Origin of the sequence: Streptomyces tirandamycinicus (assembly GCF_003097515.1) — a bacterium.
Classification (GTDB): Bacteria; Actinomycetota; Actinomycetes; order Streptomycetales; family Streptomycetaceae; genus Streptomyces; species Streptomyces tirandamycinicus.
Genome location: NZ_CP029188.1, coordinates 4,253,330 through 4,368,122, shown reverse-complemented (window position 1 = coordinate 4,368,122; position 114,793 = coordinate 4,253,330). Strand labels below are relative to the sequence as shown.

Sequence of the window (114,793 nt, the reverse complement as noted above, 5' to 3'; positions counted from 1 at the left end):
GCACAACCTCGCCGTGCTGGAGACCTACGCCGAACGCCACGGCCTGGCATTCGCCCCGCACGGCAAGACCTCCATGTCGCCGCAGCTGTTCGCCCGGCAGTTGGAGCGCGGGGCCTGGGGCATCACCGCCGCCGTCCCGCACCAGCTCCGTGTCTACCGCGCCCACGGGATCCGGCGCGTCTTCCTCGCCAACGAGCTCGTCGACCCGGTGGCGCTGCGCTGGCTCGCCGCCGAGCTGGAACGGGACCCGGACTTCCGGTTCGTCTGCTACGTCGACTCCGTGCGCGGCGTGGAGCTGATGGACGAGGCGCTGCGCGGTACCGCCCGGCCCGTGGACGTCGTGGTCGAACTCGGCGCAGGCGAGGACGCGCGCACCGGCGCCCGCAGCGAGGCCGACTGCACCGCCGTCGCCGAAGCCGTCGCCGCGACGACGACCCTGCGGCTGGTCGGTGTCGCGGGTTACGAGGGCGAGTTGCCGGACGCGACCCCGGAGCGGGTACGCGACTGGCTGCACCGGCTCGTCTCGCTCGCCGTCTCCTTCGACAAGGACGGCCGCTTCGCGGACACGGACGAGATCGTCGTGAGCGCCGGCGGCAGCGCGTGGTTCGACACCGCCGCCGAGGTGTTCGCGGAGCTTCCCGCGCTGTCCCGCCCGGTGCTGAAGCTGCTGCGCTCCGGCGCGTACGTCTCCCACGACGACGGCCAGTACCGGCGTCTGACGCCGTTCAACCGGGTGCCCGAGGAGGGCGCGCTGGAGCCGGCGTTCCGGCTCTGGGCCCAGGTCGTGTCCCGGCCGACCGGGCACCAGGCGTTCGTCAACGCGGGCAAGCGCGACGCGGCGCACGACCTCCACCTCCCCGAGGCCCAGGTCGTCCGGGACGCCCGCGACGGCTCGGTGCGCCCCGCCGCCGGCATCACCGTCAACCGGCTGTCGGACCAGCACGCCTGGCTGACCACGGACACGGACGCGGACCTGGAGGTCGGGGACTGGGTCGGCATGGGCCTGTCCCATCCGTGCACGTCGTTCGACAAGTGGCAGCTGATCCCGGTGGTGGAGCCCGACGGCACGGTCACGGACTACATCCGCACCTTCTTCTGACCGCCCCATCGGGCCACCTCACCGGGCCACCCGGCCGCCCCACCCCACCGCCTCACCGCCTCACCGCCTCACCGACCTGCGTGCCGTGCGCCCCGATCGACGGCACATAGCCATCGACGGCGCGTCCGACATCGAGCACGGGAAGCGCGCGGACGCCGCTGGGCAGGCGCCCGCCCGCACAGGTGAGGCTGGGTCTCCGTCGGCGGAGCCGTATGTGGCCGGAACGCTCCCGTTCGGGTGAATGCCGGGCGGATCCGAGAGCCGCCCCCCTCTCATGGAGTTTAGCCTTCGCTAAACTCCATGAGAGGGGGTATGTGGCTGGTGGACCGGATCAAGGGGTCCGTACGGCACAACCTCAAGGAGCTGCGCCCCGGGTCGGCCGGTCGCAGCGAGGTCCGCATCCTTTTCGTGTTCGATCCCTGGCGCTCGTCGGTTCTTCTGGTGGCCGGGGACGAGGCCGGTGACTGGAATGCCTGGTACGCCAGGGCGATCCCCTTGGCGGAACGCCTGTACGCGGAGTACGTGACCGCCCGCACGGAGGAGCTGGGACGATGACCGGACGGATCAAGTGGACGGCGAGTGGGCACCGCGAGCGTGCCGAACAGCTCGCGGGCGGGCCCGAGGCCTTCCTGCACGGGGCCGAGCAACTGCTGGCGGAAGCCCGCGCGTGGCGGCTCACCGAGATGCGGGAGGAGCGCGGCTACACCCAGGCTCAGGTGGCCGAGCGCATGGGTGTGAGCAAGGGGCGCGTGTCGCAGATCGAGAGCGGACAGGTCTCCGGCACCGACGTCATGGCCCGCTACATCCAGGCGCTCGGAGGAAGCCTGATGCTCGTGGCGGTCTTCGGCGACGGCGACCTGCGCAAGGTCGGCTGAGGACGCCTCTGCTCACCGCGCTGAGGCGCCGGGTACGGCAGCCTGACCGACCACCTCCCGATCGAGGGCACGCCCCGGCCGAGGGCACGTCCACGTCGCAGACAGCGACGGCGACGGCGACGGCAAGAGCGACAGCCCCGCATCGTCCGGGCCCTGCCCGGAGCCCGAGGCGCCCGCCGCACCGTGCAGTGAGAGACTCGTCGACTGCGGCCCGACAGGAGGGTGGACGTGGAGGAAGAAACCGCACGGCGGCACGCCGTCACTCGCTTCTTGCTGAGGGTCGACAGGCCGCTCCATTCACACCGGGGGACCATGGCGATGATCGTCCTGGTTTTCGGCGTGACACTCGCCCACCCTCCCCTCAGCCTCATCGGGTCCGCCGGCCTGTTGGCCGCGTGGGGAGCCGCCGGGTATGTCGGCAGGAAGCACCAGCAGAGCGGCAACGCCGGCTGACCCGGGAACCGGCTGCTGCCCGCGGCCCGTTCGTCAGCGGGGACGGGCCGCGCGCGGACGTCCCCCGGACCGGCTCCCCCCACGCCCTGATCGGCGGCGCCTTCCGGCGACCTGCAAGGAGCCCTCGACCGCGCCGGATCCACCCGCGCAGGGCACCGGTGCCCTCGCCGACGCGTCGCATGAGCGGGCACGCGTCGCACGAGCGGCACGCGAGGCACGCAAGGCACGCGAGGGCGGTCGCCGCCCCGGCCCGGTGGGCGCGGTGCCGGGGCGGCCGTGCCGGTTTCGGCTACTTGAGGTAGACGAGCCCGTCGGTGGTGATGGTGGGGCGGCCGCTGGTGCCGACGACGACGATCTTGACGGTGTGCTTGGCGCTGGCGCTCCAGGTCTTGGTCCAGATCGCGTCGCGGTACTTGGCGGTGGACGACTTCAGGTCGACCGTGGCGGCCTTGACGCCGTCGACATAGACGTACGCCTGTCCTGAGCCGGTGGCCCGGGAGACCACCCAGGCCGCGGACCTGCCGGTGAAGGTCCAGGTCAGGCTCGCGTTCTTGGCGGAGCTGGAGTAGGACTTGCCGCCCAGATAGCTGCTGGACGACTTGGTGGTCCACGTGCCCGTCCTCGTGGCCGAGGTCTCCTGGAGGATCACCGGGGTGCCGGTGGCCGTGGCGGCGGCGGTGTTCCCGGCCTGGTCGTAGGCGGTCATGGACCAGGTGGTCGCCGCACCGGACTTCGCCGTGTGGGCGGCGCTGTAGGTGGTGGGGCCGTACGTCTTGGCCACCGGCGCGGTCAGGCGTACCTCCTTCAGCGCGGCGCTGTCGGTCGCCTTCCAGCTGAGGGTGAGGGGGACGGCGGTGGTGTTGACAGTGCCGGTGCGCAGGGCGAGGGAGGGCTTGGTGGTGAAGGTGGGCGCCGTGGTCTCCGCGATGACGGTCGCCGCGGCGGAGGTGGCGGTCTTGCCGGACTGGTGGACCGCCCGGACGCTGACCTTGCGGGTGCCGACGGCGAGGGTCGCCTTGGCGGAGGTCGCGGTGCCCGCTGTGGTCGCGGCGACCTTGCCGTCCACCAACAGCTCGTACTTCGAGACCAGCGAGGACGGGGTGGTGGCCGACCAGTTCACGGTGACGGACGCCTTGGTGTAGTACGTCGTCCCCGAGACCCCGGCTCCGGTGATCGATGTGATCGCCAGACCGCTGACGGGGCCTCCGGCCCAGGAGCGGAGCCTGCCGAGCTCGCCGTAGAAGGCGTCGCCGGGGCACTGGGTGTTGTAGCCGTCGCGGTGGCCGTGGATGACCGGGAAGGACAGCTGCGCGCCGCCGGCCCAGGTCTTGCCGGTGTAGTTGCGGCCGCCCGCGCCCGCGGTGAGCGTGGTGGTGCCGGCGGGGTCCACGCCGTACTGGCCGAGCTTCCACGCGGCGATCCGCGCGACGGAGACCATCGCGGCCTGCGAGGGTGCGGTGTCGGTGTAGGTGCCCAGGACGGAGATGCCGGTAGTCTCGGAGTTGAAGCCGTAGGCGTGCGCGCCCATCACGGGCCGGTCGACGCCGCCCTTGCGGCCCTCGTAGACGGTGCCGCACTTGTCGACGAGGAAGTTGTAGCCGAGGTCTTTCCAGCCGAGCTGCTGGACGTGGTAGGCGTAGATGCCGCGCACGACCGCCGGGGCCTGCTCGCAGGTGTAGGAGTTCGACTCGGCGGTGTGGTGCACCACCACCGCCTTGATCTTCTCGCCGGGCAGATAGCCGGGCTCCTCGGGGCTGATCGACTCGTCCGCGCCCCAGCTGGCACGGGAGGTGATCGGTGGCTGCGGCGCCGTCGACGGAGGCGCCGGCGGCACGCTCACCGTGGGGGTGGGGCTCGGCGTCCCGGACGCCGACTCGGACGGCGGCGGGGAGCTGGTCGGCGTCTCGGACGGGACCGGCGGCTCACTCACGGGGGGCTCGCTCGCGGGAGGAGTGGTCGGCGGCTCGTCGCTGGGAGAGCCCTCCGGCGCGGGCGTCTGCGAGGTCTCGGCCCCGTCCGACGGCGGGTCCGTGGGCGTGGGCTGCTCGGTCTCCTCGACGGAGAACGCCGCGGGCTCCATCGCGGTGACCTTGCCGCTGCCGGGGTCGATCATGTCCAGCCGCAGACCGGCAGGTAGCCCGGCGGACGTCGCCGCACCTGACCGTGCGCGGACCTCCACACCATCGGATGCGCCGGCCCATGCAGGCTCGGTGCCACCGCGTACGGCACCGCGCTCGCCCTGCCCACTGTCACCGTCGAGGCGGAGCCAGCGTGACCACTGGCCGGACTCCACCGACCGGGTCCGGACCTCGACCGTGCCGGAGAAGCGGGTCGCGGGATCGGTCCATGTCACACCCAGCATGCTGAACCGCTCGGTGTCCCGCTGCGCCAGAGCCGCGGAGCGGCCGTCGTCGCTCGCCGTCAGCCGCTCCGTCCGGGACTGGGCCTTGACGGGACCGGGTCTGCCGTCCGGAAGGGCCTCGCTTCCCGAACCGCCGGTCACCTGCTGGAAGATCAGCACTCCGGTCAGCCCCACGACGGCCGTGGCCGCCGTGCCCCATAGCCGACGCCGCTCCATTCAGCCCACCCCTCATCCACAAACGCCCGGTAAGGGGCGATATGGGTGCGACCCCGGTCGCACTCCCTCCCCTGCAGATCGAGAACGTACACCGTCGTGCCCCTGCACCGTCATCCGGATGGCGCCGCAGGGGCATCACCGACGCAAATCCGGGCAGGAGTCCCCGGATCCCTGTCACAAGTCGATGTCGATCTTGTAGTCCTGACACCCAAAACTGCCTGCGTGGTGCCCAGTTGAGGGGATTCATCCCTCTTTTTGATCTCGGTACGGTCATCCGTGCACTGCACAGGCAGTGCACATATGTGATGAAGAGACCGAGGAATCATGACGATTCACCAACCCGCTCCGAAGGAGCGAGGGCGGCTGTGGTCCGGGGGGAGCCTGCGCTACATAGCGGGCAGCCTCACCCTGGCCCTGACCGTCACTCTGCTCGACGGCGCGAGTGCCGCCGCCGCGCCGCGACCGCAGGCACCGGCCGCATCGAGCAAGCCGGCCACCACCCAGGCGGCGGACATCCCGTCGGCCCGTGTCGCCGCCCGCCTGTCGGGCAAGCGGGTCGAGGCGCTCTCGGAGCGTACGGAGACATCCACGACCTGGGCGAACAAGGACGGTTCGCTGACGACCGAGCTGACCGCCGGCCCTGTCCGGTTCCAGGACGACACGGCGGCCGGGGGCTGGCGTGATGTGGACCTGGACCTGGTCAGCCACACCGACGGCGTGGAGCCCAAGGCCCACCCCCGTGGGCTGAAGCTGGCAGGCAGGACGGGCGCCCCGGCCGCCTCCCTGAAGGCGGCCCAGGCGTCCAAGGGCGTCGATCTGGTGACCCTCGGCGAGGGCGACGAGCAGATCACGCTGCAGTGGAAGGGCGGGCTGCCCGCGCCGAAGCTGGACGGCACACGCGCCGAGTATGTGAACGCCGTGCCCGGCGCCGACGTCGTCGTCGAGGCGACGCGCACCGGTTTCGAGCAGTTCGTCGAGATCAAGCAGAAGCCCGTCTCCGAGGGCTACACCTACACCCTGCCGCTGAAGGCCAAGGGTCTGAAGGTCGAGCAGCAGGCCGACGGCAGCGTGCTCTTCACGGACAGGAAGTCCAAGAAGCAGGCCGTGATGCCGGCGCCGGTGATGTGGGACGCCACCGTCGACAAGGTCTCCGGTGAGCACACCCACCGGGCCAGGGTCGCCATGAAGGTCGTCAAGACCAAGGGCGGCGTGGACCTGGTCATCACCCCGGACGCGACGTTCCTCGCCGACCCGGCCACGAAGTACCCGGTGACGGTGGACCCCTCGACCTCGTCGCTGGGCAACGTCTTCGACACCTACGTCCAGCAGGGCGAGACCGTCGACTGGTCCACCGACACCGAGCTGGACCTCGGCAACCCCGGCACCGTGAACGGCAACGGCACCCCGCGCACCGCGCGGTCCTTCATCACCTGGAACACCGAGCCGATCCGGGACGCGCTGGTCACGGACGCCAAGCTGTCCCTGTGGAACTTCCACTCGGGCAACACCGACTGCCAGGCGTACCCGTGGGAGGTCTGGTCCACCGGGGCGGCCTCCACGTCCTCGAGGTGGACCGCCCAGCCCGCGTGGACGGCGAAGAAGGCCACCTCCACCGAGACCAGGGGCAACCCCGCCTGCACCTCGGCGCCGGACGGCTGGATCAACGCCGACGTGACCGCGCTGACCCAGGAATGGGCCTCCGCGAAGGCCACCCGCGGTCACATGGGTCTGCGCGCCTCCAGCGAGACCGTGACCGCCCAGTGGAAGCGGGTCAACTCCGCCAACGCCGCATCCAACCCGCCCAAGCTGGTCGTCACCTACAACTACCGGCCGCGCACCGGCACCAAGCAGGAGGCCGGCCCGCCGTACTTCTCCTACGGCGGCGAATACGTGGTCAACACCCTGACGCCGACGCTGCGCGACACCTTCGTCGACGCCGACGGTGACAAGGTCAACGGCACCTTCCAGATCTACGACAGCGCGACCGACACCCAGGTCGGCAACGTCATCGTCTCCCCGTACGTCCCCTCCGGCCAGGTCGCCTCGGTGACCGTACCCGCCGGGGTGCTGACCAACGGCAAGACCTACAAGTTCCGCACCTCTCCGTATGACGGTGCGCACTACAACCTCGGCTGGTCGGCGTGGAAGACCTTCACCGTCGATACCACCAAGCCCACGGCGCCCGCAAAGGTCACCTCGGCGGACTACCCGACGGGCACGTGGGCCAAGGGCGCCGGCCAGGCAGGCACCTTCACCGTCACCCCGCCCGCCTCGGACCACAACTGGCTGGAGTGGTCGCTGGACGGCGTCACCTGGACCAAGGTCGCCACCGGCGGCGCCACCGGTGACAAGGGCATCTCGGTCACACCGTCCGACAACGGATCTCAGTCCCTGCTGGTCCGCGCAGTCGACAAGGCCGACAACCGGTCCACGGTCGTCGAGTACACGTTCAACGTGGGCCCGGGCGGCTTCCTGCGTCCCGCCGCCAACGAGCGGACCGCCCGCCGGCTGACTCTCGAAGCCGAGAGCGACGCAGCGAAGTACGACGCGGTGTCCTTCTCATGGCGCCGGTCAGCCGCAGACAACTGGGTGACCATCCCCGTCGGGGACGTCACCGAGGGCGGCTCGCCCCTCTCCGCCTGGCCGGTCGCGATGACGAGCGGCAAGAGCGCGGCGCTGGTCTGGAACGCCTCCGGCACCGTGACCCCTGACGGATCCGTCGAGATCAAGGCCGACTTCACCGGCCCGGGCGGGGCGGTCGGCAGCACGGACCCCTTGACCGTCGTGGTGGACCGCAACGCGGACGACGCGGCGAGCGAGGAGGTGGGCCCCGGTTCGGTCAACCTCCTCACCGGTGATTACACCATCGACCAGGAGGACGCATCCTTCTTCGGTCTCTCCGTGGCCCGCACCGCCTCCTCCCGCAGCCCCGACGCCGGGGCGCAGCAGGAGGACCAGGCCCCCATCTATGGGCCGCAGTGGGTGTCTGGCTTCGCCGCCGAAATCAGCGAGTCCGATTACACGCATTTGGAGAAGATCTCCGACACCGCTGTCAGCGTCGTGCTGGCGGACGACAGTCCGATCCATTTCACGGCCAACGCGGCCAAGACCGGCTGGGTGCCCGAGCCCGGGGCTGAGGAGATGACCCTCAAGGGCAGCGTGAGCGGCACCTTCACCCTCTCGGACAGCGAAGGTACGGTCACCGAGTTCACCCGGGCGTCCCCGACGTCCTCCGCGTGGCAGGTCAGCAGCACTCTAGTGAACGGACTGGCCAACTCGGCCACCGCGGTCGTGTCGGAGAACGTTACCGTCGACGGCAAGTTGCTGGCACGGCCGAAGCGGGTCATCGCCCCGACGTCCGCTGCCACCGCCGCGGCGTGCGAGGCCGATCCGGCGACAAAGGGCTGCCGCCTGCTGGAGTACGTCTACGCCTCCACCACGACAGCGACCGCGTCGGCCTTCGGCGACTTCAGCGGCCAGGTGAAGGAGATCCGGCTGTGGGCCACCGCCCCCGGCGCGACCTCGGCTACGTCGAAGTCGGTCCAGATGTACCAGTACGACAACTCGGGCCGACTGCGCCGCGCCTGGAATCCGCAGATCTCCCCCTCGCTGATCACGGACTACGCCTATGACAGCGCCGGACGGGTCACCGGGCTCACCACGCCCGGCGAACTTCCGTGGGCCTTCACCTACGGCAAGGCCGGCAACGACCCGGCCGCGGGTGACGGCATGCTGCTGAAGGCCGGGCGCCCCGGGCTGAAGCAGGGGTCGGCCGATGTGACTGAAGGGGTGGCCAACACCAGCGTCGTCTACGACGTCCCGCTCGCCGGGGCGTCCGCCCCGTACGCGATGGGCGTGTCCGATGTGGGGGCCTGGGGACAACTGGACGCCCCGGCCGACGCGGCCGCGCTCTTCCCTGCCGACACCGCGCCGACGTCCCACTCCGGCGGGGATCTCGCACCGGCCGACTACAAGCGGGCCACGATCCACTACCTCAACACTTCGGGGCAGCGGACCAATACCGCGGCGCCGGGTGGGCGGATCGACAGCACCGACTACGACCGGTTCAGCAACGTCGTGCGGTCGCTCTCGGCCGGGAACCGGGAAACCGCCCTCGGTACGAGCGCGGCGGACCGGGCGGCCCTGGCGGAACTGGGCATATCGGATCTGCCGAGCGCCGAGCGCGCGGAGCTGCTGTCCACCCGGTCCGTATATAACGACACCGGGACCCGGGAGCTGGAGCAGTTCGGCCCGCTCGGGCGGATCGACCTCGCCAGGGACCTGAAGTCCGGCACCACCACCCTGGTGGCCGCCGGTTCGCCGGTGATCGCCCGCAGCTGGACGATCAAGGCGTACGACGAGGGGCGCCCCAGCGGTGACACCGCTGCGGCGAGCGACCAGGTCACCAGCACGACCGAAGGCGCCCAGGTCCGTGAGCATCCGGGTGTCATGGGTGACGCGCAGGTGATCAAGGTCGAGTACGACTGGGCCAAGGGCCTGGCCACCAAGGTCGTGCAGGACCCGGCGGGGCTGGCCATCACCACGACCACGGAGTACGACTCCCAGGGCAGGGTGGTCAAGCAGGGCGCCCCCGGAACGTCCGGCACCGACGCCGGAACGCAGACAGCCACCTACTGGTCCGCCACCGGCACCGGAGCCTGCGCGGGCCGACCGGAGTGGGCCGACCTGCTGTGCAGCACCGGGCCGGCAGGAGACATCACCGGAGGCGGCAGTAACCCGGCCCAGCTGCCGACCATGACCGTCGAATACGACCGGTGGGGCAACACGGCCAAGACCAGCGAGACGGTCGGCGGAACCACCCGTACCATCACGCGCAGTTATGACGCGGCGGGCCGCGCGACCACCGTGCAGATCACCGGCGGACTCGGACAAACCGTCCCCACCGCCACCACCGAATACGATCCGGTCTCGGGTCAACAGACCAAGACCACCTCGCCGACCGGCGGAACGATCACCCGGGCCTACGACAAGCTGGGACGGGAGATCTCGTACACCGACGCCGATGGCGGAGTCACCACCACCGAGTACGATCTCCTCGACCGCCCGGTCAGAACCAGCAACAACATCCCGAGCAGCACCACCTACACCTACGACGCCTCGATCGAGGCCCGCGGCCTACCCACGAAGGTCACCGACTCGGTGGCCGGGGAGTTCTCCACCACCTACGACCCGGACGGCACCATCGCCACGGAGAAACTGCCCGGCGGCTACACCCTGAAGCAGACCAAGGACTCCACCGGCGCGGTCGTCGAACGCGTCTACACGAGGAACAGCGACGAGACCATCGTCTACTCCGACACGGTCACCCAGACCATCCACGGCCAGGACGCCTCCCACTCCGGCTGGTCGGACCAGAAGTACGGCTATGACAACGCCGGACGGCTGACCCGGGTCGAGGACACAGTGGACACCGTCTGCACCCTGCGCGGCTACACCGTGGACAAACGGTCCAACCGGACCGCGGTGAGCACGGCGTCGGCCGCACCGGGACTGGCCTGCCCCACCGCTGAGGGCACCGCCACCACGAGGGCGTACGACACCGCGGACCGGATCGTGGGCGGAGGCTACTCGTACGACGGCTTCGGCCGTACGACCGCTCTCCCCGGATCCACCGTCTCCTACTACGCCAACGACCTCGCCCACCAGCAGACCGCCGGTACCAAGCGCCAGACCTGGCAGCTCGACGCCGGGCTACGCTTCCGCTCCTGGACCATCGAGACCAGCAGCTCCGGCACCTGGAGCCAGACGGAGGCCAAAACCAACCACTACAGCGGCGACTCCGACAACCCGAGCTGGATCGTCGAGAACGCGGCCGGCAGCACGCTAACCCGCAACGTCACCACCGCGACCGGCGCGCTGACCGCCACGACAGGCAAGACGAGCGGCACCGTCCTGCAGCTCACCAACATCCACGGGGACGTCGCACTGCAACTGCCCCTCGACACGGCCGTGGCGCCGACGGCACTGGACACCGACGAGAACGGCGCCACGCGCGCCGGCCAGGCCGCCCAACGCTACGGCTGGCTCGGCGGCAAGCAGCGGTCGAGTGAGACCCTCACCGGCCTCACCCTCATGGGGGTGCGCCTCTACGATCCGAACACCGCTCGGTTCCTGCAGACCGACCCGGTCTTCGGCGGCAACTGCAACGCATACGACTACGTCTGCGCGGATCCGGTCAACGGCACCGACCTCGACGGCCGCTGCGGCGCCTGGGGCAACCCCTTCAAGAAGTGCGACAAGTGGCGCATCCTCATGTGGTCGCGCGGGATGAACTCGTATTGGAGGACCATCCGAGAGGGCAGCACGTCCAACGTCAGGGAAAACGGCGTGAAGTACGGCAAGTTCGGCCTCGCGCACATCAAATCCAAGCACGTCGGCTACGGCAAGAAGTCCAACTGGTTGACCAGTTCCGGAATGATCAGTGACCTGAAGAAGGCGCTGCTCTACGGCAAGTGGAAAGTAGACTGGGAGCACGGGTGGAACAACACGGCCTGGAAGATCACATACTCGTACAAGACGGGTTGTGGCTGCCGGAAGAAAAAGAAGTGGACGGTCACGGCGTTCTACCGGAACATCCCGGCACCTGATGGAAAGCCGCTGGGCGTAACCACGGCATACAAGAACAGGACCGGCTGACACACCGTCCGGTGCCGGACCCGCGTCACGCGGCTGGCACCGGACACTCATTTCACATGGCATTGAGGAGTCTGGCGGCACATGAACAGTTCCGCGGAAGACATCATCCGCGCGGTGGTCGACGCTCTGAAGCGACGAGCCTCGACTCGGGGGGAAACCGTGCCGGCCCTCGATTCGGTCCGTGACCTCGTCGCGAACGACGAGGCGGAGATCGCGATCGACTACCTCATCAACACGGTCAACTCGTTCCGACTTACGTTGCGGAAGGACGAGTACGACCGGCTCATGTCGGCAGCCACCCGGCTGGACTACGCGGACAGCGTGACCGACATTGATCCCCGGTTGCTCGTCCCCACCTCGGACGACGTCTGACGGCCTGGCCCCGGTACCGCCGGGGCCAGGCCCTCGTCATCGGGTGCGCAGGCCACGAACGCTCTCTGCCACTGCCGGAACGGTGAGGGCGGTAACCCGCTGGGCGCCAGCCCAGACCCTCGTTCCACCGTGTGGTGATCGGCCTGTGGACGAAGGAATGGGAAGCGGTGCCCGCTGACCTGCGATGATGGGAGTTCCTACACTTCCAGCACGCACGATCGGCAAGGCACCTCTGAAGTGAAAGTCTTCCACAGCCCGGCGGCCCTGTTCGCCGCGTTCGACGACCCCAGCCTGATCGCGCATGCCGGGCTGGTCCCGACGATCCGGCTGGCCGAGCGGTGCGGGCTGGCCACTCTGGTGGCCGAGAAGGTGAAGCTGACCGGCGCGAGGAGCGGCACCGGAACGGCCGCCGAGGCGAAGACTATGAGCATCGTGGGCGGCATGGTCGCCGGGGCGGGCAAAGGGCATCACCGCGCAGATCATCGTCCTCGCCGACTCCGCGTATTCTCCCACAAGGTCGTCGACGTCTGCCGCGAGGCCGGCGCACGGTTCTCCCTCGCGGTCGCGGTCAGGAAGAAGATCCGCGAGGCCATCGCCACCATCGACGAGGGCGCCTGGACGCCGATCAAGTACGCCGCCGCCGTCTGGGACGCCGAGGAGGAACGCTGGATCTCCGACGCCGAGATCGCCGAGGTCCCCTTCACCGCGTTCACCAGCGAGAAGAAGGTGTTCCACGCCACCGCCCGGCTGATCGTGCGCAGGGTGAAGCGCCTGAACCCGAAGTACGACCTCGACGGCCGGTGGTGCCTGCTTGGCAAGCGCAAGGGCGGCGGCTGTCCAGCGATGGAATCCTGCACGCTCGCCGCGGTGACGAACACGGCGAGGAGGAGTCCGAGCGTGTCGGTGACGATGCTCCGCTTGCGTCCGACGATCCTCTTCCCGGCCTCGACGCCCACGCAGGCCGACGGCTCGGCATTCCGACCCTCCCTATCCCGTAAGAGCCGCCTGAGCAGGCCGTTAAGCTGGGTGAATACGCCCTCGTCCGCCCATTTGGCGAAGTAGCCGTAGCCGGTGTTCCAGTGCGGGAAGTCGCGCGGTAGATAGCGCCACTGGACCCCGGTGTGAGGGCGGCGTGACGGCAGGAAGCACCGGCAGAGCGGCGACGCCTCCTGACCCGAGAGCCGGAGGCTGGCTGCGCGGGGCAGGTCCGTCAGTGAGAAGGAGAAGCGCGCGGACGGCCCGGGGCGGGCGGGGCCGCCGGCGTCGGTGAGGCGGGCCCTCCGTCGGCGCGGCCACCCGGCTCGGGGCCGCCTCCTCCCTCCGGTCCGTCGGGCCCATCGGGGCCACCCGGCCCGTCGGCTCCGGCGCGTCCGTCTGGTCCGGTGCGGGCTTGCCCCCCGAAACCACGCCGCGACGCGGCCACCGCCACCGCGCAGGCGAGCGCCCCCAGCACGAAGCCGTACGGCGGGGTGTGTCCCGAGGGGGCCGTCTCGTACACCAGGCCCACGGAGAGGACCGTCAGCACCCGCACCACCCGGTCGTCCTCCCCTGCGGGCGCGGCGGGCGCGGCCGCGGCGACGGCTGCCGTCCCCCACAGCAGGTACCAGGGCTGCACCATCGGCGACAGCGCTACCAGCGCGAGGAGCGCCAGCCCCAGGCCGTACACGGGATCGAGAGCCCGGCGACCGCGCCACGGGAGCAGCGTCCGGAAGGCGAGGAAGGCGATCACCGCGAGCGCGGCGGCGAGGCCGAGGGTCTGCACCGCGCCCTTCACGGCGGTGAGTTCGGCACCGGTGAGGGCACGGGCGGCGAGGCCCGCGGCCTGGCCGAGGTCGCTGGTGAGCGACAGGGGCGTGTGTATGGTCCCGGCGACGCCCTGCGTCCGCAGCCAGCCGAAGCCGGTGCCGCCGAGCAGCGACGCCGCGGAAACGACCGCGGCTGCCACCAGCGCGGGTCCGGTCAGGCCCTTCACCAGGCGCCGTGCCAGGGGCCCTTCGCTCCGGCGTACCGCGATCAGCCCGATGAAGAGCAGGGCGAGCACCGCCGGGGACTTGACCATCACGGCGAGGGCGACGACCGCGCTGCCCGTCAGCGGCCGTCCGCGCAGCGCCAGCAGCACCCCGGTCAGCATGAGACCGATCATCAGGCCGTCGTTGTGCATGCCGCCGACGACGTGCAGCAGCAGAAGCGGGTTGAGCACGGCCAGCCACAGCGCCCGGGACTGCTGCGCCCCGCACTCGGCGGCGAGCCCCCGTACCGCCCAGGCGACGAGGACGAGCGCGGCGACGGCGAGCAGCCGCATCCCGAGCACGGCGGGCACGAGGGTGCCGCCCGTACCCGCCACCACGGCCTTCGCCAGCAGCAGGAACACCGGTCCGTACGGCGCCGGGGTGTCCGTCCAGTGCCCGCCCACGCTCGCCGCCGCGTCGGCGCCGGACGAGTCCGGGCCGAGCACCGACGGCCCGTGCGCGTACACGTCGTGGCCTTCGAGGACCATAGCGCCCTGGGCGATGTAGCTGTAGACGTCGGCACTGTGCAGCGGTGGTGCGAGGACGAGCGGCGCGGCCCACCAGCCGAGGGTGCCGAGGGTGTACCGGACGCCCGGGCCCCGGCCACCGGCGAGCAGCCTGCCGTACGTCCACCAGGCGAGCACCAGCAGCGTCAGCCCGGTGTACGCGAGGACGGCGCCCGCCGTGGTCGCCGCGGGTCCGTAGGTGGCCCAGAGCCCCCAGGGCTCGCGCAACGGCAGCGCCCCGGCGACGGTGCCCCCGGCCGCGACGGCCAGCGCCCCGGCCGTCCCCAGCCGGCGCGCGCCGGTCGCTCTCCGCATCCACATGAGCAGCAGTTCCGTCCCCACCAGGCCGGCCGGCCGGCGCCGGATCGCAGCCGGGGCACGCAGCCGGGTCACAAGGACTGCCGAGCCTACAGCGCCCTCCCGGCGCGCCCGGCGCACCGCTCGCAGGACCGCACACGAGCCATACGGCCGGGGCCGATCCCGGGGCCGGGTCCGGGTGCGGGTCCGGGTCCGGGTCGGCTCAGCGGGCGTGGAGCATGTACGTGTTCTCCAGCTCGTCCTGTACGACGGTCGCCTTGTTGTCCGCCGTCCTGACGTGCAGGTCCTCGTCCGGGGTGTGCGTGCGGAACCGCCAGCCCTCCGGCAGCCGCAGCCGGTCGCCGAGGGAGGCCAGCGAGTCCGACGTCAGGCCGGGGTCCACGGTGTGGGAGTACGCCTGGAGCACGAACGTCCGGCCATCGGGGTCCTCCAGGGTGTACACCGGCCTGCCGGCCTTCAGCACGTACTCGGTGTCCCGGTCCACGGTGGTGGGCACATAGTGCTTCCCGCCGGCCCCGGCGGAGAAGTCGACGTCCGGCGGGATGCGGACATCGGCGGCCCAGCGGGCCTCCAGGCCGTCGAACTGCTCGACGCCGCCCCAGTTGTACGTGGTGACCTCGTCGATCGTCCAGAACCGGGGCCCGTTGAGGAAGACGACGGGGACGCCGAACCGCGCCGCCAGGGCGCCCGCGTCCAGTGCGTTCCACTTGTCGGGCGGGCAGTCGTTGAGGCCGTAGGTGGTGTAGACGGCTCCCTTGAGGCCGCCGTTCCCGTCCGGTGAGATCAGCACGACCTCGCCGTACCGCTCGTCTCGCATACCGCTCAGATGCCGGGACGGCTTCGCCGGGTCGGACATGGCTCCTCCTTGTCACGGCCCGCCCTCCACGGTCGCGGGAACCGTGGCGGCGGGCCGGGGCCCGCCTTCCGGCGGGCCCGGGTCGTGACGCGCGTCGTCCGCTCCCTCCAGATCAGCACACCCGGGACGGCCCCGCACGCCGTCGCCGATCTCGAACCACACCGTCTTCCCGACGCCGCACTCCCGCGGGTGCGCGCCCCATGCGTCCGCGAGCGCCGCGACCAGCGCGAGTCCGCGTCCCGCCTCGTCGCCGGGTCCGGCGGTACGCGGGCACGGCAGCACCTCGCTCGCGTCCGACACCTCGACCCTCAGCACACCGTCGCTCCCCAGCACGCACCGCGCCCGCACCTGGCGGCCGGGCGGGACGCGGGCGTGCCGGCAGGCGTTCGTCACCAGCTCACTGAGCAGCAGCACGGCCGTCTCCGCCACCTCGTCGGGGAGCTTCCACTCCCGCGACTGCTCGGCCAGGAACGCGCGGGCCCGGCCCGCGCTGCGCGGGCTGCGGGGCAGCCGCCACTCGATGTGCTGATTCATGGCTCATACGCTGCTGGTGCCGCCCCGGCCTGATGAAGTAACGACATGAGTACGCACGGTGGTTGTACCCGACGCGTACACCTGGGACGGGGAGGGCGAACAACCATGACGGAGACCTGGCGGTACTGCGGCAACCAGATCAAACTGTGGCGCACGGAGGCGGGCGTCAGCCGCGAGGAGCTCGGCAAGGAGGCCAACTACGAGTACGAGACGGTGAAGTCGATGGAGCAGGGGCGCCGCAAGCCGAGCGCCAGGCTGCTCCAGGTGGCGGACCAGATGTGCGGGGCGCAGGGGAAGCTGCTGGCGGCGCTGGAGTTCCTGAAGCCGGAGCCGTTTCCGGCGCGCTCGCAGGAGTACATGGCGATCGAGGCCGAAGCGATCGCACTCCACTGGTACGAGCCCCTGCTGATCCCCGGGCTGCTTCAGACCGAGGAGTACGCCCGGGCGCTGATCAGCGAGAGCTGCCCGCCGCTGGACGACGAGACGGTCGAAGAGCGGGTGGGGGCCAGGCTGCGGCGGCAGGAGGCACTGTCGCGCAGGTCGAGCACCATGTTCAGCTTTGTGCTGCACGAGGCGGCGTTGCGCAGCATGGTGGGCGGCGGCGAGTCGATGAAGCGACAGCTCCTACGAGTGCTCGAAGCAGCCGAATTGCGGAACGTCTCCGTCCAGGCGCTGCCCATGGGCCGATGCAGCGGCCTGGCACTGGCGGGCCCGTTGGTCCTGCTGGAGACCCCCGACCATGAGCACTACGCCTTCGCGGAAGGACAGACGACCAGCGCGCTCTACGCCGAACACGCCAAGATCAGTGAGCTGACCCAGCGTCATGACATGATCCGCAGGCACGCCCTCTGCATTGAGGACTCAGCCGAGTTCATCAGAAAGGTGGCCGACGAGCTATGAGCGACATACTCACGTGGTTCAAGTCCAGCTACAGCGACGACCAGGGAAGCGCCTGCGTCGAAGTCGCCCTCGAATGGCGCAAGTCCAGCTACAGCGATGACCAGGGCGGCGCCTGTGTCGAGATGGCCGCCTGCCCCCACACCGTCCACATCCGCGACTCCAAGCTCGGCGAGGACGGCCCGCGCTTCGCCGTCGCCGGTGCCGCGTGGACGCGGTTCCTCGGCGGTGTCGGGGCATGACGACGAGCACGCGCGTACCCGGTCCGGCCGGTCTGCCCCTGCTGGGGTCGATGTTCGACCTGAAGCGGGACTCCCTCGGCACCTATCTCGCCGCCCGCCGGGCGCACGGCGACGTCGTCCGCTTCACCGCCGGTCCTCCCGGGCTGCGGATGGAGCTGTACGCGGTGTTCTCCGCGGAGGGCGCCCAGCAGATCCTGGCGACCGACTCGGCCAACTTCCGCAAGGACAACGCCTTCTACCAGGAGATCCGGGAGTCCTTCGGCAACGGGCTGCTCACCAGCCAGGACGAGGACTACCTCCGGCAACGGCGGCTGATGCAGCCGCTGTTCACCCGCAAGCGGGTGGACGGCTACGCCGCCGCCGTCACCGACGAGACCGCCGGGCTCCTGGACCGGTGGTCGACCGCCCCCGACGGCACGGTGGACGTCGTCGACGAGATGACCCGGCTGGCGCTGCGGGCGGTGGCGCGCATCCTGTTCGGCACGGACGTCGAGGCGGCCGTGCCCGTCGTCGAGCGCTGCTTCCCGGTCATCGGCGAGTACACGCTGCGGCGCGGGTACTCCCCCGTCAACCCGCCCCGCGACTGGCCCACTCCCGGCAACCGGCGGGCCGCAGCCGCGATGGAGGAGCTGTACGGGGTCTGCGACCGGATCATCGAGGAGCGGCGCGCGGAGGGGGACGCGGCCAAGGGCGACGACCTCCTGACCCTGCTCGCCCGGGCGGAGAGATCCGCGGAGAGGTCCGAGGAGAACTCCGCGGAGGGGGCCCTGGACGCGTCCGAGATCCGTGACCAGGTGCTGATCTTCCTGCTCGCGGGGCACGAGACGACGGCCACCTCGCTGGCGTTCGCGCTCCATCTGCTCGCCCGGCACCCCGAGCAGCAGTCCCGGGCGCGCGCGGAGGCCGTGCGCATCCTGGGGGGCCGCACGCCCGAGGCGTACGACCTCGACGCGCTGCCGTACCTCACCCAGGTGCTGAAGGAGGCGATGCGGCTCTATCCGGCCGCGCCGGTCATCGGCCGCCGCGCGGTCGCGGACGCGGTCGTGGACGGGCACACCATCCCGGCCGGGGCGGACGTGGTCGTGGCGCCGTGGGTGACGCAGCGGCACCCCCGCTACTGGGAGGACCCGGACCGCTTCGACCCGGAGCGTTTCGCCCCCGGTGCGGAGAAGGACCGCCCGCGCTACGCCTGGTTCCCCTTCGGCGGCGGGCCGCGCGCCTGCATCGGCCAGCACTTCTCGATGCTGGAGTCGGTACTCGCGCTCGCCATGGTCCTGAGCGCGTACGAACTGGAGGCGGTGGACCATCGGGTCCCGGTCGACGCGGGCATCACCCTGCGCCCGAAGGGACCGGCGCGCTGCCGGCTGCGCCCCGCCGCACGGGACTGAGCACCGCGACGGCCGGCTTCCGTCTCGCCGGGCCCCCCGGTCCCGGCGGGGCGGGGCCCGGCGTCCGTTCCCGCCGCGGGAGAGCACCGTGGGCCGTTCGGCGCACGATGGCGCCCGGCCGGGTGACGGCCCGGCGCGGCACACGGGGGCCCTCGGGCCCACGTGGATAGTTCGAGTGCGGGAAGGTCCGTCAGCAGTGATGAGAGGAAAGGCGTGACACCGGACTCGGCACGCCGTCCACGGGCGCATGGGAAGGCTCCGCACGCGGCACGCAGCTGCGGGGGTGACCGGGCTCCCCACCCTCCGGACATTCGACGGACCTCGCACTCGTCGAAAGGGAACGCAAGCATGAAGAAGCTCGCTTGGGCCACCAAGGGCCTTGCGGCAGTCACGGGGGCCGTGCTGGCCGGCGCGGTCATGGCCCCGTCCGCGGCGGCCGCGGACGTCACGCCCGACGCCATGACCATCGCCCAGGAGGTGACCGGTCTCGCGTTCGGGGACGGCAACGGCAAGCGGTGCCGGATCGCGGAGCGCGACATCAGCACGGCCATCGTGGACGATCCGGCAGCCGGTACGCCGGAGACGGTGGTGCGGGTCACGACCGACCGCAAGGGCAACGCCTACCTCTACGACAGCCGCAACCCCGGCGTCTGGACCCCCCTCGCGCTCGTGCCGGGAACCCCGGACTGCACCGAGGACCTCGACATCGTCGCCGACGACGGTGACGGCACCGCGGCCACGGACGAGGTCCTCATCACGCTGCTGGCCGGCAGCGGGAAGATCTACGAGGTCCGCTGCGACATCACGCCGGGAGTGCCGCTCACCGGGTCGAACATCGGAACCCAGTGCGCGCCCGGGTTCACTCAGCTCCCGGGTACCCCCGTCTGAGACTGACCTGATCCCGGTTCCGGCGCGGGCCGCACACCGGGAGGTACGGCAGGGGCCGGTCGCTCGCATCGAGCGACCGGCCCCTGGTGCTTCGCGTAGCGGACCGGGCCGGCGAGCTGCGGGGCCCGCCGCCGGGACGGTCCCCCGGCACGTCGCGCGCCCTGCCGGGCCCCTCAGTTCACCCCGCGCGGCCGGAACTGGACGCTGACCCTGGCCCCCACGGCCCGGCTGGTCTTGGGGACGGCGTGCTCCCAGGTCCGCTGGCAGGAGCCGCCCATGACGACGAGGTCGCCGTGGCCGAGGGCTCTGCGGACCGCCGCGCCGTGGCCGTTCCTGGGCCGGAGCGCGAGGTCGCGCGGGGTGCCGACGGAGAGGATGGCGACCATCGTGTCCTCCCGGGAGCCCCGGCCGGTGCGGTCGCCGTGCCAGGCGACGCTGTCGTGGCCGTCGCGGTAGTAGCAGAGCCCGGCCGTCACGAACGGCTCGCCGAGTTCGGCGGCGTAGTGCGCGGTGAGCGCGTCGCGGGCCTCGGCCAGGACCGGGTGGGGCAGTGGCTCTCCCTCGCGGTAGTGGGCGAGCAGCCGGGGCACGTCGACCTCGCGCTCGTACATCCGGCGCCGCTCGGCCCGCCAGGGGACGCCTTCCGCCAGCTCCCGGAAGAGCGCGTCGGCGCCGCTGAGCCAGCCCGGCAGCACGTCGAGCCAGGCGCCCTGCCCCAGCACCGTGCGGCGGACGCCGGTCAGCGGGCCGAGCCGTATCTCGTCGGTCTGGTCGAAGAGCGATCCCTGGAGATGGACTGGGGGCATGCCCCCAGAGTACCCGGGAAACCGAACACATGAGCTATTCGACCTATTCGACGGCACGGCCCCGCCGGACCGCCCCTCGCCGCCACCCTCACCGCCGCCGGGCCCGACTCCGGCCCCGGCCCCGGCCCTCACCCCGGCCCCGGGGTGGCCCAAAACACGGAGCGCGTCCCGCCGCGGGCCCGTAAGCTCACGCCATGCAGGTGATCCAGTCGACCAAGCTCGCCAACGTCTGTTACGAGATCCGGGGTCCGGTGCTCGAGGAGGCGATGCGGCTGGAGGCGGCCGGTCACCGCATCCTCAAGCTGAACACCGGGAACCCGGCCGCCTTCGGCTTCGAGTGCCCCCCGGCGATCCTCGAGGACGTGCTGCGGAACGTGGGGGACGCCCACGGCTACGGCGACGCGAAGGGCCTGCTGAGCGCCCGCCGGGCGATCATGAGCCACTACGAGACCAAGGGCATCGCGCTCTCCATCGACGACGTCTACCTCGGCAACGGGGTCTCCGAGCTGATCCAGATGTCCATGCAGGCGCTGCTCGACGACGGCGACGAGGTGCTGGTGCCCGCGCCGGACTACCCGCTCTGGACGGCCGCGGTGTCGCTCTCCGGCGGGACGGCCGTGCACTACCGGTGCGACGAGGGGTCCGACTGGATGCCGGACGTCGCGGACATCGAGCGGAAGATCACCGATCGCACCAAGGCGATCGTGATCATCAACCCGAACAACCCCACCGGCGCGGTCTACGACGACGAGATGCTGCGGCAGCTCACGGACGTCGCCCGCCGGCACCGGCTGGTGGTGTGCTCGGACGAGATCTACGACAAGATCCTCTACGACGGGGCCACCCACACCCCGACCGCCGCGATCGCGCCGGACCTGCTGGTCCTCACCTTCAACGGCATGTCGAAGAACTACCGGGTCGCGGGCTACCGCAGCGGCTGGCTCGCGGTCTGCGGGCCCAAGGCGCACGCGACCTCGTACATCGAGGGTCTGACGATCCTGGCGAACATGCGGCTGTGCGCCAACATGCCGGCGCAGCACGCGGTGGCCGCCGCCCTGCAGGGGCGGCAGTCGATCGAGGACCTGGTCCTGCCGGGCGGACGGCTGCTGGAGCAGCGCGACGCGGCGTACGACCTGCTGACGCAGATCCCGGGCGTGACGTGCGTGAAGCCCAAGGGGGCGCTCTACCTGTTCCCGCGGCTCGACCCGCAGGTCCACAAGATCAAGGACGACCGGCAGATGGTGCTGGACCTGCTGCGCACCGAGAAGATCATGGTCGTCCACGGAACGGGCTTCAACTGGCACGAGCCCGACCACTTCCGGATCGTCACCCTGCCGAACGTGACGGATCTGTCGGACGCGGTCACCCGGATCGGCACCTTTCTGGACGGCTACAGCCAGCCCTGACGCCACGGGGGTCCGGAGCGCACGCGGACCGGCCCACCTTCTTCCGGACAGGCCTCAACTTTAGACGCAATCTAAGCTAGGATGGCTCCAGAGCTACTGCAGGAGGCCGTCCCATGTACGAACCGATCCGCTCCAAGTCGGTGCACTCGATGGCCGGCGAGCGCGACTTCCCCCACCGCAGCCGCGAGGAGGAGCTGGACATCCAGCTCGCCGGGCATCTCGCCGCGCTCCTCGCCGTCACCGACGAGCTCGGACTCGCCGCCGACGCGGAGGGCATCGCCGAGCAGGTCGCGAGGCTGCGCGGCGCCCCGCCCGCCCGCCACGCCGGACTCAGCGGCGCCGACCCGGCCGCCCTCCACCACCGCGCCCTGGCACTCGCCGGGCGCGCCCTGGTGGTGGCCGCCTCGCGCGCCGACACCGCCGTCGCGATCCTCGCCGCCGGGCGGATGGACGCGCACACCGCCGCCCTGCGTGACGCGCGGCTGGTCGGCGCCCCCTGACGGCCCCGGTCCGCGTGCCGCGTGACGCGCGGGCCGGGCGCCACTCACCCGCCCCCGGGGGGTTCGGACCCTGCCGGAGTCCGGGGCCGCGCGACGCGGCCGGAGTGCCGCCGGAAGGCCGCAAAGGGCCGGGGCCCGCTCCGTACGCCGTTGTACGGTGCGGGCCCCGGCCTCGGCTCCGAGTGGGGGTTCAGCCCAGTCGGGCGACCAGTGCGCGGTACTCGTCCCACAGCTCCTTCGGGGTGTGGTCACCGAAGGTGTTGAGGTGCTCGGGGACCAGCGCGGCCTCCTCGCGCCAGACGTCCGCGTCGACCTTCAGCAGGAAGTCCAGGTCCTCGTCGGCCAGCTCCAGGCCGTCGGTGTCCAGGGACTTCCGGGTGGGGAGGATGCCGATGGCGGTCTCGACGCCCTCGGCCCTGCCCTCCAGGCGCTCCACGATCCACTTCAGCACCCGGCTGTTCTCGCCGAAGCCCGGCCACACGAACTCGCCGGCGTCGTTCTTGCGGAACCAGTTCACGTAGTAGATCTTCGGGAGCTTGGACGGGTCGGCCTCCTTGCCGACCTTGATCCAGTGGGCCATGTAGTCGCCCATGTTGTAGCCGCAGAAGGGCAGCATCGCGAACGGGTCGCGGCGCAGCTCGCCGACCCTGCCCTCGGCGGCGGCGGTCTTCTCGGAGGCGACGTTCGCGCCCAGGAAGACGCCGTGCTGCCAGTCGAAGGACTCGGTCACCAGCGGGACGGCGGAGGCACGGCGGCCGCCGAAGAGGATCGCCGAGATCGGCACTCCCTTCGGGTCCTCCCACTCCGGCGCGATGATCGGGCACTGCGCGGCGGGGACGGTGAAGCGGGCGTTCGGGTGGGCGGCCGGGGTGCCGGACTCCGGCGTCCAGTCGTTGCCCTTCCAGTCGGTCAGGTGCGCCGGAGTGTCCTCCGTCATGCCCTCCCACCAGATGTCGTTGTCGTCGGTGAGGGCGACGTTGGTGAAGACCGCGTTGCCCCACAGGGTCTTCATGGCGTTGGCGTTGGTGTGCTCGCCGGTGCCGGGCGCGACGCCGAAGAAGCCGGCCTCGGGGTTGATCGCGTAGAGCCGGCCGTCCTCGCCGAACCGCATCCAGGCGATGTCGTCGCCGATGGTCTCCACCGTCCAGCCGGAGATCGTGGGCTCCAGCATGGCCAGGTTGGTCTTGCCGCAGGCCGACGGGAAGGCGGCGGCCACGTACTTCGACTCGCCCTGCGGCGGGGTCAGCTTGAGGATGAGCATGTGCTCGGCGAGCCAGCCCTCGTCGCGGGCCATGACGGACGCGATGCGCAGGGCGTAGCACTTCTTGCCGAGGAGGGCGTTGCCGCCGTAGCCGGAGCCGTAGGACCAGATCTCACGGGACTCGGGGAAGTGCGAGATGTACTTCGTGGAGTTGCACGGCCACGGAACGTCCTCCTGGCCCGGCTCCAGCGGTGCGCCCAGGGTGTGCACGGCCTTCACGAAGAAGCCGTCGGAGCCGAGCTCGTCCAGCACGGCCTGGCCCATCCGGGTCATCGTGCGCATGGCCACGGCCACATAGGCGGAGTCGGTGATCTCGACGCCCAGCGCGGAGAGCGGCGAGCCGAGGGGGCCCATGCAGAAGGGGACGACGTACATCGTCCGGCCCTTCATCGAACCGCGGAAGACTCCCTTCTCGCCGGAGAAGACCTCCCGCATCTCCGCGGGGGCCTTCCAGTGGTTCGTCGGGCCGGCGTCCTCCTCCTTCTCGGAGCAGATGAAGGTGCGGTCCTCGACGCGCGCCACGTCCGTGGGGTCGGAGGCCGCGTAGTAGGAGTTCGGGCGCTTGATCGGGTCCAGCTTGCGGAACGTGCCCTTGGCGACCAGCTCCTCGGCCAGGCGGTCGTACTCGGCCTCGGAACCGTCGCACCAGACCACCCGGTCCGGCTGCGTCATTTCCGCGATCTCGTCGACCCAGGCGATCAGTTCCTGGTGGTTGGTGGGGGCATTGCCGGGAGCCGCGATGTCGCGCGCCACGATTGCTCCTAAATGAGGGGTTTGAGGTTGTCGCCCCGTGGGGGCTGCGACCCGGATGCTTCGTAGCCGCTCATCCGGTGCCGACCGCACTCATCTGATCATCCGTGCCCGGTGCCCATCTGTCCAGAGGACCCCTCACGTGAGCATTGCCACTCGGGGGGCGGTCGCCTACGGCCCCGTAGGTAGCATGCCGCCATGACTGCAGCGCCGCCCGATGTGACCGAGATCGATCCACCGCCGGTGAAGCCGCGGTTGCGGGGCTGGCTGCACGCGGGGATGTTCCCCGCCGTACTGATCGCGGGGATCGTGCTGACCGCCCTGGCGGACTCGACCCGCGGCAGGATCGCCTGCGGCATCTACGTGCTCACCGCCTGCCTGCTCTTCGGTGTGAGCGCGCTCTACCACCGGGGCACCTGGGGACCCCGTGCGACGGCGGTCCTCCGGCGGCTGGACCACGCCAACATCTTCCTGATCATCGCCGGTACGTATACCCCGCTGACCCTGCTGCTCCTGCCGGACTCCACCGGGCGGGTGCTGCTGTGGGCGGTCTGGGCGGCAGCGGTTGCCGGAATCGCCTTCCGGGTGTTCTGGGTGGGCGCGCCCCGGTGGCTCTACACGCCCTGCTACATCGCGATGGGCTGGGCCGCGGTCTTCTTCCTGCCCGACTTCATGCGCACGGGCGGCATCGCCGTCCTGGTGCTGGTGATCGTCGGCGGGCTGCTGTACAGCGCCGGGGGCGTGATCTACGGGATGAAGCGGCCGAACCCCTCACCCCGCTGGTTCGGCTTCCACGAGGTCTTCCACTCCTTCACCCTGGCCGCCTTCGTCGTGCACTACGTGGGGATCTCGCTGGTCGCCTACCAGCACGCCTGAGGGGGCCGGGCCGGGGGCCACTCCGGCCGCCCGGAACGGCCTCGACGGACCGGACGGACCGGACGGACCGGACGGACCGGGTGGACCGGACGGACCGGGCGGACCGGGTGGACCGGGCCGTCCGGGTGGACCGGGTGGCACCGCGGCGCGGCCGCCGGTGGAGGTCCGGCCCCGCATGGCGGGACCGGACCTCCGGACACGGCGGGCCGGCTACCTCCTCAGGTCCCCCTTCCCGCAGGTGCGGCCGTCCCGGTCCCGGTCGAGCCGGAGCGGGTCGCGCTTGCCGTTGACCTTCAGCCGGCCGTATCCGTGCGCGGCGAGCCAGTCGCAGCGGGACTTGGTGGTGGCCTTCACCGGGGCCGGGAAGGCGAGCGGCACGCAGACGCCGGCCGTGCCGTAGTTCCGGTCGCAGCCCGCGATCTTCGGGCTGACCGGGGCGGAGTCCCGCTTCCTGCCGTTCTTCTTCGGGGGCGTGCCGAGGTCCCCGGCGAAGTCGTGGACGTGCGCCGACGGGGCGTGCTGCGCTGCCCGCGCCGCGGCGGACGGGGCCCCCAGGTGCACCCACTCGGCCACCGACGGGATCCCGGCCGCGTCCACGCCGAAGAGCATGTACCAGCCGGGCGGGGCGAGGTTGGGGTTGCTGGTGACGTTGAGGTCGATCGTCGTGTCGTCCACCACGCTCATCGGAAGGTCCACGAACCGCTGGTTCGGGTCCGAGGAGTGGGTGACCGCGGCCGGCCGGATCAGTTCCGCCCTGGCGATCGGCCGGTCCACCGTGATCCGCTGGGTGTCGCCGTACTGCCACTCGCCGTCGGCCACCGAGGTGATCCGCGGGCGGGGGCCCTTGAGCAGGTACGGCGGGGTGTAGATGGACACGTTGTGGTTGTAGGTGCCGTTGCCGGGGTTGTCGCCCACGGCCATGACCCGGCCGTCGGGCAGCAGGAACGCCGACGAGTGGTACGTGCGCGGGATCGGGTCGGCCGCGAGGCCCGGCTCGTAGGTGTCGGTCACCGGGTCGAAGAAGGACGCCTCGTACACCGGATCGGCCCGGTCGTGCAGCCCGCCGCCGGTCTCCAGGACCTTGCCGTCGGGCAGCAGCACCGCCGAGACGTACATCTTGCCCTCGTCACCGGTCTGCGGGCGCTTGCCCTGGCCCTGGTCGACGAGGCCCTGCGGCAGCGGCGGACCCGCCGTGTACCGCGGATCGGGCTGCTTGAGGTCGATGATGTCGGTGGTCCGGTTGGCCGCCGGGTTGGTCTCGTTGTTGCCGCCGCCGATGGTGAGGACCCGCTGGTCCTGCGCCGGGGGCAGCAGCACGCTGGCGCTCTCGTCGCGCTGGTCCTTGTTCCGCAGGCCCGGCACGTCGGTGATGGTGTTGGCGTCGTAGTCGTAGATGGAGGCGCCGGTACCGGGGGTGCCGTTGCCGAAGACATGGCTGCCCGAGTAGAAGAGGCGGCCGTCCTGCATCAGGATCATCGACGGGTACAGGCCCCAGAACGACCAGGTCTGGTTGACCTGGTGGAGCGGCAGCCACCGGTTCTCGGTGGCCGAGAACTTCTCCGCGGTCACATTGCCCGTGGAGTCCTCCTTCAGCCCGCCGAAGGAGATGACGTCACCGTTGCCGAGGATCGTCGCCGACGGGTACCAGTGGCCCCCGTTCATGTCGTTGGTCCGGGTGTAGGTCTCGGTCTCCGGGTCGAAGACGTACGAGTCCTTCAGGCCCTGGTAGCCGATCGAGCCGTCGGCCGAGGGATAGCCCTTGTTGCCGCTCATCACCAGCACCCGGCCGTCGGACAGCTGGACGTGGCCGGCGCAGAACATGTCCGCGGGTGTCGGGATGTCCTGGTACGTCCCGGCCACCGGGTCGTACACGGCGGTGGTGAACGTCCCCGCCTGGAACATCGCCGGGTCGTTCCCGGAACCGGCGATCAGCAGCACCTTGCCGTTGTGCAGCACCACCGAGTGCACCGAGCGCACCGGGTTCCTGGTGGGCAGCACCTCCCAGCGGCCCTTGGCGCACTCCTCCGCGGTGGCGGTGCACACCGGGTCCGGCGGCGGCGGGGCGACCTCCTCCATCGCGTAGTCGTCGGTGGTGACGCTGCCGGTGCCGAAGACGGAGACACCCCAGGTGATCTGGTCCGTGTCGGGCGGGATGGCCGGGGTGCGGACCTCGCTGCGGGTCCAGTCCTCCTCCATGGGGAGGGTGCGCAGGTCGGTCCAGTACTGCCAGCCCGCCGTGGTGTCGCGGCGGAAGAGGGTGAGGGCCGTGTTCGGGGTCGTCGACTTGTACCAGAAGGACAGGTCGTACTGGCGCTCCGGGACGACGTGCGGGGCGCAGGCGGTGGACTCCGTGATGAGCGCCTTGCGGTCGCCGTCCACCCGGCGGGTGAGCTCCACCCTCATCGCGGCGGAGCCGGTGTGCGCGTCCGTGGTGGTGGTGAAGGTGAAGTCGTTGTCGCCCCAGCCCGACTTCGCCCAGCAGAACGGCATGTCGCCGCTGCCGGGGGTCTCGAAGCCGGGGTTCTTGACGAGGTTGGGGCCGGCCGCGGCCGGCTGCTGCGCGGCGAGCAGCAGGCCCGCGGTCATGGCGGCGACGGCGAGCAGCGCGGTCGTCCTCCGGGCCTGCCGGGCGGGTCGGGTGCGTCGGACGGGTCCGACGGGTCCGACGGGTCGGACCGGGCGGACCGGGCGAACCGGGCGGACGGGCCGGCCAGGTCTGAAGAGTCGGGTGAGCCGGGTGAGCGGGGCGAGTCGGGCGAGTCGGGTGAGTCGGGTGAGTTGATCGGGTCTGCGGGTGCGTCCGGGTGGTGTCGGTGGTGTCAACTGGTGCTCCTTGCTGTACCTGTACGGCTCCTTGCGGTACGGCTCCTTGCGGTACGGCCCTTTGCGGTACGGCCTCTGCGCGGCAGGTAGACGAGCGCCTCGGTACCGGCGAAACGCAGCACGAACGTCGTCAGCAGCGCGAGCGCCGTGGCGGGCAGCACGGCCAGCTGGAACTGCCCGACGAGCAGGGCGATCAGCGGAATCCGCAAGACCAGGTCCGCGTTGGCGAGCAGCGCGAACCGGCCCACCCGGTCCGCCCAGTGGCGGTGGTGGCGCCGGTCGCGGAACAGCAGCAGCTCGATGAGGGCGAAGTTCCACAGCACGCCGAACTGGTTGGCGAGGATCTCGGCGGGCAGGTAGTGCAGCCCGGCGGTCACCAGCGCGTGCAGCGCCAGCAGGTTGGGGACGAAACCGGTGAGCCCGATGAGCCCGAAGGCGGCCATCCGCGCGAACGGGGACGCGGTCCGCAGCCCGACCAGGTGCCGCAGGAAGCGCAACCCCTCCCTGGCCGTCGACTTGGACTCGCCGGCGAACCGGTCCTGGAAGACGAACGGCACCTCCGCGGCCTCACCCGGGCGGCAGCGTACGGCCAGCTCCAGCAGGATCTTGTAGCCGAGCGGCTTCAGCGCCTCCGCGGTCACCGCCGACCTGCGGATGGCGAAGAAGCCGCTCATGGGGTCGCTGATGCCGCGCAGGGCGCGCGGGAAGAGCCCCTTGGCGAGCCAGGTCGCCCCGCGGGAGACGGCCACCCGGTAGCCGCCCGCGAGACCCGCGCGGCTTCCGCCGGGCAGATAGCGGCTGGCGACGACGAGATCGGCGGACTCCTTCTCGCCGGTGGCGACCAGTTCGGGGATCAGGGACGGCGGATGCTGGAGATCGGCGTCCATGACCACGATCCAGCCGGACCCGGCGGCCTTCATGCCCTCCACCACCGCGCCGCCGAGTCCGCCGTCGGGTGCGTCCCGGTGGATGACGGTGACGGGGAAGGGGCAGTCCTGCGCGGCCTCGGCGATCACGGCCGGGGTGTCGTCGGAGGAGTCGTCGACGAACACCACCTCGCAGGGGAGGCGCGCCGGCACCGAGTCGGTGAGCCGGTGCAGCAGTTCGCGGATGTTCGCGGACTCGTTGAAGGTCGGGATCACGACGGTGACGGCCGCCGGTTCGGCGACGCCCGCGGTCTCGCCGAGCGTGCCCTCCAGCGCTCCGGGGCTGAATCCCAGCCCGTCCGCCGAAGGCCTGTGATGGCTCGTCACGTGTGGTCAGCTCCCCCGATTTCACGGATCTCGATGCGGTCCTCGCCCTCGCCGAACACGGCGACCGGCGCGGAGTTCTCCAGCGCGGCCCGTACGGTGGGCAGGTCGCGGGCGTCACGGCGGACCGTCGGCGAGGCGACCACGTAGTCCAGGTCGCGCCAGCCGCGCGGCATGGTCTTCGCCACCGCCGGGTCGAGGTCGGCCTTGTAGAACCAGATGACCCCGAGCCCCGGCCGGTACCCGGCGTGCACCAGGTCGAGCCAGAGGGCGTCGTCGACGAGCACCCGGGTGCGGGCAGGTTCGGGCACCTCGGTGCTCAGCCACACCGCGGCCGCCCGGTACGGGGCGTTGGCGTCGGCCGTCATCGCGGTGCGGTCCCCGTCGTACCAGCGCGGCACGACGTACCCCGCCGCGGCCAGCGCGAGCACCACGGCCGCGGACCGACGGGCGAGGACGAGCGGGCGTGCCTCACCGGGGCGCCGCCGCCGGCTCAGCACCGCGTGCCCGACGCTCGCCGCCCCGCCGGCCAGCACCAGCGCCAGGAACGGCAGTGCCTGGATGACGTACATCGCCGGCAGATAGCCCGACGGGCGCAGGGCGACGACCGCCAGCACGGCCACGGCGAGCGCGGGCCCGGCGAGCGCCCGCGCGGTCACCGACCAGCGCAGTGTCAGCAGCAGCAGCGCGGCGCCGGCGAGCCCGCCGACCGGCAGTACCCGGTCGTAGTAGAGCCAGGACCGCAGCACACCGTTCGAGCCGGTCCCCTCGTCGAGGATGAACCCGGAGCCGGGCCGGCTCATCTGGTACGTGATGCCCTCCCACAGCGACACATGCCCCTCGCCCGGCAGCAGTTCGCCCTTGAGCAGCGCGAACAGCGGGTAGGAGAAGCCGATCAGGGCGCAGGCGGTGACGGCGCCGGTGACCGCGAACTTGCGGGTGTCCCGGTGGCTGAAGCGCCACATCGTCACCAGCAGCGCGGGCAGGACGACCAGCATGGTCTCCTTGGTCAGCACCGCGGTGGCGGCGGCGAGCCCGGCTCCGAAGTGGTGCCACAGATGGCGGCTGGGCGACGCCGCGAGGCAGAAGGCCAGCAGCATCCACATCACGGCGAGGTTGTCGAGGAAGATCTCCCGCTGCAGCACCACGGACAGCGGCGACAGACCGAAGAGGGCCATGGCGAGCCCGGCGGCCCAGCGCGGCAGCCACAGCCTGCGCGCCAGGACGTACAGGAGCACCGCGCTCGCCGCGCTGACCAGCAGCATCGCCCCGCGCATCGTGGCCACCGTCATCGCGTCGGGCGCGATCAGCGACGGGATCCAGGTCAGGCCGGCGAGCTGGATCCAGCCGAGCGGGGGGTGGTCGTACCAGTACGTGTAGTGGGCCAGGCCCTCACCCTGCTGGACGGCCCAGGCCTGGGCGAGATAGGTGCCCTCGTCGTCGCTGAGGGTCGGGAACTGCCCGATGTTCCAGCCCTGCACCAGCAGGATCACGGACAGCAGCACGCCGCACAGCAGCAGATCGGGCCGCGAGGACCGGAAGCGGACGACGGGCCGGGCGGCCGGCCCGGTCGCGGGATCGGCGGGGCGGGCGGCCGCCACCGGTGGCGCCGCCGTGAGGGTGGAGGTCACGCGGGGACGTCCTCTCGGGAGAGATGCGCGCCGACATGGCTGGTGAGCTCCCACTCGTTGCGGCCGCGCTGCTCACGCCACACGGCCCGGACGGCCGCGCCCGCGAGGAGCACCTGGTAGAAGGGGCCGCCGGCGATGAGCTTGAGGTAGTGCGGGAAGCGGACCCGCAGCCCGTACTGGGTCCCGAAGTCGTGCAGACCGACGATCTCGAAGACGAAGGTCACCAGGGCCGTGATCAGCGGCAGGAAGGTGAGGAAGGCGACCCCGACCGGTACGTCGAGCAGCAGCGCGGCGGCGGCGTTGACGGGGATGACCACGCCGGTGAACGCCTGCATGAACGGGGTCATCAGCGTGTAGCGGGCGAGCATCCGCTGCCCGAACGTGGGCAGCTGCCGCCAGTCCCGCTTCCGGTACACCTGCAGGAAGCCCTGGTTCCAGCGGGTGCGCTGCTTCAGCAGCGACATCAGCGTGCCGGGGGTCTCCTCGCGGGTGACCATGTCGGCGTCGTAGGCGACGACGACCTTCCGGCCGCGGCTCGACAGGCGCACCCCGAGATCGCAGTCCTCGGCCAGGCAGTCCTGGTCCCAGCCGCCGGCCTCGCGCAGCACGTCGGTGCGGACGAAGACGGTGTTGCCGCCGAGCGGGATGAAGCCCTTGGCGGCGTGCAGGTGGAGACGCGAGCGGAACCAGAAGAAGTACTCCAGGCAGTTGCGCAGCGCGTACCAGGAGGAGTGGAAGTTGATCAGCTGGACGCCGCCCTGGACGACGTCGGCGCCGGTGGCGGTGAAGGCGTGGTCGACATGGGCCAGGAGCTCCGGGTGCACCTGGTCCTCGGCGTCGAAGACCCCGACGACGTCCCCGCGGCAGTGCGGGAGGGCCGTGTTGAGCGCCTTCGGCTTGTTCTTGGTCTCATGGGTGTCGACGACGACCCGCACCCGGCCGGGGTCGCGGGCCGCGGCCCGGGCGGCGACCTCCGCGGTCTCCGGGTCGTCGTGCCCGACGATGACGATGATCTCGAAGTCCCGGTGATCGGACTCCAGCAGCCTGCCGATCGTGTGCTCCAGCACCAGCTGTTCGTGCCGGGCGGGCAGCAGCAGGGAGAACGACAGCCTCTCCCCGCCCGCCGGACTCTCGAAGCGTGTCGACGCGAGCGTCTCCGGCGTGCGCCACGCGTGCATCTGCCACCAGAGCGTGAACGCCGCCATCCAGAAGAGCGCCAACGAGATGGCGCCGATGAGCAAGGACGTGAGCAATTGGCCCCCCAACGACAGGGGTGACCGCCACGGCAGGCCCCCTCGCCCACCGCGCTGTTCCCCCTGGAACCCCCCTGCGCGGGCGGGCGGAACCGCAGCACGGACCCGCCGCACGCGCAGCTGCCGTGTCGGCGATGAAGAGAATAGGGGGATTATGTGACCGACGTACGCCTGTTTCGATGAATGGCGCGTTTCGGGCAGGCCACCGAAATCATCCTCCGACGGTCATCCACGGGGCGCCAACTCCTCGCGCAGGGCGTCCACTTCGGTGACCGGCGCGGCGCAGACGAAGTGCCGGCAGACATAGGCCGCCGGCCTCCCGCCGACCAGCGGGCGATCCGCGAGCAGCGGGAACTCGTCACTGTCCGGGCCCCCCGCCGCGACCACCGCGCCCGGCGCGGTCCCCAGCAGCGCGGCCCGGTGCAGCTTCCGCATCCCGGCGTCCCCGGGCGTCCCGACGACCGCCACCTCCCGCGGGCCGTCGAGCAGCGCCTCCGCGACGGCGAGCCCCCAGCCCATGAACCGGGGGGCCCGCGGACCCAGCGCCTTCACCACGCCCAGCGCCCGCTCCGCCTCGGCGCGGTGCGCCTGGGAGCCGGTGTGCGCGGCGTAGGACAGCAGCGCCCCGGCGGCGGCCGTCCAGCCGGCGGGGGCGGCGTTGTCCGTGGGGTCCTGCGGCCGCCGGATCAGGCGCTCGGCGTCGTGGGCCGTGTCGTACAACTGCCCCTCGGAGCCGGTGAACCGGTCCAGGACGATGTCCAGCAGGAAACCGGCGAATTCCAGCCACGCGCCCTCGCCGCTGACGGAGGCGAGGGCGAGGAAGCCCTCGGCGACGTCGGCGTAGTCCTCCAGCACCCCGGCGTTGGCACCGGCGTGGCCGTCCTTCGACGTACGGGTCAGCCGCGCGCCGTCGTCCATGTGGAGCCGGACGAGCAGGTCGGCGGCCTCGGTGGCGCGCTCGACGAGGTCCGGCCGGTCGAAGTACCCGCCCACCTCGGCCAGGGCGGCGATCGCGAGACCGTTCCAGGCGGCGACGATCTTGTCGTCGCGGCCCGGGCGCGGGCGCTCCTCGCGCGCGGCCAGCAGGCGCCCGCGCACGGACGCGACCCTCCCGGCGTCCGCGACGCCCGCGTCCTGCGGCAGTTGGAGCACGGAGGAGCCGTGCTCGAACGTGCCCTCCTCGGTCACGCCGAAGTACCGCATGGCGAACTCGGCGTCGTCCTCGCCCAGTACCTCCCGCAGGCCGCCGGGCGTCCACACGTAGTACGCGCCCTCGGCATGCCTGCCGGAACCGTCGGGCAGGGCGCTGTCGGCGTCGAGGGCGGAGGCGAAGCCGCCCTCCGGGGTCCTCAGCTCCCGCACCATGAAGTCGGCGGTCTCCAGGGCGACCCGGCGGGCCAGATCGCTGCCGGTGACCCGCCACAGATGGGCGTACACCCGGCAGAGCAGGGCGTTGTCGTAGAGCATCTTCTCGAAGTGCGGGATCACCCACTCTCGGTCCACCGAGTACCGCGCGAAGCCGCCGCCGAGCTGGTCGTAGATCCCGCCGCGGGCCATCGCCTCGCAGGTGTCGGCGGCCATCTGCAGCGCGCCCTCGGCACCGGTGCGCGCGTAGTGCCGCAGCAGGAACTCGAGGACCATCGACGGGGGGAACTTCGGTGCCCCGCCGAAGCCGCCGTGCGCCGGGTCGTACTCCCGGGTGAGGGCGAGCAGCGCCTGGGCGAGCTCCGCCTCCCCCGGGACGCCCTGCCCGCCGTGGGCCAGGGTACGGCCCGCCAGATCGCGGACGATCTTCCCGGCCACCTCGTCGACCTCGCCGCGCCGGTCCGTCCAGGCGTGGTGAACGCCTTCGAGGACCTGGCGGAAGGACGGCATGCCGTGCCGCGGATCGGGTGGGAAGTAGGTGCCGAAGTAGAAGGGCTCGGCTCCGGGCGTCAGGAACACGGTCATCGGCCAGCCGCCCTGCCCGGTGGCGGCCTGCACGGCCTCCATGTAGACCGCGTCCACGTCGGGCCGCTCCTCGCGGTCCACCTTCACGGACACGAAGTGCTCGTTCAGGTACGCGGCGGTGCCGTCGTCCTCGAAGGACTCGTGCGCCATGACGTGGCACCAGTGGCACGCGGAGTATCCGACCGACAACAGAATCGGTACATTGCGGCGACGCGCCTCCTCGAAGGCCGCCGGCTCCCAGGGCCACCAGTCGACCGGATTCTCGGCGTGCTGGAGCAGATAAGGCGAGGTCGCGCCACCCAACCGGTTCATACGAGCCAGCCTCTCATGCCGACACGGGGCCCTGCCGGTTCGGCCCGCAAGCCCCCGCCCTACTTGGCCGACTTGCACTAACGCGCTCTCACGTGGTGAAGGCGGATCGCCCCTTTTGCACCCAGGTCGCCCTGCGGACGCTGGAAGTTCTGCCCTGACCCAAAGCCGGTGCCCGACCGGAAGCGGGCAGTACGCTGAGTCGAGCAGCACCGCATCCTCGAAGGAGGTACTCCATGACCGCCGAGATGGTGGCGCCCGCGTGGATGCACTCGCAGATCAGCGCGGAGCAGTACGACTCCTGGTCCGAGGAGCAGTGCGCCGGCATCGAGATCGTGGACGGGATGGTCGTCGTGAGCCCGAGCGCCTCGAAGCGGCACAACAGGCTGGCCCGGATCCTGGCCAATGCCCTGGACGCCGCCGCTGGCCCGGACTGGAACGCGGACACGGACTTCGACGTACGCCTGCAGGACGTTCCGCTCACCAACCGCCGTCCGGACGTCATCGTCTACCGGGCGGAGACCATCGACCTCACACCCACCCGCCCCGAGCACGTACTCCTGGTCGTCGAGGTCGTCTCGCCCGGTTCGGAGACCACCGACCGGATCGTGAAGGTGGACCAGTACGCCAAGGCCGGCATCCCCTTCTACTGGCGGGTCGAGCAGGCCGCCAACGGTGTCCCGATCGTCTACACCTACGTCCTCGATCCCGCCAATAGGGCCTACCGGGACGGCGAGATGTTCACCAGCACGGTGAAGGCCACCGCACCTTTCTCCCTCACGGTCGATCTCGGGGACCTGTAGGGACGTTGCGGGCATCCGTGGCTTCGGGCGTGGAAGGTGGCCGGACACGTCGCCGTCGATCGAATCCGCATGGCAGGCCTTCCCGGCCCGGCACGCGCCGTGAAGACACACGCTTCGTCCCGCCGGTCATCTGCGGTCGGCGCCGCAACCCCCTGCCGCACCGGACAGGAAGCACCAAGGGGTGCCCGGCCCAGCCATACGCCATGGCTCAGGCGCGGGTCGTGGTGTGCGCCTGCTCGGCTGGGACGCTCTGCCGGGCCGTGCGCGATCGCCCGGCGCCCGCGCTGGACGGGGCAAGGAAGCCGACGAGGAGCGCGGCGACGCCGAAGCCCACCGCGACGCACAGCGCGACGCCCACGAACCGGCCGAAGAGCTGGGGCACCTGGGCACCGAGCCCGGCGCCGAGGTTGAGCAGGAAGCCGTAGACGGCCAGCACGGTAGCCCGGGAGGCACCTGCCGCCGTCCCCACCGCCTGAATCAGGGCGGGCCCCGCGGTGGTGGCCGCGAGCATGGTCACGAACAGCGCCGCGCCCAGTCCGATGACGCTGTCGTGCGCGAGACCTGCGGCGGCCATCCCGAGGGCGGCCAGCGCCAGCGCGCCCGCAGCACGCCGGCCCGCGCCGATGCGGGACAGGGCGGGGGCGAGCAGAACAGAGGCGATCAGCGCGGGCAGCGCGCTGGCCCGCAGGGCGAGGATGGCGTTGGCATCGCCGACCAACTGCTCGGGCCCGTACAACTGGACCGCGGTGTACGCGGCAGTAATCCCCCCGAGCACCACCAGCGCGCTGAGGAACAGCGGCAGCAGCCGACCCAGATGCGGGGCGGCGGCAGTGGACTGGCCTGTCCCGTGCGATGCGGGGGGCAGCGCGTCCGGCAGCATCACCTTGTAGATCAGCACCGCGGCCACCGCGAGCAGCGGCGCGGAGATCCAGAACACCGAGTCCCAACCAGCCGCCGCGGCCAGCAGCTGACCCGCCATCTGCCCGATGACGAGGCAACCGCTCAGACAGCTCGAGAAGATCGTGATGCCGACGGCGAGGCGCTCACCCGGAAGCCGCTCACCGAAGTACACGTACACCACAGGCGGGACGACTCCAGCCGCCAGGCCCTGAAGGGCACGCACCACAGACCCGCTCAGCAGATCACCGGTCAGCGGCATGATCGCGGTGAAGGCCGCGAGTACAGCAAAAGACCAAGCGACCGTGGCGCGCCGCCCGAGCCACTTGGTCAGCGGCGCAGCGAGCAGCGAACCGCAGGCGAAGGCAATGGCGAAGGCGGAGGTGGCCCAGGCTGACGCCTCCTGCGTCACATGCCACGCGTCGGCCAGGTAGGGCATGAGCGGGATCGACAGATATGCCTGGCAGGCCAGGATGACGGCGGCCGGGGCCAGCGTCCACAGGGTTCTGGCGAACGGCGCCGTCGGGGCACTCGCCTTGTCGGAATGATCCATGGGTGGGGCCTTTCGATGGAAGGGCAGGGAAAGGCCCAGACTCAGACCATTCGCCAGCAGGCCGCGTCCGCGACGAAGTTGGCGGCGCGACGGACAGAGCCTGGATGTCCAAGAGCATCGATGACTCCGGTTCATCCGGTCTGGCAATCCCCCGAACGCGACGAAAGTTAGTTCCATGGCGAATATTACGCCATCAAATTATCTCCCGGCGAACGGGATCACATAGGGTGGGAGCGTGACCAAGGAGACGCAGCAGGCCGACGCGGTGGACGAGATCCTCGCCCAGTGGCACAGGGAACGCCCCGACCTGGATCTGGCGGCCATAGGCATCTTCGGCAGGCTGGGGCGACTCTCCCTCCTACTCGGGCCGGCCCTCGAAGAGGTGGCTGCCCGGCGCGGCCTGCGACCCGGCGAGTTCGACGTACTGGCCACCCTGCGCCGCTCCGGGTCCCCGTACACGCTCACCCCATCGGTACTCGCCCAGACGTTGATGCTCTCCCGCGCCGGGATGACCAACCGTCTGGACCGCCTGGAGGCCGCCGGTCTGGTGGAACGCACCCTCGACCCCGCCGACCGCCGCAGCTTCCGGATCTCCCTCACCGACCGTGGCCATGAACTCGTCGACGCCGCAGTCACCGACCACGTCGCGAACGAGACTCGACTCCTTTCCGCCCTCACTCCCGAGGAGCGCGCGGCGCTCGATCGGGCCCTGCGTGGCCTCCTGCGCGCCATCGGGTAACAGCCGCATCACACCGCAGGTCACGGGCGGGTACATGTCAGAGGAGTGCCCTCGTGCCCGATGTGCACCCCAGCCACAGCGGCATGCCATCGCTGGACGAAGCCGGTCAGCGGCCGCCGCGACTGATGGACGATGTCGGCCATCGGACCTGGCCGCGCAATCGCGGCGGGGCCCAACGTGGCACATCCGGACGATCCGACACCTGGTGAGACACGGTTCCGTGATCGCCGTCTGCACGCGAAACGACGCACGCGCCGACGAGGGGCTGGATTCCGATCGCCGCCGCGTTGCGGACAGCCCCCTGCCAACCCACCACAGACCACGACTGACATCCTGGCGCGCGGCATCACCCATGAGCGGGGACCGGCGGCTGGAACACAGCGCCACGCGCCCGCCTCCTGAGGCAGAGCAGCGCCTTCAAGGAGCCACCTGATGCTGATGCACCGTTCGGACGCCCAACCCACGGAAGCCCTCAGTTGATCTCGGACCCGGGCGTCTGACCTGCGAGTCGAATCCTCACCTTACGCGTCCATGCGGGCGCTTCCTGAAAACATCCGAGGTCAGAACCACCTGGTTGTCTTCAGTCACTGGCACCAGTGGCACGCGGAGTATCCGACCGACAGCAGAACGGGCACATCGCGCCGACGAGCCTCCTCGAACGCCTCGGGTCCCACGGCCACCAGCCGACCGGATTGTCCGCGCGCTGAAGCAGATAAGGGGAGGTCGTACCAGCCCCATATACCATGCAGGCGCGCGCTTATCACCCCTCGCACAGCCGTTCGCGTTCGGGCCCGTATGCTCACGTGGACCAGCCGGGCCTCCGGACCGTGCTGGCAAGCACACGAGGTGGGTACACAGTGAGTGAAGGCGGTCAGCGGGCCACAGGCCCGCTCGGCACGGTGTTGGTGATCATTCCGACCTACAACGAGGCCGAGAACATCGCATCGATTACGTCTCGGGTCCGTAGTTCCGTCCCCAATGCGCACGTTCTCGTAGTCGACGACAACAGTCCGGACGGCACCGGCAAGATCGCGGACGAGCTCGCAGCCGAGGACAGCCATATTCACGTTCTCCACCGGAAGGGCAAAGAAGGCCTCGGCGCGGCGTATCTGGCTGGGTTCGCCTGGGGCATCGAGAACAATTACGGCGTCCTGGTCGAGATGGATGCCGATGGCTCTCACCGTCCCGAGGAACTGCCCCGCCTGCTTACGGCGCTGCCCGGTGCGGATCTGGTGCTCGGGTCCCGTTGGGTTCCCGGCGGGAGCGTAGTGAACTGGCCCAAGTCCCGGGTGTTCCTGTCGCGAGGCGGCAGCCTCTACTCCCGCCTGATGCTGGGAGTACCCATCCGCGATGTGACCGGCGGCTTCCGAGCGTTCCGCAAGGAGACCCTGGAAGGACTGGGTATCACCGAGGTCGCCTCCCAGGGGTACTGCTTCCAGGTTGATCTGGCCTGGCGGACCGTGAAGTCCGGTTTCCGTGTCGTCGAGGTGCCGATCACCTTCGTCGAGCGGGAGCGGGGCGACAGCAAGATGAGCCGCGCGATCGTGGCTGAGGCGCTGTGGCGGGTGACTGCCTGGGGCCTTGGCCACAGGGCCAAGGCGCTGCTGCGACGCGGCTGAACTGAGGTCCGTCTTGCGGGGCCCGCAGGACGGACCTCAATTCAGCGAGCGCTCCGGGCCATGGGCCGGCTGTCGGCTGCGGTGCTGTCAACAGGAAGCTGCGGAACCCTCTCACGGTCCACACGCCCCTGGATGAGCTGGTGGAGCAGGAGCGGCAGACCGAGGACGGCGATAACCCACACGTTGAGCATGAGCCGGTCGCCCTGGCTGTCGACGGGGTGCGCGATCTCGGTCGCGATTCCAGTCAGTCCGACGGCCAGAACGATCCAGCCGAGCGCGCGGCTGTGTCGGAACAGGCCCCATGCGCCGAGGCCGACAGCGGCGATAAGCCAGGGGCTGCGGACCTGCTCCTGAATCCAGTGGGTCCAGTAAGTGCCGTTCAGCTCGACCAGCATGGGCCAGGGCTCGGCGACATCGGGCTGGGCAAAGTGATCAGTGAAAGTGTCCTGCAATGTCTCGGTACTGCCTGGCAGGTTGTAGTGGATGCTGAGCGCACCGATCCCAAGGACCACGGCCGTATTCAGGGCAGCCATGAGATACGTGCCCCTATGCCTAGTACCAGCCACTAGTACCAGGCACACCATCGCAGCAGCTGCCAATGCCCCCGCAATGAGCAGGAAGGTCGAGTACTTGACAGCTGTGCCCACCACCATGGACCCGGCGAGCAAAAGCGTTCCTGCGGTAAGGCGACGATGAAACAGCCACCACGCACCCAACAAGGCACTCATGATCAGAGCCAGGACGGGGCCCTCTGTGAGGGGGTATCCACCCCACCAGCCGATCGGACAGGCGTAGAAGAAGGCCTGTCCGAGTAGGGCGATCCTTGCAGGTGCCCCTACGGCGCGCAGCAGCAGGTAGGCGACGAGGCCGCCGACAACGGTGAACAGGACCGACGTGACGAGCAGTCCCGATCCCGCGCCGAACACGGCGACAAACGGCGCGGCCAGCACCGGGAACCCCGGCCGGACCTCGAATATGCGCTCATATCGAGGGCTGACCGGTTTCAACCCGTCAGCCGACTCTGCCATGCAGGCGGAGAACCCTTTTCCCGGCGTGGGGTACGGAGCAGCGTCATCGCGCAAATTCTCCGGCTTCAGCCCGTGGGAGCGGGACTCCCGTCGCACCTTGTCGTGGCAGTACGCCTTCAATGCGGTCCGGTGCGCCTGCTCCGGAGAGTCACCGAGGAGTTGCAACGCAGCCTGGTTGTAACGGTAGGCGTCATTGGCCGGCGCCAGGGTGGGCTTGCCGATGATCTGGAGAACGATGTACGCGATGGCGATCAGAGCGGGGAGCATCCACCGGCGCGACCGACCTGTGCTCTTTGTCCGGCGGGTCTCGGACGACCCCACATCGCCTGCTCGAAACCGAGAAACAGCAGTGAGGTCATTGGGGCTCATCACGGGCGGACACATTACCCTACTAGTGTCCTCCGCTCGCGGCCCACCTCTGCAGCGGGCGCAGAGTCGAGGCCCACCGTTGCACGACTTCCGCCTCCGCCAAGAAGACGGACGTACTGCTCTGATCGGATAGGTGCACCGGCTTCCGTGCTGCCCTGCGATCATGTGCGCATGGATACGGGGGGATCTGCTCATGGCCGCCGCTCGGCGGTGGTCTCTCGGCTGCGTCGGGTCAGTTCCGCTCTTCCTGCGGTGGCGGCGGTGCTGGCGGTGCTCGCCGCGCTGGCCGTAGTGGTAGTGGTGCTCCCGGGGCTGGTGGTCGAGCGCGATCTCGGCGGGGCCAGCATCTCGGCCGCTGAACGGCTCGGAGCTGTGAACAACGTACGCACAACGCTCGTGCAGGCGGTCGGTGGCGCTGTCGTCCTCTTCGGTGCGTACGCAACCTGGCGGCAGTTGAGGGTCAACCAGGAGGGTCTGAACGCTACCCGGGAGGGACACATCACCGACCGCTTCAGCCGGGCGGTCGACCAGCTCGGCGGCGAGAAGACGGACGTGCGGATCGGCGGCCTCTACGCACTGTGGCGGATCGCGGACCATTCGGCTCACGACCGGGAGGCGGTCATCTCGATCAAGGCCGCGTTCCTCCGGACTCACCTGCCATGGCCTCCGCAGGGACAGGACTCCCCGGCGGCGGAAGCCTCCATCAACTCCGTGCCTCCGCTGGAAACCCGTGCCCCGGATGCCCAGGTGGCGCTCACCGGCCTCGGAGTCCTGTGCCAGGAACGCCGGCCCGACTGGCTCAATGTCAGCTACACCGACCTGCGTCGGGCCGACTGCGACGGACTGTGGCTGCACCACATCAACTTCGACGGCGCCTGCCTGGAAGCGGCGAGTATCTACCAGGTCAACCTGACCAAGGCATCGCTGATCGCGGCCAACATGCGGCACGTGGAGCTCGGGACGTCGATTCTCCACCAGAGCCGCTGCATCGAAGCTGACATGCGCGGCGCTCGCATGGTCAGGGCCGACCTCAGCGACGCTGACTTCTCCGGAGCCGACCTGCGGGAGGCGAATCTGCGCAAGGCGCGGGGTCATGGCACCAAGTTCACCGGCGCGGATCTGAGACTGGCTGACCTCCGAGGAACCGACCTCACCGGTGCCGACCTGACACGAGCGAAGCTGGAGGGCGCACTGGCGAGCGACGTCACCATCTGGCCGACGGACTTCGACATTCAGGCGGCTGGCGTCGTCATGGTCGAGGATCCCGGCGCCGAGCCGAGCATTCTTCTGCATGCCGCCGCGCTCGCGAGGAACGTCCCGCCACTGCGTTCGGCTTAACGCTCCAACCGAGGGGGCCCGTCAGGCGGCTGTACTGAGGGGTCGTCCGCCCCGGCGGATGCCCTTCCCGCTGCGGATGCGGGCGCGTTCCTTGTGCTGTGCGGTGAGCACGTCGGGGTGGCGGGCATCATCGCGCGCCGGTATCGCACTGAACTGGTACTGCCCCGGCGCACGATCTTCTGCAGCCGCTGCCCCTCCTGGTCGGTCAATCCGCGCACACGGACATGCTCAGCCACCGCACCTCCACGGTCGGAACGAACGTCACAGCACATCCAACCGCCCCAACCGCCAACCCGGCGAACCTATGCGGTCACGGCACTACATGCATCTGGTGCCTGATGTGATGCGCTCCATCACGTTTCGCTGGTCCAGCCCTTCGCGATGCGGCCAGGGGCGTCGGCGGGCCAATGGAGCGGCCCGCCGACGCAGCTCAGTCCGGGGTATGGGCAACGTGCTCGTGGCGTCTCGGTGTACTTGGGCGCCGGGCTTGCTTACTGGACCAGCTCGATATGGGGGTGGGACGGGTCCACGGGGCAGGCGTGGAGCTGGAGGTTGTAGCCGCCGACGATGTCGATCAAGGTGAAGTTGCCGTACCGGGCGCCCAGGGGAGGTGGGGACGGGTCCGTCCGGCCCTCCTCGGCGATCCAGGTCTCGCTGCCGCCGTCCCATTCCAAGGAGGCGATGGTAAGGAGCGGAACCTGCTCGGTGCCGCACTCGGGGCAGGGGCGGGGTTTGGGGTCGGTGAGGCCCCAGCGGGTCCAGCCGCGGGTCTTCCAACCGGGGGCGGTGGAGAGGTTGTTCAGGTAGAGCTCGCCCGGGTCGTCCGCGTACGTGTCGTACCGCGCGGGGTCGATCGTCTCCCAGCGGCTCGTGTCGTCCAGTTGATCCTGAAGCTCCTTGTCCAGCTCCGAGGGGTTGGGGTACTCGGTGACCTGCTCCGGAGAGAACAGGCATGGCTCCGGGAGGTAGCAGTCCCTCTGGACGATGGGCGGCTCGGGCGGTGCGTCGAGAACGTCGGTGACGGTGCCGGAGGAGCGCCAGAAGAGGGCTGTCCGGGGGTGGGCCATCTCGTGGTCGAAGGGGCACCAGAGGACCTGGAGGAGGTCCGCGTCGGGCGGGCGCGGGAAGGGGACGTCGCGTGCGTAGAGCTGGGCGACGGGGAGGAGGGCGATCGGGCCGTCGAACCACGGGCGGCCCGCGAGCCGCTCCCAGGTCGCCCGTTCTTCGGGAGTCCACTGGGGTGCCTCGGGGTCGAGGCGCCGCCGCTCGGCCGCCGCGGCGCGGTCGCGGCGGAGGAGCCGGACGTCGTCCGGGGAGTGGACCACCGGCGCCGCGCGGCTGTCGTGCGGCTCGTCGCAGTACGGCCACGGCTCGTCGGCGGGCCACAGCAGCGGCCCGCCGACAGAGCTGTCGTGCACGGTCGGCGACCCCGGCCTCGGGTGCAACCGGGTCGCCGTGCGCGCCAGCGGAGCCAGCTGAGGGAAGAGCGCGGTGATGTCGAACGGCCGCGGTGGGGTGGTGAAACTCATGTCGGCTCCCGTTGACGCGAACTGAGTGGGGTCAGTTACCGAGGTTGTACAACCCAGTGTTCGAGAAGGTATTGGTGACGAAGACGTTGGGGAACAGTTCCTCGGTCGTCCCGTTCGCCCGTTGGATATTGGCGTTCATCGTGACGCCCACCGGGATGGTGCTCTTCGCGTCCTGGTAGACGGGTGTCACCTGGTAGAAGATCGCGTCGTTCGTTCCGAGAACCCGATTCGGATCGTTGCCCTTGACCAGGTCCTCCCCCATCTTCTCGTACGTTCGCATGCTGGGCGAGCCCGTGTTCATCCCGACCTGCCAGCAAGGGACGAGGTTGAACCGAGTTCTCTTGCTCGTGCCCTTTCCACCGAGGACCTTCGGGATGAGATGACACCGGGACTGGTCGTAGGTGAGGTTGTTCGCCTCCGCGTACTCCACCGCGTCCTTCATGCCGGTGACGGGATTGCTGGTATCGGTCCCCTCCTTAACGTTCAGCCCCACGCATGCCTGCGCCCGGGCCGGCCTGAATCCGCTCCCGCCCGCCGGGTCGCTCTTGTTGACGAGAGGTACCGCTTCGGTGGCGTTGTGGAACCAGCCGTCGCCGTTGGGATGCGAGTTGATCGGCGAGTCGTCGTTCAGGCAGCTGGCCTGCGGGCCGGTGTCCGGCAACGAGAACGTCAGCTCGAACTGGTCGGCGTCGATCACGCGCTGATCCTTGAAGCCGTCGGCAAGCTGAGTGTCGGCGAACTGCTTCTCGGCGGGCGTGACATGGGCCTGGACGCAGGGGGCGGTACGGTCCAGGAGGTGGGCGTCGTTCAGGACGTAGGTGTCCCATTCGCCGTTGCCAAGGTTGGGGATCACCGTGACGCACCGATCGCCGGGGGCACCGCCCTCCTTCGCCTCCCCGAAGGGGAAGTCGGCGCAGGTGTCGGGGTCGACGAGCTCCGGCTCGGCCGTGAAGCCGCCGCAGGTGGCGGCGGTACGACCGGCCACACCGCTCGTCGACCGGGTCAGGGGGCTACCCTTCTTGCCCCAGGTGCCGTTGAGGTTGTTCTGCGCCCAGCCGTAGGCGGCGACGGCGCCACCCGGGTCCGAGCTCTGCGCGCTCATCGGCACGACGGCCATGACCGAGGGAACGACGCATCCCGCCGACGAGGCGCCCCCGACCGCGTCGTCGCAGCGGATCTTGCGGGGGTTGTCCCAGGACGCGTTCGGGTCGACGGCTGTGGCGCCAGGTGAGGTCACGTACAGCTTGTACGCGGTGGTGAACTCCGCGACGGCACCCGCCGCGGGAGCCGAGAAGTACGAGACGGTGCCGGTGAGGGACTGGCCCGGGGTCAGGTCTCCGCCGTACCAGGGTGCGGTCTTCGTCGTCGAGCAGCCGGTCGTGCAGGAGGCACGGAACTTTGCGTTGAGGGCGGTGACGTCGCCGCTCCCACTGGTCATCTTGACGGTGACTTGCTCGTTCCAGGCCTTGCCCTGCTTCGGGAGCGTCGCGCTGGTCGAGACCTGCAGGGTGCCGCGTCCGATCTCCTTGCCGTTACTGTCGCGCAGGATGTAGAGAACGTTCACCCCGGTCACGCAGTACTCGAAGCGCTTGTAGCTGTAGTTGCCGGGGTTGGTGATGTCGCAGCCGCCGGTGCCGGCGACCGCGACTGCGGCCCGGCTCCGCTGTGGTGTCGCGGTGGCGGGGCTCGTGCTCACACATGCCTTCGCGGCGCCTGCCCGGCGTTCCTTCGAGCCCGCCTGCGTGGGCTCACAACGCTCCCCTGAACGCGCCCGGAACGCGGCAGTCTCGGTGAGGGAGGTGGTGGCTGGAAGGTCCGCCGAGTCAAGCCTGCTCACCCGCTGCGGCTTCTCTTCGGCCCTCTGCTGCGCCGGGCTCATGCCGGTCGTGGAGAGCCCCAGCGTCACCACCGCCACCAGGGCCAGTACGGTCGACCGGGCACGTCTCCGTCCGGGCCGACCAGGTCGTATCGCATGCATGATTGTCATACCTCTCTCGTTGGCGTGGGTGCCCCGATGGCTTCGGTAAGGGGCAATGAGGGGCACCACCGGCACAGCGCCGCCCCTCGGGCAGCGGGCAACTGCCGAACATGCAGGAGATCCGGGACCGGCACGGTTAGCAGTTCGCCCGCGTGGGAGTCGTTCTCGGGCGGTGGGGACCGGCCGGGCCACCGGGCTCGTCGGCGCCGGGATCGTCCGGGCTCGGGCCGAGGCCGTTCGGCTCGACCCGGGCGCGGAGCACTGCGACGCAGGTCAGAAGATGGTCGACAGGACCTTGGTGGCCCCCGACACGACGTCCTCGCCGACGTCGGCGATCTTGCCGACGACGGGCTTGATGAGCTTGCCCCCGAGCCCCTTGTCCGCGGCACCGATCCACTTGGATTGGCCGAAGGTGACCAGGCTCAGACCGGTGCCGATGGCGGAGTCGATGAACTCGCTACTGGTGAAGCCGTATTCGATGCCGGTGAAGAGGGTGCCGAGGCCGCTGGCGCCCATCGAGACCGCGGCGAAGAAGCCGGCGGCCGCGGCGGCCGGGGGGAACACGAAGGCGGCGAGGGCGCAGCCCGCGGCCAGGAATCCGGCGCCGACACTGATCGCGTTGAATGCGTCGGCGTAGAAGCCGGCGTCGTTCCACCACTCGTCGGCGTCCGCGCTGGTGCCATTGGGGTTGATCTGGTCGTTGGTTTCCTTGTCGGCAGGGTCGATCTTGGCCTCCCGCTCACGGAGGGCCTTCTCGGCAGCCGCCTTGGCAGCGGCCCTGACCTCGGCCTCACGCTTGGCCGCAGCGATCCGCCTGGCCTCAGTAGCCGCGGCCGCCGCCGTCGCCGCGTCCTTACCCGCTGCGATCGAGGAGGCGCGGGCGCTGGCGGCCGAAGCCTGGGCGCTGTAAGACGACTTGAGGGCGGAACGGGCGGAGTCCATCGCCTTGTTCGCCGAGTAGTTCGCGGAGCGGGCGGCGCTACGGGCGGTCGACGCCGCCGCGCTCGCCTTGTCCGCGGACGCCTTGGCAGCGGCCGCGGACTTGTCGGCCGCGTCCGCGTTCCGCCTGGCCTCGGCGGCGTAGTCCTCGGCCTTGGCCGCGGAGTCAAGTGCCTTGGCCGCCCACTCCCTGGCTTCGGCGGCGGCACTCCGGGCGTCGGCGGCGGCCTTGGACGCCAAGGCGGCGTTCTCCTGCGCCTTCTCGGCGACCTTCGCCGCAGCAGCGATGGCGCCCCGGATCGCGGCGACATGGGTGGCGGTGTCGTGGTCGAGCTGGGCCGTCCGGTACTGCACAAGGGAGACGAAGTTGCGGCGCATCCAGGTGGGCCCCTCCATGGCCACCTCGGCGTACGCCTTGGTGAAGGCGCCCCCGGTCTTCATCAGCGTGACGGTGCGGACCGCGTCGTCCTCCCGTATCGCCTCGGGGTAGTCGTGGTCGAAAAAGTTCTGCAGCGATTCGGTGGTGTTGAGGTCGAGTGCCTTGTTCGCCGCCTCGGTGACGGCCTTGCCGTCGGGGTTCGAGTCCAGGATCCGAATGATCGCCACCCGGTTGTCCTCGTCGGAGGCCCTCTTCATGCCGCCGGTGAGGAAGTCGCCGACCGCCTTGGAATCGGGGCTCTCCAGGGCGGCCTGGGCCGCCTTGGCGATCTTGGGGCCGGCGATCGTGGCCACGTGGAGCGTGGTCTCCCGGTCGTCTTGAACCTGGGCGAGGTGCCGGTCGAGGTCGATCCAGGCGTACAAGTCGTCGTCCGTGCCGGAGAGAGCGAACTGGGCCGCCTGCCTGGTCCAGGCACCCCTGGAGTTGAGCAGGGCGACGGCTGCTTTGCGCCCTTGGACCGCCGCGAGCCCCATGTCGTTCGCCGCTAGCGCCTGCTCGGCCTTGGTGATCAGGTCTTTGGTCGCCTGATCGGTCTGCTGCGCCTGGGCGATCTTGTTCTGATAGGCAGTCATCTCCTTCGTTTCGATCTCAGCGAGCAGCCTGACCTCGTCGATGGCCTGCAGTTTGTCCTGCTCAAGGGTTTCCGCCTCGGCCTTCCGCGCGTTCTGCTCCACCAGGAGGGCGTCCGAGACGGCCTTGGTGGCCGTGTTGGCGGCCAGCATGGCCGCCGCCGCATGGGCGGTGGACCTGTTGGCGTAGTCGACGGCCTGACCCGCGTACTTCACGGCCTCCTCGGCGGCGGCCGCCGCCTTGTCGGCGTGGTCCGCAGCGGCGTTGGCGGCGTCCCGGGCGGTGCGGGCGGCCGCGGCCGCGGTGGTGGCGAGGGTATGTGCGGCGGAGGCGGCGCTGGTGGCCCGGTTCGCGGCGCTGGACGCGATCGCGGCCTGGCGCTTGGCCTCCGCGGCCTCCGACTGTGCGGCACCGGCGGCGGCACCGGCCTGGGCGGCGGCGTTCGCGGCGGCGGCCGCGTTGCGTGCGGCGGAGGCAGCGGCGGAACCGGCGGCGGCGGCCTTGGTTCCGGCGACGGCGGCCTGGTCGGCCGCCTTGGCCGCGGTACGCGCCTTGGCCGCGGCGTTGCGGGCGGCGACCGCCGCGTTCTTGGCGGCCTCGGCCTTGCCGGCATCCTTGGAGGCACCGATCGCGGCGTGGAAGGCGCGGGCCGCGGCGCTGCCGGCGTTCGCGGCGGCCTGGGCGGCGCCGGTGGCGGCCCAGGAGGCGCGACGGGACGCCGACACAGCGGCGTTCGAGGCGTTGATGGCGTTACGAGCGGCATCCGCCGCGCCCTTCGCGGCGCCTGCCGCCTTGCGGGCCGCCGCCCCGGACTTCTGCACATCCTGCTGGGCGGCCGCTGCCTCGGCGGCGGCCTTCTCCGCTGCCTCCTTCGCCTTGTCGGCGGCGGTCTGGGCGCGTGCGGAGGCCTCGACGGCCAGGTTCGTCTCGCGCTCTGCGCGCTTGCCCTCCCGCTGGACAACGGCGACGAGTTCCTCGATCGTCGCCGACTCCTGGTCCCGGGCACGGGCGATGTGCTGCCCGGTCTCGACGAACCACTCCACGTCGGACGCGCTGCCGCTGAGGGCGCGGTCGGCGTACTTCTGCACCTCCGGGCCGGCCTGCGTCAGCATGGTGGCGACCTGGACGCGGGTGTCCTCCAGGCGTGCGTCGTACTGGGTGTCGGTGAGGAACGCGATCAGAGACTGCTCGGTGCCGGCGGTCAGGGCGGCGGTGGCGGCTCGCCGGACCGCTCTGTCGCCGGTGCCCGACACGATGGTGGTGGCCACCTGGAGGTCCTCGAGGATGGCGGGTTTGAAGCCGCCCCTCAGGAAGTCGGCGATGGCGGCGTCACCGTTGTCGAGGGCGGCGACGGCCTCACGGCGCAGGCCCTTGCCCGCGCGGTCCAGGCTGCTGACGAGGGCGACGCGGTTGTCCTGCACGGTCTGGTTCGGCAGCGTTTCGGCCAGGAAGGTCTGGATCTCGCTGTCGGAGCCGAACAGCGCGTGGGCGGCTGCGGACTTGACGCCCCTTCCGCCCGATATCCAGGCCTTGACCACCTTGGCCCGTTCGGTGTCCGGCAGTGGGACGGGATCCGGCGCAGTGCCCTCCACGGCGGCGGCGACCGGGGCGAGGAGCACCGAGGGCGTAGAGGCTACGGCGGTGGTGGCGGCGAGCGCACCAAGCACGCGGCGCCGGCTCCAGAAAGTGGTCTGCATAAGAGAGTTGTCCTCGTGTGGGCTGTGGGCAGGACATGCCGGATTTCCCTGGCAGCCGGTTTCCGACGTGCCCGTGGGACGGAATGCCCATGGGTGCGAAGTCGCGTGTTGGCGGTGCTCGTTGTAGTGCCGGACCATATCAACTGCTGATGCGGACAATGCAATTGAAGAGATCGACCCCCAGCGGAATTTGGCAATCCGCTTTTGACCGCCCCTCAGGACGTATTTGCACGTTCTTTACAAATGTCGGCTCAACCTTTATCAGGGGTGACACAGATCACCAAGCATGCGTAGAGATTGCTCCGATATGCGTGGGTTTTTTCACTCGCCCTGAGGGCTACTTCATGCTGGTATGGCGAAGCGGATGATGATCGCCGGGACAGGGGGCCTCTCGTTTCGAGAGGTAAGGGAGATGCTTTTCACAGGAGTTGGAGCCCGGCAGGGCGATGTTGATATCGCATTCCTGTGCACCCGATTTCGAGCCCGATGATGAACATTCGGCCGCCAGCGACGAACTTGGGGATGCAATGAAGGAATACAGCAGAATGCCCGCGAAGCCGCAGCGCAAGCGGCTTGCTCGGCGGGCATCGGGCGCGGCCGCGGTCGGCGCCCTGGCTTGGATCGCGGCGACCACGGGCATCCCCGGCGGGGCGTCGCAGCAGACGGGCCCCACCGCACTGGTCGCGGGGGACGCCCCCGGTTACGCGGTGGAGGATTTCACCTACCCGCACGCGGACAAGATCCTCGCCGAGAAGAACATCGTCCTCAAGCGCGGTGACGGCCACATCACCCTGGCCGACTGTACGGCCGGCACCGGCCTCCTGGAGCTCCTGGCCCGTGACAGGACGGACAAGATCTGCTTCAAGGTGGTGGGCGACTCCGGCTGGCTGAGCCTGGAGATCCCCGCGGTCTACGCGGTGAAGGGCAACGACTACACGACCTCGATCGACATGACCGTAGGTACCGAGGAGAAGTCGTTCGACATCGATAAGAACGCCTGGACCTCGGTGGGTGAAACCGCGGACCCCGAGGGCCGCGATCACCTGCTGGTCGAGATCAGGTCCTCCAAGTAGCCGCAGGTCACCATCGACATGCTCACCAGTCCGCGGTCCGGTGCCCACAGGACGCGCGGCCCTCGTGCCCAGGAAACCACATTCATGTACCTCTTCAGACGCCCCCGTCTCTCCGCGCTGGCCGCTGCCCTGCTCGCGGCCCCCGTCGTGCTGAGCGCTGCCCCCGCCACCGCACTCACCGGAGTCGACGCCCCGGCACAGCTGAACTACGTCGCGAAAATCAGCGTCGGTGAACAGGCCGCCTGTACCGGCACCCTCATCGACCGGCAGTGGGTCCTGACCGCGGCCACCTGCTTCGCCGCGGACGGCAAACTCCCCGCAGGCAAACCCGCCATCAGCACCACTGTCACTGTCGGCCGTGCCGACCTGACCCAGACCGGCGGCAGCGTCCTGTCGGCCATCCGGCTCGTCCCCCATGCCGACCGGGACCTGGTGCTCGTCAAACTCGCCGCCAAGATAACCGATCCGGGCATCACGCCCGTCCGGTTGGCGACCACGCCCGCCAGTGCGGGTGAGGAGCTGATGAAGGCCGGATTCGGACGCACCAAGACCGAATGGATGCCCGACAAACTCCACACCGGCACGTTCACCGTCGCCTCAACCACGGCCACGACAGTGGACCTCAACGGCTCCGACACCGCGACCGTCTGCAAGGGCGACGCCGGCGGTCCCGCCCTGCGCACCGTCAACGGCACCACGGAACTCGTCGCCATCAACTCCCGTTCCTGGCAGGGTGGATGTTTCGGAAGCGACCCCGCCGAAACCCGTACCGGTGCCATCGACACCCGTGTTGATGGCATCAGCGACTGGGTCGATCACGCCACCTCGCGCAATCCGGACGACCTCACCGGTGACGGCAAGGCCGACCTCGCGGCCGTCAAGAGCGACGGCATTCTATGGGTCTACCCCGGCACCGGAAAGCCCGGCATGAACGCCCTGGGCACCCGCTTCCAGGCCGGCACCAGCTGGACGAGTCAGGACGCCATCACCACCGGCGACCTCAACAACGACGGCATCGGCGACCTCCTGTCCCGTCAGGCGTCCGACGGCACGCTGTGGGTCTACCCCGGCACCGGAAAGCCCGGCATGGACGCCTTCCCCAGCCGCTACCAGGTCGGCAGAAGCTGGCAGACCCAGGACGTCACTCGCACCGGGGACTTCAACAGTGACGGGATCACCGATGTGCTGACCCGTCAGGCGTCCGACGGCACGCTGTGGGTCTACCCCGGCACCGGAAAGCCCGGCATGGACGCCTTCCCCACCCGGTACCAGGTCGGCACCTACTGGAAGAGCCAGAACGTCATCACCACCGGCGACCTCAACAACGACGGGCGCACCGACGTGTTGTCCCGTCAGGCGTCCGACGGCACGCTGTGGGTCTACCCCGGCACCGGAAAGCCCGGCATGGAGACCTTCGGCACCCGGTACCAGGTCGGCAGAAGCTGGCAGACGCAGGACGTCACTCGCACCGGGGACTTCAACAGCGACGGGATCACCGATGTGCTGACCCGTCAGGCGTCCGACGGCACGCTGTGGGTCTACCCCGGCACCGGAAAGCCCGGCATGGACGCCTTCCCCACCCGGTACCAGGTCGGCACCAGCTGGGGGCCCTACCGCATCATCTGAGCGGCGGGATGACCTGCGACTCTCCCCCGCACTCCTCGCAAGGGTGCGGGGGAGATCCCTGAACTGTCGGCAGTACCGGCACCGGCGAGTACCCCGGAGCGATATCACTGGCGACAACAGGGCCGACCTTCGGCGTCACGACAGCGCCCCCGGCCATCGACCGGGGGCGTTCTGTGCACCGTGTCAGGCGGCTTCACTGAGCGGCGCCCCGGAGGTCCCAAGGTACGTCCGCACCATTGTGCAGCGCTCAGCGCCCCACTCGGGTGAGGCGGCAAGCTGGGCCTGCGGCCCAGACGGCGATCTCAGCTTCGAAGCGGCCCCGCTTCGCGCTCACGCGGCAACTCCCGGTAAGAGAACCAGGGAGGACTACCGGGTTGTCTTCATCTACTGGCACCAATGGCACGCAGAGTATCCGACCGAGAGCAGAACGGGGGACATCGCGCCGCTTCGCCTCTTGGAACGCCTCGAGTCCCCACGGCACCAGGCGACCGGATTGTCCGCGTGCTGAAGCGGATATGGCGAGGTCGTACCCGCCGACCGGTTCAAACGCCCGAGCCTCTCTCAGCGCCCCGCGCGACCGACGAAACCCTCACGGGCCCGCTCCACCGGCTGGATTGCACACGTGGGCCATCACATGGCGGGCAGTGCCTCCTCCTCCGAGTCGGCGTCGAACTCTTCCCGACGTTCCCCCGCCCGGGCGACCCGACACCGGACGGAAGGGCACCGGCTCGGTGCCCGGGCCGCCGGTACGGCAGCGGCGCGGGCTCGGCTCGCCGCCGTCGGCCGGAGACCGCGACACGGGCGCCCCGGCGACCGGGTGACGGCACGGCGGAGCGGGGAGAGACCCGCATCTCTCCCCGCTCCCGCCGGGCCCGGGTGCCAGCGGCCCGGCGCGCCGGACGGCTCGGCGGCCGTCCGGCGGCCTACGGCGGCTTCCGGGTGGCGGTCGGCAGGAAGCAGCGCAGCGAGACTTCGTGAGAACCACCCGGAGCCGCCACTCATCTGAGGGTCCTTCTCCTCGTGGCGTCCTCCTCCTCGCAGTCGGTACAGGGGACTTGGGTGTCTGCCAGGGGGCCCTCCCTTCGTGGCCGCTGAGTCCGTCATCGACCGGCTGCCCTGGGCATTCCCGGACAAACGTCCGCCAATAGGGTGGTATCGGTGGGGGCGGGTCGGTTCAGCGCGCGGCAGGACCGCCTCGGAAGGGGTGTGATCGGCGGACTCCCTCGCGCCGCCGCGCGTCCCGCAGGACACTTGGCACCGGAACGGATGCGGAAGCTGTCGGAGGGGGACCACATGCGGGACGGCCACCGGGCGGAAGCCGAGCGGCTGTTGGTGCGGGCCGTCGAGGAGGAGGTGCGCCGCTCCGGCGGCAGGACGGACCCGGCGGCGCTGCTCGCACGCGGCCGCGAGGCACTGGAGACGATGGCGGCGAGCGCCGGCGAGGAGTACGCGGCGTACCTCGGCGCACTGGAGGAGGCGGAGGCCGGGCACTCGCCCCTGGCCGAGCGGTTCAGCCGGCAGTCGATGTCGACCCCCCTGCTGGTCACCGCCGTCGCGGCGGCCGCCGCGATCGGCGCCGACATGGCCCTGGGTACGGCGACGGGCACGGCGCTCGGCGCGGGTGCCGTCGTCGCGGTGGCGGGAGCGGCGGCGACCGTCGCCAAGGTGACGGCCGCCCACTGGCCGGCGGCGCATCGCAGGGCCGGCGCGCTCGGACAGCCGGGCGGCCCCGAGCAGTTGCGGCTGCAGTGGCTGACGGCTCTGGAGGTCCGGGGTGTCCGCCCCTTCCTGGACCAGCAGCGGATGCTGGCGGCCGCCACCGCCCGCCCGGTGAGGAAGACGGTGGCGGGCCCGCCGCTGCGCGGGGCGGACCGCAGCCAGGCCGCCCGCAGGCGCAGTGTGCTGGAGCAGTCGTTCGCGCATCTCCCGGAGCCCGGGGGGCCGTTCGCCGGGCGCCGGGAGGCGATGGCGCAGATCGCGCAGTGGGTGCACGCGGCGCGGGCGTCGACGGAGACCAGGCCCACGGTCGTGGTGCTGCACGGCGAGCCCGGGTCCGGCCGCACGACGCTCGCGCTGCGGGCCGCCCGTGAACTGAGGGACCAGTTCCGGGGCGCGTGCCTGGTGGACCTGCGCGGCGGGTCCGGCGAGCAGCCGCTCTCGACGCGGGACGCGCTGCTGCATCTGCTGAACCGGCTCGGCGCGCCCCGGGAGCAGCTGCTGTTCCGGGAGCGGTCGTCGCCCGAACAGCAGGTGCGCCGCCTCGGCGAGCTGTACCACCAGTACCTGACGGGGCTGCCCGTCACCGTCGTACTGGACGACGCGAGCGACCCCCGGCAGGTGCGGACCCTCCTACCGGAACGCTCCGACAGCCTGGTGCTGGTGACGGCGCGGGAGCCGCTGGAGCTCCCGGCGGACCTCCCGGCCTGGGTGTACCGGCTGCCGGTGGAGGCCCTGGACGCGGCGGGCGCCGAGGAACTGCTCGCGGCGTCCGCCGGGGAACCGCCGGCGGACCCGCACGACTCCCGCTCGATGGACACGATCCGGGAGCTGTCCGGCGGGCTGCCGCTGGCGCTGCGGATCGCGGGTTCGGCCCTGGGCACCCGCACCCCGCAGTCGCTGGCCGACGGGCTCGCCTCGTACGGCCCGGTGAGCCCGGTGGAGCGGGCGCTGTGGCTGCGCTACACGGATCTGCCGGACCAGGGCCGCCGGCTGCTGCGCAGGCTCGCGCTCGTCGGCCGGGCGTCCCTGGGTGCCGCCGCCGCGTCGGCGCTGCTCGGCACGGACGAGTCCGAGGCGCAGCGGCTGCTGTCGGAGCTGGCGCGCGCGGGGCTGCTGGACCGGGTGCGCGGGGGTTCCGCCACGCCCCCGGGCGCCGCCGCGCGTCCGCAGGGCCCGGGGGCAGCGGGTGGGGAGCGCTACCGGTTGCACGACGCCGTGCGGGCCTTCGCCCAGGCGCGGCTGCTGGACGAGGAGGAGCAGGCCGAACGCACGGCCGCGCAGGAGCGGTTGATCATCGGGTACGCGGAGCTCGCCGACACGGTGATCCGGCTGGTCGACGGGAAGACCTCGACGCGTGCCGACATGTTCGCCCGGACCTCGGCCGGTCACGGCTTCACCTCGCTGGAGGCGGCGCTGCGCTGGCTGGACGACGAGTCGAGCTTCATCACGGCGGCGCTCCGGCACGCCGAGGGCGTGGACCAGCGGGCCGTGCTGAACCTCCTCGGTGCCCTGTGCGACTACTGCCTGCTGCGCGGCGACCTCTACCGGCTCGGCGAGATCAGCGAACTCACCCAGGCCGTCGACCAGGGCCTGCTGGTCCGCTCGGTGCAGTGGCGCACCGGTATCGCCGCCCGGCAGCTCGGTGAGCTGGACAAGGCGCGCACCACCCTGACCTCCGTGGTGGACCTGTACCGCGAGGCGCAGCACGACGCGGGCGCGGCCCGGGCCCTGTGCTCCCTCGGCATCACCCTGCACCACCAGGGCAACCTGACCGAGGCGTCGGCGAAGCTGCGCGAGGCGATCGAGCTGCAGTCGTCCAAGGAGCTGGCCGCCGACCGGGCGTGGACCCTGCACGCGCTGGCGGCGGTGGAGCGGGACCGGGCGAACATCGCCGAGGCCCTGGCGCTGCTCGAGACCGCCGTACGGCTGCACCGGGAGAGCGAGTCGCTGCACGGCGAGGCCTGGTCCCACTTCCAGTTCGGGCAGGTGCACCTGCGCCTGGGCCGAGTGCCGGAGGCGGAGTCGTCCCTGCGGCTGGCGCTCGACCTGTACGGGCGCACCCAGGACGAGCGGGGCGAGGCGTGGGCGCTGACCCAGCTGGCCCGGGCCCGGCTGGTGGACGGCGATCCGTCACCGGCGGTGGAGCAGCTGAACCAGGCCCTCGCCCGGCATCGCGAGAACGAGGACGCGCGCGGCGAGGCGTGGACCCTCTACTACCTGGGGCAGGCGCTGGAGGAGTGGGGCGAGCGCGACCAGGCGGTGCGGGAGCTGGAGCGCGCCCGGACGATGTTCTCCCGGATGCGGGACGTGTACGGACTGGCCTGCGCCCGCCACCACTCCGGGCGCGCCACCCGTGACCAGCGCGCCGCGCAGACGGGCAACCTGCGCAACTCCGGATTCGCCCGCCAGCTCCTGGTCGACGCCCGTGCGGACTTCCAGCGCATCCGGGTGTCCCACGGGGAGGCGTGGACCTGCCTCGAGCTGGCCGTGGTCGACGCCGGCAACGGCCGTTCCGCACAGGCGCTGGGCCTCTGCGACGAGGCCGCCGCGCTGTTCGCCTCGTACGGCGACCGCCGGGGCGCGGACTGGGCCGCCTTCCTGCGCTGCACGCTGCTGCCGTACGCCTCGGCGGGCGGGGTGGAGGTGGGCACGGTGGTCGCGCAGGAGGAGCTGGCCGCACTGCGCGAGGGGTCCCACCCGGCACGGGACGGCCGGCTGGAGGACTGCGTGGAGGCGTTCACCCTGGTCCTGGAGCGCGGGGTGCGGCTGGAGGACGGCTGGCAGGCGTGGCAGCTGGGCATGGTGCCCGGCCGGCACGCCCGGGAGGTGATGGGCGTGCCCGTGGACTGAGTTCCGCCGGGGGCGGTCGCCGGGGTCCGGGGGGCGGTCGGTCGCGGCCGGCGGCCGGGTCCCGGGGGGTGGTGTCTGCCGGGGTCCCGGGGCGGTCTGCCGGGGGCGGCCGTCCGGGTCCCGGGCCGGGCCAGCCCGTCCGGATCGGCCGGCCCGGTCCGCCCGCCCGGGCGGGGACGGGAGTCCCGGCTCGGCGCCGAGGGGGGCTTCGCCTGCCCCGCAGGCCCGGCGCCGGGACCGGTGGCACGGGACCGGCGCTACGGGAGCGGCGCTAGTCGCCCTTCGCCGGCTCGGTGCCGGCCGGGGACGCGGTGCCCGCGGGCGCGGTCGGCGCCGGGGCCTCCTCGAAGTTCACCCGGTTCATATGGCGGTTCATCGACTTCATCAGCAGCCAGACGCCGGCCGCCATCACGGCGAAGACGATGAATCCGAGGACGCCGGGTGTCACCTTGTTCTCGTCGAGCTCCTTGGCGAGAGGGACGAGGTGCGTCATCGCCAGGCCTGTGCTGCTCATCGGTCGCTCCTTGGGTGGATGTACCGACCATACCCGGGCGTCCGCGCCGCCCTCCCCCGGCCCACCCGGGGCCAGGACGGGCACGGCGGGAACCGGGAGGGGAAGGGGGGAAGGGGCGGGAACCGGGAGGCGGCCGGTTCAGACGCTCTCGCGGACTCCGGCGAACAGGTCGTCCTCCGGCAGGGAGGTGTCGACGAGGGACTTGGCGAGCTCGTACTCCTCGGTCGGCCACACCGCCCGCTGGATCTCCATCGGGACGCGGAACCAGCCGCCGTCGGGGTCGATCTGGGTGGCGTGGGCGATCAGCGCCCGGTCCCGGGTCTCGAAGAAGTCGCCGCACGGCACGAACGTGGTGAGGGTCCGCTCGGCACGCTGGAACTCCTTCCAGCGCTCCAGCCACTCCCCGTACGGGGACTCCAGGCCGCGCTCCAGCAGCGCCTCGTGGAGGGCGACGGTGCGGGGGCGGTTGAAGCCCTGGTTGTAGTAGAGCTTCCGGGCCTGCCAGGCCGGGCCGTACGCGGACTCCGGGTACTTCTCGGTGTCCGCCGCACCCTCGAAGGCCACCATCGTGATCTTGTGGGTCATGATGTGGTCGGGGTGCGGGTAACCGCCGTTCTCGTCGTACGTGGTGATGACCTGCGGGCGGAAGGAACGGATCCTCCGCACCAGTTCGCCGGCCGCCTTGTCGACGTCCTCCAGCGCGAAGCAGCCCTCGGGAAGCGGGGGCAGCGGGTCGCCCTCCGGCAGGCCCGAGTCGACGAAGCCGAGCCACTCCTGCTTCACGCCCAGGATCTCGCGGGCCTCGTCCATCTCCTTGCGGCGTACCTCGTGAATGTTCTCCTCGATGTACCGGTCACCCTGGAGCTTGGGGTTGAGGATGGAGCCGCGCTCTCCTCCCGTGCAGGTCACGACCAGCACGTCCACCCCCTCGGATACGTACTTGGCCATCGTGGCCGCGCCCTTGCTCGACTCGTCGTCGGGGTGGGCGTGGACGGCCATCAGTCGCAGCTGCTCAGTCAAGACTCGATCCTCGGTGATGTGTCGCATCGGACGGCTTCTATAGTGACGGAAACCGGGGGGCGAAAATTCCGGCGTCTTTCGGGAATGAGAGGACGATCATGGGCGCGGTGCGCGAGGGGCTTCCCGAGGGCCGTTACGGGCGCTCGGCGGACGAGCGCGCCGACCGCAGGCTCAGGGTCGTCGGCGCGGTACTCGGCGCCGGCTTCGTCGCCATGATCGCCTGGTTCGGCTACGACTACGTCAGCGGCCAGCGGATCAGCGCCGAGATCATCAAGTTCGACGTCACGGCGGAGGAGCACGTCCAGGTGCACCTCGAGGTCCGGAAGGACGACGACGCCCAGGGCTACTGCACCCTGCGCTCGCGCGCCGAGGACGGCTCCGAGGTCGGCCGGCGCGACGTCCGCTTCGACATGCCCGAGACGCGGGTGGACCAGGTGGTCACCGTGCGTACGACGGCGAAGGCGACGAGTGCCGAGCTGGTGGGGTGCACGGCGGACGACGGGCCGAAGCGCTGACGCCTCCCGGTCGGTGGCGCCTCCCGGTCGGTGGCGCCTCCCGGTCGGTGGCGCCTCCCGGTCGGTGGCGCTGACCTGCCCCGCTGACCCGCCCCGCTGACCTGCACTGACACAAGTCGGGGGCTTTCGGTCCTCCCCCTCTCCGTCGCCAATTGTTAGGCTCGTGGTTTCGCCCACTCGTGGAGGTACATCCTTCTGGGTAGGGCGATGCTTTGTATCCCAGTACCTACGAGGAGCACCTGTGACCCAGACCAGCGAGAACGTCACCTGGCTCACCCAGGAGGCGTACAACCAGCTCAAGGCCGAGCTGGAGTACCTGTCTGGTCCCGCGCGCGTCGAGATCGCGAAGAAGATCGAGGCGGCCCGTGAGGAGGGCGACCTGCGGGAGAACGGCGGGTACCACGCGGCCAAGGAGGAGCAGGGCAAGCAGGAGCTCCGGGTGCGCCAGCTGACCCAGCTCCTGGAGAAGGCCAAGGTCGGCGAGGCCCCGGCGGACAACGGCACGGTGGCCCCCGGCATGGTGGTGACGGTCGCCTTCGACGGCGACGAGAGCGACACCGAGACCTTTCTGCTCGCTTCCCGCGAGTACGCGTCGGGCGACATCTCGACGTACTCGCCGCAGTCCCCGCTCGGCGCGGGCGTGAACGGCAAGAAGGTCGGCCAGGACGCCGAGTACGAGCTGCCCAACGGCAGGACGGCCATGGTGAGGATCCTCGAGGCCAAGCCGTACCAGGGCTGACGCACCGCGTCCCCGCCCCGCGCAAGAGGGCCCCGGCAGCGTCGGATCGCTGCCGGGGCCCTCCGCCGTCCACGGGGACGGTACGACGCGGGGTCGCGGGGGTCAGACCGCCGAGCGGTACTTGCGCACCGCGAGAGTGCGGAAGACCGCGATGATCAGGATGGAGTAGATGATCGACGCGAGCACCGGGTGCTGCATGGGCCATGCGTCGGACGCCGAGACGCCCGGGTTGCCGAAGAGTTCACGGCAGGCCTGGACGGTGGCGCTGAACGGGTTCCACTCGGCGATGGTCTGGAGCCACGGCGTCATCTTGCTGGAGTCGACGAACGCGTTCGAGATGAACGTCACCGGGAAGAGCCAGATCAGCCCGCCGGACGTGGCCGCCTCGGGCGTGCGGACCGACAGGCCGATCAGCGCGCCGATCCACGAGAAGGCGTAGCCGAGGAGCAGCAGCAGGGCGAAGGCCGCGAGCGCCTTGAGGACGCCCTCGTGGATCCGCCAGCCGACCAGCAGCGCGACGACGGCGAGGACCACGACGGTGAGCGCGGTCTGCACCAGGTCGGCGAGGGTACGGCCGGTGAGGACCGCACCGCGCGTCATGGGCAGCGACCGGAAGCGGTCGATGAGGCCCTTGTGCATGTCGTCGGCGATGCCCGCCCCGGCGCCCGCGGTCGCGAACGTGACGGTCTGGGCGAAGATGCCCGCCATCAGGAACTCCCGGTAGACGGACGAGGACGTCGACCCGCCGATCTGCATGGAGCCGCCGAAGACGTAGCTGAACAGCACCACGAACATGATCGGCTGGATCATCCCGAAGATGATCATCTCCGGGATCCGGGTCATCCGGATCAGATTGCGCTTGGCGACGACGAGCGAGTCGTTCACCGACTGCCCGATGCCGCCGCGCGGGCGGGGCGCCGCTACGCGGTCCGCCGCTTCCTGGACGGTGGTCACTTCACGGCCTCCTTTCCGGCCTTGCGGTCCCTGCCCTGCCTGGCGGCCGGCACCTCGCCGCTCTCCTCGGCGGTCCCCTCGGCGCCCTGCTCGACGTGGCGGCCGGTCAGGGAGATGAAGACGTCGTCGAGTGTCGGGCGGCGCAGGCCGATGTCGTCGATCTCGATGCCGACGGCGTCCAGCTCACGGATCACCTCGGCGAGCAGCTTGGCGCCGCCGCTCACCGGAACCGTGAGCTTGCGGGTGTGCTCCTCGACCGCGATGTCACCCGCGGCCTCTCCTTCCGCGCCGAAGCGCTGGAGGATGTCGCGGGCCGGGGCGATCTCCTCGGGCCGGTGGACGACGACCTCGACGCGCTCCCCGCCGGTGCGGGCCTTGAGCTGGTCCGCGGTGCCCCGGGCGATGACCTTGCCGTGGTCGACGACGCAGATGTCGTCGGCGAGGTGGTCCGCCTCCTCCAGGTACTGGGTGGTCAGCAGCAGGGTGGTACCGCCGCCGACGAGCTCCTTGATGACCTCCCACAGCGCCTGGCGGTTGCGCGGGTCGAGACCGGTGGTGGGCTCGTCCATGAACATCACGGGCGGGGAGACGACCAGCGCGGCGGCGAGGTCGAGGCGCCGGCGCATACCGCCGGAGTAGGTCTTCGCCGGGCGGTCGGCGGCGTCGGCGAGGTTGAACCGCTCCAGCAGCTCGCTCGCCCTGGCCTTCGCCGCCTTCCCGTTCATCTGGTACAGCCGGCCGACCATCTGCAGGTTCTCGCGGCCGGTCAGGTATTCGTCGACCGCGGCGAACTGGCCGGAGAGCCCGATCGACCGCCGGACTTCGTTGGGGTGCTGGAGGACGTCGATGCCCGCCACGACGGCCCTGCCGCTGTCGGGGCGGAGCAGGGTGGTCAGGACGCGCACGGCGGTGGTCTTGCCCGCGCCGTTCGGGCCGAGGAGGCCGAGGACGGTGCCCTCGGGAACGTCGAGATCGACTCCGTCCAGAGCCCTTACCTCGCCGAAGGTCTTGACCAGACCCTCGGCGTAAATGGCGCCTGGCATGTGGGTACTCCCAGTCAGGTGGTGACGGTGGTCTTTATCGCTTGCCTACTTCAGACGATTGCTGCGCAAGCCTAGGTTTCAACGAACTTCGGCGCAGGTGATTTAGCACCGGGACGGTACCGTAACGCGATACATCGCGATAGACAACCTCCTGGAGGTGTACGCCGCGGTCAGCCGGCGACCTGGTAGCCCGCCTCGCGGGTACCGTGCGCAGGGGCTCCCCGTCAGCCGGCGACCTGGTAGCCCGCCTCGCGGAGCGCCGCCCCGACCTCCGCGCAGTGCTCCGGGCCCTTCGTCTCAAGGTGGAGCTCCACCTCGACCTCCGTCAGGCCGAGCCTGGGGTCGGTCCGCACATGCCCCACGTCCAGCACGTTCGCGTCCGCCACCGACAGCACCCCCAGCAGGGTCGCCAGCGCGCCCGGCCGGTCCGGGAGGCGAAGCCGCAGGGACAGATAGCGGCCCGCCGCGGCCATCCCGTGCCGCAGGACGCGCTGCATCAGCAGCGGGTCCACGTTGCCGCCCGACAGCACCGCCACGACCGGCCCCTGGTACGCCCGCGGGTCGCTCAGCAGCGCCGCGACCGGACTCGCCCCCGCCGGTTCGACCACCAGTTTGGCCCGCTCCAGGCACAGCAGCAGCGCCGAGGAGAGCTCGTCCTCGGAGACCGTGCGCACCTCGTCGACCAGCTCCTCGACGAGGGCGTACGGGACGTCCCCGGGCCGCCCCACCTTGATGCCGTCCGCCATCGTCGCGGGGGACTCGATCGACACCGGCCGCCCCGCCGCGAGCGACGGCGGGTACGCGGCCGACCCCTCCGCCTGGACCCCGATCAGCCGCACATCGGGCCGCAGCGCCTTCACCCCGACCGCGATGCCCGCTGCGAGACCGCCGCCGCCCATCCCGACGACGATCGTCCGCACCTCCGGGCACTGCTCCAGGATCTCCAGCCCCACCGTGCCCTGCCCGGCGATGATGTCGGGGTGGTCGAAGGGGTGGATGAAGACGGCACCCGTCTCGTGCGCGTACTCCTCCGCCGCGGCCAGGGTCTCGTCGACGACATGACCATGGAGCCTCACATCGGCGCCGTAGTCACGGGTCGCGGCGACCTTCGGCAGCGGGGCCCCCTTCGGCATGAAGACCGTGGAGCGCACGCCGAGCAGCGAGGAGGCGAGCGCGACGCCCTGCGCGTGGTTGCCCGCCGACGCCGCGACGACACCGGCGGCCCGCTCCTCCGGCCGCAGCCCGGAGATCCGCACATAGGCGCCGCGCAGTTTGAACGAACCGGTCCGCTGGAGGTTCTCGCACTTCAGGTGCACCGGGGACCCGACCAGGCCCGACAGGTAGCGGCTGCCCTCCATCGGCGTCAGCCGTGCGACCCCGGAGAGCATCTTCAGGGCGCCCCGCACGTCGTCGAGGATGACGGGGTGAAAGGGGCCAGTGGTACGGAAGCTCATGACAGCAGTCTCGCAGCTCAGCGGCCTGAAGGCGGTCCCGGGGAACGGGCCGTCCACCGGTTTCCGAAGGCCCGGTACGCACCCGCCCGCCTCCGCGTACTCTGTCCCCCACCAACCGACCACCGCACGAGAGAGCCCCGCAGCCATGCCCACATCTCAGGACATGACGACTGATCTTGACGCCGGCCTCCTCGATGCCCTCCAGCACCAGGTGGCCGTCTTCGCGCGCAGAGCCGAGCAGACGCGGCTGGGCGGCGTCGGCCAGGTCCGCAACTCGATGGACCGCGCCGCCTATCTGCTGCTCAACCGGCTCGACCAGGAAGGCCCGATGGGCGTCAAGGCCCTCGCGGCCGGTATGGGGATCGACTCCTCGACCGTCACCCGCCAGGTCGCGCCGCTCGTCGACACCGGCCTGGTGAAGCGCACGTCCCACCCGGAGGACGGCCGCGCCGTCGTGCTGCAGCTGTCCCCCCGCGGCCAGGCCCGCCTGGAGGAGGTCCGCTCCTCGCGGCGCGAGCTGATGGCCCGGGTGACGGACGGCTGGACACCGGATGAGCGGGAGTCGTTCTGCACGCTGCTCACACGTTTCAACTCGGCGCTCTCCGCACGGCAGGCCGGCCTGCCCGCGGAAGTGACGGAGGCGCCCCCGGCCTCTTGACCGCCACCCCCCGCCTGCCCTGATATGAGGATGTGCGCGAGAGTCGGCAGCCCCCGCTCGCCGGTCGCAGCGCCCGCGAGTTCGAGGCGTTCGTCGCGGGGGCCGGTGGCCGTCTGCTGCACGTCGCGACCCTGCTGACCGCCGAGCCCTCCGGCCGGTGCCTCCGGGCACAGCGGCTGCTGCTCGGCGCTCTGGCCCGGCTCTGCGCGGAGTGGGACCGGCTGCGCGACGAGGACCCTTACGACCGTACCCGCCAGGAGCTCGTCACCCGCTTCACAAGCGGCGCCTGGCGCCCGCACCGGCGCTCCCGCACCCGCGGCACCGGCGCGGAGCACGGGGTACTGGCCCGGCTCGGCCCCCAGGAGCGCCTCGTCGTGGTGCTGACGCTGTACGAGGGCGTGCCCGAGGCGCAGACGGCCGCGCTGCTGGGGCTTCCGCAGGCGAGGGTCCGTACGCTCGGCACCCGCGCGGTCTCCCTGCTGCGCGGGGCCCGGGCAACCGCGGCCGCGGGCACCGCGCCGGGCCGGCGACCGGGCGGACGCCCGACGGGCCGCCAGGGGCTCAAGGAGGAGGAGGTCCGGCGCATGCTGGACCTCCCGTACCCGCGGATGCCGGCCGACCTGCACGTCCGGGCGTCCCGCCGCGGTGCCAGGCTGCGCCGCCGGCGCCGTACGCTGCACCGGGTGGAGTGCGCGCTGCTGCTGGTGGCGGCGATCGTCTTCGCGGTGTGGGCGGTGGCCGTCGAGCCGTGGGCCGTACCGCCCTCGGCGACCACCCCGGAGATCGGGGGCTGGTGAAGCCCGGACCGACCGGACCTATCCTGGAACCAGCGGCGCAACGCCTTTGCACCAGGAGGTCGCCATGACCAGAAAAGTTGCCGACTGCCGCAAGTTCCCGAGTGAGACGGGCTGCACCCTCACCATCTCGGGCGAGGAGGACGAGGTTCTGCGGGCCGCGACCGACCACGCCGTCTCCGTCCACGGCCACACGGAATCGCCCGAACTCCGCGAGCAGATACGCGGAATACTCGAGGAGGAGAAGGCCGCCGCCTGAGGAACAGTCAGGCCGGTTGCCCGCAGTCGCCTCGCACCCGCGGTCCGCAGCGCGTCCGGGGCCGAGGGCTCCCGGGCCGGACCACGCCGAGCGCGACGGTCGCGACGGTCCTGCCGTACGGGCAGAGGGGCGCCGCCCCGCGCCGCGCGGAGGGCCGCGCACCCGGAGGCTGGGCCGCGCACCCGGAGGCACGGGGAGCAAGAGCCCCGGACGCGCCGTCCGGACACGCGACCCCGCCGGTCATCCGCCCAGCGCCTGCTGCAGGTCGGCCAGCAGATCGTCCGCCGACTCGATGCCCACCGACAGCCGCACCAGGTCCGCCGGGACCTCCAGCGCGGAGCCGGCGACGCTGGCGTGCGTCATCCGGCCCGGGTGCTCGATCAGGGACTCGACACCGCCCAGGGACTCGCCGAGCGTGAACAGCCTGGCCCGGTTGCAGACCTCCACGGCCGCCTCCTCGCCGCCCTGGACCCGGAACGAGACCATGCCGCCGAAGCCCTTCATCTGCTTGGCCGCGATCTCGTGCCCCGGGTGCTCCTCCAGCCCCGGGTACAGCACGCGCGTCACCTTGGGGTGGCCGCTGAGCATCTCCGCGACCCGCGCCGCGTTCTCGCTGTGGCGGTCCATGCGGACCGCGAGCGTCTTGATGCCGCGCAGCACGATCCACGAGTCGAACGGCCCGGCCACCGCTCCCATCGCGTTCTGGTGGTACGCCAGTTCCTCGCCGAGGCCGGCGTCGGCCACCACGAGCGCCCCGCCGACCACGTCGGAGTGCCCGCCCATGTACTTGGTGAGCGAGTGCACCACCACGTCCGCACCGAGCGCGAGCGGCTGCTGCAGGTACGGGCTGGCGAAGGTGTTGTCCACGACGAGCTTCGCCCCGGCCGAACGGGCGATGTCCGCGACGGCGGCGATGTCGGTGATGCCGAGCAGCGGGTTGGACGGGGTCTCGACCCAGATCACCTTCGTGCGGTCGGTGAGGGCGGCGCGCACCGAGGCGGGGTCGGAGGTGTCCGCCACCGAGTACTCCACGCCCCAGCGCTGCACCACCTTGGCGAACAGACGGAACGTTCCGCCGTAGGCGTCGTTCGGGATCACCACGTGGTCCCCCGGTACCAGAAGCGCGCGCAGCAGGCAGTCCTCGGCGGCGAGCCCGGAGGCGAAGGCGAGGCCGCGGCGGCCGCCTTCCAGGGCCGCGAGGTTCTCCTCCAGCGCCGTGCGGGTCGGGTTGGCGCTGCGGCTGTACTCGTAACCGCCGCGCAGTCCGCCCACACCGTCCTGCTTGTAGGTGGACACCTGGTAGATGGGCGGGACGACAGCGCCGGTCAGCGGGTCGGCGGTGTTGCCCGCGTGGATGGCGAGGGTCTCGAAACCGTGCTGGTCAGTCATGCGACCGAGGGTAGTCCCCCACCGGGCCCCGCCGCCCTCCCCAGCCGGCTCCCGGCGCCCTGCCCGGCTGGATCCCACCGCGGCGCCATCCGGGACAATGGCCCCATGGAGATTCTCTGGTTCCTGATCGCGCTGGGGCTGCTGGCCGCCGCGATCGGCCCGTTCGTGATGCGCCGCCGCCACGCCGTACGGCAGGTGATGCCCGGTTCGCCGGACGCCGCCGACCCCGCCGCCTACGGATTCGTCCGCCAGGAGGAGCTCGACCTGCGGCTGCCCGGCCCCGACCAGGACCTCCTCGACGTACTCGACCTGGTGCAGCGCACCCAGGACTGGCGGGCCGCGTCCCAGCTGCTCGCGGGCACCGGGAAGGAGAGCGAACGGCGCTGGCAGCGGGTGCAGGCGTTCGCGGGCGCCGCGTCACTGGAACTCGGGCAGCAGCCCGGGACCGGGGGGTCGTGGCTGCGCGCCTGGCGCTCGGAATCGCCGAAGGACGCGGGGGGCGCCGCCGTTCACGCGGAGTTCCTGGTGCAGCAGGCCTGGCGGTCGTCCGGTGGAGCCGGCAGCGACGACTTCCGGATCATCCTGGAGGAGGCCCGCTCGGTGTGCGGGGAGGCCGCCCTGCTCGCGCCCGGGGACCCCGTCCCGTACATCGTCGAGCTGGCCGTGGCCCGTGGGCTCGGCTACTCCCCGGAGCAGTTCGACCAGCTGTGGGCGAAGGTGATCGACCGCGCCCCGGCGCACATGGGCGCCCACCTGGCGGCCCTGCACTACTGGTGCGAGAAGTGGCACGGCTCGCGGGAGGAGGCCGACCACTTCGCCACGACCGCGGCGGCCCGCGCGCCCCAGGGCTCGCTGCTCTCCGCGCTGCCGCTGTTCGCCGTCTTCGAGCACCTGCCCGAGGTCAACCTGGTCTCCGGCTTCTACCAGAGCGCCGTCGTCGGCAAGGCCGTGGAGGGCGCGCTGCACGCCGCGCACCACGCGCGGGACGACGACCCCGTCCTCCCCCATGTCCGCCATCTGCTGATCTTCTTCCTGGTCAGGTCCGAGCGCTGGGCCGAGGCCATGCACCAGCTGGTCCGGGTCGACGGGCACGTCGGCGCCCTGCCCTGGACCCACGGCAGCGACCCGGCCGGGGAGTACGCGGTCTTCCGGGCGCTCGCGGTCGCGGGCTACGAGGCGAACGGCGGCAGCCCCGCGACGCTGCCGCACTGACGACGGGACGGGCGGCCCCACCGGGCCCGCGGGGAATCCCGCGGGCCCGGTGGGCGTTCTGGCCAGTGCAACCACTCTCGGAGGAGATGCGCATGTTCCTGAACCGCCGCGTCCCCGAGCTGCCCACCCCCGCCCAGGCCCTGCGCGGTCGCGAAACACCCGAGTTCGACGTCCCCGCCCGGCACACCGTCCTCGGCAACCCCCTCCTGGGCCCCTACCCCGAGGGCCTGGAGGTCGCCGATTTCGGACTGGGCTGCTTCTGGGGCGCGGAGCGCGCGTTCTGGCGGACCGAGGGCGTGTGGACCACCCTCGTCGGCTACCAGGGCGGCTACACCCCCAACCCGACGTACGAAGAGGTCTGCTCCGGCCTGACCGGTCACACCGAGGCCGTGCGCGTCGTGTACGACCCCTCGGTCGTCTCCTACGCCCGGCTGCTGAAGGTCTTCTGGGAGGCCCACGACCCGACCCAGGGCTTCCGCCAGGGCAACGACGTGGGCACGCAGTACCGCTCGGCGATCTACACCCACACCCCGGCCCAGGCCGGCGCCGCGGAGGCCGCGCGCGACGCGTACCAGAAGGTGCTGACGGGTGCGGGCCACGGCACGATCACGACGGAGATCCTGCCCGCGGAGGGCCGGACCTTCTATCCGGCCGAGGGATACCACCAGCAGTACCTCGACAAGAACCCGGCGGGCTACTGCGGCATCGGCGGGACGGGGGTCAAGCTACGTACTGCGTTCGAAACGAACTCGGGAGCGTCCTGTCCCACGGGCATCACGCCGGCACCTGAGGAGGTTACGGACAAGTAGCCCGCACCTCGAAGAGCCCAGACGAAGGGTCGCAGCACCCTCGTTCGCAGTGGTACTGCGGCCGGTGCGCCTCGTCGGCGTTCCGGTATCGGGCGAGGTACTTGCGGCCCCATTCTCGAGAGAATGTCAGATCCGGCTGCGACACCGCACGCGCACTGGCTCGCTGGCTCCTGAGCGATTCTCCGTCAAGCCTGCGCTCACACTCTGAACCTCTGGCACCGCTGGCTTTGCCGAGGAGGGGCAAGCCAAGCACCCCGTTCGAGACGGACTGAGTGGCGTCGTGCACCACGGGAATCCCTAGATCACGCAGGTACGAAAGTGGACGCGATTCCCACTCAAGGGAGCAACGTCGTCGCCAATGAGGCTCTCACGCGAATTCAGACTCGCGTCGACGGGCTCCCTGAAGCCGCCGGCGGCAACTACTGGTTGCCGTCGAACTCGGACGACGAGCGCCACAAGCACATCTCCGACAACAGGGAGCTCATCAAGGCTGCGGCGAAGGACTCCGGCCTGCCGCCCGAAATGATCGCCGGCATCGCATGGCAGGAAGTACAGGGCGACCCGGGGTGGCTGGACGACCTTGCCTACGAGGGGCGCCAGAACCTTCCTGGCACCGACGACCCCGACAGGACATCGATGGGACCCATGTCCATCCAGGTCCGCCGGGCAGCTGAGGTCCTCGGCTACGATCCGCACCACCTCACCGACATGCAACGCGAACAGATCGTGAGCGCTATCAAGGATCCGGCGAAGAACATCTTCATCTCCTCCGAGTATCTGGCCCAACTCAAGGCGGAGAGCGGCTTCGCCGACACGCCACCGGAGCAGATGACGCGCGAGCAGATGAAGGAACTCGCCGCACGCTACAACGGCGGCCCGTATTACGAGAGTGCTGCCGCGCAAGCGTATGGTCGCGGCTTCGACAGTAAGCTTGACGACGCCAAAGGGGCTTTGCAGTGAACAACAGTGCTGTCTCCCGGGCAGAAACACGTCGGGAGAGCGAAAGCCCGGTGCCCAGCCGAACCGGAACAATCATCTGCGCCTTGCTCCTCATCGCGGGCCACCTGGTAACGGGATTCGTGACGGTCACGGCGTACATGGTCTCTCCGGCGGGCCCCTGGGACACGGAGTCGGTCGCCCACTCAGGCTTTGCCTCGGGCCTTGCACTGGCACTCGCCACGGCCACGGCGCTGCTGACCCTCCTCTTCCGAAAAGCGGAGTGGCTGAGGCGCGGCTGGTGGTACGTCCTTCCGGCAGTCCTCGCGGCGGCGGCGCTGCTGCGGCTCACGCTGCTGGCGCCGGCAGTCTGAGCGTTGACGCCTTCCACACGACGAGCACGCGACCCACAGCAAGGGCTGAGGCCCCCGGATGTATTCGCCCTCAACTCCGTACGAACAGAACGGTCACATGGCAGAGCAGGCTCGCTGGGACGGTGGTCTCCTGCCCGACGGGCGTGGTGCCCGTGCCGGGCACCACGCCCGAGTAGAGCGTTCCGAAGGCCGCACGGCAGCCGCCCTGCCCACTCCAGGCCGGGGACGCCGACGAGCAGGGCGACGCCCGTGAGCGGGGACGCCGCCGGTGAGCGGGGGCGACGCCGGTGAGCAGGCCAGGCCGCCTTTCAGATCGGGCGGATCCTGGACACCGGCCTCGCGTCCCTGAGCGTCGCGGAGGCCGGATCGCCGGATCCTGGCGCCTGCGAGGCCCTCGAGCGGCTCACTGCGCCGCCTCGATACCGAAGTCCTGAACGACCGCCTCCAGGCCGCCGGTGTAGCCAACCCCGCACCCCGCAGCGGCACTTCACCGGGGCCGGTGAGCAGTGCCGCTCCTGCCCGTGGCCGGCCCCGTGGCCGGGTACGGACGCGCCCGCCCACGAGGTGCCTTCCCCGTCGGCGACGGTGACCCGCGCATGCCGCCCGGCCGCTGCCCCGGGCAGCCTCCGCAGTCCCCCGGGACGGCGTGCCCCCCGGCACGGCGCATCCCCCGCGGAACCGGGCGGACGTCAGCGGTGGTCCTGCGCCGGGAGTTCCAGACGAAGTTCGTAACCGCCGTCCGCGGTCGGTCCGGAGTCGACCGTGCCGCCCAGGAGCTCGGCGCGCTGGCGCAGGCTGACGAGGCCGTAGTGGGCGCTGGGAAGGGGCAGGGCTGGCCGGGTGGGGGCGGTGTTGGTGACGGTGACGCGGACCGTGCCGCCGTCGCGCCGGACCCGGACCGTGGCGGAGGCGCCGGGCGCGTGCTTGCGGACGTTGGTCAGGGCCTCCTGGACGGTACGGTAGATGGCGCGCTGGACGGTCGGCGGGAGCCCGTCGGGTCCCTGCGTACCGTCGGCCGGTCCCGGGCCGGTGGCGTTCCCGCCCGCCGCGGGCCGGGGGTGCGGCGAAGTCCCGGCGGGCGTCGGGTCCGTGTGCAGTACCGCCGGGATCCCGCTGCCGTCGACGAGCCGCTGGAGGTCCGCCAGGGAGGGCTGGGGGGTGAGTTCGGCGAGCCGCCCGCCGGAGGCCCGCAGCACGCCGACCATGTGGCGCAGTTCGTCCAGGGTCTGCACGCTCAGCCTCCGGATCGTGCTGGCGGCGTCCCTGACCTCGGGGTCCCGGGTGCCGACCTGGAGCGCTCCGGCCCGTACGGCGATCAGGCTGACCTGGTGGGAGACCACGTCGTGCATCTCACGGGCGAGCTGGGCACGTTCCTTGGCCAGGACGGTCTGGGTGGTCAGCAGCCGCTCGTGGTCCCGGGCCTCGGAGATCTCCGCCAGCCGCAGCGAGAGGTCGCGCCGGGTCTGGACGAGCTGGCCGAGGAAGACGGGGGCGGCCGCGGTGGCGGCGGTGTAGCCGAGGGTGATGAGGGTGGAGGTCTTCGTCAGATCGAGCTCCGGGGACGGCAGCGAGATCATGTCGCAGAGCGTGAAGGCCAGTGCGCAGAGCACGAGCAGGGTCCGGCGGCGGGACAGCGAGGCCAGGGTGTAGAGCGCGGCCAGCCCGGCGAAGATCGCGTCGTTCAGGGCGACGGCCGGCAGCGTGATCAGGAAGACGGGCAGGGGTACCCGGCGGCGCAGTGCCAGGGCGGACGCGGCGGCCAGGGCGAAGCCCAGCCGGAGCGGCTCGGCCGCGGTGACGTTGACCCAGACGTCGAGCAGCGCCACGACGACCAGTACGGCGTCCATCAGTGGGGGCGGTACACGGCGGGAGGTCATGGCGCCTCCTGGTCCCGGGGCTGTCTGAGCAGGCCGGCCCGCTCGGCGAGCAGGGCGGCCTGGACCCGGCCCGCCACTTCGAGTTTGGTCAGGATGGCGCTGACGTGGTCCTTCACCGTGCCGGTGCCCAGGTGCATGCGGGCGGCGATGTCGGCGTTGGAGAGTCCCTCGCCGATCAGCACCAGCACGGCGCGCTCCCGTTCCGTCAGCCGGGCGATGCCGCGTACGGCGGTCTCCTCGGGGCCGGCGTCGAGGTAGCCGTCCACGACGGTCCGGGTGACCTTGGACGACAGGACGGATCCGCCGTCGGCGAGGGTCCGCACCAGGAACGGCAGGCCCTCGGGGTCGGTGTCCTTGAGCAGGAAGCCGGCGGCACCCGCGCGCAGGGCGGTCGCCACGTACTCGTCCATGTCGAACGTCGTGAGCATGGCGACGATGGGAGGGTGCGGCAGCCGGCGCAGGCCGCCGAGGACGGTGAGCCCGTCGACGTCCGGCATCCGGATGTCCAGCAGTACGACGTCGGGGCGGGTCTCCTCGGCGGTCCGGACCGCCTCGGCGCCGGGGACCGCGGCCACGACCTCGATGTCGTCGGCCGCGTCGAGGATGTGCCGGAAGCCCGTGCGGATCAGGGCCTCGTCGTCGACCACCATTACCCGGATCACGTGTGCTCCGCTCGCCGTGCCCCGTGAGACCACTGTCCGATTCGTACCATGTCGGGCGGTGGGCCGCGCGGGTGGGCGGCCGGGGCGGCGGGACTCGTCGCAGGCCGCCGTCGTACGCCGGCGCCGTACGGACTCGTGCGTGCGCGCCGGACCCCGCGGGACCGCTCGGATTCGGTACCCGCGCGGCTCGGGGCCGTGCGGCCGGTCTCCCGGCGGCACGGCCCCTGAGGGCGACGCCGATCAGATGGTGGCGGTGTCGATCACGAACCGATAGCGCACATCACTGCGCAGCACCCGCTCGTACGCCTCGTTGACCTGGTCCGCGCGGATCACCTCGATCTCCGCGCCCAGGCCGTGCTCGGCGCAGAAGTCGAGCATCTCCTGGGTTTCCGGGATACCGCCGATCGTGGAGCCGGCCAGGGCCTTGCGGCCCCCGATCAGGGAGAAGAGGTTCAGCGAGACGGGCTCCTCGGGGGCACCGACGTTCACCATCGTGCCGTCCGTCTTCAGCAGGCCCAGGAACCTGTCGAGGGGAAGCGGCGCCGAGACGGTGCTGATGATCAGGTCGAAGGTGCCGGCGAGGGCCTCGAAGGTGGCGTCGTCGCTGGTGGCGTAGTAGTGCCGGGCGCCGAGCGACAGCCCGTCGTCCTTCTTGCGCAGCGACTGGGACAGCACGGTCACCTCCGCCCCCAGCGCGTTGGCGATCTTGACGGCCATGTGGCCGAGGCCGCCGAGCCCGACGACGGCGACCTTCACGCCGGGCCCCGCGTTCCAGTGGCGCAGCGGGGAGTAGACCGTGATCCCGGCGCACAGCAGCGGTGCGGCCACGTCGAGGGAGAGCCCGTCGGGGATCCGCACGGTGAACGCCTCGTCCACGACGATATGCGTGGAGTAGCCGCCGTACGTGGGCTCCCCGTTCTTGTCGAGGGCGTTGTACGTCATGACGCTGCCGTTGGCGCAGTGCTGCTGGAATCCGGCCCGGCAGTTGTCGCACACCCGGCAGGAGTCGACCATGCAGCCGACGCCGACGCGGTCGCCGACGGCGAACGCGGTGACCCCGGGGCCCGTCTCGGTGACGACGCCGGCGATCTCGTGGCCGGGGACCATCGGGAAGATGCCCTCGCCCCAGCCGTCGCGGGCCTGGTGGATGTCGGAGTGGCAGATGCCGGCGTACTTGATCTCGATCAGGACGTCGTGCTCACCGACCGCCCGCCGCGGGATGGTGGTGCGCTCCAGCGGGGCCTTCGCGGCCGGGGCAGCGTAGGCGGGAACAGTGGTCGCTTGTGTGGTCATGCATCGAGGCTGACGCCTTTCCCGCAGGTCACCCAGCCCTCTGCCCTTCGTACGTCCGCCGTGCCTACCACTGACAGGGTCAGGCTCGGCACGTCCGCCGGCATGCGGAACCTGAATACTTGACGTATGGACCAGCGTGCCGAACTCAGTGAATTCCTGCGCTCGCGCCGGGCCCGCCTGAAGCCGGCGGACGTCGGACTGCCCGACTTCGGCCGTCACCGCCGGGTGCCCGGGCTGCGCCGGGAGGAGCTGGCGCAGCTGGCCGGAGTGTCCGTGGCGTACTACACCCGGCTCGAACAGGGCAACGGGCAGAACGTGTCCATCGAGGTGCTCGACTCGATCGCCCGCGCCCTGCGGCTTTCGGACACCGAGCGCGACCATCTCACGCATCTGGCGAAGCCGAACCAGAAGAAGAAGAAACGGTCCTCGCGACCGGCTCATGCGCTGCGGCCGCAGCTCCAGGTGCTGATCGACGCGATGGACGCGATACCGGCGCTGTACGTCGGGCGCCGGATGGAGGTCCTCGGCTGGAACCGGATGGCGTCCGCCCTGTTCGGGGACTTCGCGGCCCGGCCGCCCGAGGAGCGGAACTTCGCGCGGATGGTGTTCCTCGACCCGGGCACGCGGAATCTGTACGTCGACTGGGAGTGCAAGGCGGTCGAGGTGGTCAGCGCGCTGCGGCTGTGCGCGGGCTGCTACCCGGACGATCGCGAACTGTCCTCGCTGGTGGGCGAGTTGTCGGTGAAGAGCGACGACTTCCGTACGCTGTGGGCGGCTCACACGGTGCAGGAGAAGGGGCACGGGACGAAGCGCCTGCACCACCGGCTGGTGGGCGGGATGACGCTGTCCTACGAGACCTTGCGGGTGCCCGACGACCACGACCTGTCCCTGGTTACCTACCACGCGGAGCCGGGCTCGGCGTCCGAGGAGTCGCTGGGGCTGCTGGCGAAGTGGGGCGTCGACGAGCAGGCGTTCCCGGCGGCCGCCGAGCGCGGAGCGTGACCGCCGCACGGCCGCCGGGGTGACGGGTACGGCGATGGCGGTGGCCCCCCGGTACGTTCCGGGGGGCCACCGCCTTCATGCCGCAGGTTCGGTGGGCGGTGGGCCGAGCGGGGCTCGGCCCGACGGTGGGCGGGGCGGGGCTCGGACCGGCCGTGAGCCCGAGGCGGCTCGGACCGGCGGTGGGCCGGACGGGGCTCAGACCGCCGAGCCCGCCTTCCAGTCCGCCCAGCTCATGTTCCAGCCGTTGAGGCCGTTGTCGGGCTGGATCGTCTTGTCCTTGGAGTTCTTGACGATGACCACGTCACCGATGATCGAGTTGTCGTAGAACCAGGCACCGGGCTGCTTCGGGTCGCCGGCGCCCTTGACGTCGTTCAGGCCCACGCAGCCGTGGCTGGTGTTGGCGCTGCCGAAGATCGAGTCGGCGCCCCAGTAGTTGCCGTGGATGAAGGTGCCGGAGGTGGACAGCCGCATGGCGTGCGGCACGTCCTTGATGTCGTACTCGCCCTTGCCGTCGTCGTCGGTGAAGCCGACGGTCGCCCCGTTCATCCGGGTCTCCTTGAACTTCTCCGAGATGACCATCTCACCGTTGTAGGTCGGGTTCTCGGGGGAGCCGGCGGAGATCGGGATGGTCTTGATCGTCTTGCCGTCCTGGGTGACCGTCATGGTCTTGGCGGCGGCGTCGACGGTGGAGACCTGGTTGCGGCCGATGGTGAAGGTCACCGTCTTCTGCTGGACGCCGAAGACGCCGTCGGCGCCCTCGACGCCGTCCAGGTTCAGCTTCAGCGTGACGGTGGAGCCCTCCTGCCAGTAGTCCTCCGGCCGGAAGTCCAGCCGCTGCGAGTTGAACCAGTGGCCGACGACCTCCTGGCCGCTGCTGGAGGAGACGGTGATGCCGGACTGCACGGCCTTGCGGTCCGTGATCGCCTTGTTGAAGTTGATAGAGACGGGCATGCCGACGCCGACGGTGGAACCGTCCTCGGGCGTGAAGTTGCCGATGAAGCTGTTGTCGGGCGAGACCGTGGTGAACGAGGAGTTCTCGTGCGCCTCGCGGCCCTTCGCGTCCTCGGCGGTGGCCGAGATCTTGTAGACGGTCGCGCGCTCCAGCTGCCCGTTCGGCTTCCAGCTCTTGCCGTCGCCGGCGAGCGTGCCCTCGACGGCCGCGCCGTCGGCGGTGGCCATGGTGACCTTGGTGAGCGTGCCCTCGGTGACGGTGACCTTGGCGTCGTTGTTGATGCTCGCGTTGGTCGCGCCGTTCTTGGGCGAGATGACTATTCGGGCGTCCGAGGCGTCTTTGGCGGCCGCTTCGTCCACCTGCTCCTGGGACTTCTTCGAGCTCTCCGCGGCAGGGCCGTCGGCATCGGCACCGCTGCAGCCCGTGAGCACCAGTACCCCACCGAGCAGGGCGGACACGGCCAGACGTCCGCGCCGCTTGCTGTCCGTCATCACACGCTTCTCCATCGTCACCGATTCACCTGCGATCTCTGTCAAAGAAGACCCAAACCGCCCATCCGGTTCCACTCCCGGCGGTTTTTGTGGGCAACACCACTCATCGACGCCCCCGGGGTCGCGCCGGTTGCGGTGTGGCACCCGGTGTTCCCGGCTTCGGCGGTGCCTCACGGCCTTCCCGCGGGCCGCACGCGGCCGGGCCCCGGCTCGCCGCCCGCGGCGCCCGGGACCCGGCCGGTCCGTCCGGCCCCGTCGCGTCACGGGTGCCGCGCGGGGTCCGTCCCGTCGTCCTGCCCGTCCTCGTCCGTCTCCCCATCTTCCCCGTCGATATCCCAGTCGTCGGCATCGGGGTCGTAGTCGATCTGCTCACAGCTCCACGAGGCCTGGGCGAGCTCCACGCCGGGAACGTCGCCGATCAGGTCGAACGGGTCGACGAGGTACGCGAGGGCCTCCGCGGAGTCGTCGCGCACCGACGACGAAGCGTGCGCGCGCTCCTCCTCCGGCATGAGTTCGTCCGTCTCCACACGGTCGAGGGCCGCTCCGGTCAGCTCCTCCGGTTCGGCCACCTCCAGCACCAATTCGACGTGTAGCCGCACATAGCGTGATGTCTCAGAAGAGGTCATACGACGGAGACTAGAGCGCGGGGCCTCCCGACTTTCCTGCGACCCGCTGCGTTCATTAGCATCGCCGGAGCATCGCCTCACGCGGTCAATTCACCGCTGTCACAAGGGGGATCGTTTTCCCGTGCCCGTCGCCCGCCGCCCACTGCTGACCGCCACCGCGGCCGGTTCCCTGCTCTGCGCGCTGTGGTTCGTGCCCTCGGCGAACGCGACGGCGGACGGGGAGTCCGGGCATCCGGACCGGGCCCGGTCCGGAGCTTCCGCTTCCGGCGTCCGAGATGCCGACGGGGCCGCACGCGACGGGCGCGACGCGCGCACGGCGGGCGGTGCCCCGGCCGCGCCCCTCGGCGGCGGCACGGGGGACGTCCCGGCCTCGGACGGCGTCCGCACGGATGCCGGGGACGATCAGCCGGGCGGCGCGCAGGGCCTGACGCTGGCCGCCACGGGAAGCGTGGACACGACGCCGTATCTGGTCGGCGGCACGCTGTTCCTCGTCATCGGTGCCGGGTTCGTGAGCCACGCCGCACGCAGGAGCGGCGGCCGGCCGGTCTGAGCCGGCCGCGGCGACCGGTCTGCCCGTCGACCGCCGGATGAGAGTCTTCTCCTCTTCGGGCCGGCCCGAGGACGGGCCCACCAGACTGGCCGGATGGGTATACGAAGAATCGGTGCGCTGAACATCGCCGTCTGCTTCTGCGTAGTTGCCGGTATGACGGTCGGTCGGGTGTGGACGGGTACGGAGGGGTCGCCGACCCTGGGACCGGAGGTGTTCGTCCCGGCCCACGGCGCCGACGGCCCTGCGCCCGGCCCGTCCGCGGTGCGCCCGTCCGCGTCGGCGGTCCCCACGGCGTCCGCAGCCCAGCCCTCGGCCTCGCCGCCCCGCTCCGGCCCGACCGCCCGGCTCCCGGGCGGACGGGCCGTGCCGCCGCCGGTTCCTCCGCGCAGTGACGACTCCGACGTCCCGCACGACGAACAGGGCGGCAGCAGCCGGGACGACGACCGCGGCGCAGCGGACGACGATGACGGCGAGGACGGCGGGGACGACGAGGACGGCGGGGACGGCCACGACCGCCGGGGCGGCGAAGACGGCCAGGACGGCGAGGACGACGAGGACGGCCAGGGCGGTGGCGGTGGGGAGGGCACGGGAGTGGGTCCGGTGCGCACCCAGCGCGCGGTCGCGCATCGTCGGCTGGATGATGCTGCTCGTCGCCACCGCCCTGGCCGTACCGGCCGTCGGTATCACCGCCGTGTGGCAGCGCCAGCTGGACGCCCAGGTGGACGAGCAGCTGCGGCGGGAGGCCGACGAACTGAGGAGGTTCGCCGGGGCCGCCCGGGAGCCGGGTACGGGGCGGCCGTTCTCCGACGGCGCCGCGCTGCTCACCGCGTACATGTCCGTCAACCTGCCACGCCGTGACGCCACGCTGTTCAGCATCGTCGACGGCCGGGCCGACCGGCGCAGCCCGGCCGACCCGCCGACCCGGCTCGACAGGGACCCCGCCGTGGTGGCCCGGCTGGCCGCCGTCCGCGGTACCGGGATCGGCTGGGTCGACTCCCCGGCCGGACGGGTGCGGTACGGGGTGATTCCCGTCCGCGTGTCGGGTGACCCCCGGGATGTGCGTCTCGTGGTGTTGGAGTTCAGGGATCGCCAGCAGCACCAGGAGCACCGGGTCGCTCGTATGCTGCTCGGCGCCGGGGCCGCGGCCCTGGTACTGGCGGGACTGGCCAGCTGGCTTGTCGCCGGCCGGGTCCTGGCCCCCATCCGGCTGGTGCGGAAGACCGCGGAACGCATCGGTGAGGACGACCTGAGACGGCGGCTGGCGGTGTCGGGGTCCGACGACGTGGCCGCGCTCGCGCACACGTTCAATCACATGCTGGACCGGCTGGAGAACGCCTTCACCACCCAGCGCCGTTTCCTCGACGAGGTCGCGCACGAACTGCGCACACCGATCACCGTGATCCGCGGTCACCTGGAGCTGATGGACGGCGGAGCGGCAGAGCAGAGCGCCACCCGTGCCCTGGTCGTGGACGAACTCGACCGGATGGGCCGCATCGTGCAGGACCTGCTGCTGCTGGCCAAGGCGGAGCGGCCCGACTTCCTCACCGTGGGAAGCACCCATCTCACGGATCTCGTCGTGGACGCCGTGGCCAAGGCCCGCGCCCTGGGGCAGCGGAACTGGAGGGTCGCCCATGTGTCCGAGGCCACGGTGCTGCTCGACGGGCAGCGCGTGACCCAGGCGCTGATGCAGCTCGCGTCCAACGCCGTGCGGCACACCGAGGACGGCGACCTCATCGAGCTGGGCTCCCTGGTACGCGGTGACCGGGTGCTGCTGTGGGTACGCGACACCGGCCCCGGCGTGGGGCCCCACGACCGCGAACGGATCTTCGACCGGTTCGCCCAGGCGGTCCGCCCGGGTGCCCGTGACGCCGCCCGCACCACCGGTATCGGGCTCGGCCTGGCGATCGTCCTCGAGATCGCCCAGGCGCACGGAGGCACGGCGAGGGTCGAGGACGTGCGGACCGGGGGCGCGCGCTTCGTCATGGACCTCCCCCGGCGAACCCCGTACGTGGAAGGTGACGATGAACCGGATACTCATCGCGGAGGACGAGCCAAGGATCGCCGCCTTCGTCGAAAAGGGCCTGCGCTGCAACGGCTTCGTGACCACGGTCGTCGCTGACGGCCTCGACGCCTACGAGCACGCACGGTCGGGCGCCTGCGACCTGGTGATCCTGGACCTGGGCCTGCCGGTCTGCGACGGCTTCACCGTGCTGCGCAAGCTCCGGGAGAGCAGGGTGGCGCTCCCGGTGATCATCCTGACCGCCCGCGACACCGTGTCCGACGTGGTCGCGGGCCTGGAGGGGGGCGCCGACGACTACATGTCCAAGCCCTTCGTCTTCGAGGAACTCCTGGCCCGGGTGCGGCTGAGGCTGCGCAGGGAGAACGCCCCCGAGGCGTCCCTGCTGCGGGTCGGTGACCTCGCCCTCGACCTGCGCACCCGCCGGGCCCATGTGGGCGGCCGTGCCGTGGAGCTGTCCTCCCGGGAGTTCGGCCTGGCCGAGGTGTTCCTGCGCAACCCCGACCATGTGCTGACCCGCGAGCAACTGCTGTCCCGGGTGTGGGGGTTCGACTACGACCCGGGCTCGAACATCGTCGACGTGTATGTGCGCTACCTGCGCCGCAAGCTGGGTGCCGACCGGCTGGAGACCGTCCGCGGTGTCGGCTACCGGCTGCGTGCCGGCGCACCGCCCGCGGCGAGCGGGACCCCCTGAGAGCGGGCCGCACCCACGAGCGCCGCACCCGTGCGAGCCGCGGGAGCGTACGGGGCGCGGGGACCCCGGCGGCGACGGGCATGCGACGGGCATGGCCCGGACCGGTGCGGCCCGGTGCGGTGAAGTGCGGGCCGGTGCGGTGCGGCCCGGTGCGGTGAAGTGCGGGCCGGTGCGGTGCAGTGCGGTGCAGTGCGGTGCGGCCCGGTGCGGTGCAGTGCGGTGCAGTGCGGTGCGGCCCGGTGCGGTGGTCCGCTTCCGCCGGAGCCGGCTTCCCGGCCCTCGGTGAGGCCTCTCTCATCGCCGGCTCACACCCGGCTCATACCGTCCTTGCAGGCTTCTCGCGAACGGCGTCCGCCCGGGACGTCCGACGCACAGGAGAACCAGCAGTGAACGACCTGCTCGAACGCGCCCGGTCCTTCCAGCAGCGGATCGTCCGCGACCGCGGCTACTACCGCAGCCTCGCCGCCGGACAGGCACCGGCCGCGTTGTTCATCACCTGCTCCGACTCCCGCGTGGTGCCGAGCCTCATCACCGACGCCCATCCCGGTGAGCTCTTCGAGCTGCGCACCGCCGGTCACGTCGTCCCCCCGTACACGGCCGCGGGGCGGTGTGCGGAGGCCGCCACCATCGAGTACGCGGTCGAGGTGCTGCGGGTGCGCGAGGTCATCGTCTGCGGCCACTCGCACTGCGGCGCGGTGGCGGCGCTGGCCCGCGGCGACGACCTGAGCACGCTGCCGAGCGTGGCGAACTGGCTCGCGCCGTCCCGCCCCGCGCTGTCGTCCGTGCGCGGCGCCGCCGAGGACGACATCGAACTGGAGGCCCACGTCCAGTGCCATGTCGCGGCCCAGCTCGAGGCGCTGCGGGGCTACCCGCAGATCGAGCGCGCGGTCGCCGCCGGCCGCCTCGGACTGCACGCCTGGTACTACCGCGTCGACACCGCCGAGGTGAAGGAACTCACCGCGGTGTACGGCGATCCCGGCCGCTGCTGAAACCGCATCCCACGCCCTTCCCCGGCGCGCACCGGCCACCGGTGCGCGCGAAAGGACCAACGTGTCAACGCTCTCCCTCTCACGGAAACACCCGGCGCGCCATGCGCGCCGGGCGCCGCGGCCTCCCGCGCCGGCCGGCGGCGGCACGTCCTCGCTCGTCGCGGACCTCCTCGCCTCGCTCGTGGTCTTCCTGGTCGCCGTGCCCCTGTGCATCGGCATCGCGGTGGCCTCCGGGGTGCCCGTGGCGCTGGGCATCATCTCCGGGATCGTCGGCGGACTGGTCGTCGGATTCCTGCCCGGCAGCAGCATCCAGGTCAGCGGTCCGGCCGCCGGACTCGCGGCCCTCGTACTGGAGTTCGTCACCGAGCACGGCCTCGGTCTGCTCGGGCCCGTCGTCCTGGCCACGGGCCTGCTCCAGGTGGTGCTGGGCGCGCTGCGGATGGGACGGGTCTTCCAGTCCATCTCGCTCGCCGTCGTCCAGGGCATGCTCGCCGGAATCGGTCTCCCGCTGATCCTGAGCCAGACCTACGCCCTGGCGGACACCCCGCAGACCGGATCGGCCCTGGGGAACCTGGCGGGCCTTCCCGACCTCCTCGGCGGCACGCTCGCCGAGCCGCACCGGAGCGCGGCGCTCCTGCTCGGAGCGCTGTCGGTCGCCCTGTGCTTCGCGTGGCGGCGCGTCCCCGGCCCGGTCGGCCGGGTGCCCGCGCCGCTGGCCGTGGTGGTGATCGGCACGGTCGTGGCGTCCCTCCCCGGATTCGACGTCCAGCGCGTCTCCTTCGGCGATCTGCGCGACGCGGTCGCGGTCCCCGGTCCGGGCGACTTCGCCGGGCTCCTGGACATCGGGGTGCTCACCACGGTCGTCACCTTCGCCGTCATCGCCTCGGCGGAGACGCTGTTCAGCGCGGCGGCCGTCGACCGGATGCACAGCGGGCCCCGTACCCGGTACAACGCCGAACTGGTCTCGCAGGGCATCGGCAACTCCCTGTGCGGGCTGCTGGGCGCACTGCCCATCACCGCGGTGATCGCCCGGAGTTCGGCCAATGTGCAGGCCGGCGCGAGGACCAAGGTCTCCCGCGTGGTGCACGGCGGCTGGCTGCTGGCGTTCGGGCTGCTGCTGCCCGGGCTGCTGGGCCTCATCCCCGTGGCGGTGCTCGCCGGGGTCCTGGTCCACGCCGGCTGGAAGCTCTTCGACCCCGCGGCCTTCCCGAGGATGTGGCGGACCGACCGCGGTGAGGGAGTCGTCATGGTGATCACCACGGTGGCGATCGTCGTCTCCAACCTCCTCGAGGGCGTGCTCGCGGGCCTGGCCGTCGCCATCGTCCTGGCGGCCCTGCGGATGTCCCGGATGACGACCCGCATCACCTCCGCCGGCGGCGTCACCCGCCTGACGCTGAGCGGCAACGCGACCTTCCTGCGGCTGCCCCGCCTGATCGACGCTCTGGAGTCGGTGGCCGCCGAGCCCCGGGTCCATGTGGACCTCAGCGGCGCGTCCCACCTCGACCTCGCCTGCCGCAGCCAGGTGGAGGACTGGGCCGGTCAGCGCCGCAAGGCCGGCGCCGGGCGGATGGAGGTGGAGGTGAGCCTGCCGGACTCCGGGACGCGGCCTGCCGACCCCGGCGGATCACCTGCCTCACCCCACTCCGGGACGGTGCCCGTCGCCTCGGGGGGCCCGCGGCGGCCGCCATCCGGCGCTCCCGGGCCCACCCCCGTGCGCACGGCGGCCGCCCGTCCCGCGCACGGCATGTCCCAGGGCTACTGGTTCGCCTCGGCGCTGAGCACCGGGGACGGGCAGTTTCACGGCACCGGGCCCCTCCGGCAGGCGGGCGAGGGGGCCCTGGGCACCCGCGTCCGGCCGGTGCGGCCCCCCGGATGAGGTGGACGGCCTCGTGGCCGTGTGGACGCCCGGCTCCCGCGGGGGCGGGGCGTCCACACGGGCGGGATCCGGCCCGGCGGATCGGCCTCGGGACGCCGGGCGAGTCGGGACGCCGGACGACTCGGGACACCGGACGGTTCGGGACGCCGGACGACTCCGTCCACCGGGTACGCCTGGTGCGTGTCGCGCCCTACGCCAGCGGACCGGTCACCGGCTGCACGGCCTCGATCAGCCGCCCGTCGCGGACGAACGCCTCGGCGGCCGCCAGGTCCGGGGCGAGGAAACGATCCGGCCCGGGGCCGTCCACGCCCGCGGCGCGCAGGGCCGCGATGGCCGCCCGGGAGGCGGGCGCCGGGGTGAGCCCCCGGCGCAGCCCGATCGCGCGGGTCGCCGCGTACAGCTCGACCGCGATGATCCGGGCCAGGTTGTCGACGGCGGTACGCAGTTTGCGCGCGGCCGACCAGCCCATGGAGACGTGGTCCTCCTGCATGGCGGAGGAGGGGATGGAGTCGGCGGAGGCCGGTACGGCGAGCCGCTTCATCTCGCTGACGAGCGCCGCCTGCGTGTACTGGGCGATCATCAGGCCCGAGTCCACGCCCGCGTCGTCGGCGAGGAAGGGCGGCAGTCCGTGCGAGCGGTTCTTGTCGAGCAGCCGGTCGGTGCGGCGTTCGGCGATGGAGCCGAGGTCGGCGGCGGCGATGGCGAGGAAGTCGAGCACGTACGCGACGGGCGCCCCGTGGAAGTTGCCGTTGGACTCGACCCTGCCGCCTTCGGAGCCTTCCCCGTGGGAGGTGCCTCCGGGCAGCACCACCGGATTGTCGATGGCGGCGGCGAGTTCGCGTTCGGCGACCAGGGCGGCGTGGGCGATGGTGTCCCGGCCGGCGCCGGCGACCTGCGGCGCGCAGCGCACCGAGTAGGCGTCCTGGACCCGGGGGGCCTCCTCCTCCTGGTAGTGGCCGGTGAGCTCGGACCCCTTCAGCACGGCGCGCATGTTGGCGGCGGAGGCGGCCTGGCCGGGGTGGGGGCGGATGGCGTGCAGCTCGGGCGCGAGGACCGTGTCGGTGCCGAGCAGCCCCTCCAGGGTGAGGGCGGCGGTGATGTCGGCGGAGGTGTAGAGCCTGCGCAGATCGTCGAGAGCCATGATCAGCATGCCGAGCATGCCGTCGGTGCCGTTGAGGAGGGCGAGCCCCTCCTTCTCGTGCAGCTCGACCGGCTTGATGCCGTAGGCGGCGAGGAGTTCGCCGGCGGGGCGAAGGGTGCCGTCGGGGCCTTCGGCGTCGCCCTCCCCCATCAGCGTCAGCGCGCAGTGCGACAGCGGCGCGAGGTCTCCGGAGCAGCCGAGGGAGCCGTACTCGTGCACGACCGGGGTGATCCCGGCGTTGAGTACGTCCGCCATGGTCTGCGCGACCTCGGGGCGTACCCCGGTGTGCCCGGACGCCACCGTCTTCAGCCGGAGGAACATCAGGGCGCGGACCACCTCACGCTCGACGCGGGGGCCCATGCCGGCGGCGTGCGAGCGGACGATGTTCCGCTGCAGCTGGGTGCGCAGGTCGTGACCGATGTGCCGGGTCGCCAGGGCACCGAACCCGGTCGAGACCCCGTACACCGGCTCGGGCTTCGCGGCCAGCGCGTCCACGATCGCGCGCGCGGCGGCGAGCGCGGAGAGCGCGTCGCCGGAGAGCTCGATCCGGGCGTTGCCGCGGGCCACGGCGATGACGTCTTCGGCGGTGGTCCCGGACGTCCCCACCACGACAGTGTGCATATCCATATTCAGCACCCTACGGATTGAATCCCCCTCTGTCACGGGGTGGATGACCGCGAGCAGCGGCGACAAGCGAGCGACGGACGGCGGCTCGGCGCGGCTCACGGCATGGGACGGGGCGGGGCGGGCCGTGCGGCCGCGCGGCCGCGCGGGATCGGCACCGGCACGGGCGGTCGGCAACCGGCACCGGCGGAAGGGGGCACGGCCCGGCAAGGGGCGGCGGGTCGCGCGGAAGCGGCACCGACACCAGCACGGGCACGGGCGGACGGCACTCGCCCGTCAAGGGCCGGGGAACGGACGGAACGGCGGTCGCCGCTGGCACCGGCACCGGCGGAAGGCGGCACAGCCCCGGCAAGACGCGCCGGCACTACGGCACGGCGGCCGTACGAAAGCGCACAGGCACAGGCACCGGCACGGGCGGTCGGCAACCGGCACCGGCACCGGCACCGGCGGAAGGGGGCACGGCCCGGCAAGGCGCCGGCGGACCGCGGCTGCGCGGAAGCGCCGCCGTCCGCCCGGCCGCGGCCGTCGCGCACGCGGCGCCGCCCGCTCAGCCGCGGGCGTCCCGGAAGCGGCGGCGGTCCTGCGGCGAGGGCGGCGGGGTGTCGGCGAGCGGGAGCACCGAGTCGTCCCGGCCCGCCACCACCGGCCCCGTCGCCCGGGCGGCCTTAGCGCGGTACTGCGCGGCGTCCGCGAGCCGGAACAGCCGCCGGGCGGAACGCACCGCGCCGATCGGGTCGCCCGTCGACGCGACGCCGCACGCGACCCCCTCCCCCAGCTTCAGCCCGCCCGCCCGCTCGCAGAGCTCCTCGGCGACCTTGACGACGTCATCGGCCGACGGCCCGGCGGTGAGCAGGCAGAACTCGTCGCCCCCGAGCCGGGCGGCCAGCGCCCCCGGCAGCATCGCGCCGCACAGCGACAGCACCGAGCCGAAGCGCTCCAGCAGCCGGTCCCCCGCCGCGTGGCCGTGGGTGTCGTTGACCCGCTTGAGGCCGTTGAGGTCGCACACCACCAGGGACACCACCGAGCCGTCCGCCCGGTGCTGCTCCAGTACCTCGTCGAGGCGGACGTCGACGGCCCGCCGGTTGGCGAGCCCGGTCAGCGGATCGGTGAACGCGAGCCTGCGGACCTCCTCGAGACGCTCCTGCTGGGCGATCCCGGCCGCCACCACCTGGGCCAGCACGGTGGCGAAGTCGGCGTCGTCCCGGCCGAACACGGGCTCTCCCGCCGGCCGGGCCACATACAGCTCGCCCCAGGCCCGGCCGTGCAGCACGATCGGGGCGACGACACAGCAGCCGCGCCCGCGCCGGCGCAGCGCGTCGACCCGCTGGTGGCTGTAGCCGTGCTCGCCCTGCGCCGGGCCGTCGGCCGTCTCCACCCAGGCGCGCGGGGCACCGCCCCCGGCCCACTGCTCGTGCAGGAACTCGGTGATCTCGGGGAATCGGTGCACCGGGTACGTCTCGCCGTCCGGGAACTCCTCCTCGTCCGGGGCGCGGGCCCCCGCGTTCACGAGCACCTTCAGCCGCCCCCGGTCCCGCTCCCAGACGGAGAGCGCGGCGAAGCTCCCTCTCAGCGCGTCGCAGGCGGCCGCCGCCGCGCCGCGCCACAGCTCCCGCGGTGTGCGTGCGGCCGCCATCGCCTGCGCGAGCGCGACGACGGCTCGCAGCCGGACATCCTCACCCATCACCCCAGCTTAGGGATGTTCACGGACGATTCACTCGCCGGGCCACTCCGGCTTCCGCTTCTCGTTGAAGGCCGCGACGCCCTCCGCCCGGTCTCCGGAGAATGCGACCGAACGCCAGGCCGCGTCCTCGACCTCGAGTCCGGCCCGCAGGTCGAGCCCCTGGCCGAGCCGCAGCGCCCGCTTCGCGGCCCGCAGGCCGACGGGGGAGTTCGCGGCCATCCGGGCGGCCAGTGCGAGGGCGGCGGTACGGGCGTCGTCGCCGAGCTCGTCCACCAGGCCCAACTCCCGCGCCTCGGCCGCCTCCACACGCCGCGCCGTGAACACCAGCTCGGCCGCCCGCGCGGCCCCCACGCGCCGCGGCAGCAGCTGCGTACCCCCGCCGCCGGGGATCACGCCGACGGACACCTCCGGCAGTCCGACCACGGCCGTCGCGTCGGCCACGATCACATCGCAGGACAGCGCCAGTTCGAACCCGCCACCCAGGGCGAAGCCGTGCACCGCGGCGATCGTCGGCATCGGCAGTTCCAGTACCCCGGTGTACGCGCCGCGGGCGGTCGGCCGCTGCCGGACCAGTTCCGCGTCCGTGAAGGAGTTGCGCTCCTTGAGGTCGGCGCCGACGCAGAAGGCACGGTCGTTCGACGAGGTCACGACGGTCACCCTGACCGAACGGTCCGCCGCCAGCGCATCGCAGGCGGCGGCGATCGAGCGGGCCATCTCCGTGGAGACCGCGTTCATGGCCTTCGGCCGGTCGAGCACCAGTTCGGCGACGTGCCCGGCCTCATGGCGGCGTACCGCGACGAACTCCCCGAAGCGCTGCTCGGACGGGCTCCCGGACCCGGTCCCGGAACCGCTCGGCGCCCCCGCCCCGGAACCGCTCGGCGCCCCGGCCCCGGGCCCGTTCTCCGACCCGACCCCGGACCCGACCTCCGACCCGTTCTCCGCCCCGTTCCCGGACCTGACCTGGGACCTGACCTCGGACATGATCGACGACCTCCCGGTTAACGATGGTTCACCGGCGGGAATCCTAAGCCGGGCGGCGCGTCAGCAGCCAGGGCTCCACCACGCCGAGCCCGCGCACCGGCCGCTGCCACATGGGCTGCAGCGCGAAGCGGTACGACGGGGGCTCCTCGCCCTCCTTCTCCGCGGCGGCCGCCGCCTCGGCGGCCTCGGCCTCCGACACGGGCGCGTCGCCGGTGCGCCCCAGCTCCTTCGCGAACGCCCCGTCCACCAGGACGGCGTCCTTCGGCGCTATCGACGTCAGCCGGCTCGCCAGGTTCACCGTCGTGCCGAACACGTCGCCCATCCGCGTCGTGACCGTCCCGAAGGAGATGCCGACCCGCAGTGCGGGCATCGTCTCGTCGTTCGCCAGCGTCTCGATCAGCCGCATCGCGATCTCCGCGGCCGTCCCCGCGTCGTCCGCCGCGAACAGCACCTCGTCCCCGAGGGTCTTGATCAGCCGTCCGCCGTGCGCGGCGACCAGGTCGGCGCAGGTGGTCTCGAACGCCTCGACCAGCTCGCCCAGCTCCTCCTCCTCCAGGCGCCGGGTCAGCCGGGTGAAGCCGACGAGGTCCGCGAAGCCGACCGCGAGCCGCCGGTCGACCATCTCCTCGTCGTCCGCGGCCTGCACGACCCGGCCGGTGGCGGCGGCGAGCTGGCGGCGCCACACGTAGACGAGGAACTCCTCCAGCTCCGGCAGCAGCAGCTCGACCAGGGGGTAGGTGACCTCGGTCCGGGTCATACCCGGCTCGGGCGGCTCGGTGAGCCCCTCCAGGAAGGAGTCGATCTGCCACTCGGCGAGCCGGGCGGTGGTCTGACCGGTCGACCGCGCCACCTGGACCGCCATCGGCTCGCTCAGCAGCCCGGCCTCGACCAGGCCGGCCAGGCGGCGCAGCGCGAGCACATCGGCCTCGGTCAGGGCCTTGGCCTGGCCGATGTCGGCGAAACCCATGGCCCGCCAGAAGCGGGACGCGAGGTCCATCGAGACCCCGGCCGTACGGGCCGCCTGAAAGGGCGTGTAGCGGCGGTCGGCGCCGAGGATCAGCTGTTCCAGCCGGATGGCCAGCGGGTCCTTGGTCGGCTCCGCGGTGTGGTCCACCTCGTGGTGCGGCGTCGGGTGGACGTCCGACGTCTGCCTACGGCCCGAGCCGCCCCCGGGGGAGTCCGCCCGCGCGGCCGGGGCCCCGCCGGAGGGGTCCGTGCCCGGTACGCTCCCGCCCGGGAAGTCCCCGCCGGAAGCGTCCGCGCCGGAGGCGCTGTCGTCGACGGTCACCGGCCGCCTCCTGCCCGTTCCCTGCGCACTGCCCTGCCGATCTGTCGTGCCTGCCGGTCCGCGTACGGCCGCGGGATGCCCGGCGCGGCCTCAACGATACGGCAGGTGTGCCCTGGCTCACGTCCCGGTGGCGCGGCCGTTCCGGGGTGTCCGGCCGATCACGCCGGACGGCCGCACCCCCGGTCACCGGCCGTTCGGCCGCAGGTGGACGATGTCCCCGGCCCCGATGGGGTGGTCCTTTCCGTCGGGGGTGGTCACCACGAGCCGTCCGTCGCCGTCGATCGCGACCGCCTCGCCGATCAGGCTCCGGTCGCCGGGGAGCTCGGCGCGGACCGTGAGGCCCAGGGTCGAGCAGCCGGCCGCGTACGTCTCCTGCAGCCGCGAGGCGTGGGCGTCGCCGTTCGCCGCCCGCCAGACGCCGTACCAGTCCTCCAGCGAGCGCAGCAGCGCCCGCAGCAGGGGGTCGCGGTCGGTGGAGACGGCGTTCGCGAGGGCCAGGGAGCCCGCCTGCGGCACGGGGAGCTCGTCCTCGCGCAGGGTGACGTTGACCCCGATGCCGATGACGACGCCGTCGCTCCCCACCCGCTCGGCGAGGATTCCCCCCGCCTTCCGCTCCTCCCCGCCGACCCTCACCATCAGGTCGTTCGGCCACTTCAGGGCGAAGTCGGCACCGGCCGCCCTGGCCAGGCCCGTCGCCGCGGCCACACCGGTCAGCAGCGGCAGCCACCCCCAGCGGTCCACGGGCACGTCGGGCTTCAGCAGGACGGAGAGGAACAGCCCCGAGCGCGGGGGCGCGGTCCAGCTGCGGTCGAGGCGGCCGCGGCCGGACGTCTGCTCCTCGGCGACGAGCACGGCCCCCTCGCCGAGCTCCGCGGCCCGGGCCACCAGGTCGGAGTTGGTGGAGCCGACTCGCTCGACGACGTCCAGCGAGGTCCACAGCCCGCCGGGGCGGACCAGTGCGCGGCGCAGGCCCGCGGCGTTCAGCGGCGGGCGGTCGAGATCGGACCAGCGTCCGCCGGGGGTGTCGCCGGGGGTGTCGCCGCTGGCGTGGCCGGGGGAGCCGCCGGGTGTGTCGTGACCGCCGGAGGGGCCGCCGGGGATGTCGTGAGGCGTCATGCCGCACAGCTTGGACCCTTCCGTCCGCGCGAGGCGAACCGCGGGGGAGACCGTGTCGTGCCGGGTGCGCAAGCACTCAGGGGTGTGGCCAACGCCGCACTGCCGAACGGTATCCGCGCCGATACGCTACGAATCAGTAGCCCAGACCGCTCTTTAGCAGCCAACACCCCCGTGACCAGGCAGGGAGCCGCATCCCGATGTCCGAGCCGGCAGAGCACCAAGAGATCGACATCCACACCACCGCTGGCAAGCTCGCGGATTACCAGCGCCGTGTCCACGAGGCGACACACGCGGGCTCCGAGCGCGCGGTCGAGAAGCAGCACGCCAAGGGCAAGCTGACCGCCCGCGAGCGGATCGAACTCCTCCTCGACGAGGGGTCGTTCGTCGAGCTGGACGAGCTCGCACGGCACCGCTCCACCAACTTCGGCCTGGAGAAGACCCGCCCGTACGGCGACGGCGTGGTCACCGGCTACGGCACGGTCGACGGCCGGCCGGTGGCCGTGTTCTCGCAGGACTTCACGGTCTTCGGCGGGGCGCTGGGCGAGGTGTTCGGCCAGAAGATCATCAAGGTGATGGACTTCGCGCTGAAGACCGGCTGCCCGGTCGTCGGGATCAACGACTCCGGTGGCGCGCGCATCCAGGAGGGCGTCAGCGCGCTGGGGATGTACGGCGAGATCTTCCGCCGCAACACCCACGCGTCCGGGGTGATCCCGCAGATCTCCCTGGTCGTGGGGCCCTGCGCGGGCGGTGCGGTGTACTCGCCCGCGATCACCGACTTCACGGTGATGGTCGACCAGACCTCGCACATGTTCATCACCGGGCCCGACGTCATCAAGACGGTCACCGGCGAGGACGTGGGCTTCGAGGAACTGGGCGGCGCCCGCACCCACAACACCACGTCCGGTGTCGCCCATCACATGGCCGGCGACGAGAAGGACGCGATCGAGTACGTCAAGTCGCTGCTGTCGTACCTGCCGTCGAACAACCTGTCCGAGCCGCCGTCCTACCCCGAGGACGCCTCCCTGGACCTCACCGCCGAGGACCGGGAACTGGACACGCTGATGCCGGACAGCGCCAACCAGCCGTACGACATGCACACGATCATCGAGCACGTGCTGGACGACGGCGAGTTCCTGGAGACCCAGGCGATGTTCGCGCCGAACATCGTCACCGGCTTCGGACGGGTGGAGGGCTTCCCGGTCGGCATCGTCGCCAACCAGCCGATGCAGTTCGCCGGCTGCCTGGACATCGACGCGAGCGAGAAGGCCGCGCGCTTCGTCCGCACCTGCGACGCGTTCAACATCCCCGTGATCACCTTCGTCGACGTGCCCGGCTTCCTGCCGGGCGTGGACCAGGAGTACGGCGGCATCATCCGGCGCGGCGCCAAGCTGATCTACGCCTACGCCGAGGCGACCGTCCCGCTCATCACCGTGATCACGCGCAAGGCCTTCGGCGGCGCGTACGACGTGATGGGCTCCAAGCACCTGGGCGCCGACCTGAACCTGGCCTGGCCCACCGCGCAGATCGCGGTGATGGGCGCGCAGGGCGCGGTGAACATCCTGCACCGCCGCACCCTCGCCGCCGCCGAGGACGCGGAGGCCCAGGAGAAGCTGCGGGCCGAGCTGGTCACGGCGTACGAGGACACCCTCCTCAACCCGTACATCGCGGCCGAACGCGGCTACATCGACGCCGTGATCATGCCGTCCGACACCCGCGCCCAGGTCGTGAGGGGCCTGCGCCAGCTGCGGACGAAGCGGGAAAGCCTGCCCCCGAAGAAGCACGGCAACATCCCCCTGTAGAACCGGACCCCGAGGGCCGCGAGGAGCATCGATGATCAAGGTCGTACGGGGAAACCCGACCCCGGAGGAGCTGGCCGCCGCCCTGGCGGTGGTCCAGGCGCGCGCCGCGGTGACGGCCTCCGCCGTGACCGGCGCGCCCCTGCCACCCGAGGAGTGGTCGGACCCCGCCCGTATCGAGCGGGCACGGGCGCTGCGGCCCGGGCCGCGGGCGTGGACCCGCACGTACTGGCCGGGCTGAGCCCGCGAGCGGGAGTAGCGGGAGCGCACGCGGGCGGCCCCGCCGGTCCGTGACTGGTCCTTCGGCACCGGGCGCCTGAGTACGGATACTCAGGCGCCCCGGTGCCTCCCGGCACCACGATCGGAACCATGCTGTGGTCCGACCCGGAGAACGAACCTCCGCGCGAGATGCGCGAGATGGAGGCGATGATGCGCCGTGTGGGCGTGCTGCTGGCGCTCGCCATGGTCGTCGCGATGATCACCGTCGGGCTGCGCTGACGGCCGGGACGGGCGGAGCCGCGGGGCGCGGAGGCGCCCCGTGAATCCGGACCGTTGCCGCAGCGGGCTCCGGGGCACCGCCCCGGCCGCCTACGATGGCCCGCATGACCGATCAGCGCCGCCGTGTCGTCCTCGCCTCCGCATCCCCCGCCCGCCTGGGGCTGCTCCGCGACGCCGGGCTCGCCCCGGAGGTCGTCGTCAGCGGTGTCGACGAGGACGCGTTGACCGCCCCCGATCCCGGCACGCTCGCCCTCGTCCTCGCCGAGGCCAAGGCGGACGCGGTCGCCACCCGCCCCGAGTCGGCGGGCGCGCTCGTCATCGGCTGCGACTCCGTACTCGAACTCGACGGCGAGGCCCTCGGCAAGCCCGCGGACGAGGAGGAGGCCACCGCACGGTGGAAGTCCATGCGCGGCCGTGCGGGCATCCTGCGGACGGGCCACTGCGTCGTCGACACCACCACCGGCCGCCGGGCGTCCGCCACCGACTCCACCACCGTCCGCTTCGGCGACCCGACGGACGCCGAGATCGCCGCGTACGTCGCGAGCGGCGAACCGCTGCACGTGGCGGGCGCGTTCACGCTGGACGGCAGGTCCGCCCCGTTCATCGACTCGATCGAGGGCAGCCACGGCAATGTGATCGGACTGTCGCTGCCGCTGCTGCGCCGTCTGCTGGCGGAACTGGGAATCGGCATCACCGACCTCTGGGCCTGATCACCGGCCTCGGAGGGTGCTACCGCCGGTGTGCCGGGCCCCGCGCCCCGCGCCCTCCTCGGGACGCCCTCCGACCGGCGTGCGGGGCGTGCGGGGCGTGTGGTGACCTCGTCAGGCCCTGGCCGGCCCGTCGCCGACGGCGGGCCCGGTGTCGCCGACGGGCCCCTTGTCGAGGGAGACCGAACGGCCCTCGACGGCGGGCGGGGCGCCTCCCCCGCTTCCCCCCGGTTCCCCGAGTCCCTCCGGCTCCGTCCCGCCGTACTGCAGCAGGGCGAACACGACCAGCCCCAGGACCACCATCAGGAACACGAACGCGTGCCAGCCGACCGGTCCCACGGTCAGCGCGCCCAGCACGCCGTGCACCACCGCGCAGCCGACCAGGAGCACCCGTCCCCAGCGGCCGGGGCCGCGGTCGCGCACGGCGACGACGAGCAGGAGCGTGCCGCAGGCCGCGAGGAAGAACCCGAACACCCCGCCCATCGCCCAGGTGCCGGCGGCCATGACATCGGGGTCGAGGCCGTCGAGGGACATGCTCTGGTTGTTCACGAAGGTGGCCATGATGCCGTTGACCACCACGATGCCGACGGCTTCCAGGCAGAGCACGATCGCGGCGACCACGGCCACCGTTCTGCGCACCACGGCACCCACCCCCTTGGGCTTCCCAGCCTCAGTTACCAGCAGTACGAACGACACGGCGAACGCTACTAACGGGTAAACCCGCGGACAAGGGCCCGGGCACGGGCAAAGAACCATTCGGCCATTCGTAGGGACTCCACAAAGATTCGCGCGCAGCCGCTGGCCGCCGGGGCAGAGACCTTGACCACACGCGACGGCTACTCTGCACAGGAGAAAACCGACGTACCGTGGTGCGACAAGGGCATACACAGCACGGCCACGCCCCGAATCACCCTCCGTGTGGGGAAGCTCACGACCGGGAACGGGTCGAAAGGCCGTGTCGGCATTCCCTAAACTCAGCGTGTTTCAGCGAAGTCTTCGGCGCGGTGACCCGCCGAGTGCTCCGGCCGGCACGCCCGGACCGGGGACCGGCCCGCGGCGTAGCCGCAAACCGGGGCGTCTACACCCGGACAACAGCAAGGAGGGAGCCATCGTGCGCAAGGTGCTCATCGCCAACCGAGGCGAGATCGCTGTCCGCGTTGCCCGTGCATGCCGGGACGCCGGGATCGCGAGCGTAGCCGTCTACGCCGACCCGGACCGTGACGCTCTGCACGTCCGCGCGGCCGACGAAGCGTTCGCCCTGGGCGGTGACACCCCGGCCGCCAGCTACCTGGACATGGGCAAGGTCCTCCAGGCCGCCGCGGACTCGGGCGCGGACGCCATCCACCCCGGATACGGCTTCCTCTCCGAGAACGCCGATTTCGCCCAGGCCGTCCTCGACGCCGGGCTGACCTGGATCGGCCCCCCGCCGGCCGCGATCCGCGACCTCGGCGACAAGGTGGCGGCCCGTCACATCGCCCAGCGCGCGGGCGCCCCGCTGGTGGCCGGCACCTCCGACCCGGTGTCCGGCGCGGACGAGGTCGTCGCCTTCGCCGAGGAGCACGGTCTCCCCATCGCGATCAAGGCCGCCTTCGGCGGTGGCGGACGCGGCCTGAAGGTCGCCCGCACGCTGGAGGAGGTCCCCGAGCTGTACGACTCGGCGGTGCGCGAGGCCGTCGCGGCGTTCGGCCGCGGCGAGTGCTTCGTCGAGCGGTACCTGGACAAGCCGCGCCATGTCGAGACCCAGTGCCTGGCCGACCAGCACGGCAACGTGGTGGTCGTGTCCACCCGTGACTGCTCGCTGCAGCGCCGGCACCAGAAGCTGGTGGAGGAGGCCCCCGCGCCGTTCCTCACCGAGGAGCAGAACGCCGAGCTGTACCGCGCGTCCAAGGCCATCCTCAAGGAGGCCGGCTACGTCGGCGCGGGCACCGTGGAGTTCCTCGTCGGCAACGACGGCACGATCTCCTTCCTCGAGGTGAACACCCGGCTGCAGGTCGAGCACCCGGTCACCGAGGAGGTGACCGGCATCGACCTGGTGCGGGAGATGTTCCGCATCGCCGACGGGGAGAAGCTGGGCTACGACGACCCGCCGCGGCGGGGCCACTCCTTCGAGTTCCGCATCAACGGAGAGGACCCGGGCCGCAACTTCCTGCCCGCGCCCGGCACGGTCACCTCCTTCGTCCCGCCCTCCGGTCCGGGTGTCCGGCTGGACGCGGGCGTGGAGTCCGGCAGTGTGATCGGCCCCGCGTGGGACTCGCTGCTGGCGAAGCTGATCGTCACCGGCGCCACCCGTGAGCAGGCGCTGCAGCGCGCCGCGCGTGCCCTGGCCGAGTTCCAGGTCGAGGGCATGGCCACCGCGATCCCGTTCCACCGCGCCGTCGTGGTCGACCCGGCGTTCGCCCCGACGGACGGCACCCCGTTCAAGGTCCACACCCGCTGGATCGAGACCGAGTTCGTCAACGAGATCAAGCCCTTCGCCGCCCCTGCCGACACCGAGGTGGAGGAGGAGCCGGGCCGCGAGACCGTCGTCGTCGAGGTCGGCGGCAAGCGCCTGGAAGTCTCGCTGCCGTCCTCGCTGGGCATGACGCTGGCCCGGACCGCGGCGGCGGGCGGTGCCCGCCCCAAGCGCCGCGCGGCCAAGAAGTCCGGCCCGGCCGCCTCCGGCGACACCCTCGCCTCGCCGATGCAGGGCACCATCGTCAAGGTCGCCGTCGAGGAGGGCCAGCAGGTCAACGAGGGCGACCTCGTCGTCGTCCTGGAGGCGATGAAGATGGAGCAGCCGCTGAACGCGCACCGCTCCGGCACCGTGAAGGGCCTCGCCGCCGAGGTCGGCGCGTCGATCACGTCCGGCGCGGTGATCTGCGAGATCAAGGACTGACGCCGCCGCTCAGCCGCACGCGGACGGGGCCCGCCGGGAGGATCCGGCGGGCCCCGTCCGCGTGCGTGCGCGGGCGGAGGGGGGTTCGCACCCGCGCGCCGATGGCATGCTGGGTGCCATGACGACGAGTACGGCGGCCGGCGACGCGGCGGGCGCGGTACGGCCGATGCGGGCCGACGCGCGCCGCAACTACGAGCGGTTGCTGATCGAGGCGCGCAAGGCGTTCGCCGAGCACGGCACGGACGCGTCCCTGGAGGACGTCGCCAGGCGGGCCGGCGTGGGCATCGGCACGTTGTACCGCCACTTCCCGAACCGGCACGCGCTGATGAACGCGGTCTTCCAGGACGCGCTGGCGTCACTGCTCAGCCGGTCCGCGGAACTGGCCTCGGCTGACCAGCCGTGCGGCGCCCTCGTGGAGTGGCTGCGCGCCCTCATCACTCATGCGGGTGAATACCGCGGGGTGGCCCGGGCCCTCATGTCGGCCTCGCACGACACCGGTTCCGCGCTCTCCCAGTGCAGCGTGCCCCTCCGCGAGGCGGGCGCCCGGCTGCTCTCCCGCGCCCAGGCGGCCGGCGCGGTCCGGGAGGACGTCTCCATCACGGACCTGCTCCAGCTCACCAACGCGATCGCGCTGGCAGCCGAGCAGGCCCCGTCCGACCCCGAACTCGCCGACCGTCTGCTGGCACTGACACTGCGCGGCCTGAAGGCGTAGGCCGCGTTGGCCGCATCGGCCTGCAGGCCGGGCAACCGTGCAGGCCGTGCAGGCCGCGCACCGGTCGTCGAGAACCGCCGCCGCGGCTCGGGGCGCCGCTCCCCACCCGGAGAAGCCACAGAGGCCACAGAGGTCGCGGAGGCCGTCCCGGCCACCGACGCCGTCCTGGCCACCGACGCCGTTCAGGCCGCGGTGACCGCGGAGATGGCCACCACGCAGACGGCGACCACACAGGCCGCCATCGCAGAGACCGCGTTGACCGCAGAGGCCGTTGGAGCTGGAGGGAGAAGGTCCGGGACACGGACCGGACCGGGCCGGCCGCTCCGGCGCACCCGCACCCGCATGCCGGCCCGGCGCACGGGGCCGTGCGCGCGGCCGGACACGGCTCCCCTGCGCCGGGCGCGGCCCCGGTCCCGGCCTCCGGGGCGCGCACCGCCCCGGTGGCGGTGGCCTCAGCGGCGGCGCAGGTCGGCCACGCGCCGGTCCGGGGGTTCGGCGGTGAGGGCCGCGGCCGGGCGGAGGGGGGTGGTCGGATGGGTGGTGCGGCGCTGGCCCGGGAGGGGGACGTCGCGCCGCGCACGGGCCGCGTCGACCGCCGTGCCCGCCACGGCGACCTCGACCCCCTGGTCCGCGAGCGCCTGCAGCTCCGTCGCCGCCCGGTCGTCGTGCTGCGGCGGCTCGTCCGTCACCAGGCGGGTGATCACGTCCGTCGGCACGGTCTGGAACATCGTGTCGGTGCCCAGCTTGGTGTGGTCGGCCAGCACCACGACCTCCGAGGCCGCCTGCACCAGCGCCCGGTCCACGCTCGCCGACAGCATGTTGGAGGTGGACAGCCCGCGCTCGGCCGTCAGGCCGCTGCCGGACAGGAAGGCACGGGAGACCCGCAGCCCCTGGAGGGACTGCTCCGCCCCGCTGCCGACCAGCGCGTAGTTCGACCCACGCAGGGTGCCGCCGGTCATGACGACCTCGACCCGGTTGGCGTGCGCCAGCGCCTGCGCGACCAGCAGCGAGTTGGTGACCACGGTGAGCCCGGGGATCCGGGCGAGCCGGCGGGCGAGCTCCTGTGTGGTCGTACCGGCGCCGACCACGATGGCCTCGCCTTCTTCGACCAGGCCCGCGGCGAGATCGGCGATGGCCGTCTTCTCCGCGGTCGCGAGATGGGATTTCTGCGGGAAGCCGGATTCTCGCGTGAATCCACCCGGCAACACCGCACCGCCGTGCCGGCGGTCGAGCAGTCCTTCTGCCTCCAGGGCCCGCACGTCCCGCCGTACGGTCACTTCGGAGGTCTGGACGACGCGGGCGAGCTCACGGAGCGAAACGGCTCCGTTGGCGCGCACCATTTCGAGGATCAATTGACGACGTTCTGCAGCGAACACGAAACTGACAGTAACCCCAGCGGTGGATGCTTTTCAGCACTTTGCGCCGAATACGAGAAGTTGCCAACAGCGGGGTACGGGAAGTGGTATAGGTCCGGTGCCCTATCGTCCCGGCTTGCCGGGGTTGATCCCGGGGCCCGCGCGCTACGCCTCGCCCGTCGCCTTCCGGGTGTGCAGCTGGCGGGCGACTTCCGCGATCGAGCCCGACAACGACGGGTACACGGTGAAGGCGTTTGCGATCTGTTCCACCGTCAGGTTGTTGTCGACCGCGATCGAGATGGGGTGGATCAGTTCCGAGGCGCGCGGCGCCACGACCACTCCGCCGACCACGATGCCGGTACCGGGCCGGCAGAAGATCTTCACGAAGCCGTCCCTGATGCCCTGCATCTTGGCGCGCGGGTTGCGCAGCAGAGGCAGCTTGACGACCCGGGCGTCGATGACACCGCCGTCCACGTCCGCCTGCGTGTAGCCGACGGTCGCGATCTCCGGGTCGGTGAAGACGTTCGACGAGACGGTCTTCAAATTGAGCGGAGTCACCGCGTCGCCCAGGAAGTGGTACATGGCGATACGTCCCTGCATCGCCGCCACCGACGCCAGCGCGAAGACGCCGGTGACGTCCCCGGCCGCGTACACGCCCGGCGCGGTCGTCCGCGAGACCTTGTCGGTCCAGATGTGCCCGGACTCGGTGAGCCTGACCCCGGCCTCCTCCAGGCCCATGCCCGCGGAGTTGGGGATGGCGCCGACGGCCATCAGGCAGTGCGTGCCGGTGATGACCCGGCCGTCGGCCAGCGTCACCTCGACCCGGTCGCCGACCCGCTTGGCGGACTGGGCGCGGGAGCGGGCCATGACGTTCATGCCGCGGCGCCGGAAGACGTCCTCGAGGACCGCGGCGGCGTCCGGGTCCTCGCCCGGCAGCACGCGGTCGCGGGAGGAGACGAGCGTGACGCGGGAACCGAGCGCCTGGTAGGCGCCGGCGAACTCGGCACCCGTCACGCCCGAGCCGACCACGATGAGCTCTTCGGGCAGCTCGTCCAGGTCGTACACCTGCGTCCAGTTGAGGATCCGCTCGCCGTCGGGCTGCGCGTCGGGGATCTCGCGCGGGTGGCCACCGGTGGCGATCAGCACGGCGTCGGCGGTGAGCGTCTCCTCGCTGCCGTCGGCAGCGGTGACGATCACCCTGCGGGAGCCGTCGAGCGCCTGCCCGTCGTCCAGCCGGCCGCGGCCGCGCATGACCCGCGCGCCCGCACGGGTCACCGCTGCGGTGATGTCGTGGGACTGGGCGAGCGCGAGCCGCTTCACACGGCGGTTGACCTTGCCGAGGTCGACGCCCACGATCCGGGCGGGCTGCTCGATGTGCGGGGTGTCGTCCGCGACGATGATGCCGAGCTCCTCGTGCGAGGAGTCGAAGTTGGTCATCACCTCGGCGGTGGCGATCAGGGTCTTGGAGGGCACGCAGTCGGTGAGGACGGAGGCCCCGCCGAGGCCGTCGCAGTCCACGACGATCACCTCCGCGCCGAGCTGGGCGGCCACCAGAGCCGCCTCGTATCCGCCGGGTCCGCCACCGATGATCACGATCCGGGTCACTGGGGTTACGCCTCGCGCTCTCGCTCTGCCGGGTGTCCGTCCCCCTCATTCTCCCGCACGCCGGACCCCGCCTCGCGCCGGGGGCTCTCCGGGGCCGGAAGCGCACCGGGCAGGCGGGCGGGCAGACCCCGGCTCGGCCGCGGAACCCGGGCACTCCGACCCCGACGCGACCGCGGAACGCGGGCACACCGACCCCGGCGCACCCGTGGCCGCTCCTCCCCGCAGCCCCGGACACGGCACGCGGCGGACCTGCCCACCACGCCGGACACACCCACCGGCGGACCTCCCCATCGGCCCGGCCCCCGGCGCCGGCGCCGGACCCGCCCGTACCTGCCCGGACGCGCTCGCCGGCGGCCCTCCCCGGGCGCCCGCCCCGGGGGATCGGGGCGGGCGGTCACCGCTTCCCCTCCCGTACCCTCGATCCCATGTCGCTCTACGCCGCGTACGCCGGCAACCTCGACGCGCGGCTGATGACCCGCCGCGCACCGCACTCCCCGCTGCGCGGCACGGGCTGGCTCAACGGCTGGCGGCTGACTTTCGGCGGCGAGCAGATGGGCTGGGAGGGGGCGCTGGCCACGATCGTGGAGGCCCCCCGCTCGCAGGTCTTCGTCGCGCTCTACGACATCGCCCCGCTCGACGAGGACTCGATGGACCGCTGGGAGGGCGTCGGGCTGGACATCTATCGGCGCATGCGGGTGCGGGTGCACACGCTGGACGGCGAGGAGCCGGCCTGGGTGTACGTCCTGAACGGGTACGAGGGCGGCCTGCCCTCCGCCCGCTACCTGGGCGAGATCGCCGACGCGGCCGAGTCGGCGGGCGCCCCCCACGACTATGTGATGGAGCTGCGCAAGCGTCCCTGCTGACCGGAGGCCGGGGCCCCGGGACTCCGGTGCTCAGGGACTGAGGGACTCCGGTGCTCAGGCGCTCAGGGACAGCGGGACCGGTCGCGGAGCCGGTCCTCCCCGACCGGCGGAAGGCGCCGGACGGACCCGCGCACACGCCTTGTGCGTTTCCACGAGGAAACGGTTGCGGAGTCGTGAGCATCCTCATCTACGCGCGTAGGGTTTCTCAGGCTAGGCTTTTCTCGTGAACGTTTCCCTTACCCCGGACCCCCATGCCGCCGCCGACGCCGCGGCCGCGCGCCTGCGAGAGCTGACCGGCGCCGAGACCCATGACGTCGCCCTGGTGATGGGCTCGGGCTGGGCGCCCGCGGTCGACGCCCTCGGCGCCCCCGACGCCGAGTTCCCCGTCACCGAGCTGCCCGGCTTCCCGCCCCCGGCGGTCGAGGGCCACGGCGGCAAGGTCCGCTCGTACCGGATCGGTGAGAAGCGCGCGCTCGTCTTCCTCGGCCGTACGCACTACTACGAGGGCCGCGGCGTGGCCGCCGTGGCGCACGGTGTGCGCACCGCCGTGGCCTCCGGCTGCAAGACCGTCGTCCTGACCAACGGCTGCGGCGGTCTGCGCGAGGGCATGCGGCCCGGCCAGCCGGTCCTCATCAGCGACCACATCAACCTCACCGCGGCCTCCCCGATCGTCGGCGCCAACTTCGTGGACCTGACCGACCTGTACTCGCCCCGGCTGCGGGCGCTGTGCAAGGAGGTGGACCCCTCGCTGGAGGAGGGCGTCTACGTCCAGTTCCCCGGCCCGCACTACGAGACCCCGGCCGAGATCAACATGGTCCGGGTCATGGGCGGCGACCTGGTCGGCATGTCCACCGTGCTGGAGGCGATCGCGGCCCGTGAGGCCGGTGCCGAGGTGCTCGGCATCTCCCTGGTCACCAACCTCGCGGCGGGCCTTTCGGGCGAGCCGCTCAACCACGAAGAGGTCCTGCAGGCCGGACGCGACTCAGCGGCCCGGATGGGTGAGCTGCTCACCCGGGTGCTGGCCCGGATCTGACGGGTCGCCGTCCCGGCGCCGCCGCGGCGCCGGGCACCGACCCCGCGTCCCCGGCGCCCCGGCGGCCGGCCGGGGCGCACAGGACGACACCGCCGCCCGGGACGGGCCGGCGCAGGTGCGGGCACGGGCGCCGGCGGGCACACCACCGGCACCGCCCACGCACACGCTCATGCTCATGCTCATGCTCATGCTCACGACGACTTCAGAGAGGCACATCACCGTGGCGCAGGACCTGATCGCGCAGGCCCGGGCTTGGCTGGCCGAGGACCCCGACGCGGAGACCCGGGACGAGCTGGGCCGGCTCGTCGACGCAGGGGACACGGCGGAGCTGGGCGCCCGGTTCGCCGGGACGCTGCAGTTCGGCACGGCCGGTCTGCGCGGGGAGCTCGGGGCCGGGCCGATGCGGATGAACCGCGTCACGGTGATCCGCGCGGCGGCCGGTCTGGCCGCGTACCTCAAGGCCCGGGGCCACGCCGGCGGTCTGGTCGTGATCGGCTACGACGCCCGCCACAAGTCGGCGGACTTCGCCCGGGACACCGCCGCCGTGATGACCGGCGCCGGGCTGCGGGCCGCGCTGCTGCCGCGCCCGCTGCCCACGCCCGTGCTGGCGTTCGCGATCCGGCACCTGGGCGCCGTCGCCGGTGTCGAGGTCACCGCGAGCCACAACCCGCCGCGTGACAACGGCTACAAGGTCTACCTCGGCGACGGCGCCCAGATCGTGCCCCCGGCCGACGCCGGGATCGCCGCGGAGATCGCGGCGGTCGGCAGCATCCTCGACCTGCCGCGTCCCGAGAGCGGCTGGGAGACGCTCGGGGACGAGGTCCTGGAGTCCTACCTGGAGCGCACCGACGCGGTCCTCAGCCCGCACTCGCCGCGGACGGCCCGCGTGGTCCACACGGCCCTGCACGGCGTCGGCACGGACGTGGTGCTGGCGGCCTGGGAGCGGGCCGGCTTCCCCGCCCCCGTGCTCGTCGGCGAGCAGGCCGAGCCCGACCCGGACTTCCCCACCGTCGCCTTCCCCAACCCGGAGGAGCCGGGCGCGATGGACCTCGCCTTCGCGAAGGCGCGCGAGGCCGGTCCGGACATCGTCATCGCCAACGACCCCGACGCCGACCGCTGCGCGGTGGCGGTCCCCGACGACACCGCGGACGGCGGCTGGCGGATGCTCCGCGGCGACGAGGTCGGCGTACTCCTCGGTGCCCACCTCGTCCGCAAGGGCGTGCCGGCGGATGCGTCGGGCGGTGGGTCCGGGAGCGGGTCGGCGGAGGAGGCGAACCGCACGTTCGCCACGTCGATCGTGTCCTCGTCGCTGCTCGGCAGGATCGCCGAGGCGGCGGGACTCGGCTACGAGGAGACCCTGACCGGCTTCAAGTGGATCTCCCGGGCGGAGGGCCTGCGGTACGGCTACGAGGAGGCGCTGGGCTACTGCGTCGACCCGGACGGCGTACGCGACAAGGACGGCATCACCGCCGCGCTGCTGGTCGCCGAACTGGCCTCGGAGCTCAAGGCCGAGGGCCGAACGCTGACGGATCTGCTGGACGACCTCGCCGTCGCCCACGGCCTGCACGCCACGGACCAGCTGTCGGTACGGGTGGAGGACCTCGGCGTCATCGCGGAGGCCATGCGTCGGCTGCGGGACAAGCCCCCCGCGGCGCTGGCCGGCCTGCGCGTGGCGTCGGCGGAGGACCTCTCGGAGGGCTCCGGGGCGCTGCCGCCCACGGACGGTCTGAGGTACCGCCTGGAGGGCGAGTACGACGCCCGCGTCATCGTCCGCCCCAGCGGCACCGAGCCCAAGCTCAAGTGCTACCTGGAGGTCGTGGTGCCGGTCGCCGGGCCGAGCGGGCTGCCGGCCGCGCGGGCCCGTGCCGCCGAGGTCCTCGCGGCCGTCAAGCGGGACCTGGCGGAGGCCGCCGGGATCTGACGGCCCGTCTGTCCGGGTCGGCGCCCGGCGCGCCCGTGGACCATCCGCGCCCGTGGACCGGGCGCGGGCGTGAACCGGGCGGGCCCGGCGCGCGGGCGTCGCGCGTCCGGGGTCTTCCTGCGGGTGATTTCGCTACGGCAACCGACCTACCGCCCGTGCCCCTCCGTGCCCCGCGGGCGAGGTTGGCGGTAGCGCCCGCCGAACACCGGAGCAGCCCCCGTGCCCCCGACCGCGACCCATCACGCCACCGTCCCCGCCTCCCGCCGGAGCCCCGGCTCGGGAGGCGGCGCCGTACCCGGCGGGCGGAGCAGGCTGCTGCACGCGCTGAACCGGGCCGCCCCGGCGCTGCTCGGGTATCTCGCGGTGCGGCTGACCGGGCTGCTGGTACTCGCGCGCTGGGCCCATCTCAAGGGCGAGAGCCTCTGGCCGACGCTGGCCGCCTCCTGGGACTCCCAGTGGTACCTGGGGATCGCCGACCACGGTTACCACCACGAGCTGGGCACCACACCGAACACCAGCAACCTGGCGTTCTTCCCGCTCTACCCGGTGCTGGTCAGGGCCGTCGCCGCGGTGGCGCCGGGCAGCACCGCCTCGGCGGCCCTGATGATCGCCGTGGTGGCGTCCGTCGCCGCGGCGTGGGGCGTCTTCGCCGTCGGCGACCGGCTGCACGGACGGCGGACCGGAACCGTGCTGGCGGTGCTCTGGGGCGCGATGCCGGTCGCCGTCGTCCAGTGGATGGGCTACACCGAATCGCTGTTCACGGCGCTGGTGGCCTGGTCGCTGTACGCGGCGCTCACCGGCCGCTGGCTGTGGGCGGGCTGGCTCGCGGCCCTCGCCGGGCTCACCCGGCCGACGGGCCTGGCGATCGCCGTGGCCGTGACGGCGGCCGGGGTGACCGCGTTCGCCCGCTCGGGTGGCCGGCGTGCGCTCGCGGGCGCGCTGATCGCCCCCCTGGGATGGTGCGGCTATGTGGCCTGGGTGGCGCTCCGCCTCGGGCGCTGGGACGGCTACTTCGCCGTGCAGCGGCGGTGGACCAACGTGTGGGACGGCGGGAGGGCGACGCTGGAGGAGCTCACCCGGCACCTCGCCTACGACACGGACCCGCACCTGCTCATGGTGGTCGTCTCCGTGGTCCTGGTGCTGGCCACCGGGCTGTTCCTGCTGTGCCTCGCCGACCGGCAGCCGCTGGTGCTGCTGGTGTTCACGGGTGTGCTGCTGCTCATCGTCCTCGGCAGCGGCGGGGTCTACTTCCCCCGCGCGCGGTTCCTGCTGCCCGCCTTCCCGCTGCTGCTGCCGGTGGCCGTGGCGGTGGCGCATGCACGCAGGGCGGCGGCGCTGCTGGTCCTGGGCGGGGCGGTGCTGTCCTCGGCCTGGCTGGGTGGGCATCTGCTGCTGGTGTGGCAGGGTCCGCCCTGACCGGTACGCGGTCGCGGCCGTACCCCGGTTCGGCCACCACCGGCCACCACCGTCCGGCCCGCGGTCGCGACCCGCGCGGAACCGGAAGACCCGCGCGAAGCCGAAAGACCCGCGCAGAACCGGAAGGCCCGCGCGGGGTCAGCCGACGGCGAGCAGGACCACCAGGGCGACCGCTCCCACGACGACCGGGCCGGCGATCTCGTACGCCCAGCGCACCCGCGGTTCGCCCGCGGCGGCCGGCCGGTGCCCGGCCTGCTCGGAAAGCCCCCTGAGCTCGGCGATCGTCCGGTCGCCGGACGCCACGGGCGGTGTGCCGCCGGCGGCGGCACCGCCCGGTCGCGTGGCGGCGGGATCACCCGCGGCGATGGCCCTCGACCGCCTGCGGGCGGCGGACTTGCGCTGCCGCAGGGACACCGGCACGGCCCACAGCTGGTACTTGGCTCCGTCCTCGGTGAGGACCTCGCTGGAGTACGCGGCGCGCACCTCCGCGACCGTCCGCCAGGGCAGGACGATGGTGCGGAAGGGGTTCCTGATGCGCAGCCGGTCGTCGTTGGCGAAGACCGCGGGGCGCAGCGTGAAGGCGACGATCAAAGGCACCAGCACCAGAAGTCCCGCGAGCGCGACCCACGGCGTCAGCCCCGCACCGCGGAGGAGCGCGTCACCGCCGATCCAGCCAGTGAAGGCGAGCAGCAGCACACCGGTGGCGATACCGGAATGCGAACGGTAGACGCGGTCGGCGTGGACCGGCTCGGCGGTCGGCTGCTCGGGGCTGTCCATGCCCACGATTCTGCCGCATGGGCCCCTGGTGCCCGATGACGAGTCCCCGGTGCCCCCTGTACAGGTTGCTACGCGCGTAGATATGCTGGTCTGGTGACCATGCCCACCATTGCACCTGCATTCGCTGACGTGACCTCGTCCGACAGCGCACTGCGCCGCTTCCTGCACGGGCTGCCCGGGGTCGATCCTGTCGGCCTGGAAGCGCGCGCCGCGTCTCTCGGCACCCGCTCGATCAAGACGACGGCCAAGGCGTACGCCATCGACCTGGCCATCTCGATGATCGACCTGACGACGCTGGAAGGCGCGGACACCCCGGGCAAGGTCCGGGCGCTCGCCGCCAAGGCCGTCAATCCCGATCCGACCGACCGCGGCACGCCGGCGACGGCCGCCGTCTGCGTCTACCCCGACATGGTGGCCACCGCCAAGGCCGCACTGGGCGGGGCGGACGTGAAGGTCGCCTCCGTCGCCACCGCCTTCCCCGCCGGCCGCGCCGCACTGGACGTCAAGCTCGCGGACACCCGCGACGCCGTCGAGGCCGGGGCCGACGAGATCGACATGGTGATCGACCGCGGCGCCTTCCTCGCGGGCGACTACATGAAGGTCTTCGAGGAGATCCGCGCCGTGAAGGAGGCCTCGGGCGCGGCCCGGCTGAAGGTCATCTTCGAGACCGGCGAGCTCTCCACGTACGACAACATCCGCCGCGCCTCCTGGCTCGGCATGATGGCCGGCGCCGACTTCATCAAGACGTCGACCGGGAAGGTCGCCGTCAACGCGACCCCGGCCAACACCCTGCTCATGCTGGAGGCCGTCCGCGACTTCCGCGCGCAGACCGGCGTGCAGGTCGGCGTGAAGCCCGCCGGCGGCATCCGCACCAGCAAGGACGCCATCAAGTTCCTGGTGCTCGTCAACGAGACCGCGGGCCAGGACTGGCTGGACAACCACTGGTTCCGGTTCGGCGCGTCCAGCCTGCTGAACGACCTGCTGATGCAGCGCCAGAAGCTGGCGACCGGCCGCTACTCCGGCCCCGACTACGTGACGGTGGACTGAGACCCATGACCATGGACAAGCTTTCGGCGTTCGAGTACGCACCCGCACCCGAGTCGCGGTCGGTCGTCGACATCGCCCCGTCGTACGGCCTCTTCATCGACGGCGAGTTCACCGACGCCGCCGACGGACAGGTCTTCAAGACCGTCTCCCCCTCCACCGAGGAGGTCCTGTCCGAGGTCGCCCGGGCGGGCGCCGAGGACATCGACCGCGCGGTGGGGGCGGCACGCAAGGCGTTCGCGAAGTGGTCCGCGCTGCCGGGCTCCGAGCGCGCCAAGTACCTCTTCCGCATCGCCCGGATCATCCAGGAGCGCTCGCGCGAGCTCGCCGTCCTGGAGACGCTGGACAACGGCAAGCCGATCAGGGAGACCCGCGACGCCGACCTCCCGCTGGTCGCGGCGCACTTCTTCTACTACGCGGGCTGGGCGGACAAGCTCGGCCACGCGGGGTACGGGCCCGACCCCCGGCCGCTCGGCGTCGCCGGCCAGGTCATCCCCTGGAACTTCCCGCTGCTGATGCTGGCGTGGAAGATCGCCCCGGCGCTCGCCACCGGCAACACGGTGGTGCTGAAGCCCGCCGAGACCACCCCGCTGTCCGCGCTGTTCTTCGCCGACGTCTGCCGCCAGGCCGGACTGCCCAAGGGCGTCGTCAACATCGTCCCCGGTTACGGCGACGCGGGCGCGGCGCTCGTCGCCCACCCGGACGTGAACAAGGTGGCCTTCACCGGTTCCACCGGGGTCGGCAAGGCCATCGCCCGCGAGGTCGCGGGCACGGACAAGAAGCTCACGCTGGAGCTGGGCGGCAAGGGCGCCAACATCGTCTTCGACGACGCCCCCATCGACCAGGCCGTCGAGGGCATCGTCGGCGGCATCTTCTTCAACCAGGGCCAGGTCTGCTGCGCGGGCTCCCGCCTCCTGGTGCAGGAGTCGATCCAGGACGAGCTGCTGGACTCCCTGAAGCGGCGGCTGTCCACGCTGCGCCTCGGCGACCCGCTGGACAAGAACACCGACATCGGCGCCATCAACTCGGCCGAGCAGCTGGCCCGGATCACGGCCCTCGCCGAGACCGGCGAGGCCGAGGGCGCCGAGCGCTGGACGGCACCGTGCGAACTGCCGTCGGCCGGCTACTGGTTCGCCCCGACGCTGTTCACCAACGTCACCCAGGCCCACACCATCGCCCGTGACGAGATCTTCGGGCCGGTGCTGTCGGTGCTGACGTTCCGGACCCCGGACGAGGCCGTCGCCAAGGCCAACAACAGCCAGTACGGCCTGTCCGCGGGCATCTGGACGGAGAAGGGCTCCCGCATCCTCGCGGTGGCGAGCAAGCTCCGCGCGGGTGTCGTGTGGGCCAACACCTTCAACAAGTTCGACCCGACCTCGCCCTTCGGCGGATACAAGGAGTCGGGCTTCGGCCGCGAGGGCGGCCGCCACGGTCTGGAGGCCTACCTCGATGTCTGAGTCGACGCGTCTGTCCGTCTTCAAGACCTACAAGCTGTACGTCGGGGGCAAGTTCCCCCGCAGCGAGAGCGGCCGGGTGTACGAGGTGACCACAGCGACATCAGCCTCCGGCGCGGCGGGCAAGGGCAAGGGCAGGTGGCTGGCCAACGCGCCCCTCTCCTCCCGCAAGGACGCCCGGGACGCGGTCGTCGCCGCGCGCAAGGCGTTCGGCGGCTGGTCGGGCGCGACGGCCTACAACCGGGGCCAGGTCCTCTACCGCGTCGCCGAGATGCTGGAGGGCCGCAGGGAGCAGTTCGTCCGCGAGGTGGCCGACGCCGAGGGCCTGTCGAAGTCCAAGGCGGGCGCGGTCGTGGACGCCGCGATCGACCGCTGGGTCTGGTACGCGGGCTGGACGGACAAGATCGGCCAGGTCGTCGGCGGGGCGAACCCGGTCGCGGGCCCGTACTTCAACCTGTCGACGCCCGAGCCGACCGGTGTGGTCACCGTGCTCGCCCCGCAGGAGTCTTCCTTCCTCGGACTGGTCTCGGTGATCGCCCCCGTGATCGCGACGGGCAACACGGCTGTGGTCGTCGCCTCGGAGCGGGCACCGCTGCCGGCGCTGTCGCTCGGCGAGGTGCTGGCCACGTCCGACCTTCCCGGCGGAGTGGTCAACGTCCTCTCCGGCCGCACGGCCGAGATCGCCGCGCCGCTGGCCGCGCACCAGGACGTCAACGCGATCGACCTCACCGGAGCCGGGGCGGAACTCGCCGCGGAGCTGGAGACCGCCGCCGCGGACAACCTCAAGCGGGTACTGCGCCCCCGCGCCGAGGACTGGACGGCCGACCCCGGCACGGACCGGATGACGGCCTTCCTGGAGACCAAGACGGTCTGGCACCCGACGGGTTCGCTGGGGGCCTCAGGCTCCGCGTACTGACGCGTCCCACGGGCACCGCGGCCGCCGAACGGGCCGCCGCGCCGCCCGGTGCACCGCGCGGCAGGGCGACGGGCCCGCGGGGGATCACCCCCGCGGGCCCGCCGCGGTGCGCCCCCGGTCCGCCCGGGGTGCGGCCCGTCGCAGCGGCCGCCGCGCGTCCGCGGCGTCAGCCCGGGATCAGCCCGCCGAGCAGCGGACCGGCGGCCGGGATCTCCCGCGGGCTGCCCAGGGAGCCGGTGACGTGCCGGGTGTCGAGCGCCTGGAAGTCGGCGACCTGTGTGCCGACTCCGTTGTCGAGCGGGTCCACACCGGTGTGCGCGAGCGGGTTCAGCGGAACGCTCTCGACGGGTGCGCCGACGTACCCGACGGTGTCCGCGAGGGCGTTCACGGCCGCCGGGTCGTGGCCGTCCGCGGGCGCCGCCTGGGCCGGTGCGGCCCCGGCGCCGAGCGCCGCGCCCAGCGCGGTCGCGGCCAGCCCGGCCGCCCTGAGCAACTTCGTGCCTGCCATGGGAATCCTGCCTCCAGAAGTAACCGGTCGACGACGCAGCGTAGTTGCGATGTGATGCTCGATACCAACCGGACCTCGGGGGGATCCCCTGCACGGGTCAATGCCTCACACTGGTGTCCCGTGAGTTCCCAACCCCCGCCGACGCGCGTCGTCCTGCTGTCCGGGCCCTCCGGTTCCGGAAAATCGTCCCTCGCCGCCCGCTCCGGCCTCCCGGTGCTGCGCCTCGACGACTTCTACAAGGAGGGGGACGACCCGAGCCTCCCGCTGATGGCGGGCACCGCGGCCGTCGACTGGGACTCCCCCGCCTCCTGGGACGCCGACGCCGCGGTCCACGCGGTCGCCGAACTGTGCCGCACCGGGCGGACGACGGTTCCCGTGTACGACATCGCCACCAGCTCGCGGACCGGCCGTGAGACCGTCGACATCTCCCGCGCCCCGCTCTTCGTCGCGGAGGGCATCTTCGCCGCGGACATCGCGGACCGCTGCCGGGAACTCGGCATCCTGGCGGACGCCCTGTGCCTGCGCGGACGGCCCTCGACGACGTTCCGCCGCCGCCTGGTGCGGGATCTGCGGGAGAGCCGCAAGTCCGTGCCCTTCCTGCTGCGGCGCGGCTGGCGGCTGATGCGCGCGGAACGCGGCATCGTGACACGCCAGGCGGCCCTGGGCGCCCACCCCTGCGGCGCGGACGAGGCCCTCGGCCGCCTCGCCGCCGCCGCGGACCGCTGCCGCGTCCCCGCCGGGGAACCGGTGTAGCAGGGGCGCGCGGCGGGCTCCCCGCCGCCCGCCGGGACACCGGGACAGGGGCCCGGGGGCGGCACCGGACGCGGTGGACCGGGGACGTTCGACGGCTCACCGCGGATCGCGACGCCCCGCAGCGGGCCCCTCGCCCGTGAGCCGGGCGATCGGCCGGTGGGAACGACCCGGCGGCGGAGCACTCACGGCGTCGGCGGTGCCCTCCGGCCGGCAGGTGCGTGCCCGCAGGGCCCCCATCGACGCTTGACCTCAACCGAACTTGAGCTCCTAGGTTCCTTCCAGAGCCGCAGGAACCGACCAGCGGCGCTTTCAAGGAGCTTCGCCGTGACCGAGCGCACAGCCCGCATCGAGATCCCCGACCGCTACCGCCATGCCGTGATCCCGCACATCATGGTCGACGACGCCGCCGCGGCGATCGACTTCTACCAGCGGGCGTTCGGCGCCCGTGAGGACGTCAGGGTCGGCGCTCCGGGCGGCGGGATTCTGCACGCCGAGATCACCGTCGGACGGTCGACCCTGATGCTGGGCGACGCCAGCCTGGACGAGGCGGAGGCCGCCTCCTTCGCCGCGCCGGCCTCGCTCGGCGGAGGCACGACCGTCACGCTGCACGTCTTCGTGCCGGACGTCGACAGCCTGGCTGAACGCGCGGCAGCCGCCGGCGCCGAGATCCTCCAGCCGCCGAAGGACATGTTCCACGGCGACCGCACCGTGATCCTCAAGGACCCGTCGGGTCACATATGGGTGTTCCTGACGCATGTGGAAGACCTCTCGGAGGAGGAGCTTCAGCGCCGCCTGGCCGCCGCCTGGTGAGTGGCCCCCCGTGCGCGCGGTGATCCGGACCGGATGCGGAGCGCCGCGCCGGCACGACCCGCCGGCCTGACCGCCCGATCGGTGCCCGGGCCGCCTGCCGCCGCCAGGTGCACCGACCCGCGATCGGGCCTGGCGACGGGGTCGCCGGTGGGCGGGGCCGTACCGGATCCCCCGGCCCGGTACGGCCCCGCTTCACCTTCCCCCGCGGTCCCCCCGCTTCTTCCCCCGTCGTTCCCGCGGTCCCCCGTGGCCCCCCGTGGCCCCCAGTCGTTCCCGCGGTCCCCCGTGCCGCCTTCAGGCCACCAGCTCGCCGAAGGACTCCTCCTCGTCACGGCCGAAGCTGAGCGCCCCGTCCTCGCGCATCCGGCGCAGGGAGCGCCAGATGCTCGACTTCACCGTGCCGACGCTGATGCCGAGGATGTCCGCGATCTCCGGATCCGTGCGGCCCTCGTAGTAGCGCAGCACCAGCATCGTGCGCTGCAGCTCGGGCAGCCGGGCCAGGGCCTGCCACAGGACCGCCCGCAGCTCCGTGCCGCGCATCGCGTCCGTGTCGCCCGCCGTCTCCGGAAGCTCCTCGGTCGGGTACTCGTCGATCTTGCGCCGGCGCCAGGCGCTGATGTGCAGGTTCGTCATCGTCCTGCGCAGGTAGCCGCCGAGCGCCGCCTTGTCGCTGATCCGGTCCCACGCCCGGTAGGTGGAGAACAGCGCGCTCTGCAGCAGGTCCTCCGCCTCGTAGCGGTCACCGGTCAGGTGGTACGCGGCCGCGTACAGGGAGGCGCGGCGCTCCCGGACGTAGGCGGTGAACGCCGCTTCGGCGTCCGCCCGCTCGCCCGGACCGCTCCGCTCCCCCGAGCCCTCCCCGTACGCGCTTCCCCCGTGGCTCCCCTCGGCCTTCGCGTCAACCACCGTCATCCAGGAGGGCGTACGCACCTGCTCCGCGGGCGACGGCTTGTGCTGACGCCCGGCGCCGCGCACGCACCCCCGCACGTTCACGGCGCCGGACTTCTCGGTGTTCCGCACGACGTCGTGGAGACGCGTGACAACCGCGTTCGAAGCGGTGCTGTGCAGTGCGTTCATCTCGCGCCCCCCGTCGGCAGGAGTCCGTTCCCATCTCGTGGTGAAGACTCTGCCCGGGGGACTTCACACCGCTGTCCGCCGACTGTCACAGACCTGTCACAGGCCCCTCGTCCCCGGTGGGACGGGCCCGCGGCGGTCCGGCGGTCGAACTGTCGGGGCCCGATGGGCCAGAATGACCTCCGTGCCTTTCCTGTTGCTGATCGAGGACGACGACGCCATCCGCACGGCGCTCGAACTCTCGCTGTCACGCCAGGGCCACCGTGTGGCCACCGCGGCGACGGGCGAGGACGGTCTGAAGCTGCTGCGTGAGCAGCGGCCGGACCTGATCGTGCTGGATGTGATGCTGCCCGGCATCGACGGATTCGAGGTGTGCCGGCGGATCAGGCGCACGGACCAGTTGCCGATCATCCTGCTGACCGCGCGCAGCGACGACATCGACGTCGTCGTCGGCCTGGAGTCGGGCGCCGACGACTACGTGGTCAAACCGGTGCAGGGCCGGGTCCTCGACGCCCGGATCCGCGCCGTGCTGCGGCGCGGTGAGCGCGAGTCCACCGACTCGGCGACCTTCGGCTCGCTGGTGATCGACCGCTCCGCGATGACGGTCACCAAGAACGGCGAGGATCTGCAGCTCACGCCGACCGAGCTGCGTCTCCTGCTGGAGCTGAGCCGCCGGCCCGGCCAGGCCCTGTCCCGCCAGCAGCTGCTGCGCCTGGTCTGGGAGCACGACTACCTGGGCGACTCCCGTCTGGTGGACGCCTGCGTCCAGCGGCTGCGGGCGAAGGTGGAGGACGTCCCGTCCTCGCCGACGCTGATCCGCACGGTCAGAGGTGTGGGCTACCGGCTGGACACTCCCCAGTGACCGGTGCCGCGAAGAGGGCCATACTCGCGGGGCTCGGCTGGACCAGTCTCCGGCTGCGCCTCGTCGTCGTCTTCGGCCTGGTCGCGCTGACCGCCGCCGTGTCCGCGTCCGGCATCGCGTACTGGCTGAACCGCGAGGCGGTGCTGACCCGTACCCAGGACGCGGCGCTCGGCGACTTCCGGCAGCAGATGCAGAACCGTGCCGCGTCGCTGCCGGCGCGGCCCACGGAGGCGGAACTCCAGACCACCGCCGAGCAGATGGCCGGCGGCGACGCCGGCTACAGCGTGCTGCTGCTCGGGGAGCGGGCCGCCGGCAAGCCGATCGTCGGCGCCTCCGACCCGGACGTCTTCACGCTCGGCGACGTGCCCGCGGAACTCCGGAAGGCGGTCACCGACCAGCCGCACCTGTTCTGGGTGCGCACCCAGCGGGGCGACACGCCCTATCTGGTGGCCGGTACCCGCGTCGTCGGCGGCGGTCCCACCGGCTACCTGCTCAAGTCCCTCGACCAGGAGCGCCAGGACCTGAACTCGCTGGCCTGGTCGCTCGGCATCGCCACGGCCCTGGCCCTGGCCGGCTCGGCGCTGCTGGCTCAGGCGGCCGCGACGACGGTGCTCAAGCCGGTCCAGCGGCTCGGGCAGGCGGCCCGGCAGCTCGGCGAGGGCAAGCTGGACACCCGGCTGCAGGTGTCCGGCACGGACGAGCTGGCGGACCTGTCGCGGACCTTCAACAAGGCGGCGGAGTCGCTGGAGAAGAAGATGGCGGACATGAGCGCGCGGGAGGAGTCCAGCCGCCGCTTCGTCGCCGACATGTCGCACGAGCTGCGTACCCCGCTCACCGCGCTGACCGCGGTGACGGAGATCCTGGAGGGCGAACAGGACGCCCTCGACCCGATGATCGCCCCGGCGGTGGAGCTGGTGGTGAGCGAGACACGGCGGCTGAACGACCTGGTGGAGAATCTGATGGAGGTGACCCGCTTCGACGCGGGTACGGCCCGGCTGGTCCTCGACGACGTCGACGTCGCCGACCAGGTCACCGCCTGCATCGACGCACGGGCCTGGCTGGACGCCGTCGAACTCGACGCGGAGCGCGGCATCATGGCCCGACTCGACCCGCGCCGCCTCGACGTGATACTCGCCAATCTGATCGGCAACGCGCTGAAGCACGGCGGCTCGCCGGTGCGGGTGGCGGTGCGCACGGAGGGCGAGGAGCTGCTCATCGAGGTGCGCGACCACGGTCCGGGCATCCCGGAGGAGGTGCTGCCGCACGTCTTCGACCGGTTCTACAAGGCGAGCGCCTCACGGCCGCGGTCCGAGGGCAGTGGGCTGGGGCTGTCCATCGCGATGGAGAACGCCCTGATCCACGGCGGCGGCATCACCGCGGCCAACTCGACGGACGGCGACGGCGGTGCGGTGTTCGTGCTGCGGCTGCCCCGCGACGCCTCCGGCATCACCCCGGAGGGCCACGGGCGGGCCGGCACCGAGCTCGACGGCGGGCGGGACGCCGGGCAGGGCGCCGGGCAGGGAGAGGAGGGCGACGCGCGGTGAGCCGAGTACGCGGGACGCACCGGACCGCCGCACCGGACGGGGCGGCGGCCGCCGGCCCGGCCGGTCCGAAGCGCGGCACCCCCCGGCCCGGGGTACGCCGGGCGGTCGCGGCCCTGGCGGGCGCCGTCGCCCTCGCCGCCGCCGGCTGCGGCATCAGGACGACCGCGGTTCCGGTCGACGCCGGCCCGGCGCCGTCCCGGGTGCCGTGCACGCTCTCAGGCAAGGAGACCGCCACCGCGACGCAGCCGCAGCTCGTGGTGCGCGTGTACCTGGTGTGCGCGTCGGCGCTGGAGGCGGTGGACCGTACCGTCCCGGTCGCCGAGGGACGGACCGGAGACCGGGTGCGCACCGCCCAGATGCTCCTCGGCGAGCTGCTGGAGCAGCCCTCGGGGCCCGAGCGGGAGGCCGGGTTCGCGAGCCTGGTACGGGGGCCGCTGACCGTCTCCCCGCCGCGCGACGGCGATCCCGCGGGCACGCTGCGGCTGAGCCGCCAGCCCGAGGACCTGCCGGCGGCGGCGCTGGCGCAGGTCGTCTGCACACTCGCGGAGAGCCCGGCGGCGGCCGGGAGCGGCACGGTGGTCCTGGCCGGACCGGGCGACTACACGCCGCGCGGCTACCGCTGCACGGACTCGGTGAAGCAGCGGCCCGACACCGCCCCGCCGACCGCGGGCCCGGCGACGCCGCCGGCCTCCTGAGCGACGCTCCCGGCCACGGCTCCCGAGGCGGCTCCGGCGGGGCTCTCGACACGGGCGGGTCCGTGCGGAACCGATCCCACCGGTCCTCGCGTCTTGGGAGGCGTGCAGCGTCAAGGTTCGGGCGGTAGTGCCGGCATCCGCTTCCGCGTGGCGGGAGGCGTCCTCCTCCTCGCACATCTCGCCGTCGTGGCGTGGCTGACGCTCCGCCCGCTGGACGTGCCGTGGGTGACGGCGGCGAACCTGGAACCGCTGGCGGGCATCAAGGCCGACCTCGCGGCGGGACCCGTCGAGGGGGCCCGCCGGATCGGCGAGGGACTGCTGCTGCTGGCACCCCTCGGAGTACTGCTTCCGATGGCGGGCGGCAGGATCGCCGTCTCCCCCTGGGCCTCGCTGGCGCGTACGGTCGCGGCGGGAGCGCTGCTGTCCCTGGGCATCGAACTGCTCCAGACCGCGGTGCCGGGGCGGGTCGTCGACGTGGACTCGCTGCTGCTCAACACCGCGGGGGTGGCGCTGGCCCATCTTCTCGTCGTCCCCGCCGGGCGGGCCCGGCTGCGGCGCGGGGGCTCCGGGCGCCGCCCGGCGGGCCGCGGGAAGGGGCGGGGACCGGTGCGCAGCGACGACGTCCCCCAGGGACCCACCCCGAAGATTCCCAGGGTCGGGATCGCCCCCTAGAGCGACGCTTGTTCTGCTTGTTCCGGGTGACGATGGAGTCATCGGGAGCCCGACGGAGCGGCTCCCGCGAAGGACACGTGAAGGAGCCCACCATGGCCGCACTCACCCGTCCCCGCGACT

Annotated in this window: 93 protein-coding genes and 4 pseudogenes (2 of these 97 cut by a window edge); 55 read left to right on the top strand and 42 right to left on the bottom strand. The window is 71.8% G+C overall.

The genetic code is table 11. The annotated features are described in order from the left end of the window. The 4 genes and pseudogenes from DDW44_RS19420 to DDW44_RS33230 all read left to right on the top strand — a co-directional run. On the top strand, positions 1 to 1,099 hold the 3' portion of the coding sequence (locus tag DDW44_RS19420; protein ID WP_108907203.1) for an alanine racemase. It extends 185 nt beyond the left edge of the window; the window shows 1,099 of its 1,284 coding nt (coding positions 186-1,284); its start codon lies off the left edge, out of view; the stop codon is at positions 1,097 to 1,099. Between the two features lie 309 nt (positions 1,100 to 1,408). Then, positions 1,409 to 1,654 (top strand): annotated as a pseudogene (locus tag DDW44_RS19415) (type II toxin-antitoxin system RelE/ParE family toxin); the annotation flags it as partial. Next, positions 1,651 to 1,974: a helix-turn-helix domain-containing protein gene (locus DDW44_RS19410; protein WP_108907201.1), complete on the top strand. Its 324-nt coding sequence runs from the start codon at positions 1,651 to 1,653 to the stop codon at positions 1,972 to 1,974. The pseudogene DDW44_RS19415 and the gene DDW44_RS19410, both read left to right, overlap by 4 nt. Before the next feature lie 318 nt (positions 1,975 to 2,292). Then, positions 2,293 to 2,427, top strand: a complete 135-nt coding sequence (locus DDW44_RS33230; RefSeq protein WP_279634810.1) for a hypothetical protein — start codon at positions 2,293 to 2,295, stop codon at positions 2,425 to 2,427. Positions 2,428 to 2,716: 289 nt separating this feature from the next. Here the strand turns inward: DDW44_RS33230 and DDW44_RS19400 are convergent, their stop codons facing one another. Further along, positions 2,717 to 5,005 carry a peptidoglycan recognition protein family protein gene (locus tag DDW44_RS19400; protein ID WP_208647982.1) on the bottom strand — a complete coding sequence of 763 codons (2,289 nt, stop codon included), beginning with the start codon at positions 5,003 to 5,005 and terminating at the stop codon, positions 2,717 to 2,719. 414 nt (positions 5,006 to 5,419) lie between these two features. Here DDW44_RS19400 and DDW44_RS19395 point away from each other — a divergent pair, with 414 nt between their 5' ends. Beyond that, a complete protein-coding gene (locus tag DDW44_RS19395) occupies positions 5,420 to 11,662 on the top strand; it encodes an RHS repeat-associated core domain-containing protein (RefSeq protein WP_425275697.1) in 6,243 nt (2,080 codons plus the stop codon). 81 nt (positions 11,663 to 11,743) lie between these two features. Further along, positions 11,744 to 12,034, top strand: a complete 291-nt coding sequence (locus DDW44_RS19390; RefSeq protein ID WP_208647981.1) for a hypothetical protein — start codon at positions 11,744 to 11,746, stop codon at positions 12,032 to 12,034. A gap of 836 nt (positions 12,035 to 12,870) precedes the next feature. Here the strand turns inward: DDW44_RS19390 and DDW44_RS19385 are convergent. The 4 genes and pseudogenes from DDW44_RS19385 to DDW44_RS19370 all read right to left on the bottom strand — a co-directional run. Further along, positions 12,871 to 13,155, bottom strand: a pseudogene (locus DDW44_RS19385) (transposase); the annotation flags it as partial. 89 nt (positions 13,156 to 13,244) lie between these two features. Next, the gene (gene mptB, locus DDW44_RS19380; protein ID WP_483027314.1) at positions 13,245 to 14,870 is read right to left on the bottom strand and encodes a polyprenol phosphomannose-dependent alpha 1,6 mannosyltransferase MptB; all 1,626 of its coding nucleotides are present in this window, start codon (positions 14,868 to 14,870) and stop codon (positions 13,245 to 13,247) included. A gap of 199 nt (positions 14,871 to 15,069) precedes the next feature. Continuing rightward, positions 15,070 to 15,723, bottom strand: coding sequence for a hypothetical protein (locus DDW44_RS19375; protein ID WP_108907197.1), 654 nt, complete (start codon positions 15,721 to 15,723; stop codon positions 15,070 to 15,072). 12 nt (positions 15,724 to 15,735) lie between these two features. Next, on the bottom strand, positions 15,736 to 16,257 hold the full coding sequence (locus tag DDW44_RS19370; RefSeq protein ID WP_108907196.1) for an ATP-binding protein: 522 nt from the start codon (positions 16,255 to 16,257) through the stop codon (positions 15,736 to 15,738). A gap of 105 nt (positions 16,258 to 16,362) precedes the next feature. Here DDW44_RS19370 and DDW44_RS19365 point away from each other — a divergent pair, with 105 nt between their 5' ends. The 4 genes from DDW44_RS19365 to DDW44_RS19350 all read left to right on the top strand — a co-directional run bounded on the left by DDW44_RS19365 (position 16,363) and on the right by DDW44_RS19350 (position 19,672). Then, positions 16,363 to 17,157: a helix-turn-helix domain-containing protein gene (locus DDW44_RS19365; RefSeq protein WP_108907195.1), complete on the top strand. Its 795-nt coding sequence runs from the start codon at positions 16,363 to 16,365 to the stop codon at positions 17,155 to 17,157. Continuing rightward, positions 17,154 to 17,396 carry a DUF397 domain-containing protein gene (locus tag DDW44_RS19360; protein WP_108907194.1) on the top strand — a complete coding sequence of 81 codons (243 nt, stop codon included), beginning with the start codon at positions 17,154 to 17,156 and terminating at the stop codon, positions 17,394 to 17,396. Before DDW44_RS19365 ends, DDW44_RS19360 begins: the two co-directional genes overlap by 4 nt. After that, complete coding sequence (locus DDW44_RS19355; RefSeq protein ID WP_108907193.1) at positions 17,393 to 18,784, top strand: cytochrome P450; 1,392 nt, start codon at positions 17,393 to 17,395, stop codon at positions 18,782 to 18,784. Before DDW44_RS19360 ends, DDW44_RS19355 begins: the two co-directional genes overlap by 4 nt. A gap of 348 nt (positions 18,785 to 19,132) precedes the next feature. Continuing rightward, positions 19,133 to 19,672, top strand: a complete 540-nt coding sequence (locus DDW44_RS19350; RefSeq protein WP_108907192.1) for a hypothetical protein — start codon at positions 19,133 to 19,135, stop codon at positions 19,670 to 19,672. A 173-nt stretch (positions 19,673 to 19,845) separates the two neighbouring features. Here the strand turns inward: DDW44_RS19350 and DDW44_RS19345 are convergent, their stop codons facing one another. Further along, positions 19,846 to 20,478, bottom strand: coding sequence for an alpha-ketoglutarate-dependent dioxygenase AlkB (locus DDW44_RS19345; protein WP_018889155.1), 633 nt, complete (start codon positions 20,476 to 20,478; stop codon positions 19,846 to 19,848). Between the two features lie 194 nt (positions 20,479 to 20,672). Between DDW44_RS19345 and DDW44_RS19340 the strand changes: the two genes are divergently transcribed. Both DDW44_RS19340 and DDW44_RS19335 read left to right on the top strand, forming a co-directional pair. Further along, complete coding sequence (locus tag DDW44_RS19340) at positions 20,673 to 21,884, top strand: pyridoxal phosphate-dependent aminotransferase (RefSeq protein WP_108907191.1); 1,212 nt, start codon at positions 20,673 to 20,675, stop codon at positions 21,882 to 21,884. Between the two features lie 113 nt (positions 21,885 to 21,997). Then, entirely contained in the window at positions 21,998 to 22,384 is a 387-nt protein-coding gene (locus DDW44_RS19335) for an SCO4983 family protein (protein ID WP_108907190.1), read from the top strand. Between the two features lie 190 nt (positions 22,385 to 22,574). Here DDW44_RS19335 and DDW44_RS19330 read toward each other — a convergent pair whose 3' ends face one another. Beyond that, a complete protein-coding gene (locus tag DDW44_RS19330; protein WP_108907189.1) occupies positions 22,575 to 24,398 on the bottom strand; it encodes a phosphoenolpyruvate carboxykinase (GTP) in 1,824 nt (607 codons plus the stop codon). A 195-nt stretch (positions 24,399 to 24,593) separates the two neighbouring features. On the opposite strand from DDW44_RS19330, the gene trhA reads away from it, so the two are divergent. Continuing rightward, positions 24,594 to 25,271, top strand: a complete 678-nt coding sequence (trhA, locus tag DDW44_RS19325) for a PAQR family membrane homeostasis protein TrhA (protein WP_051077659.1) — start codon at positions 24,594 to 24,596, stop codon at positions 25,269 to 25,271. 210 nt (positions 25,272 to 25,481) lie between these two features. Here trhA and DDW44_RS19315 read toward each other — a convergent pair whose 3' ends face one another. The 5 genes from DDW44_RS19315 to DDW44_RS19295 all read right to left on the bottom strand — a co-directional run bounded on the left by DDW44_RS19315 (position 25,482) and on the right by DDW44_RS19295 (position 34,490). Next, entirely contained in the window at positions 25,482 to 27,857 is a 2,376-nt protein-coding gene (locus DDW44_RS19315; protein ID WP_108907188.1) for a galactose oxidase early set domain-containing protein, read from the bottom strand. A gap of 233 nt (positions 27,858 to 28,090) precedes the next feature. Then, on the bottom strand, positions 28,091 to 29,347 hold the full coding sequence (locus DDW44_RS19310; RefSeq protein ID WP_108907187.1) for a glycosyltransferase: 1,257 nt from the start codon (positions 29,345 to 29,347) through the stop codon (positions 28,091 to 28,093). Further along, positions 29,344 to 30,975: an ArnT family glycosyltransferase gene (locus DDW44_RS19305; protein WP_108907186.1), complete on the bottom strand. Its 1,632-nt coding sequence runs from the start codon at positions 30,973 to 30,975 to the stop codon at positions 29,344 to 29,346. Before DDW44_RS19305 ends, DDW44_RS19310 begins: the two co-directional genes overlap by 4 nt. Continuing rightward, on the bottom strand, positions 30,972 to 32,180 hold the full coding sequence (locus tag DDW44_RS19300) for a glycosyltransferase (protein ID WP_425275696.1): 1,209 nt from the start codon (positions 32,178 to 32,180) through the stop codon (positions 30,972 to 30,974). The genes DDW44_RS19305 and DDW44_RS19300 overlap by 4 nt, the downstream gene beginning before the upstream one ends. Positions 32,181 to 32,453: 273 nt before the next feature. Then, positions 32,454 to 34,490, bottom strand: a complete 2,037-nt coding sequence (locus DDW44_RS19295) for a thioredoxin domain-containing protein (RefSeq protein WP_108907184.1) — start codon at positions 34,488 to 34,490, stop codon at positions 32,454 to 32,456. Positions 34,491 to 34,723: 233 nt separating this feature from the next. Here DDW44_RS19295 and DDW44_RS19290 point away from each other — a divergent pair, with 233 nt between their 5' ends. After that, positions 34,724 to 35,290: a Uma2 family endonuclease gene (locus DDW44_RS19290; protein ID WP_017949149.1), complete on the top strand. Its 567-nt coding sequence runs from the start codon at positions 34,724 to 34,726 to the stop codon at positions 35,288 to 35,290. Between the two features lie 208 nt (positions 35,291 to 35,498). On the opposite strand, the gene DDW44_RS19285 is transcribed toward DDW44_RS19290, so the two are convergent. Beyond that, positions 35,499 to 36,740 carry an MFS transporter gene (locus DDW44_RS19285; protein ID WP_108907183.1) on the bottom strand — a complete coding sequence of 414 codons (1,242 nt, stop codon included), beginning with the start codon at positions 36,738 to 36,740 and terminating at the stop codon, positions 35,499 to 35,501. Between the two features lie 235 nt (positions 36,741 to 36,975). Here DDW44_RS19285 and DDW44_RS19280 point away from each other — a divergent pair, with 235 nt between their 5' ends. Beyond that, on the top strand, positions 36,976 to 37,479 hold the full coding sequence (locus tag DDW44_RS19280; protein ID WP_017949147.1) for a MarR family winged helix-turn-helix transcriptional regulator: 504 nt from the start codon (positions 36,976 to 36,978) through the stop codon (positions 37,477 to 37,479). A 590-nt stretch (positions 37,480 to 38,069) separates the two neighbouring features. Here the strand turns inward: DDW44_RS19280 and DDW44_RS19275 are convergent. After that, a pseudogene (locus DDW44_RS19275) lies at positions 38,070 to 38,224 on the bottom strand (DUF255 domain-containing protein); the annotation flags it as partial. A gap of 112 nt (positions 38,225 to 38,336) precedes the next feature. Between DDW44_RS19275 and DDW44_RS19270 the strand changes: the two are divergent. Further along, positions 38,337 to 39,098 carry a polyprenol monophosphomannose synthase gene (locus tag DDW44_RS19270; RefSeq protein WP_108907182.1) on the top strand — a complete coding sequence of 254 codons (762 nt, stop codon included), beginning with the start codon at positions 38,337 to 38,339 and terminating at the stop codon, positions 39,096 to 39,098. A gap of 41 nt (positions 39,099 to 39,139) precedes the next feature. On the opposite strand, the gene DDW44_RS19265 is transcribed toward DDW44_RS19270, so the two are convergent. Then, positions 39,140 to 40,495: a hypothetical protein gene (locus tag DDW44_RS19265; protein WP_244224063.1), complete on the bottom strand. Its 1,356-nt coding sequence runs from the start codon at positions 40,493 to 40,495 to the stop codon at positions 39,140 to 39,142. A gap of 171 nt (positions 40,496 to 40,666) precedes the next feature. Between DDW44_RS19265 and DDW44_RS19260 the strand changes: the two genes are divergently transcribed. After that, complete coding sequence (locus DDW44_RS19260; protein ID WP_341867076.1) at positions 40,667 to 41,833, top strand: pentapeptide repeat-containing protein; 1,167 nt, start codon at positions 40,667 to 40,669, stop codon at positions 41,831 to 41,833. A gap of 125 nt (positions 41,834 to 41,958) precedes the next feature. Here the strand turns inward: DDW44_RS19260 and DDW44_RS32860 are convergent. The 4 genes and pseudogenes from DDW44_RS32860 to DDW44_RS19235 all read right to left on the bottom strand — a co-directional run. Further along, positions 41,959 to 42,069, bottom strand: a pseudogene (locus DDW44_RS32860) (IS630 family transposase); the annotation flags it as partial. 255 nt (positions 42,070 to 42,324) lie between these two features. Next, positions 42,325 to 43,362 carry a hypothetical protein gene (locus DDW44_RS19245; protein WP_108907179.1) on the bottom strand — a complete coding sequence of 346 codons (1,038 nt, stop codon included), beginning with the start codon at positions 43,360 to 43,362 and terminating at the stop codon, positions 42,325 to 42,327. 31 nt (positions 43,363 to 43,393) lie between these two features. Then, positions 43,394 to 45,058: a DNA/RNA non-specific endonuclease gene (locus DDW44_RS19240; protein ID WP_108907178.1), complete on the bottom strand. Its 1,665-nt coding sequence runs from the start codon at positions 45,056 to 45,058 to the stop codon at positions 43,394 to 43,396. A 555-nt stretch (positions 45,059 to 45,613) separates the two neighbouring features. After that, complete coding sequence (locus tag DDW44_RS19235) at positions 45,614 to 48,985, bottom strand: ALF repeat-containing protein (protein ID WP_208647980.1); 3,372 nt, start codon at positions 48,983 to 48,985, stop codon at positions 45,614 to 45,616. Positions 48,986 to 49,530: 545 nt separating this feature from the next. Between DDW44_RS19235 and DDW44_RS19230 the strand changes: the two genes are divergently transcribed. Next, positions 49,531 to 50,058 carry a hypothetical protein gene (locus DDW44_RS19230; RefSeq protein ID WP_208647979.1) on the top strand — a complete coding sequence of 176 codons (528 nt, stop codon included), beginning with the start codon at positions 49,531 to 49,533 and terminating at the stop codon, positions 50,056 to 50,058. Between the two features lie 84 nt (positions 50,059 to 50,142). Further along, on the top strand, positions 50,143 to 51,684 hold the full coding sequence (locus DDW44_RS19225; protein ID WP_167455514.1) for an FG-GAP-like repeat-containing protein: 1,542 nt from the start codon (positions 50,143 to 50,145) through the stop codon (positions 51,682 to 51,684). Positions 51,685 to 52,068: 384 nt separating this feature from the next. Here DDW44_RS19225 and DDW44_RS19220 read toward each other — a convergent pair whose 3' ends face one another. Next, positions 52,069 to 52,230 carry a DUF255 domain-containing protein gene (locus tag DDW44_RS19220; protein ID WP_108907176.1) on the bottom strand — a complete coding sequence of 54 codons (162 nt, stop codon included), beginning with the start codon at positions 52,228 to 52,230 and terminating at the stop codon, positions 52,069 to 52,071. 720 nt (positions 52,231 to 52,950) lie between these two features. Between DDW44_RS19220 and DDW44_RS19215 the strand changes: the two genes are divergently transcribed. After that, the gene (locus DDW44_RS19215) at positions 52,951 to 56,253 is read left to right on the top strand and encodes a tetratricopeptide repeat protein (RefSeq protein WP_108907175.1); all 3,303 of its coding nucleotides are present in this window, start codon (positions 52,951 to 52,953) and stop codon (positions 56,251 to 56,253) included. A gap of 271 nt (positions 56,254 to 56,524) precedes the next feature. Here DDW44_RS19215 and DDW44_RS19210 read toward each other — a convergent pair whose 3' ends face one another. After that, entirely contained in the window at positions 56,525 to 56,767 is a 243-nt protein-coding gene (locus tag DDW44_RS19210; RefSeq protein WP_018889170.1) for a hypothetical protein, read from the bottom strand. A gap of 138 nt (positions 56,768 to 56,905) precedes the next feature. After that, positions 56,906 to 57,787: a mycothiol conjugate amidase Mca gene (gene mca, locus DDW44_RS19205; RefSeq protein ID WP_026165042.1), complete on the bottom strand. Its 882-nt coding sequence runs from the start codon at positions 57,785 to 57,787 to the stop codon at positions 56,906 to 56,908. Positions 57,788 to 57,885: 98 nt separating this feature from the next. Here mca and DDW44_RS19200 point away from each other — a divergent pair, with 98 nt between their 5' ends. Further along, a complete protein-coding gene (locus DDW44_RS19200; protein ID WP_108907174.1) occupies positions 57,886 to 58,302 on the top strand; it encodes a DUF4307 domain-containing protein in 417 nt (138 codons plus the stop codon). A gap of 241 nt (positions 58,303 to 58,543) precedes the next feature. After that, on the top strand, positions 58,544 to 59,041 hold the full coding sequence (gene greA, locus DDW44_RS19195; protein ID WP_018889172.1) for a transcription elongation factor GreA: 498 nt from the start codon (positions 58,544 to 58,546) through the stop codon (positions 59,039 to 59,041). A gap of 102 nt (positions 59,042 to 59,143) precedes the next feature. On the opposite strand, the gene DDW44_RS19190 is transcribed toward greA, so the two are convergent. From DDW44_RS19190 to ilvA, 3 genes are all read right to left on the bottom strand, one after another. Then, complete coding sequence (locus DDW44_RS19190; RefSeq protein ID WP_017946359.1) at positions 59,144 to 59,995, bottom strand: ABC transporter permease; 852 nt, start codon at positions 59,993 to 59,995, stop codon at positions 59,144 to 59,146. Then, positions 59,992 to 61,038, bottom strand: coding sequence for a daunorubicin resistance protein DrrA family ABC transporter ATP-binding protein (locus tag DDW44_RS19185; RefSeq protein WP_027734185.1), 1,047 nt, complete (start codon positions 61,036 to 61,038; stop codon positions 59,992 to 59,994). The genes DDW44_RS19190 and DDW44_RS19185 overlap by 4 nt, the downstream gene beginning before the upstream one ends. A gap of 224 nt (positions 61,039 to 61,262) precedes the next feature. Next, complete coding sequence (gene ilvA / locus DDW44_RS19180; protein ID WP_108908880.1) at positions 61,263 to 62,492, bottom strand: threonine ammonia-lyase; 1,230 nt, start codon at positions 62,490 to 62,492, stop codon at positions 61,263 to 61,265. A gap of 145 nt (positions 62,493 to 62,637) precedes the next feature. On the opposite strand from ilvA, the gene DDW44_RS19175 reads away from it, so the two are divergent. The 3 genes from DDW44_RS19175 to DDW44_RS19165 all read left to right on the top strand — a co-directional run bounded on the left by DDW44_RS19175 (position 62,638) and on the right by DDW44_RS19165 (position 64,203). Continuing rightward, on the top strand, positions 62,638 to 63,150 hold the full coding sequence (locus DDW44_RS19175; RefSeq protein WP_026165044.1) for a MarR family winged helix-turn-helix transcriptional regulator: 513 nt from the start codon (positions 62,638 to 62,640) through the stop codon (positions 63,148 to 63,150). 32 nt (positions 63,151 to 63,182) lie between these two features. Beyond that, positions 63,183 to 63,947: a sigma factor-like helix-turn-helix DNA-binding protein gene (locus DDW44_RS33370; protein WP_018889175.1), complete on the top strand. Its 765-nt coding sequence runs from the start codon at positions 63,183 to 63,185 to the stop codon at positions 63,945 to 63,947. Positions 63,948 to 64,011: 64 nt separating this feature from the next. Continuing rightward, positions 64,012 to 64,203, top strand: coding sequence for a DUF1059 domain-containing protein (locus tag DDW44_RS19165; RefSeq protein ID WP_017946364.1), 192 nt, complete (start codon positions 64,012 to 64,014; stop codon positions 64,201 to 64,203). A 240-nt stretch (positions 64,204 to 64,443) separates the two neighbouring features. Here DDW44_RS19165 and DDW44_RS19160 read toward each other — a convergent pair whose 3' ends face one another. Beyond that, positions 64,444 to 65,592, bottom strand: coding sequence for a cystathionine gamma-synthase (locus DDW44_RS19160; protein ID WP_017946365.1), 1,149 nt, complete (start codon positions 65,590 to 65,592; stop codon positions 64,444 to 64,446). Positions 65,593 to 65,697: 105 nt separating this feature from the next. Between DDW44_RS19160 and DDW44_RS19155 the strand changes: the two genes are divergently transcribed. From DDW44_RS19155 to DDW44_RS19140, 4 genes are all read left to right on the top strand, one after another. Beyond that, positions 65,698 to 66,804 (top strand): membrane protein, encoded by a 1,107-nt coding sequence (locus tag DDW44_RS19155; RefSeq protein WP_027734181.1) that lies wholly within the window; start codon positions 65,698 to 65,700, stop codon positions 66,802 to 66,804. Between the two features lie 92 nt (positions 66,805 to 66,896). Continuing rightward, positions 66,897 to 67,613, top strand: coding sequence for a peptide-methionine (S)-S-oxide reductase MsrA (gene msrA, locus DDW44_RS19150; protein WP_108907173.1), 717 nt, complete (start codon positions 66,897 to 66,899; stop codon positions 67,611 to 67,613). 318 nt (positions 67,614 to 67,931) lie between these two features. Then, complete coding sequence (locus DDW44_RS19145) at positions 67,932 to 68,573, top strand: hypothetical protein (protein WP_108907172.1); 642 nt, start codon at positions 67,932 to 67,934, stop codon at positions 68,571 to 68,573. 83 nt (positions 68,574 to 68,656) lie between these two features. Further along, on the top strand, positions 68,657 to 68,923 hold the full coding sequence (locus DDW44_RS19140; RefSeq protein WP_108907171.1) for a hypothetical protein: 267 nt from the start codon (positions 68,657 to 68,659) through the stop codon (positions 68,921 to 68,923). A 689-nt stretch (positions 68,924 to 69,612) separates the two neighbouring features. On the opposite strand, the gene DDW44_RS19135 is transcribed toward DDW44_RS19140, so the two are convergent. From DDW44_RS19135 to DDW44_RS19125, 3 genes are all read right to left on the bottom strand, one after another. After that, positions 69,613 to 70,800 carry a sensor histidine kinase gene (locus tag DDW44_RS19135; RefSeq protein ID WP_018889180.1) on the bottom strand — a complete coding sequence of 396 codons (1,188 nt, stop codon included), beginning with the start codon at positions 70,798 to 70,800 and terminating at the stop codon, positions 69,613 to 69,615. Continuing rightward, positions 70,797 to 71,462 (bottom strand): response regulator, encoded by a 666-nt coding sequence (locus DDW44_RS19130; protein ID WP_026165048.1) that lies wholly within the window; start codon positions 71,460 to 71,462, stop codon positions 70,797 to 70,799. Before DDW44_RS19130 ends, DDW44_RS19135 begins: the two co-directional genes overlap by 4 nt. Before the next feature lie 240 nt (positions 71,463 to 71,702). Then, on the bottom strand, positions 71,703 to 72,755 hold the full coding sequence (locus DDW44_RS19125; protein ID WP_018889181.1) for an NAD(P)-dependent alcohol dehydrogenase: 1,053 nt from the start codon (positions 72,753 to 72,755) through the stop codon (positions 71,703 to 71,705). A gap of 126 nt (positions 72,756 to 72,881) precedes the next feature. On the opposite strand from DDW44_RS19125, the gene DDW44_RS19120 reads away from it, so the two are divergent. Then, complete coding sequence (locus DDW44_RS19120; RefSeq protein WP_017946379.1) at positions 72,882 to 73,757, top strand: helix-turn-helix transcriptional regulator; 876 nt, start codon at positions 72,882 to 72,884, stop codon at positions 73,755 to 73,757. Between the two features lie 195 nt (positions 73,758 to 73,952). On the opposite strand, the gene DDW44_RS19115 is transcribed toward DDW44_RS19120, so the two are convergent. Together DDW44_RS19115 and DDW44_RS19110 are read right to left on the bottom strand one after the other, a co-directional pair. Further along, on the bottom strand, positions 73,953 to 75,215 hold the full coding sequence (locus tag DDW44_RS19115) for a L,D-transpeptidase (protein ID WP_018889182.1): 1,263 nt from the start codon (positions 75,213 to 75,215) through the stop codon (positions 73,953 to 73,955). A 245-nt stretch (positions 75,216 to 75,460) separates the two neighbouring features. Next, on the bottom strand, positions 75,461 to 75,826 hold the full coding sequence (locus DDW44_RS19110) for a hypothetical protein (protein WP_212766429.1): 366 nt from the start codon (positions 75,824 to 75,826) through the stop codon (positions 75,461 to 75,463). Between the two features lie 121 nt (positions 75,827 to 75,947). Between DDW44_RS19110 and DDW44_RS19105 the strand changes: the two genes are divergently transcribed. The 5 genes from DDW44_RS19105 (at position 75,948) to DDW44_RS19085 (ending at position 81,952) form a co-directional block, all read left to right on the top strand. Then, a complete protein-coding gene (locus tag DDW44_RS19105; RefSeq protein ID WP_108907170.1) occupies positions 75,948 to 76,376 on the top strand; it encodes a hypothetical protein in 429 nt (142 codons plus the stop codon). Between the two features lie 637 nt (positions 76,377 to 77,013). Next, positions 77,014 to 78,495 (top strand): sensor histidine kinase, encoded by a 1,482-nt coding sequence (locus tag DDW44_RS19100; protein ID WP_108908879.1) that lies wholly within the window; start codon positions 77,014 to 77,016, stop codon positions 78,493 to 78,495. Continuing rightward, positions 78,398 to 79,087 carry a response regulator transcription factor gene (locus DDW44_RS19095; protein ID WP_108907169.1) on the top strand — a complete coding sequence of 230 codons (690 nt, stop codon included), beginning with the start codon at positions 78,398 to 78,400 and terminating at the stop codon, positions 79,085 to 79,087. Before DDW44_RS19100 ends, DDW44_RS19095 begins: the two co-directional genes overlap by 98 nt. 386 nt (positions 79,088 to 79,473) lie before the next feature. Beyond that, positions 79,474 to 80,076, top strand: a complete 603-nt coding sequence (locus DDW44_RS19090) for a carbonic anhydrase (protein ID WP_027731728.1) — start codon at positions 79,474 to 79,476, stop codon at positions 80,074 to 80,076. 61 nt (positions 80,077 to 80,137) lie between these two features. Next, complete coding sequence (locus tag DDW44_RS19085; protein WP_206307243.1) at positions 80,138 to 81,952, top strand: SulP family inorganic anion transporter; 1,815 nt, start codon at positions 80,138 to 80,140, stop codon at positions 81,950 to 81,952. 190 nt (positions 81,953 to 82,142) lie between these two features. Here the strand turns inward: DDW44_RS19085 and hutH are convergent, their stop codons facing one another. The 5 genes from hutH to DDW44_RS19060 all read right to left on the bottom strand — a co-directional run bounded on the left by hutH (position 82,143) and on the right by DDW44_RS19060 (position 88,783). Further along, complete coding sequence (hutH, locus tag DDW44_RS19080) at positions 82,143 to 83,714, bottom strand: histidine ammonia-lyase (RefSeq protein WP_108907168.1); 1,572 nt, start codon at positions 83,712 to 83,714, stop codon at positions 82,143 to 82,145. A 550-nt stretch (positions 83,715 to 84,264) separates the two neighbouring features. Then, positions 84,265 to 85,398, bottom strand: coding sequence for a GGDEF domain-containing protein (locus DDW44_RS19075; protein ID WP_017946388.1), 1,134 nt, complete (start codon positions 85,396 to 85,398; stop codon positions 84,265 to 84,267). A gap of 30 nt (positions 85,399 to 85,428) precedes the next feature. Further along, the gene (locus DDW44_RS19070) at positions 85,429 to 86,379 is read right to left on the bottom strand and encodes an enoyl-CoA hydratase/isomerase family protein (RefSeq protein WP_108907167.1); all 951 of its coding nucleotides are present in this window, start codon (positions 86,377 to 86,379) and stop codon (positions 85,429 to 85,431) included. A 43-nt stretch (positions 86,380 to 86,422) separates the two neighbouring features. Then, complete coding sequence (locus DDW44_RS19065) at positions 86,423 to 87,667, bottom strand: adenylate/guanylate cyclase domain-containing protein (RefSeq protein ID WP_017946390.1); 1,245 nt, start codon at positions 87,665 to 87,667, stop codon at positions 86,423 to 86,425. Positions 87,668 to 87,850: 183 nt separating this feature from the next. Next, positions 87,851 to 88,783 carry a biotin--[acetyl-CoA-carboxylase] ligase gene (locus tag DDW44_RS19060; RefSeq protein WP_018889192.1) on the bottom strand — a complete coding sequence of 311 codons (933 nt, stop codon included), beginning with the start codon at positions 88,781 to 88,783 and terminating at the stop codon, positions 87,851 to 87,853. A gap of 197 nt (positions 88,784 to 88,980) precedes the next feature. Between DDW44_RS19060 and DDW44_RS19055 the strand changes: the two genes are divergently transcribed. From DDW44_RS19055 to DDW44_RS19045, 4 genes are all read left to right on the top strand, one after another. Beyond that, entirely contained in the window at positions 88,981 to 90,582 is a 1,602-nt protein-coding gene (locus DDW44_RS19055; RefSeq protein WP_018889193.1) for an acyl-CoA carboxylase subunit beta, read from the top strand. A 31-nt stretch (positions 90,583 to 90,613) separates the two neighbouring features. Further along, positions 90,614 to 90,820, top strand: a complete 207-nt coding sequence (locus DDW44_RS19050; protein ID WP_017946393.1) for an acyl-CoA carboxylase subunit epsilon — start codon at positions 90,614 to 90,616, stop codon at positions 90,818 to 90,820. A 128-nt stretch (positions 90,821 to 90,948) separates the two neighbouring features. Continuing rightward, positions 90,949 to 91,077, top strand: a complete 129-nt coding sequence (mmpB, locus tag DDW44_RS33225; protein WP_086018172.1) for a morphogenic membrane protein MmpB — start codon at positions 90,949 to 90,951, stop codon at positions 91,075 to 91,077. Positions 91,078 to 91,172: 95 nt separating this feature from the next. Next, positions 91,173 to 91,787: a nucleoside triphosphate pyrophosphatase gene (locus tag DDW44_RS19045; protein WP_027731734.1), complete on the top strand. Its 615-nt coding sequence runs from the start codon at positions 91,173 to 91,175 to the stop codon at positions 91,785 to 91,787. 111 nt (positions 91,788 to 91,898) lie between these two features. On the opposite strand, the gene DDW44_RS19040 is transcribed toward DDW44_RS19045, so the two are convergent. Then, entirely contained in the window at positions 91,899 to 92,480 is a 582-nt protein-coding gene (locus DDW44_RS19040; RefSeq protein ID WP_309144087.1) for a hypothetical protein, read from the bottom strand. Positions 92,481 to 92,895: 415 nt separating this feature from the next. Between DDW44_RS19040 and DDW44_RS19035 the strand changes: the two genes are divergently transcribed. Then, positions 92,896 to 94,659: an acetyl/propionyl/methylcrotonyl-CoA carboxylase subunit alpha gene (locus DDW44_RS19035; RefSeq protein ID WP_108907166.1), complete on the top strand. Its 1,764-nt coding sequence runs from the start codon at positions 92,896 to 92,898 to the stop codon at positions 94,657 to 94,659. Between the two features lie 118 nt (positions 94,660 to 94,777). Beyond that, a complete protein-coding gene (locus DDW44_RS19030) occupies positions 94,778 to 95,371 on the top strand; it encodes a TetR/AcrR family transcriptional regulator (protein ID WP_425275646.1) in 594 nt (197 codons plus the stop codon). Positions 95,372 to 95,823: 452 nt separating this feature from the next. On the opposite strand, the gene DDW44_RS19025 is transcribed toward DDW44_RS19030, so the two are convergent. Beyond that, a complete protein-coding gene (locus DDW44_RS19025) occupies positions 95,824 to 96,747 on the bottom strand; it encodes a DeoR/GlpR family DNA-binding transcription regulator (protein WP_078543676.1) in 924 nt (307 codons plus the stop codon). 144 nt (positions 96,748 to 96,891) lie between these two features. Then, positions 96,892 to 98,331: an NAD(P)H-quinone dehydrogenase gene (locus DDW44_RS19020; protein ID WP_027731737.1), complete on the bottom strand. Its 1,440-nt coding sequence runs from the start codon at positions 98,329 to 98,331 to the stop codon at positions 96,892 to 96,894. Positions 98,332 to 98,756: 425 nt separating this feature from the next. On the opposite strand from DDW44_RS19020, the gene DDW44_RS19015 reads away from it, so the two are divergent. The 4 genes from DDW44_RS19015 (at position 98,757) to DDW44_RS19000 (ending at position 103,564) form a co-directional block, all read left to right on the top strand. Then, positions 98,757 to 99,194, top strand: coding sequence for a gamma-glutamylcyclotransferase family protein (locus DDW44_RS19015; RefSeq protein WP_018889198.1), 438 nt, complete (start codon positions 98,757 to 98,759; stop codon positions 99,192 to 99,194). 223 nt (positions 99,195 to 99,417) lie between these two features. After that, positions 99,418 to 100,227 carry a purine-nucleoside phosphorylase gene (locus DDW44_RS19010; protein ID WP_017946402.1) on the top strand — a complete coding sequence of 270 codons (810 nt, stop codon included), beginning with the start codon at positions 99,418 to 99,420 and terminating at the stop codon, positions 100,225 to 100,227. 220 nt (positions 100,228 to 100,447) lie between these two features. Continuing rightward, positions 100,448 to 102,148, top strand: coding sequence for a phospho-sugar mutase (locus DDW44_RS19005; RefSeq protein WP_208648047.1), 1,701 nt, complete (start codon positions 100,448 to 100,450; stop codon positions 102,146 to 102,148). Positions 102,149 to 102,367: 219 nt separating this feature from the next. Next, positions 102,368 to 103,564, top strand: coding sequence for a mannosyltransferase family protein (locus DDW44_RS19000; RefSeq protein WP_108907164.1), 1,197 nt, complete (start codon positions 102,368 to 102,370; stop codon positions 103,562 to 103,564). A 138-nt stretch (positions 103,565 to 103,702) separates the two neighbouring features. Here DDW44_RS19000 and DDW44_RS18995 read toward each other — a convergent pair whose 3' ends face one another. Further along, positions 103,703 to 104,341: a PH domain-containing protein gene (locus tag DDW44_RS18995; RefSeq protein WP_108907163.1), complete on the bottom strand. Its 639-nt coding sequence runs from the start codon at positions 104,339 to 104,341 to the stop codon at positions 103,703 to 103,705. A gap of 99 nt (positions 104,342 to 104,440) precedes the next feature. Between DDW44_RS18995 and deoC the strand changes: the two genes are divergently transcribed. The 3 genes from deoC to DDW44_RS18980 are packed head-to-tail and all read left to right on the top strand — an operon-like array spanning position 104,441 to position 107,755. Further along, positions 104,441 to 105,388 (top strand): deoxyribose-phosphate aldolase, encoded by a 948-nt coding sequence (gene deoC, locus DDW44_RS18990; RefSeq protein ID WP_108907162.1) that lies wholly within the window; start codon positions 104,441 to 104,443, stop codon positions 105,386 to 105,388. An 11-nt stretch (positions 105,389 to 105,399) separates the two neighbouring features. Continuing rightward, positions 105,400 to 106,842 (top strand): aldehyde dehydrogenase family protein, encoded by a 1,443-nt coding sequence (locus tag DDW44_RS18985; RefSeq protein WP_170814673.1) that lies wholly within the window; start codon positions 105,400 to 105,402, stop codon positions 106,840 to 106,842. Further along, on the top strand, positions 106,835 to 107,755 hold the full coding sequence (locus tag DDW44_RS18980) for an aldehyde dehydrogenase family protein (RefSeq protein ID WP_017946408.1): 921 nt from the start codon (positions 106,835 to 106,837) through the stop codon (positions 107,753 to 107,755). The genes DDW44_RS18985 and DDW44_RS18980 overlap by 8 nt, the downstream gene beginning before the upstream one ends. 166 nt (positions 107,756 to 107,921) lie before the next feature. On the opposite strand, the gene DDW44_RS18975 is transcribed toward DDW44_RS18980, so the two are convergent. Then, complete coding sequence (locus tag DDW44_RS18975; protein WP_108907161.1) at positions 107,922 to 108,263, bottom strand: hypothetical protein; 342 nt, start codon at positions 108,261 to 108,263, stop codon at positions 107,922 to 107,924. A 54-nt stretch (positions 108,264 to 108,317) separates the two neighbouring features. On the opposite strand from DDW44_RS18975, the gene DDW44_RS18970 reads away from it, so the two are divergent. Further along, positions 108,318 to 109,016 (top strand): uridine kinase, encoded by a 699-nt coding sequence (locus DDW44_RS18970; RefSeq protein WP_208647978.1) that lies wholly within the window; start codon positions 108,318 to 108,320, stop codon positions 109,014 to 109,016. 324 nt (positions 109,017 to 109,340) lie between these two features. Then, positions 109,341 to 109,826 carry a VOC family protein gene (locus tag DDW44_RS18965; protein ID WP_108907159.1) on the top strand — a complete coding sequence of 162 codons (486 nt, stop codon included), beginning with the start codon at positions 109,341 to 109,343 and terminating at the stop codon, positions 109,824 to 109,826. A 294-nt stretch (positions 109,827 to 110,120) separates the two neighbouring features. On the opposite strand, the gene DDW44_RS18960 is transcribed toward DDW44_RS18965, so the two are convergent. Beyond that, a complete protein-coding gene (locus DDW44_RS18960) occupies positions 110,121 to 110,903 on the bottom strand; it encodes a SigE family RNA polymerase sigma factor (RefSeq protein ID WP_018889206.1) in 783 nt (260 codons plus the stop codon). Positions 110,904 to 111,084: 181 nt separating this feature from the next. Here DDW44_RS18960 and afsQ1 point away from each other — a divergent pair, with 181 nt between their 5' ends. The 5 genes from afsQ1 to DDW44_RS18935 form a co-directional block, all read left to right on the top strand. Beyond that, the gene (afsQ1, locus tag DDW44_RS18955) at positions 111,085 to 111,762 is read left to right on the top strand and encodes a two-component system response regulator AfsQ1 (protein WP_026165053.1); all 678 of its coding nucleotides are present in this window, start codon (positions 111,085 to 111,087) and stop codon (positions 111,760 to 111,762) included. Continuing rightward, positions 111,759 to 113,306: a sensor histidine kinase gene (locus DDW44_RS18950; RefSeq protein WP_108907158.1), complete on the top strand. Its 1,548-nt coding sequence runs from the start codon at positions 111,759 to 111,761 to the stop codon at positions 113,304 to 113,306. Before afsQ1 ends, DDW44_RS18950 begins: the two co-directional genes overlap by 4 nt. Further along, positions 113,303 to 114,001 (top strand): hypothetical protein, encoded by a 699-nt coding sequence (locus DDW44_RS18945; RefSeq protein ID WP_108907157.1) that lies wholly within the window; start codon positions 113,303 to 113,305, stop codon positions 113,999 to 114,001. Before DDW44_RS18950 ends, DDW44_RS18945 begins: the two co-directional genes overlap by 4 nt. A gap of 147 nt (positions 114,002 to 114,148) precedes the next feature. After that, complete coding sequence (locus DDW44_RS18940; protein WP_244224062.1) at positions 114,149 to 114,673, top strand: VanZ family protein; 525 nt, start codon at positions 114,149 to 114,151, stop codon at positions 114,671 to 114,673. Between the two features lie 92 nt (positions 114,674 to 114,765). Further along, a protein-coding gene (locus DDW44_RS18935) for a PspC domain-containing protein (protein ID WP_026165055.1) crosses the window boundary here: on the top strand, positions 114,766 to 114,793 show its start. Its footprint extends 203 nt past the window's final position; 28 of the gene's 231 nt are visible here — the first part of the coding sequence; its start codon is at positions 114,766 to 114,768; the stop codon falls past the right edge of the window.

What these genes read in the sequence shown, in the direction of transcription:
- DDW44_RS19410 (WP_108907201.1), top strand. Translation starts at nt 1,651, where the DNA reads ATGACCGGACGGATCAAGTGGACGGCGAGTGGGCACCGCGAGCGTGCC.
- DDW44_RS33230 (WP_279634810.1), top strand. Translation starts at nt 2,293, where the DNA reads ATGATCGTCCTGGTTTTCGGCGTGACACTCGCCCACCCTCCCCTCAGC.
- DDW44_RS19400 (WP_208647982.1), bottom strand. Translation starts at nt 5,005, where the DNA reads ATGGAGCGGCGTCGGCTATGGGGCACGGCGGCCACGGCCGTCGTGGGG.
- DDW44_RS19390 (WP_208647981.1), top strand. Translation starts at nt 11,744, where the DNA reads ATGAACAGTTCCGCGGAAGACATCATCCGCGCGGTGGTCGACGCTCTG.
- mptB (WP_483027314.1), bottom strand. Translation starts at nt 14,870, where the DNA reads ATGTGGATGCGGAGAGCGACCGGCGCGCGCCGGCTGGGGACGGCCGGG.
- DDW44_RS19375 (WP_108907197.1), bottom strand. Translation starts at nt 15,723, where the DNA reads ATGTCCGACCCGGCGAAGCCGTCCCGGCATCTGAGCGGTATGCGAGAC.
- DDW44_RS19370 (WP_108907196.1), bottom strand. Translation starts at nt 16,257, where the DNA reads ATGAATCAGCACATCGAGTGGCGGCTGCCCCGCAGCCCGCGCAGCGCG.
- DDW44_RS19365 (WP_108907195.1), top strand. Translation starts at nt 16,363, where the DNA reads ATGACGGAGACCTGGCGGTACTGCGGCAACCAGATCAAACTGTGGCGC.
- DDW44_RS19360 (WP_108907194.1), top strand. Translation starts at nt 17,154, where the DNA reads ATGAGCGACATACTCACGTGGTTCAAGTCCAGCTACAGCGACGACCAG.
- DDW44_RS19355 (WP_108907193.1), top strand. Translation starts at nt 17,393, where the DNA reads ATGACGACGAGCACGCGCGTACCCGGTCCGGCCGGTCTGCCCCTGCTG.
- DDW44_RS19350 (WP_108907192.1), top strand. Translation starts at nt 19,133, where the DNA reads ATGAAGAAGCTCGCTTGGGCCACCAAGGGCCTTGCGGCAGTCACGGGG.
- DDW44_RS19345 (WP_018889155.1), bottom strand. Translation starts at nt 20,478, where the DNA reads ATGCCCCCAGTCCATCTCCAGGGATCGCTCTTCGACCAGACCGACGAG.
- DDW44_RS19340 (WP_108907191.1), top strand. Translation starts at nt 20,673, where the DNA reads ATGCAGGTGATCCAGTCGACCAAGCTCGCCAACGTCTGTTACGAGATC.
- DDW44_RS19335 (WP_108907190.1), top strand. Translation starts at nt 21,998, where the DNA reads ATGTACGAACCGATCCGCTCCAAGTCGGTGCACTCGATGGCCGGCGAG.
- trhA (WP_051077659.1), top strand. Translation starts at nt 24,594, where the DNA reads ATGACTGCAGCGCCGCCCGATGTGACCGAGATCGATCCACCGCCGGTG.
- DDW44_RS19315 (WP_108907188.1), bottom strand. Translation starts at nt 27,857, where the DNA reads ATGACCGCGGGCCTGCTGCTCGCCGCGCAGCAGCCGGCCGCGGCCGGC.
- DDW44_RS19300 (WP_425275696.1), bottom strand. Translation starts at nt 32,180, where the DNA reads ATGGCGGCGTTCACGCTCTGGTGGCAGATGCACGCGTGGCGCACGCCG.
- DDW44_RS19295 (WP_108907184.1), bottom strand. Translation starts at nt 34,490, where the DNA reads ATGAACCGGTTGGGTGGCGCGACCTCGCCTTATCTGCTCCAGCACGCC.
- DDW44_RS19290 (WP_017949149.1), top strand. Translation starts at nt 34,724, where the DNA reads ATGACCGCCGAGATGGTGGCGCCCGCGTGGATGCACTCGCAGATCAGC.
- DDW44_RS19285 (WP_108907183.1), bottom strand. Translation starts at nt 36,740, where the DNA reads ATGGATCATTCCGACAAGGCGAGTGCCCCGACGGCGCCGTTCGCCAGA.
- DDW44_RS19265 (WP_244224063.1), bottom strand. Translation starts at nt 40,495, where the DNA reads ATGAGCCCCAATGACCTCACTGCTGTTTCTCGGTTTCGAGCAGGCGAT.
- DDW44_RS19260 (WP_341867076.1), top strand. Translation starts at nt 40,667, where the DNA reads ATGGATACGGGGGGATCTGCTCATGGCCGCCGCTCGGCGGTGGTCTCT.
- DDW44_RS19245 (WP_108907179.1), bottom strand. Translation starts at nt 43,362, where the DNA reads ATGAGTTTCACCACCCCACCGCGGCCGTTCGACATCACCGCGCTCTTC.
- DDW44_RS19235 (WP_208647980.1), bottom strand. Translation starts at nt 48,985, where the DNA reads ATGCAGACCACTTTCTGGAGCCGGCGCCGCGTGCTTGGTGCGCTCGCC.
- DDW44_RS19230 (WP_208647979.1), top strand. Translation starts at nt 49,531, where the DNA reads ATGCCCGCGAAGCCGCAGCGCAAGCGGCTTGCTCGGCGGGCATCGGGC.
- DDW44_RS19225 (WP_167455514.1), top strand. Translation starts at nt 50,143, where the DNA reads ATGTACCTCTTCAGACGCCCCCGTCTCTCCGCGCTGGCCGCTGCCCTG.
- DDW44_RS19215 (WP_108907175.1), top strand. Translation starts at nt 52,951, where the DNA reads ATGCGGAAGCTGTCGGAGGGGGACCACATGCGGGACGGCCACCGGGCG.
- DDW44_RS19210 (WP_018889170.1), bottom strand. Translation starts at nt 56,767, where the DNA reads ATGAGCAGCACAGGCCTGGCGATGACGCACCTCGTCCCTCTCGCCAAG.
- DDW44_RS19200 (WP_108907174.1), top strand. Translation starts at nt 57,886, where the DNA reads ATGGGCGCGGTGCGCGAGGGGCTTCCCGAGGGCCGTTACGGGCGCTCG.
- DDW44_RS19185 (WP_027734185.1), bottom strand. Translation starts at nt 61,038, where the DNA reads ATGCCAGGCGCCATTTACGCCGAGGGTCTGGTCAAGACCTTCGGCGAG.
- ilvA (WP_108908880.1), bottom strand. Translation starts at nt 62,492, where the DNA reads ATGAGCTTCCGTACCACTGGCCCCTTTCACCCCGTCATCCTCGACGAC.
- DDW44_RS19175 (WP_026165044.1), top strand. Translation starts at nt 62,638, where the DNA reads ATGCCCACATCTCAGGACATGACGACTGATCTTGACGCCGGCCTCCTC.
- DDW44_RS19165 (WP_017946364.1), top strand. Translation starts at nt 64,012, where the DNA reads ATGACCAGAAAAGTTGCCGACTGCCGCAAGTTCCCGAGTGAGACGGGC.
- DDW44_RS19160 (WP_017946365.1), bottom strand. Translation starts at nt 65,592, where the DNA reads ATGACTGACCAGCACGGTTTCGAGACCCTCGCCATCCACGCGGGCAAC.
- DDW44_RS19155 (WP_027734181.1), top strand. Translation starts at nt 65,698, where the DNA reads ATGGAGATTCTCTGGTTCCTGATCGCGCTGGGGCTGCTGGCCGCCGCG.
- msrA (WP_108907173.1), top strand. Translation starts at nt 66,897, where the DNA reads ATGTTCCTGAACCGCCGCGTCCCCGAGCTGCCCACCCCCGCCCAGGCC.
- DDW44_RS19135 (WP_018889180.1), bottom strand. Translation starts at nt 70,800, where the DNA reads ATGACCTCCCGCCGTGTACCGCCCCCACTGATGGACGCCGTACTGGTC.
- DDW44_RS19125 (WP_018889181.1), bottom strand. Translation starts at nt 72,755, where the DNA reads ATGACCACACAAGCGACCACTGTTCCCGCCTACGCTGCCCCGGCCGCG.
- DDW44_RS19120 (WP_017946379.1), top strand. Translation starts at nt 72,882, where the DNA reads ATGGACCAGCGTGCCGAACTCAGTGAATTCCTGCGCTCGCGCCGGGCC.
- DDW44_RS19115 (WP_018889182.1), bottom strand. Translation starts at nt 75,215, where the DNA reads ATGGAGAAGCGTGTGATGACGGACAGCAAGCGGCGCGGACGTCTGGCC.
- DDW44_RS19110 (WP_212766429.1), bottom strand. Translation starts at nt 75,826, where the DNA reads ATGACCTCTTCTGAGACATCACGCTATGTGCGGCTACACGTCGAATTG.
- DDW44_RS19100 (WP_108908879.1), top strand. Translation starts at nt 77,014, where the DNA reads ATGATGCTGCTCGTCGCCACCGCCCTGGCCGTACCGGCCGTCGGTATC.
- DDW44_RS19095 (WP_108907169.1), top strand. Translation starts at nt 78,398, where the DNA reads ATGAACCGGATACTCATCGCGGAGGACGAGCCAAGGATCGCCGCCTTC.
- hutH (WP_108907168.1), bottom strand. Translation starts at nt 83,714, where the DNA reads ATGCACACTGTCGTGGTGGGGACGTCCGGGACCACCGCCGAAGACGTC.
- DDW44_RS19075 (WP_017946388.1), bottom strand. Translation starts at nt 85,398, where the DNA reads ATGGGTGAGGATGTCCGGCTGCGAGCCGTCGTCGCGCTCGCGCAGGCG.
- DDW44_RS19070 (WP_108907167.1), bottom strand. Translation starts at nt 86,379, where the DNA reads ATGTCCGAGGTCAGGTCCCAGGTCAGGTCCGGGAACGGGGCGGAGAAC.
- DDW44_RS19060 (WP_018889192.1), bottom strand. Translation starts at nt 88,783, where the DNA reads ATGACGCCTCACGACATCCCCGGCGGCCCCTCCGGCGGTCACGACACA.
- DDW44_RS19055 (WP_018889193.1), top strand. Translation starts at nt 88,981, where the DNA reads ATGTCCGAGCCGGCAGAGCACCAAGAGATCGACATCCACACCACCGCT.
- DDW44_RS19050 (WP_017946393.1), top strand. Translation starts at nt 90,614, where the DNA reads ATGATCAAGGTCGTACGGGGAAACCCGACCCCGGAGGAGCTGGCCGCC.
- mmpB (WP_086018172.1), top strand. Translation starts at nt 90,949, where the DNA reads ATGCTGTGGTCCGACCCGGAGAACGAACCTCCGCGCGAGATGCGCGAG.
- DDW44_RS19045 (WP_027731734.1), top strand. Translation starts at nt 91,173, where the DNA reads ATGGCCCGCATGACCGATCAGCGCCGCCGTGTCGTCCTCGCCTCCGCA.
- DDW44_RS19030 (WP_425275646.1), top strand. Translation starts at nt 94,778, where the DNA reads ATGACGACGAGTACGGCGGCCGGCGACGCGGCGGGCGCGGTACGGCCG.
- DDW44_RS19015 (WP_018889198.1), top strand. Translation starts at nt 98,757, where the DNA reads ATGTCGCTCTACGCCGCGTACGCCGGCAACCTCGACGCGCGGCTGATG.
- DDW44_RS18995 (WP_108907163.1), bottom strand. Translation starts at nt 104,341, where the DNA reads ATGGACAGCCCCGAGCAGCCGACCGCCGAGCCGGTCCACGCCGACCGC.
- deoC (WP_108907162.1), top strand. Translation starts at nt 104,441, where the DNA reads ATGCCCACCATTGCACCTGCATTCGCTGACGTGACCTCGTCCGACAGC.
- DDW44_RS18985 (WP_170814673.1), top strand. Translation starts at nt 105,400, where the DNA reads ATGGACAAGCTTTCGGCGTTCGAGTACGCACCCGCACCCGAGTCGCGG.
- DDW44_RS18980 (WP_017946408.1), top strand. Translation starts at nt 106,835, where the DNA reads ATGTCTGAGTCGACGCGTCTGTCCGTCTTCAAGACCTACAAGCTGTAC.
- DDW44_RS18975 (WP_108907161.1), bottom strand. Translation starts at nt 108,263, where the DNA reads ATGGCAGGCACGAAGTTGCTCAGGGCGGCCGGGCTGGCCGCGACCGCG.
- DDW44_RS18970 (WP_208647978.1), top strand. Translation starts at nt 108,318, where the DNA reads ATGCTCGATACCAACCGGACCTCGGGGGGATCCCCTGCACGGGTCAAT.
- DDW44_RS18960 (WP_018889206.1), bottom strand. Translation starts at nt 110,903, where the DNA reads ATGAACGCACTGCACAGCACCGCTTCGAACGCGGTTGTCACGCGTCTC.